Origin of the sequence: Xylanibacter oryzae DSM 17970, assembly GCF_000585355.1 — a bacterium.
In the GTDB taxonomy this organism is placed as follows: Bacteria; Bacteroidota; Bacteroidia; order Bacteroidales; family Bacteroidaceae; genus Prevotella; species Prevotella oryzae.
In genome coordinates this window covers 2,014,716-2,130,058 of record NZ_KK073873.1, presented here as the reverse complement: position 1 = coordinate 2,130,058, position 115,343 = coordinate 2,014,716, and the positions used below count along the sequence as shown (strand labels likewise).

General features: G+C 37.2%; 85 protein-coding genes, 1 tRNA gene and 2 riboswitches (2 of these 88 cut by a window edge). Of the genes, 43 read left to right on the top strand and 43 right to left on the bottom strand.

The window, feature by feature from the left end; genetic code table 11:
• Window positions 1-442: the 5' portion of a phosphatidylserine decarboxylase family protein gene (locus XYLOR_RS08495; protein WP_036878436.1), read on the bottom strand. It extends 248 nt beyond the left edge of the window; only the first 442 of its 690 coding nucleotides appear in the window; its start codon is at window positions 440-442; its stop codon lies beyond the left edge, outside the window.
• Window positions 443-581: 139 nt separating this feature from the next.
• Here XYLOR_RS08495 and dnaE point away from each other — a divergent pair, with 139 nt between their 5' ends.
• The 3 genes from dnaE (at window position 582) to XYLOR_RS08480 (ending at window position 5,011) form a co-directional block, all read left to right on the top strand.
• Window positions 582-4,295, top strand: coding sequence for a DNA polymerase III subunit alpha (gene dnaE / locus XYLOR_RS08490; RefSeq protein WP_036878435.1), 3,714 nt, complete (start codon window positions 582-584; stop codon window positions 4,293-4,295).
• A 63-nt stretch (window positions 4,296-4,358) separates the two neighbouring features.
• Entirely contained in the window at window positions 4,359-4,673 is a 315-nt protein-coding gene (gene trxA, locus XYLOR_RS08485; RefSeq protein WP_036878433.1) for a thioredoxin, read from the top strand.
• Window positions 4,674-4,675: 2 nt separating this feature from the next.
• Window positions 4,676-5,011 carry a hypothetical protein gene (locus tag XYLOR_RS08480; protein WP_036878431.1) on the top strand — a complete coding sequence of 112 codons (336 nt, stop codon included), beginning with the start codon at window positions 4,676-4,678 and terminating at the stop codon, window positions 5,009-5,011.
• Here the strand turns inward: XYLOR_RS08480 and tsaE are convergent.
• The 5 genes from tsaE to XYLOR_RS08455 all read right to left on the bottom strand — a co-directional run bounded on the left by tsaE (window position 5,003) and on the right by XYLOR_RS08455 (window position 12,807).
• Entirely contained in the window at window positions 5,003-5,413 is a 411-nt protein-coding gene (gene tsaE, locus XYLOR_RS08475; protein ID WP_036880955.1) for a tRNA (adenosine(37)-N6)-threonylcarbamoyltransferase complex ATPase subunit type 1 TsaE, read from the bottom strand. The genes XYLOR_RS08480 and tsaE overlap by 9 nt on opposite strands.
• A gap of 14 nt (window positions 5,414-5,427) precedes the next feature.
• Window positions 5,428-7,056, bottom strand: a complete 1,629-nt coding sequence (gene porX / locus XYLOR_RS08470; protein WP_036878429.1) for a T9SS response regulator signal transducer PorX — start codon at window positions 7,054-7,056, stop codon at window positions 5,428-5,430.
• The gene (gene porW, locus XYLOR_RS08465; protein ID WP_051508951.1) at window positions 7,049-9,919 is read right to left on the bottom strand and encodes a type IX secretion system periplasmic lipoprotein PorW/SprE; all 2,871 of its coding nucleotides are present in this window, start codon (window positions 9,917-9,919) and stop codon (window positions 7,049-7,051) included. Before porW ends, porX begins: the two co-directional genes overlap by 8 nt.
• Before the next feature lie 148 nt (window positions 9,920-10,067).
• Window positions 10,068-11,318, bottom strand: coding sequence for a 3-phosphoshikimate 1-carboxyvinyltransferase (locus XYLOR_RS08460; protein WP_036878427.1), 1,251 nt, complete (start codon window positions 11,316-11,318; stop codon window positions 10,068-10,070).
• Between the two features lie 82 nt (window positions 11,319-11,400).
• The gene (locus XYLOR_RS08455; RefSeq protein ID WP_036878426.1) at window positions 11,401-12,807 is read right to left on the bottom strand and encodes a sulfatase-like hydrolase/transferase; all 1,407 of its coding nucleotides are present in this window, start codon (window positions 12,805-12,807) and stop codon (window positions 11,401-11,403) included.
• Between the two features lie 275 nt (window positions 12,808-13,082).
• Between XYLOR_RS08455 and XYLOR_RS08450 the strand changes: the two genes are divergently transcribed.
• Window positions 13,083-13,155, top strand: a tRNA-Pro gene (locus XYLOR_RS08450).
• A gap of 572 nt (window positions 13,156-13,727) precedes the next feature.
• Here the strand turns inward: XYLOR_RS08450 and XYLOR_RS08445 are convergent.
• The gene (locus XYLOR_RS08445) at window positions 13,728-14,351 is read right to left on the bottom strand and encodes an HU family DNA-binding protein (RefSeq protein WP_036878425.1); all 624 of its coding nucleotides are present in this window, start codon (window positions 14,349-14,351) and stop codon (window positions 13,728-13,730) included.
• A gap of 323 nt (window positions 14,352-14,674) precedes the next feature.
• Between XYLOR_RS08445 and XYLOR_RS08440 the strand changes: the two genes are divergently transcribed.
• Window positions 14,675-17,821: a SusC/RagA family TonB-linked outer membrane protein gene (locus XYLOR_RS08440; protein ID WP_036878424.1), complete on the top strand. Its 3,147-nt coding sequence runs from the start codon at window positions 14,675-14,677 to the stop codon at window positions 17,819-17,821.
• Between the two features lie 29 nt (window positions 17,822-17,850).
• Complete coding sequence (locus tag XYLOR_RS08435; RefSeq protein WP_036878423.1) at window positions 17,851-20,025, top strand: RagB/SusD family nutrient uptake outer membrane protein; 2,175 nt, start codon at window positions 17,851-17,853, stop codon at window positions 20,023-20,025.
• Between the two features lie 79 nt (window positions 20,026-20,104).
• On the opposite strand, the gene XYLOR_RS08430 is transcribed toward XYLOR_RS08435, so the two are convergent.
• From XYLOR_RS08430 to XYLOR_RS08390, 9 genes are all read right to left on the bottom strand, one after another.
• The gene (locus XYLOR_RS08430) at window positions 20,105-20,575 is read right to left on the bottom strand and encodes a hypothetical protein (protein ID WP_036878422.1); all 471 of its coding nucleotides are present in this window, start codon (window positions 20,573-20,575) and stop codon (window positions 20,105-20,107) included.
• 12 nt (window positions 20,576-20,587) lie between these two features.
• Window positions 20,588-21,898, bottom strand: coding sequence for an outer membrane beta-barrel protein (locus tag XYLOR_RS13410; RefSeq protein ID WP_051508950.1), 1,311 nt, complete (start codon window positions 21,896-21,898; stop codon window positions 20,588-20,590).
• Complete coding sequence (locus tag XYLOR_RS08420; RefSeq protein ID WP_036878420.1) at window positions 21,895-22,473, bottom strand: RNA polymerase sigma factor; 579 nt, start codon at window positions 22,471-22,473, stop codon at window positions 21,895-21,897. The genes XYLOR_RS13410 and XYLOR_RS08420 overlap by 4 nt, the downstream gene beginning before the upstream one ends.
• Before the next feature lie 35 nt (window positions 22,474-22,508).
• Window positions 22,509-23,132, bottom strand: a complete 624-nt coding sequence (locus XYLOR_RS08415; protein WP_084608579.1) for a DUF4840 domain-containing protein — start codon at window positions 23,130-23,132, stop codon at window positions 22,509-22,511.
• A gap of 101 nt (window positions 23,133-23,233) precedes the next feature.
• Complete coding sequence (gene folE, locus XYLOR_RS08410; RefSeq protein WP_036878417.1) at window positions 23,234-23,827, bottom strand: GTP cyclohydrolase I FolE; 594 nt, start codon at window positions 23,825-23,827, stop codon at window positions 23,234-23,236.
• Between the two features lie 10 nt (window positions 23,828-23,837).
• On the bottom strand, window positions 23,838-24,527 hold the full coding sequence (locus XYLOR_RS08405; RefSeq protein WP_036878415.1) for an SPOR domain-containing protein: 690 nt from the start codon (window positions 24,525-24,527) through the stop codon (window positions 23,838-23,840).
• Between the two features lie 68 nt (window positions 24,528-24,595).
• Window positions 24,596-26,671, bottom strand: coding sequence for a BT_3928 family protein (locus XYLOR_RS08400; RefSeq protein WP_084608578.1), 2,076 nt, complete (start codon window positions 26,669-26,671; stop codon window positions 24,596-24,598).
• Between the two features lie 3 nt (window positions 26,672-26,674).
• Entirely contained in the window at window positions 26,675-27,229 is a 555-nt protein-coding gene (locus tag XYLOR_RS08395) for a DUF1599 domain-containing protein (RefSeq protein WP_036878413.1), read from the bottom strand.
• 62 nt (window positions 27,230-27,291) lie between these two features.
• The gene (locus XYLOR_RS08390; RefSeq protein ID WP_036878412.1) at window positions 27,292-27,747 is read right to left on the bottom strand and encodes an outer membrane protein assembly factor BamD; all 456 of its coding nucleotides are present in this window, start codon (window positions 27,745-27,747) and stop codon (window positions 27,292-27,294) included.
• A 74-nt stretch (window positions 27,748-27,821) separates the two neighbouring features.
• Here XYLOR_RS08390 and XYLOR_RS08385 point away from each other — a divergent pair, with 74 nt between their 5' ends.
• From XYLOR_RS08385 to lpxA, 5 genes are all read left to right on the top strand, one after another.
• On the top strand, window positions 27,822-29,243 hold the full coding sequence (locus XYLOR_RS08385) for a CCA tRNA nucleotidyltransferase (protein ID WP_036878410.1): 1,422 nt from the start codon (window positions 27,822-27,824) through the stop codon (window positions 29,241-29,243).
• Window positions 29,244-29,429: 186 nt separating this feature from the next.
• Complete coding sequence (locus tag XYLOR_RS08380) at window positions 29,430-30,626, top strand: efflux RND transporter periplasmic adaptor subunit (RefSeq protein ID WP_036878408.1); 1,197 nt, start codon at window positions 29,430-29,432, stop codon at window positions 30,624-30,626.
• Between the two features lie 29 nt (window positions 30,627-30,655).
• Complete coding sequence (locus XYLOR_RS08375) at window positions 30,656-33,886, top strand: efflux RND transporter permease subunit (protein WP_036878406.1); 3,231 nt, start codon at window positions 30,656-30,658, stop codon at window positions 33,884-33,886.
• Window positions 33,887-33,904: 18 nt separating this feature from the next.
• On the top strand, window positions 33,905-35,290 hold the full coding sequence (locus XYLOR_RS08370) for an efflux transporter outer membrane subunit (protein WP_036878405.1): 1,386 nt from the start codon (window positions 33,905-33,907) through the stop codon (window positions 35,288-35,290).
• A 13-nt stretch (window positions 35,291-35,303) separates the two neighbouring features.
• Entirely contained in the window at window positions 35,304-36,086 is a 783-nt protein-coding gene (lpxA, locus tag XYLOR_RS08365) for an acyl-ACP--UDP-N-acetylglucosamine O-acyltransferase (RefSeq protein WP_036880951.1), read from the top strand.
• A 369-nt stretch (window positions 36,087-36,455) separates the two neighbouring features.
• Here the strand turns inward: lpxA and XYLOR_RS08360 are convergent, their stop codons facing one another.
• Window positions 36,456-36,908: a LexA family protein gene (locus tag XYLOR_RS08360; RefSeq protein WP_036878403.1), complete on the bottom strand. Its 453-nt coding sequence runs from the start codon at window positions 36,906-36,908 to the stop codon at window positions 36,456-36,458.
• A 32-nt stretch (window positions 36,909-36,940) separates the two neighbouring features.
• On the opposite strand from XYLOR_RS08360, the gene XYLOR_RS08355 reads away from it, so the two are divergent.
• Entirely contained in the window at window positions 36,941-38,257 is a 1,317-nt protein-coding gene (locus tag XYLOR_RS08355; protein WP_309477143.1) for a Y-family DNA polymerase, read from the top strand.
• Window positions 38,258-38,475: 218 nt separating this feature from the next.
• Here the strand turns inward: XYLOR_RS08355 and XYLOR_RS08350 are convergent, their stop codons facing one another.
• Entirely contained in the window at window positions 38,476-39,255 is a 780-nt protein-coding gene (locus tag XYLOR_RS08350; protein ID WP_036878400.1) for a radical SAM protein, read from the bottom strand.
• Window positions 39,256-39,386: 131 nt separating this feature from the next.
• Here XYLOR_RS08350 and XYLOR_RS08345 point away from each other — a divergent pair, with 131 nt between their 5' ends.
• The 6 genes from XYLOR_RS08345 to folK are packed head-to-tail and all read left to right on the top strand — an operon-like array spanning window position 39,387 to window position 43,665.
• The gene (locus XYLOR_RS08345) at window positions 39,387-40,265 is read left to right on the top strand and encodes a cell division protein FtsX (RefSeq protein ID WP_036878398.1); all 879 of its coding nucleotides are present in this window, start codon (window positions 39,387-39,389) and stop codon (window positions 40,263-40,265) included.
• A 26-nt stretch (window positions 40,266-40,291) separates the two neighbouring features.
• Complete coding sequence (locus XYLOR_RS08340; RefSeq protein WP_036878397.1) at window positions 40,292-40,531, top strand: DUF3098 domain-containing protein; 240 nt, start codon at window positions 40,292-40,294, stop codon at window positions 40,529-40,531.
• A 6-nt stretch (window positions 40,532-40,537) separates the two neighbouring features.
• Window positions 40,538-41,386 (top strand): undecaprenyl-diphosphate phosphatase, encoded by an 849-nt coding sequence (locus XYLOR_RS08335; protein WP_036878394.1) that lies wholly within the window; start codon window positions 40,538-40,540, stop codon window positions 41,384-41,386.
• Complete coding sequence (gene truB / locus XYLOR_RS08330) at window positions 41,386-42,093, top strand: tRNA pseudouridine(55) synthase TruB (RefSeq protein ID WP_036878392.1); 708 nt, start codon at window positions 41,386-41,388, stop codon at window positions 42,091-42,093. The genes XYLOR_RS08335 and truB overlap by 1 nt, the downstream gene beginning before the upstream one ends.
• A gap of 16 nt (window positions 42,094-42,109) precedes the next feature.
• Window positions 42,110-43,252, top strand: coding sequence for a tRNA preQ1(34) S-adenosylmethionine ribosyltransferase-isomerase QueA (gene queA, locus XYLOR_RS08325; protein ID WP_036878390.1), 1,143 nt, complete (start codon window positions 42,110-42,112; stop codon window positions 43,250-43,252).
• Window positions 43,252-43,665 (top strand): 2-amino-4-hydroxy-6-hydroxymethyldihydropteridine diphosphokinase, encoded by a 414-nt coding sequence (gene folK, locus XYLOR_RS08320; protein WP_036878388.1) that lies wholly within the window; start codon window positions 43,252-43,254, stop codon window positions 43,663-43,665. The genes queA and folK overlap by 1 nt, the downstream gene beginning before the upstream one ends.
• 64 nt (window positions 43,666-43,729) lie before the next feature.
• Here folK and rpsO read toward each other — a convergent pair whose 3' ends face one another.
• Window positions 43,730-43,999, bottom strand: a complete 270-nt coding sequence (rpsO, locus tag XYLOR_RS08315) for a 30S ribosomal protein S15 (protein WP_036878386.1) — start codon at window positions 43,997-43,999, stop codon at window positions 43,730-43,732.
• A gap of 185 nt (window positions 44,000-44,184) precedes the next feature.
• Here rpsO and typA point away from each other — a divergent pair, with 185 nt between their 5' ends.
• Both typA and XYLOR_RS08305 read left to right on the top strand, forming a co-directional pair.
• Entirely contained in the window at window positions 44,185-45,987 is a 1,803-nt protein-coding gene (gene typA, locus XYLOR_RS08310; RefSeq protein ID WP_036878384.1) for a translational GTPase TypA, read from the top strand.
• 135 nt (window positions 45,988-46,122) lie between these two features.
• Complete coding sequence (locus tag XYLOR_RS08305; protein WP_084608577.1) at window positions 46,123-46,878, top strand: porin family protein; 756 nt, start codon at window positions 46,123-46,125, stop codon at window positions 46,876-46,878.
• 29 nt (window positions 46,879-46,907) lie between these two features.
• Here XYLOR_RS08305 and XYLOR_RS08300 read toward each other — a convergent pair whose 3' ends face one another.
• Entirely contained in the window at window positions 46,908-47,387 is a 480-nt protein-coding gene (locus XYLOR_RS08300; protein ID WP_036878381.1) for an S-ribosylhomocysteine lyase, read from the bottom strand.
• A gap of 5 nt (window positions 47,388-47,392) precedes the next feature.
• Window positions 47,393-48,079 carry a 5'-methylthioadenosine/adenosylhomocysteine nucleosidase gene (locus XYLOR_RS08295; protein ID WP_036878379.1) on the bottom strand — a complete coding sequence of 229 codons (687 nt, stop codon included), beginning with the start codon at window positions 48,077-48,079 and terminating at the stop codon, window positions 47,393-47,395.
• 958 nt (window positions 48,080-49,037) lie between these two features.
• Between XYLOR_RS08295 and XYLOR_RS08290 the strand changes: the two genes are divergently transcribed.
• From XYLOR_RS08290 to XYLOR_RS08270, 5 genes are all read left to right on the top strand, one after another.
• Entirely contained in the window at window positions 49,038-51,542 is a 2,505-nt protein-coding gene (locus tag XYLOR_RS08290) for a YfhO family protein (protein WP_036878378.1), read from the top strand.
• A gap of 1 nt (window position 51,543) precedes the next feature.
• A complete protein-coding gene (locus tag XYLOR_RS08285; RefSeq protein WP_036880950.1) occupies window positions 51,544-52,767 on the top strand; it encodes a uracil-xanthine permease family protein in 1,224 nt (407 codons plus the stop codon).
• Between the two features lie 71 nt (window positions 52,768-52,838).
• A riboswitch (TPP riboswitch) is annotated at window positions 52,839-52,933 on the top strand.
• Window positions 52,934-52,968: 35 nt separating this feature from the next.
• Entirely contained in the window at window positions 52,969-55,254 is a 2,286-nt protein-coding gene (locus XYLOR_RS08280) for a TonB-dependent receptor (protein WP_036878376.1), read from the top strand.
• 1 nt (window position 55,255) lies between these two features.
• Window positions 55,256-55,837, top strand: coding sequence for a nicotinamide riboside transporter PnuC (gene pnuC, locus XYLOR_RS08275; protein ID WP_036878374.1), 582 nt, complete (start codon window positions 55,256-55,258; stop codon window positions 55,835-55,837).
• Window positions 55,810-56,490 carry a thiamine diphosphokinase gene (locus XYLOR_RS08270; RefSeq protein WP_245601980.1) on the top strand — a complete coding sequence of 227 codons (681 nt, stop codon included), beginning with the start codon at window positions 55,810-55,812 and terminating at the stop codon, window positions 56,488-56,490. Before pnuC ends, XYLOR_RS08270 begins: the two co-directional genes overlap by 28 nt.
• On the opposite strand, the gene XYLOR_RS08265 is transcribed toward XYLOR_RS08270, so the two are convergent.
• From XYLOR_RS08265 to ade, 3 genes are all read right to left on the bottom strand, one after another.
• On the bottom strand, window positions 56,487-58,445 hold the full coding sequence (locus tag XYLOR_RS08265) for a glycoside hydrolase family 97 protein (RefSeq protein ID WP_036878372.1): 1,959 nt from the start codon (window positions 58,443-58,445) through the stop codon (window positions 56,487-56,489). The two genes, XYLOR_RS08270 and XYLOR_RS08265, sit on opposite strands and share 4 nt — an antisense overlap.
• An 88-nt stretch (window positions 58,446-58,533) precedes the next feature.
• Window positions 58,534-60,384 carry a rhamnogalacturonan lyase gene (locus XYLOR_RS08260; RefSeq protein WP_036878371.1) on the bottom strand — a complete coding sequence of 617 codons (1,851 nt, stop codon included), beginning with the start codon at window positions 60,382-60,384 and terminating at the stop codon, window positions 58,534-58,536.
• A gap of 414 nt (window positions 60,385-60,798) precedes the next feature.
• Window positions 60,799-62,451, bottom strand: a complete 1,653-nt coding sequence (gene ade, locus XYLOR_RS08255) for an adenine deaminase (RefSeq protein WP_036878369.1) — start codon at window positions 62,449-62,451, stop codon at window positions 60,799-60,801.
• A gap of 205 nt (window positions 62,452-62,656) precedes the next feature.
• Between ade and hflX the strand changes: the two genes are divergently transcribed.
• Genes hflX through XYLOR_RS08240 form a run of 3 tightly spaced genes read left to right on the top strand, consistent with a single transcriptional unit; the run spans window position 62,657 to window position 67,442 of the window.
• Entirely contained in the window at window positions 62,657-63,910 is a 1,254-nt protein-coding gene (gene hflX, locus XYLOR_RS08250) for a GTPase HflX (RefSeq protein WP_036878367.1), read from the top strand.
• 26 nt (window positions 63,911-63,936) lie between these two features.
• A complete protein-coding gene (locus XYLOR_RS08245) occupies window positions 63,937-65,760 on the top strand; it encodes a DUF4954 family protein (protein WP_036878366.1) in 1,824 nt (607 codons plus the stop codon).
• A gap of 35 nt (window positions 65,761-65,795) precedes the next feature.
• Window positions 65,796-67,442, top strand: coding sequence for a fumarate hydratase (locus XYLOR_RS08240; RefSeq protein WP_036878364.1), 1,647 nt, complete (start codon window positions 65,796-65,798; stop codon window positions 67,440-67,442).
• 96 nt (window positions 67,443-67,538) lie between these two features.
• On the opposite strand, the gene XYLOR_RS08235 is transcribed toward XYLOR_RS08240, so the two are convergent.
• The 8 genes from XYLOR_RS08235 to XYLOR_RS08200 form a co-directional block, all read right to left on the bottom strand.
• On the bottom strand, window positions 67,539-68,348 hold the full coding sequence (locus XYLOR_RS08235) for a peptidylprolyl isomerase (RefSeq protein WP_084608576.1): 810 nt from the start codon (window positions 68,346-68,348) through the stop codon (window positions 67,539-67,541).
• A complete protein-coding gene (gene nadB, locus XYLOR_RS08230; protein WP_036878363.1) occupies window positions 68,326-69,918 on the bottom strand; it encodes an L-aspartate oxidase in 1,593 nt (530 codons plus the stop codon). The genes XYLOR_RS08235 and nadB overlap by 23 nt, the downstream gene beginning before the upstream one ends.
• Window positions 69,919-70,018: 100 nt before the next feature.
• A complete protein-coding gene (locus tag XYLOR_RS08225; protein WP_036878361.1) occupies window positions 70,019-72,475 on the bottom strand; it encodes an FAD-dependent oxidoreductase in 2,457 nt (818 codons plus the stop codon).
• Window positions 72,476-72,541: 66 nt separating this feature from the next.
• The gene (locus tag XYLOR_RS08220) at window positions 72,542-72,904 is read right to left on the bottom strand and encodes a MarR family winged helix-turn-helix transcriptional regulator (protein ID WP_036878359.1); all 363 of its coding nucleotides are present in this window, start codon (window positions 72,902-72,904) and stop codon (window positions 72,542-72,544) included.
• 139 nt (window positions 72,905-73,043) lie between these two features.
• A complete protein-coding gene (locus tag XYLOR_RS08215) occupies window positions 73,044-73,334 on the bottom strand; it encodes a winged helix-turn-helix domain-containing protein (protein ID WP_036878358.1) in 291 nt (96 codons plus the stop codon).
• Window positions 73,328-73,948 (bottom strand): hypothetical protein, encoded by a 621-nt coding sequence (locus XYLOR_RS08210; RefSeq protein WP_036878356.1) that lies wholly within the window; start codon window positions 73,946-73,948, stop codon window positions 73,328-73,330. Before XYLOR_RS08210 ends, XYLOR_RS08215 begins: the two co-directional genes overlap by 7 nt.
• Before the next feature lie 93 nt (window positions 73,949-74,041).
• Window positions 74,042-76,192, bottom strand: a complete 2,151-nt coding sequence (locus XYLOR_RS08205; RefSeq protein WP_084608575.1) for an outer membrane beta-barrel protein — start codon at window positions 76,190-76,192, stop codon at window positions 74,042-74,044.
• Entirely contained in the window at window positions 76,192-76,584 is a 393-nt protein-coding gene (locus XYLOR_RS08200; RefSeq protein WP_036878355.1) for a DUF2141 domain-containing protein, read from the bottom strand. The genes XYLOR_RS08205 and XYLOR_RS08200 overlap by 1 nt, the downstream gene beginning before the upstream one ends.
• 300 nt (window positions 76,585-76,884) lie before the next feature.
• On the opposite strand from XYLOR_RS08200, the gene XYLOR_RS08195 reads away from it, so the two are divergent.
• From XYLOR_RS08195 to XYLOR_RS08185, 3 genes are read left to right on the top strand one after another with little or no spacing between them, the layout of a single operon-like run.
• Window positions 76,885-77,292: a PH domain-containing protein gene (locus XYLOR_RS08195; RefSeq protein WP_036878353.1), complete on the top strand. Its 408-nt coding sequence runs from the start codon at window positions 76,885-76,887 to the stop codon at window positions 77,290-77,292.
• Window positions 77,293-77,324: 32 nt separating this feature from the next.
• Window positions 77,325-78,548 (top strand): D-alanyl-D-alanine carboxypeptidase/D-alanyl-D-alanine endopeptidase, encoded by a 1,224-nt coding sequence (gene dacB / locus XYLOR_RS08190; RefSeq protein ID WP_245601978.1) that lies wholly within the window; start codon window positions 77,325-77,327, stop codon window positions 78,546-78,548.
• Window positions 78,549-78,590: 42 nt separating this feature from the next.
• Complete coding sequence (locus tag XYLOR_RS08185; protein ID WP_036878349.1) at window positions 78,591-79,757, top strand: mechanosensitive ion channel family protein; 1,167 nt, start codon at window positions 78,591-78,593, stop codon at window positions 79,755-79,757.
• Between the two features lie 18 nt (window positions 79,758-79,775).
• Here the strand turns inward: XYLOR_RS08185 and XYLOR_RS08180 are convergent, their stop codons facing one another.
• Window positions 79,776-80,597, bottom strand: coding sequence for a DnaJ domain-containing protein (locus tag XYLOR_RS08180; protein WP_036878348.1), 822 nt, complete (start codon window positions 80,595-80,597; stop codon window positions 79,776-79,778).
• Window positions 80,598-80,778: 181 nt separating this feature from the next.
• Between XYLOR_RS08180 and XYLOR_RS08175 the strand changes: the two genes are divergently transcribed.
• The gene (locus tag XYLOR_RS08175; RefSeq protein WP_051508948.1) at window positions 80,779-81,954 is read left to right on the top strand and encodes an MFS transporter; all 1,176 of its coding nucleotides are present in this window, start codon (window positions 80,779-80,781) and stop codon (window positions 81,952-81,954) included.
• A gap of 787 nt (window positions 81,955-82,741) precedes the next feature.
• Here XYLOR_RS08175 and XYLOR_RS08170 read toward each other — a convergent pair.
• From XYLOR_RS08170 to XYLOR_RS08155, 4 genes are all read right to left on the bottom strand, one after another.
• Window positions 82,742-83,821 carry a TerC/Alx family metal homeostasis membrane protein gene (locus XYLOR_RS08170; protein WP_036878346.1) on the bottom strand — a complete coding sequence of 360 codons (1,080 nt, stop codon included), beginning with the start codon at window positions 83,819-83,821 and terminating at the stop codon, window positions 82,742-82,744.
• A gap of 211 nt (window positions 83,822-84,032) precedes the next feature.
• Window positions 84,033-85,766 (bottom strand): acyl-CoA dehydrogenase family protein, encoded by a 1,734-nt coding sequence (locus XYLOR_RS08165; protein ID WP_036878345.1) that lies wholly within the window; start codon window positions 85,764-85,766, stop codon window positions 84,033-84,035.
• A gap of 2 nt (window positions 85,767-85,768) precedes the next feature.
• A complete protein-coding gene (locus tag XYLOR_RS08160) occupies window positions 85,769-86,791 on the bottom strand; it encodes an electron transfer flavoprotein subunit alpha/FixB family protein (RefSeq protein WP_036878344.1) in 1,023 nt (340 codons plus the stop codon).
• Window positions 86,792-86,809: 18 nt separating this feature from the next.
• On the bottom strand, window positions 86,810-87,679 hold the full coding sequence (locus XYLOR_RS08155) for an electron transfer flavoprotein subunit beta/FixA family protein (RefSeq protein ID WP_036878343.1): 870 nt from the start codon (window positions 87,677-87,679) through the stop codon (window positions 86,810-86,812).
• A gap of 189 nt (window positions 87,680-87,868) precedes the next feature.
• On the opposite strand from XYLOR_RS08155, the gene XYLOR_RS08150 reads away from it, so the two are divergent.
• The 3 genes from XYLOR_RS08150 to cls are packed head-to-tail and all read left to right on the top strand — an operon-like array spanning window position 87,869 to window position 92,855.
• Complete coding sequence (locus tag XYLOR_RS08150) at window positions 87,869-89,488, top strand: rhamnogalacturonan acetylesterase (protein ID WP_036878342.1); 1,620 nt, start codon at window positions 87,869-87,871, stop codon at window positions 89,486-89,488.
• A gap of 9 nt (window positions 89,489-89,497) precedes the next feature.
• On the top strand, window positions 89,498-91,426 hold the full coding sequence (gene dnaG, locus XYLOR_RS08145) for a DNA primase (RefSeq protein WP_036878341.1): 1,929 nt from the start codon (window positions 89,498-89,500) through the stop codon (window positions 91,424-91,426).
• Window positions 91,427-91,430: 4 nt separating this feature from the next.
• Window positions 91,431-92,855 carry a cardiolipin synthase gene (gene cls, locus XYLOR_RS08140; protein WP_036878340.1) on the top strand — a complete coding sequence of 475 codons (1,425 nt, stop codon included), beginning with the start codon at window positions 91,431-91,433 and terminating at the stop codon, window positions 92,853-92,855.
• On the opposite strand, the gene rsmD is transcribed toward cls, so the two are convergent.
• Complete coding sequence (gene rsmD, locus XYLOR_RS08135; RefSeq protein WP_036878339.1) at window positions 92,803-93,378, bottom strand: 16S rRNA (guanine(966)-N(2))-methyltransferase RsmD; 576 nt, start codon at window positions 93,376-93,378, stop codon at window positions 92,803-92,805. The two genes, cls and rsmD, sit on opposite strands and share 53 nt — an antisense overlap.
• Window positions 93,375-94,169, bottom strand: coding sequence for a DUF3822 family protein (locus XYLOR_RS08130; protein WP_245601976.1), 795 nt, complete (start codon window positions 94,167-94,169; stop codon window positions 93,375-93,377). Before XYLOR_RS08130 ends, rsmD begins: the two co-directional genes overlap by 4 nt.
• Window positions 94,170-94,413: 244 nt before the next feature.
• On the opposite strand from XYLOR_RS08130, the gene XYLOR_RS08125 reads away from it, so the two are divergent.
• From XYLOR_RS08125 to XYLOR_RS08105, 5 genes are all read left to right on the top strand, one after another.
• Complete coding sequence (locus XYLOR_RS08125) at window positions 94,414-95,841, top strand: ATP-dependent DNA helicase (RefSeq protein ID WP_036880946.1); 1,428 nt, start codon at window positions 94,414-94,416, stop codon at window positions 95,839-95,841.
• A 107-nt stretch (window positions 95,842-95,948) separates the two neighbouring features.
• Window positions 95,949-96,134, top strand: a riboswitch (cobalamin riboswitch).
• A gap of 48 nt (window positions 96,135-96,182) precedes the next feature.
• Window positions 96,183-98,183, top strand: coding sequence for a TonB-dependent receptor (locus XYLOR_RS08120; protein ID WP_036878336.1), 2,001 nt, complete (start codon window positions 96,183-96,185; stop codon window positions 98,181-98,183).
• A 10-nt stretch (window positions 98,184-98,193) separates the two neighbouring features.
• Window positions 98,194-99,282: a DUF5074 domain-containing protein gene (locus XYLOR_RS08115; protein WP_036878334.1), complete on the top strand. Its 1,089-nt coding sequence runs from the start codon at window positions 98,194-98,196 to the stop codon at window positions 99,280-99,282.
• A gap of 5 nt (window positions 99,283-99,287) precedes the next feature.
• Window positions 99,288-100,403: an ABC transporter substrate-binding protein gene (locus XYLOR_RS08110; RefSeq protein WP_036878333.1), complete on the top strand. Its 1,116-nt coding sequence runs from the start codon at window positions 99,288-99,290 to the stop codon at window positions 100,401-100,403.
• Between the two features lie 53 nt (window positions 100,404-100,456).
• Window positions 100,457-101,473, top strand: coding sequence for an iron chelate uptake ABC transporter family permease subunit (locus XYLOR_RS08105; RefSeq protein ID WP_036878332.1), 1,017 nt, complete (start codon window positions 100,457-100,459; stop codon window positions 101,471-101,473).
• Between the two features lie 29 nt (window positions 101,474-101,502).
• On the opposite strand, the gene XYLOR_RS08100 is transcribed toward XYLOR_RS08105, so the two are convergent.
• The 3 genes from XYLOR_RS08100 to XYLOR_RS08090 all read right to left on the bottom strand — a co-directional run bounded on the left by XYLOR_RS08100 (window position 101,503) and on the right by XYLOR_RS08090 (window position 105,699).
• On the bottom strand, window positions 101,503-102,465 hold the full coding sequence (locus XYLOR_RS08100; RefSeq protein WP_036878330.1) for a type I phosphomannose isomerase catalytic subunit: 963 nt from the start codon (window positions 102,463-102,465) through the stop codon (window positions 101,503-101,505).
• Window positions 102,466-102,550: 85 nt separating this feature from the next.
• Complete coding sequence (dxs, locus tag XYLOR_RS08095) at window positions 102,551-104,446, bottom strand: 1-deoxy-D-xylulose-5-phosphate synthase (protein ID WP_036878328.1); 1,896 nt, start codon at window positions 104,444-104,446, stop codon at window positions 102,551-102,553.
• Window positions 104,447-104,832: 386 nt separating this feature from the next.
• Window positions 104,833-105,699, bottom strand: a complete 867-nt coding sequence (locus tag XYLOR_RS08090; protein ID WP_036878326.1) for a lysophospholipid acyltransferase family protein — start codon at window positions 105,697-105,699, stop codon at window positions 104,833-104,835.
• 311 nt (window positions 105,700-106,010) lie between these two features.
• On the opposite strand from XYLOR_RS08090, the gene XYLOR_RS08085 reads away from it, so the two are divergent.
• Entirely contained in the window at window positions 106,011-106,925 is a 915-nt protein-coding gene (locus XYLOR_RS08085; protein WP_036878325.1) for a 2-dehydropantoate 2-reductase, read from the top strand.
• 64 nt (window positions 106,926-106,989) lie between these two features.
• Here the strand turns inward: XYLOR_RS08085 and XYLOR_RS08080 are convergent, their stop codons facing one another.
• Entirely contained in the window at window positions 106,990-107,889 is a 900-nt protein-coding gene (locus XYLOR_RS08080; RefSeq protein ID WP_036878323.1) for a diaminopimelate dehydrogenase, read from the bottom strand.
• 258 nt (window positions 107,890-108,147) lie between these two features.
• Between XYLOR_RS08080 and ruvA the strand changes: the two genes are divergently transcribed.
• Window positions 108,148-108,750, top strand: coding sequence for a Holliday junction branch migration protein RuvA (gene ruvA, locus XYLOR_RS08075; RefSeq protein ID WP_036878321.1), 603 nt, complete (start codon window positions 108,148-108,150; stop codon window positions 108,748-108,750).
• Window positions 108,747-115,343, top strand: the 5' portion of a protein-coding gene (gene sov, locus XYLOR_RS08070) for a T9SS outer membrane translocon Sov/SprA (protein ID WP_036878319.1). 897 nt of this gene lie beyond the right edge of the window; only the first 6,597 of its 7,494 coding nucleotides appear in the window; its start codon is at window positions 108,747-108,749; its stop codon lies off the right edge, out of view. Before ruvA ends, sov begins: the two co-directional genes overlap by 4 nt.

The following is a 115,343-nucleotide window of genomic DNA, read 5'->3' as shown; positions in this document are numbered from 1 at the left end:
CGTTTTCTTCACTTGCTTTTGGTAACCACGCTTTATGATAGTTACCGTCTTGATGATGGACAAACTTTACCTTACCATCAACTGGAAACCAATTGGCATGTACATTAAATAAACTCATGAAGATAGAAATCATCAATCGCTTGTCATGAAAATATTCATTTTCTTCGACTTCCTCGATAACTACGACTTTACCATCAGCAGGCGCAACGACAATATTGTCAGTCTCACCATTAAAATAGCGTATTGGACATCTGTAGAAGTTTACAACGATGCCGTAAACTACTCCACATATCACTAAAAAACACCAAAAAGGTATTGTTGATTCGAAAGAACGCCATAGAATCACTGCGATGGCAACTATGGAAAATAATCCGTAGATTAGAGTATCAGTTCCTTCGCGGTGCAAGCGTATTTTCTTAAGTTTTTTTATTCGTTCTCCCATTGTATTTTTCGAAGCTTCATTCAATTTTGCAAAGGTAATCCTTTTTTGGTTATAATACAAATTTTTCGACTTTTTCTTTTGTTATCTCGACTAATAAGATTATCTTTACAGCTTGAAAATAACACCCTTTATATAGATTATGCAAGATTTTGTTCATTTACATGTACATACTTATTACTCGATTCTTGATGGTCAGGCCAGTATACCTAAATTGGTTGATAAGGCTATAGCAAATGGTATGAGAGGTATGGCTGTTACCGACCATGGAAACATGATGGGTATAAAAGAATTTTATAATTATTGTAAGAAAAAGAATTCGAAACTTAGAGAAGAAGGTAAGCCTGAATTTGTACCTATTTTGGGGTGCGAAATGTATGTGGCACGTCGCAATAAGGAGGATAGAGTTAAAGATAAAGGTGACCAGAGTGGTTATCACCTCATAGTTTTGGCAAAAAACTCTATAGGATATCACAATCTTATTAAATTGGTATCAAGAGCATGGGTGGATGGCTTTTATATGCGTCCGCGTACTGACCGTAAAGATTTGGAAACTTATCATGAAGGTCTAATTATTTGTACAGCATGTATAGCAGGCGAAGTGCCTTCAAAAATATTGAAGGGTAGACTAGATGAAGCTCGTGAGGCAGTGGAATGGTATCACAACTTGTTTGGCGATGACTACTATCTTGAATTGCAACGCCATGAAGTTAAAGATCCTAATATAAGGGCTAATCGTGAAGCATTTCCTTTGCAGCAAAAAGCGAATAGAATACTCATCGAATTTGCTAAAGAATACGGCATTAAATTGGTTTGTACTAATGATAGTCACTTCGTTGATGAAGAGAATGCCGAGGCTCATGACCGTCTATTGTGTCTTGCTACAGGAAAAGATCTCAATGATGAAAAACGAATGCTATATTCTAAGCAAGAGTGGTTTAAAACAAAAGAAGAAATGAATGAAGTATTTGCCGATGTACCTGAAGCATTGGCAAATACTTGTGAAATACTAGACAAAGTAGAACAATATTCAATAGATCATGCACCTATTATGCCATTCTTCCCCATTCCTAAAGAGTTTGGAACGGAAGAGGATGTTAGAAAAAAGTTTTCTAAGGAACAGCTTTTCGAAGAATTTACAAGGGATGAGAATGGTAATGTTATAATGTCGCATGAGGAAGGTGAAAAGAAAATAAAAAAGCTTGGAGGATATGATAAAATATATCGTATTAAGTTCGAAGCTGACTATCTTTCAAAACTTGCTTATGATGGTGCAAAAAGACGTTATGGAGATCCTATTCCGAGTGAAGTTTCTGAGCGTGTAAACTTTGAATTGCATGTCATGAAAACTATGGGTTTCCCCGGATATTTCCTTATTGTGGAGGATTTTATAAACTCAGCCCGTGATGAACTTGGTGTGATGGTTGGACCTGGTCGTGGTAGTGCGGCAGGATCTGTCGTGGCTTATTGTCTTGGAATAACTAAGATAGACCCGATAAAGTATGATTTGCTTTTTGAGCGTTTCTTAAACCCGGATCGTATATCCTTACCTGATATTGATACAGACTTCGATGATGATGGTCGTGGAAAAGTTCTTGATTGGGTGACTGATAAATATGGTGCTGACAAAGTGGCGCATATTATTACATATGGTACAATGGCTACAAAACTAGCCATAAAGGATGTTGCTCGTGTTGAGAAATTACCGTTGGACATATCAAACCACCTTTGCAAGCAGATTCCAGATAAGTTACCTGATGGTCTGAAAATGAACCTTACTAATGCGATTAAGTGTGTTCCTGAACTTAGGCAGGCTGAGGCTTCTTCTGATTTAAAGTTACGTGAGACTATCAGATATGCAAAAATGCTTGAGGGCAATGTACGAAATACAGGTATACATGCTTGTGGTACCATTATATGTAGAGATCCTATAAGCGATTGGGTTCCTGTATCTACAGCTGAAGATAAAGCTGACCCTGGACGTAAATTGCTTTGTACACAATATGAAGGTAGCGTAATTGAAGAAACAGGACTTATAAAGATGGACTTTTTGGGACTTAAGACTTTGTCTATCTTGAAAGAAGCCGTAGAAAATATAAGAATAAGTAAGGGCATTGAAATCGATTTGGATACAATACCGATTGACGATGAAGAGACATACCAACTTTATTGCGAGGGTCGTACGATAGGTACATTCCAATTTGAGTCTGCCGGTATGCAGAAGTACCTGCGTGAACTTCACCCTTCTACTTTCGAAGACCTTATAGCGATGAACGCCCTGTATCGTCCGGGACCAATGGATTATATACCAGACTTTATTGACCGTAAACTCGGTCGTAAGCCTGTAATATACGATATTCCCTGTATGGAGAAATATCTAAAAGATACTTATGGTATAACGGTCTATCAGGAGCAAGTCATGCTTCTTAGTCGCCAGTTAGCAGGATTCACTCGTGGTGAGAGTGATACACTTCGTAAGGCAATGGGTAAAAAGCTGAAAGAGAAGTTGGACCACTTGCATCCTAAATTTATTGAAGGTGGACAAAAAAATGGATATAAAAAAGAGACACTTGAAAAAATATGGTCAGACTGGGAAAAATTTGCATCTTATGCATTCAATAAGAGTCATGCCACCTGTTATTCTTGGGTAGCATACCAGACTGCATATCTTAAAGCACATTATCCTGCTGAATATATGGCCGCAGTAATGAGTCGAAATCTTGACAATATTACTGAAATAACAAAACTGATGGACGAGTGTAAGGCTATGGGAATAGAGACATTGGGACCTGATGTAAATGAGAGTCGACAAAAGTTTAGTGTTAATATCCATGGTGCTATTCGCTTTGGTTTAGCAGCTGTTAAAGGAATTGGCGGATCTGCAGCTACTTCAATTATAGAAGAACGTGAGAAAAATGGTCCTTATACTAGTATATTTGATGTGGTACAACGTATAAGTCTTTCTTCATGTAATAGAAAGTGTTTTGAGAGTATGGCATTAAGCGGAGGTTTTGATAGTTTTGGCATAAAACGTGAACAATATTTCGGGCAAAATGCAAAAGGAGATACATTCCTTGATACATTAATTCGTTATGGACAGTTGTATCAGTCAGAGCAGTCACAGGCTCAAAATTCATTGTTTGGTGAAACAAATTCTGTTGAAATAGCTACACCTCAAGTTCCTGAAGCTGAATCATGGAGTGATATTGAAAAACTAAATAAGGAACGTGAACTCGTCGGTATTTATCTGTCTGCACATCCTCTTGATGAATATGGTTTTATACTGACTAATCTTTGCAATACTCATTGCTCAGAGTTAGCAGATGATAAAGTAGAACTAGCCAAACGCGAGCAACTTACGATAGGAGGTATTGTTACTAAGGTTAGATCCATGTTTACAAAGGTAAGTGGCAAACCATGTGGATTTGTTACATTAGAAGATTTTGAAGGGTCTGGAGAACTTGCTCTATTCGGAGACGATTGGTTGAAGTGGCAGGGCTCTCTTCAAAATGAGTATCGTGTATATATAACTGCAAAATGTCAGCAACGTTTCCGCGATAGTAATTCTTATGAACTTAAGATAGAAAATATAGAATTATTACAAGATGTAAAGGAAAAAAGGGTAGAGACTATAACAATCACGATGGATGTTACAAAGATAGATGAGACTATGGTTCATGATTTATATACACTCATCAATGACCATCCCGGTAATACCCAAATTTATTTTCAGATTAAAGATGTTGAAAGCAACAGCAATGTAAAATTGAAGAGTAACAAAAACAAAGTGGATGTAGTACGTGATTTACTATCTTATATAAAGGAAAACCCGGCGCTAGATTATTCTATCAATTAAATTGGCATAACATTTGCAAAGAATATATATATTAATAATAGTATTAACAATAAAAGAGAAAAAATGGAAGTACAGATTACAAATGAAAACTTTGAGAGTTTTAAAAACGGTGACAAACCTTTAGTCATTGATTTCTGGGCTACATGGTGTGGCCCATGTCGTATGATTGCCCCAATAATTTCAGAATTGGCAGAAGAGTATGACGGAAAAATCGTAGTCGGAAAATGTGACGTAGAAGAAAGTGATGAATTGGCAGCTCAGTTTGGAATACGTACAATTCCTACAATCCTGTTTTTCAAAGGCGGCGAGATCGTTGACAAATTTGTTGGAGCTTCAACAAAAGCGAAGTTGGATGACAAATTTAAAGCTCTTCTTTAATTATGGCAAATATTGATGATGAACTGCTCGCTGATGCAGAGGAAAATGCGCGTGAGGTAGAGTTTATTAAAAACCAATTATCTTTTGAACTAAAAGAAAAATTTAGTGATGAAGATTATTACTACATGCTTGATAAGATATTAGACTATTACTATAATAGTGGTGTCTTAGATCAAGAGCCTGACAAAGAAGGCTTTGTTGACATCGACTTGGACAAAGTTGCTGAGTACGTATGTCAAAAAGCAAAAGAAGACAACCACGGCGAATTTGATCCGCAGGATGTCTTCTTCGTAGTTCAGGCAGATATGGATTTTGAAGAGCAGAGTATATCAGAATGATACGCTTCTGCTTCCATCCTCTTGCTCGGCGATAGTCACCTTAACGGCATCTTCGGGCAAGAGTTCTTCTATTAGTTCCGGCCATTCAATAAAGCAAGGAGCTCCACTATAGAAGTAATCCTCGTATCCCATATCATACACTTCTTCCAGTTTCTTTATTCTGTAAAAGTCGAAGTGATAAATTGGTTCACCGTTATTCGCGCGGTACTCGTTTACAATTGCGAATGTTGGTGAAGTTATTACATCTTCTACTCCAAGGTATTCGCATACAGCCTTTATAAAGGTTGTCTTTCCAGCCCCCATCTTTCCGTAGAAAGCGAAGACTTTACTAGTACCCATGTTAGCAACAAATTCTTTAGCTGCCAGATGGATGTTTTCCAGATTGTCTATCTTTATTTCCATAATCATATATATAGTTATTTTCTTTTCCTTTTCGTAAGGGTTATTATTGGTATTATCATTTCTTCCATGGATATGCCTCCATGCTGAAAAGTGTCTTTATAGTATGAAACATAGTAGTTGTAGTTATTAGGATATGCAAAGAAAGTGTCGCCTAATCCAAATACATATGATGTACTAAGATTTGGAGCAGGTAGTTGGGCATTACGTGGATCGTGAATTGTAAATACTTCTTTTGAGTCGTAACTTAGGTTTTTGCCCAACTTATATCTTAAATTTTTATTAGTGTCCTTCTCGCCGATTATCTTTATCGGTTTATTTACTAAAATGCTACCATGATCGGTTGTTACAACTATCTTATAGTTGCTCTTTGCCAGAACTTTAAATAATTCGTTCATTGCAGAATGCTTAAACCAACTCAATGTAATACTACGATATGCCGATTCTGTATTAGCCAATTCGCGCATCATTTTTGATTCTGTTCTGGCATGACTAAGCATATCGATAAAATTGAATACAACTACATTGAGATCGTTTTTTTCCAAACAATAGATTTGATGCAGAAATTTTTCAGCATCGTTCGAGTCATTTATTTTATGATATGAAAATGTGTTATGTCTCCTATATCTGTCTAATTGGGTTTGTATCAGAGAACTCTCATTTAGATTTTTGCCATCATTCTCTTCTTCACTAACCCAGAGGTCAGGAAACATTTCTGCTATTTTGTTTGGCATCAAACCGCTGAATATCGCATTACGTGAATACTGCGTTGCTGTTGGCAATATGCTGAAATATAATTCTTCGTCTATATCAAATAGATCACCTATCTCTTGTGATAGAACTCTCCACTGGTCATACCTGAAGTTGTCAAGTACAATCAGAAAGACCTTTTCACCATTATTAAGTAGAGGCAAAATATTATTTCTGAACACATTCGGACTTAACATAGGAATGTCTTCGTTATTATCATTGGTGGTCTGTATACTTAAGTTAGTCCTTAACTTATGTATATTATCTCTTGATGATAAATCCTTTCTTGGAGAGACCCATTTCAAATAATTGTTCTTTATATATTTCGAAAAGCCTATATTTGCTTCTTCCTTTTGCGCTTTAAGCATATCCGTCATATTACTGTCAGTATTGCAAAGCTTTATTTCCCATTGCACCAAACATTTATATACTTCGATCCAGTCTTTATATGTCTTGCAGTTAGAAATCTTCATAGTGATATCCTGGAAATTCCTTTGATAAGAACTCTGAGTAACCTCGGTGACTATTTCTTTACGATGAATATTCTTTTTCAGTGTGAGTAATATCTGATTAGGATTGACCGGCTTGATAAGATAATCAGCTATCTTTTGTCCAATAGCCTGCTCCATTATATTTTCCTCTTCACTTTTCGTCACCATTACTACAGGTGTAGCCGGTGATATATCCTTGATTTTTTGAAGAGTCTCCAAACCACTTATTCCGGGCATCATTTCATCTAGCATTATGAGATCGAACGTCTGCTGTCCGCATTTTTCTATTGCGTCAGTACCGTTGTTTGCAGTTATGATTTCATAACCTTTCCTTTCAAGAAACAAGATATGTGATTTTAGCAAATCTATCTCGTCATCAACCCATAATAATAGTCCGTTATTCATTGAGAATTTTTTCTAAGTCGTCATAAAAGTTGTCTTCATTTTTTTGTGGCTTTTTCTCTTTCTGATCTTTTTCCTTCATTATTTCTTGCTCTTGCATTTGCTTGTCAGGATCTATTGGTTCAGGATCTATCAGTAGAGGCTGTGCTGTTATCTTTAGTGGCGCAAAATACTTTTCATAGAAATTGTCATAATCATTATAACTGAATTTCTTACCTAGAAGTTGTATATTGTTCTCACTTATTATTATATTTCTGCATTTATTTAGTTCTTTAGATACAGGTTTGTCACTGTATAATTTGCGGGCATATTGTAAAGCTTCATCATAATTTCTGAATCCTCCGATTTCCATTCTTCTCAGTCCACTGTCTTCAATAATATTAATATCGAAGTTTCTTACCAGATAGTTAGAAAAATTATATTTTGCTATGTCGTACAGCAACTGGTTCTCGTTCAGCGTATCTGATTTATATACTAGCATGAACATGAAGTTGACATCTCTTTCATTAGTAAATGTCTTGACGATATTACTGTCGCTATCCTTTTCAAGTACTAAATTGCGCCTGTTCCATATATCTCCAATATCTAATTTACCGCCATGTAGTTTTCTTCCGTTATTTACACCCTTAACAATCATGCCGGCCATTTCACTGATGCCACTTTTTGGGTATTTTTCCAAAATGTCTTTCATGTTTTTTATGCATCCTATGACATCTCCCTCGTTCAGTTGTCGTAATCCGTCTATAAACAGGAACTTATCTCTGTTATATCCCATAGGAAAACGTGATTTAGACAGTTCGCTGTTTTTCTTTACAACTTCAAGGTCGTTGATTTTGAAAGCATCATACGTAGCTGCATACAAAGAGTCTTCTATATGAACACCATACTTTGCATTCTCTGCGTAATATGGATCTGATAGTAGCTCTGTCCATTCGTTTTTGGGGAAATCCCTCTGTAGCATTGACAAGTACTTGTTAGCCATAGTCTTGTTGCCGATACCTGAATATAACAAGAAAAGATGATAATACACATCAGGCATTTTCTTAAAGTCCTTGTAGTTATTTGCAAGTCTTGTTAGATACTTCTCGCTGAGCTTCATATTACCAAGTTTGTCCTTAAAGATAACCCCCGAATTGAATAGACCATCCTCTATTGTCATATTGCTGGCATTGAGTTGCTCATCTGTCATTGGTATACTACCTAGATAGTATTCACGCTTGTATGGATCGTTGACAATTTTTTCTTTACTGTCGGGTTTCTTATTGTCTATAATAATAGAATCATTATCCTTCTTATTATCATTATCTGTGTAGTCTGCCTTAACAATTGTCTTATTGATACGTTGCCAGTCGTCGACATTTTCACGCTTGCCCCATTGCTTCTGAAAAGTTTCCTTACCATTACTGATGGCCAATGGATTATAAAAATACCAAGTGTCATTAGCAATGTTTGTAGAGCCAGGCTGATTGACATCTGCCATCTGCGAATAATTGTTGTCTACATTACCTCTTCCTTGCGTCATCCTCTCGGTTGCTTCAGTGAGGCTATCAATTCTTGCCTCTTTTTGCTTCTTTTTAAGAATGTATATCTTCTTGTCTATAATATTATTTCTCTCCGACTCAGACATTTTAGCGAGAGATTGAAGTGAATCTTGCAAATCAACAGCATCGGTATATGGTACAAGCTCGTCAAGAATTTTAGAACGCTCAGACAATTGTTCGTAATCATTGCGTTCTTTGTCTAAAAGTCCGATTGCTTCACTGTAGCAGCGGCGTGCATCGCTAAACTTCTCCTTCTCCCAATATATATTGCCAAGATGTAATAGCAATACACCCTTTTCTATCCCATTTCGCATTGACATCTTGGCGCCTTTCTCATAAGCTATTGTGGCATTTATAGTATCCTTCTGTGATATGTATATATTGCCAATGGCGTAATATATCTGATCAAGATATTCTCTGTTCTTATCAGAAAAGGCCATGTGCTTCAGTTTGTTAACCATCTGCTTGGTACTGCAGACGGTCATTGCTTCGGTCTGAGCAATGCGCGCATTAAATTCCAATTCGTATGGAGGGTTCAGACTTATAACTTTACGATAAGCTTTGTAAGCATCTTTTTTTTTGTTGCAAGAGTTGCAAATCTGGCCCATAATAAACCATTCACGAGCTTTCTGTATCTTTCGTGTTTCGCGCTTAATCACATTGCGTAGATATGGTATGGCTTCTTCAAATCTGCCTTGTTTCAAATAATAGTCAGCATAAGTACAATTCCATTCGCCAACAGCTCTCCAGTCCATAGAGTCTCGCCTCATCTTGGTTATTACATCTTCAGCATCATAAATCCATCCCAGTTCTGTATAACATCTTGCTAACCATGCACGGGCTTTTCCATAAATTGGTGGTTGTTCTGCATATAATTTACTCATATAAGAGAATGTAGAAGATGCTTCTTCAAACTTTCCCTCCTGAAATTGTGCTTTGCCCATAAGCAACCATGCTTTCCATAAGAAAGGATTGTATTCATGCCTGTTCAACCAAGAGATGTCTCTTTCGGTCTTTTTCCGTTTTTTATCCCATACAGGTCTGCGTTTTATGCTATGTATCTTGATTGCTTTCTCACATTTTTCTATAGTGCGTTCAAAATTGCTTTTGCCTATTTCCCTGCTGTTCTTGTTGGCAACTGCGAATAGAGGTAATAGTTCTGTGAAATTATCTTTGTTAGATTGTTCTTTCTCAATGTAACCTTCAATATATGCCATACTACCGTTGTAATATGTATTATATCTGGCGTTAAAAGAATGCCACCATCTGCTTTGTGATGTGTTCTTGCTCGTAGAACATCCTGATATGACTAGCAATGCTGCCATATACAAAACAATGATGATATTTCCACTTTTCAGTTTCACAATCTTTTCTGTTATTTCCTATAAGCATTATAAGTTCATACTTCAATTGGTCAGGCACATTTATACCTCTCAATATCAAGTTATGGTTCAAGACTATTCCATTCTTTTGCTATTTTTTATCTATTATGAATCCAACATTTCTCATGTCATTCCAAAAATTAGGATACGATTTTGTAACAACATTAGGGTCATTTATCTTGATTCCCGGCAGTTTAAAAGCTGCGGGAGCAAAAGAAAGAGCCATCCGGTGGTCTTCGTATGTGTCTATTGCTATGTCTGTAGCAGGTTCACATCTTTCGCCATCCCATACGAGAGAATCGCCATTTTCATCTTTTATGATATATCCCAATTTCTTCATCTCCGTTTTAAGGGCTTCTATACGGTCAGTCTCTTTTATCTTAAGTGTGCGTAATCCTGTAAACTTGAACGGAATATCCATTAGCGCACATGACACTACGAATGTTTGGGCCAGATCCGGTGAATTGATAAAATCATAATCTAATCTAGGCACATGCCTTTCAAGTTTTTTTAATGTCACAGTAGTAGGTATGCCCTGTTTCGTTGAATCGAAAATAGTCTTTACACCCATCAGACTGAATAGGTATCTAGCAATAGAATCGCCTTGCATACTGCCATCCATCAGTCCGGCAAACTTTATCTCATCTTCGTAGTTGTCGCTCAGAGCAAGCGTTTCATACCAGTATGATGCCGCACTCCAATCGCTTTCTATCGAATATTCGCGTGACTTGTATGGTTTAGGCTTTACTGTTATAGTGTCAATGTCGCTCCAGTCTGCTTCTGCCCCAAATTCTTTCATCATCCAAAGCGTAAGGTCAATGTACGGGCGTGATATTATCTCGCCCGTAAGTTTTAGTGTGAGTCCCTTGCAAAGAACAGGACCTATCATAAGAAGTGCTGAAATATATTGTGAACTAACGCTTCCTGGAATTTCCAGATAGCCTCCTTCATGTTTCCTTCCTGTGATTTTGAGAGGAGGAAATCCTTCTTCGTTTAGGTATGTGATGTCAGCTCCTAAAAATCTTAGGGCATCGACAAGAACGCCTATGGGTCTGTGCTTCATTCTTTCTGTACCTGTAATGGTATGTGTGTCTTCTGTTACAGAAAGATAAGCTGATAAGAATCTCATAGCCGTGCCGGCAGCCTTAATGTCAATGACATCAGGCATATTTTGAATAGCATTTACTATTACATTGGTATCATCACAATCGGATAGATTTTCGGGCAGAGTTTTGCCTCCCGAAAGTGCATAAATTATCATGGCCCTATTGCTTATGCTTTTAGAGGCCGGCAGTTTGACAGTCGTGTTTATCGACTTCGGAGCGTTAATTATATATTGCATTTCAGTAAAATCTTTATAGAGTACAAAGGTACGTCAATTTCACTGAAATGCAAAATAAATTAGTCTATTTTAGAAATCTATATTATTTGTCAAATTTTTCTCCTGGAAGAGGCCAATTTGGCGTAGGATGATGCATCTTTTCCATCTCTTTTTCAAAGCCAATAACCATTTCAGGATACTCTTTTGCCAGATTGTGGCTTTCAGTCATATCCTCTTTTATGTTATATAGTTCTAGAGGTGCATCTTTCTTTATTGTTACGCATTTCCAGTCGCCGTGGCGCAATGCCCTCTGAGACCCAGGGAACTCCCAATACAGCAGGCGGTCGTCTGTGTCTATTTTTTTACCATAGAATAGTGGCAGAATGTCCATTCCGTCAATGTTCTGAGGTAAACTTTTCGTACTTCCTGTAAGGTCGGCAAAGGTCGGCATCATGTCTGGGAAGTATACAATATTTTTGAGAGTCTGAACAGGAACCTTTCCCGGTTGGTTTACTATAAGAGGTACTCTTATGCCGCCTTCGTATAGTTGTCCCTTACGTCCTTTGAAACTTGCGTTACATTTCAGTTCTTTCAGAGGAGCCATAACTGCGGCACCATTATCCGAAGCAAAAATTACTAAAGTATTGTCTCTAAGATGCATCTTGTCCAGATAAGCCATCAGGCGTCCTATTGCGGCATCCATATGTGTAATAAGCGATGCGTAGCGTTTTGTATTCATATCCCACGACTCATCGTCATACCATGATGTGTTATCAATAATATAAGGTTCATGAGGGGCGTCGTATGCCAGATATAAGAAGAAATGATTATCTTTATTTCTCTTTATAAACTTCATGGCATCGTCTGTTGATATATCTGTATTATGTTTGATATGCTTATCGTGAGCATTAGCATCAATATTTACCAGTTTTTTATTGTCAAAACGCCAGTAAGGATAATAATACGGGGTGTTAGAGTGGGGGGCACTTATCAGCCAACCGTAGAACTCGTCGAATCCTCTGTTTAGTGGTGTCGCTTCGGGATTGAATCCGTCAAGATGCCATTTGTTTACAAGGCAAGTACGATATCCGGCAGTACGCAAAACTGTTGCGATAGTTGTGTCGGTAGGGAGTATATTCATTCTTCTTATAGTACCTTTTCCCTTTTTGCCTTCTATGCCTCCGGCTTTGCAGAAATTATCTCTAATGGTCGTTTTTCCGGTATTTTTTCCGGTCATGAGCGAACAGCGTGAAGGTGAACTGATACCTGAACCTGCATAACATTGTGTAAATCTTGTACCTGTTTCAGCCAACTTGTCTATGTTTGGAGTCTTTATGTATTGATTTCCATAGCATGACGGATCTCCATATCCCATATCATCGGCTAGGATAAATATGATATTTGGTTTATCCGGTGTTGCTTTTTGTTTGTTGTTTGCAGCTTCTGCAGATTGAGCCGTAATAAGACCTGCAGCTGCGATAATACCTTTGTAATAGATTTTGTTATTCATCTCAATTTGTTTTTATTTAATGCAAACTTACATAAAATAGTCGATATGTGGAAAGATAACAAATGCATATTTTTATGTAATGACAAATATTGAAGTAATTAGCCAAAAAACAAAGTTGCTCCCGACTCGTAATATTTTATATATTGTGTGGCAAAGTTTGTGTCATATATAAAAGTGCCATTCTACTTTTAGATATATTTGAGAACTAAAAGATTTCAAAAAATTTGTTTTTTTCATAAGAAGTGCTTACCTTTGCGTCCGCTAACGAAATATATCGGGATTTAGCGCAGTTGGTAGCGCACACGTCTGGGGGGCGCGAGGTCGCAAGTTCGAGTCTTGTAATCCCGACAAATTTCATGAAAAGGACTTACGTTATAAAGTGTAAGTCCTTTTTGTTTTTATAATTCAATATCAAACTGTGGCTTATCCGAATCTTTTTGTTTTGTGTCACACTCTTAATTGCAAAACTCATACAAACATACATAAGCCTTATAACACATTAATAATAAATAGCATATAGTATGAATGATGCTTTCGTACTATGCATTATCTTACATAGTATTTTGATTATCAGACAGATGATGTAATTTTTCTTTTACGCGAAATACTATATAAATATTGATCAAAAGTTCTGGTTTTATAATATGAAAGCATTAATATTCGTATTGTCTACAACTGTCGGCAATATTGTCTATAGTTGTCAGCCATATTGTCGATAACTGTCGAAAATAGTGTAATCAATTGTATTAAGACTTAAAACCATAGCTATTGTACTTTTGTTTATATAAAAATAGCTTTTTATACTTAATATATAGCTGTGTATAGTGAGTGTATGATTGTGTATGGTTGTTTTAAACTTAATGTCCTGATATTCATCGTATTAAGACACTTTCGTGTAGGATGTACCATTATTTTGAAAACTATCTGAGAGAGAATATATTAAGTTTCCCCATTGTATGTATGGTCAAAAAGGAATCTTCTCCACTTGACAAATCCTTTAAAATCAATGAAGCCATATATCTTGTAGTACTGAATTCTATTTGGAATTTCTTAATTGTTATACTATCATTGGTTTTGAAGTATTCCTTCAGCTTTTCCACAATTGAATCTTTGTCTATATTGTCTGAATTAAGAATATGGTAGTTCTTGAAATTTACATCCAATGATCTTAATTCGTTGACTAATGAAGCTTCCGGTAGAAACTCCAAATTGTCTATAACAATGTCACGGCCTTTTATCTCCTTTTTATTAGTAACCCTTTTCTTATCTTTAAACTTCAACTTAAGGTAGAAATATCCTAGTCCGTCAATGTGGATTCTCCTGTTTTGTGGAAGAAAAGTAAGTATAGCATCACGAAGTGCTGAAGGTACGCTGTTTAGTTCTGTAACTCCTAATGAAGTGTTTCTAACAATATAATCCTTAATATTATCATATGACATTGTCTCTTTGTTTGGCATTGCTCTAACCTGAATGTATTTGTTGCCTTCTTTATCTTTTAATGGTGACTCGTACAGATTATATAACAGCGTTTTTTTTATTCCCATGAATATTTTGATTTAGATGCAAAGTTAATAAAATAACGATACATAAACAAATAATCCTTGAACATCTCATATTATGGTTATACTTTGTTATTAACTAAAAACCTCTTATTAGTAACATATTTTTCATTCCGGTCAAAAATAATAGTTCTAAAGTCATTTTTTTAAGTTCTATTTAACAACTATCACTTAATTTTGCAGAACCTAAAATAAGTCTAATAACAAACGATAATCTAATAGCTATTTTCGTGGTTAATCTTATAATGACAAACGAAGTTAAAAATACAATCTAATAAAATAATAATTTATTAACTAATTAATTAAAAATGAAAGACATTGGAAAATCTTTTTTGTCCAATCGTTGGGAAATCTTCCAAAGATTGATTCTTTTTGTTTTATTGGCTGTTTGCACTTCGGGTGTAATGGCGCAAAACAAAATCACCGGTACCGTTGTTGATGCCAGCGGTGAAGTAATAATTGGTGCAAGTGTTCTTGTGAAGGGAACAAGCACTGGAGCTGTTACAGACTTGAATGGTCACTTTACGTTGGATAAAGTGCAGGCAAATGCTAATCTTGTAGTTTCTTATGTCGGGTACAAATCCCAGACAGTATCACCAAGCGGTCGCTCTGATATAAAAGTGACTCTTGAAGAAGATAAAAAAGTGCTAGATGAGATTGTTGTAGTAGGTTACGGCGTTCAGAGAAAGAGTGATGTTACAGGTGCGCTAACGCGTGTCGGCGAGAAAGAATTGAACGAGAGACCTGTCAATAATGCTTTTGAAGCTTTGCAGGGTAAGGCTGCAGGTGTGGATATTACTTCAAGTGAGCGCCCTGGCACTATCGGTAGTATACGTATTCGTGGTAACCGTTCTATCAATGCTTCTAACTCTCCACTTTATGTCGTTGATGGAGTTCCTTTGAATTCCGGCGGTATAGAATCACTCAATCCTCGTGACATCGAATCTGTAGATATCCTAAAAGATGCCTCTTCTACAGCCATATATGGTTCGCGTGGAGCAAATGGTGTAGTTCTTATTACTACTAAACGAGGTAAATCAGGTCAGTTGCAGTTGAGTTATTCAGGAACTCTTACTTATGAGAATCTTGTAGATAAATCTCCGGCTATGAGTGCCAGTGATTATATCACATGGCGCCGCTGGGCTTGTTACAATGCCAGTCCTTCAAAATATAATCAGGGCAACCAGCCTAGTTATGCTCAAGATCAGTCTATATTTGCGGGTGATCAATATGCACTTGCAAATATGAATAAAGGTTGGAATGATAATCATACTTCATGGGATGGATCTAAGGTTACTGATACAGACTGGACCGGTTTTGTTACTCGTACAGGAATTACACAAGAACATACAATAAGTGCTTCGGGTGGAACAGATAAAATTCAGACTTTTGCGTCTTTTGGATATCTGAATAATATTGGTACTCAGAAAGGTCAGGATTATGAACGTTATAATTTGTCTATATCAACAGACATCCAGGCTAAACCTTGGTTCAAGATGGGCGGATCTATCAATGCTTCTTATGCAAAACAAAACTATGGATATTCTCGTACCGGTCAGAGTTCAAATTCAGGACCTGTAGACATTTATAGTGCAGCAAAGAGCATTTTGCGTTATTGTGTACCTTATGATGATAATGGCGACATAATATCAAACCCTGGTGGTTCTACTACCAATACATATACGGTAATAGATGAATGGAATAAGTCTAATGATAACCGCGAGACTTTCAGAGCATTGGGTAGTTTCTACGGACAGGTTGATTTTGGTAAGATATGGGAACCTCTTACAGGCCTTGTCTTTAAATCTTCATTTGGTCCTGACTTGAGATATTTCCGTGATGGTATCTACCTTGATTCAAGTTCGGCTACTCGTCTGGGAAGTACTAGTTATGCGAAACGTAGCGATGAGCGCAACTTCTCTTGGACATGGGATAATATGCTTCTTTATAATAAGAAATTCGGAGAGCATTCTATTGGTGTAACTTTGCTTCAAAGTGCTTCTAAGGTTAACACCGAAAATAGTAATATGAATGAGGTAAATGTCTATATGTCTTCATTTAAGTGGAACAATATGGGTGCTACTGATGTTACAAACTCCAGTAATAAAGTTGGTCTTGGAACCGGACTTACCGAATCTCAGTTGGCTTCATATATGGCTCGTGTCAACTATTCGTTTATGGATCGTTATTTGCTTACTGTTAGTGGACGTTTTGATGGATCTTCTGTATTGGCAGAAGGTAATAAATGGGATTTTTTCCCTTCTGCAGCTATTGGATGGCGTATGGAACAGGAAAAATTTATGAAAAACATAAAATGGATTGATCAGTTGAAACTTCGTTTCGGTATAGGTACAACAGGTAACTCTGCCGTTGACCCTTATGGAACACTTGGAGTGATAAGCAGTTATTTTATGCCTTTCAGCATTGCGAATACCAGAATATTGGTTACCAACGAACCATATTATACTAGTGGATCTAACCAAATGCCTAATAAAAATCTGAGTTGGGAAAAAACTACTCAATACAATGTTGGACTTGACTTCAGTTTCTTGAAAGGCAGAATAGGTGGTACTATTGATGCATATTATTCAAGAACAAACGACCTTCTTATGAATATGACTATACCGTCATTGACCGGATATCCTTCGATATTGACAAATATTGGAGAAACCGAAAACTCAGGTGTTGATATTACTCTGAATCTAGTACCTGTGAAATATGCCGGATTTGAATGGGATTCAAATATCAATGCAGCATACCAGAAGGATAAAATCATAGAATTAGCCAATGGTAAACAGGATGATGTTTCCAATTCCTGGTTTATCGGAAAGTCTATTAGTGTATACTATGGTTATCAGGCTAATGGACTTTGGCAGGCATCTGATGCAGATGAGATGGCCAAGTTTAATGCAAAGGGTGCTAATTTCAGCGCCGGAAATGTTAAACCGGTCGACCAAAATGGAGATTATGTAATAGATGCCAATGACCGTGTTATACTAGGTAACAGGAATCCTCGTTGGACTCTTGGATGGAATAACACTTTCACTTATAAAGGTTTCGAACTCAGTCTTGAGTTGTATGGACGTTTTGATTATATGGTAAGTACAGGTGGTGAAGGGCAGTTAGGTATGTATCAGCAGCGTGAAATAAATTATTGGACTCCTGATAATCCTGATGCAGAATGGCAGAAGCCTATTTATAATCAGTCGGGTGGTGATCCATATTCAGGTTTGCTAGGATTCAAGAAAGCTTCTTTTATAAAGGTAAGAAATCTCTCTTTGGGTTATAATTTTGATAAGAATATCTGTCAGAAACTACGTATTAATGGCCTGAAATTGTATGTACAGGGTAAAAATCTTGGCAATTTGTATTCATCAATTGATTTTATGGACCTAGACCTTGGTTCAACCTATTATAATAGGGGCGTAACATTCGGTTTACAAGTTGATTTCTAATATTCTAATATCTTAAAAGAAAAATAATCATGAACAATATAATTAAAAATATATATTTTGGTGCTGTTTCTCTTTCACTGTTGTTGGGTACAACTTCATGTGGAGACAGTTTCCTAAAAGAAGATTCGGGTCATCTTTTTACAGATGAACTTCTCGAAACAAGTAATGGGGCATTGGGCATGGCTGCCGGCCTGTATAGTAATATCAGATGGCATTTCGGATATGAATGGGCCTATGGTATTACACTATATGGAACAGATGAATTTACAAATGGTTCAGACCTTACGTCACAGTGCTGGAATAACTACGACAACCGTCTTAACCCTCTGGATTGTACTACGGCCTTAGGTGCTGCAAATGGTAACTGTCCGGGAGTATCTGCATTGTGGAATGAGATGTATTATGGTATATCATCGGCCAACCTTTTGATTTCAAAAGCATCTAGTGTTGCAGACAAGGATTCTCGTAATAAAGCAATAGGTGAAGCTTATTTCTTGCGTGGATATAACTATTATAAACTATTTGCTCAATATGGAGGAGTGGTGATACAGACAGAACCTGCTAATGGATCAATAAATCATTATTATACCCGTTCTACGGCAGAGGAAACGCTCAATCAGGTGATTTCAGATTTGCGTCAAGCTTATAGTATGTTACCTACATCTAAATGGCGTGGTAATGGTACATGGACAAGATATACAGCAGCCCATTTCCTTGCTAAGGCATTGTTGTATAGACAGTCAGAACGTTGCAGTGATTGGAACTCTAGATATTCATCAAAAACAGATTTAGATAGTGTCGTAACACTTTCAGATGAAGTGATAGCTGCTTGTCCTTTAGCCTCAGACTATAATTCTCTTTATGCAGATTGGAGTGGCACTGATTGTAAAAATGAAGCCCTTTCAGAGATTTTAATGGTGGCAGAACATAATGCTGACAGTTCTACTAAAGGCCGTTATGGTAATCGTACATATAGTTACTTTACTCCACAGTTCTCCAACTTTTCAGGTGGATGGGTTCAGAGAGGACAATATGTAGGATTGGATTTTCAGCGTTGTCGTCCAACAGAGTATTCGTATGATGTTTTTGATAATGTTAATGATGCGCGTATGTGGAAAACATTTAAGACTGTCTATGGATTGAATAATATTGTGAATTCGAAACCGAATAGAGTTAATTTTAAAACCGATGCTGACTATCAAAAGGCTCTTGCTGCTTGGAACAAGTTCTTGGCAGATAATAATATAACAGAGGAACAGGTTCCTACATTGGGAGATCAAGGAATTATTTTTATTCTTAACAAGAAAACCGATGCACGTTTCAATAATAATCCTTATGGAACTTTCGGACGTGGGGCTGTAGCTCATTCGTTTATTAATCCTCAAAGTGGCAAGTGGGTTCCCAATGTATTCCCTTTATATCAGAATGGCAAATATATGATGGACCAGTTTGGCGTGAGTGGTAGTCCTTCTACATCAAATGTATTTTGTGGAATAAATAAGACAGAGGATGGTACACGTACAGGAGAAAAGGATGATGGTACACGAGATGTAATTATGGCTCGTACCGGCGAGACTTATCTTATCAAGGCTGAAGCTCAGACACGTCTGGGTAATTATCAGGATGCTATTGAAACAGTTAATAAACTTCGTGCTCGTGCTCAATGGAAAAATGGTGAAGACAGAAGTTTTTATACTGATGGAACGGAAGCATTTGCAAGTAACTCTACCGCAAATGCTACACTAGGAAAATGTAAAGATGCCAATAATGTAAAACTGACAAACCAAGATGCATACAATGCTTCTTTCATAAAGAAAAGTTCATATTATCTCTCTACCGGAATAGATATAACCACTAATGCTTCAAATTTGCAAATCTTAAGTTATAAGCAATTACCTGAAGAAGATGAGGCTGTTTTATCTAAATTAGGTTGTACAACAGATAAAGATCGTATGATTAATTTTATCCTAGATGAACGTACACGTGAAAATCTTGGAGAATGGAACAGATGGGAAGAGTTGAGTCGCACAGGTATGCTAATTAAGCGTGCTAAAGCTTTCAATACAGAGGCTGTTTCTAATATACAAGCCAACAAACATGAACTTCGTCCTATTCCACAAGCTTTTATTGATCAATTACAGAACCAAGATGGTACCAATTTGACTGATGCACAAAAGGCAACATGGCAAAATCCGGGATATTGATATTATAATATGAAAAGAATCGAGTTGTATAAACTCGATTCTTTTTGTTTAATTACTATTTATATTAATAAAATAAGTATTATTTGTTAGGCAGTCTCCCTGTCTCATAGTCTTTATTCCCTATTATTGGTGTGTATTGAGGGTCTTTCTTACCTCCTCGGTAATAGTGACGTTTTACAGGGCCATTTTTTACGATGTATTCATTCCAATCTACAATAGGTATAACAATACCTAAAACCCCAATGCATGCTATTTTGTCTTTGGTGTGGTAACGATTGTGTATATGCGCTGTAGAATAGAAGTAATGTTTGAAAATGTCCAGTGTATTATATGTATAGAACATCTTATTCACGTCTTTGTCAGTAGTTGATACGAATGGGCTGTCATCATTTATATCAGACTTCACATAATAAGATATGGAACTTACCATTAACTGCTTAGATGGCACTGTGATGTGTGCTATAACTAATATGATTACGATAACGGTGAGTATTATTGTCTTTTTACTGATTATTGAAGTTTCTTTCTTTTTATAGTATGATTGAGGCATAATTAAATGGATTTATTTTATACTGAATCTAATGCCGAATTTAAGACTGAAGTCAGTTGGATGTTCCTTATATATAGTCTGAATATCGCTTCCGTCTTTAAAGTGATGACTTACACCTGGTTCCATATATATACTGCAGTGTGGCAAAAAACTATATTGGAAACCAATACTACTGTTTATTGACCATTGTATATGGTGATCTTTTATTTTTTCGTCAGCACTTGATTCTACAATATTGTCAATTGTATAGTCGGTAGTAAGTTTTCCGTCAATGCAGTATTCACCCATACCACCTCCTGAAATGTATACTGATATAATCTTATTGTTCCATATCGTATATATCGCATTTATCGGAATGCCCATGTAGTGCAGTTTCTGTTTGCTCTGATAGTTGTTAGCGTCAGCGCCAGAATAGATGTCTGATGTTAGATATGTATATGTGACACCTGTTTCTATAGCCCAACGTGAGTCTAGACTATATTTAGCTGTTATGCCGAATCTTACAGGTTGCTTATGCTTTATTTTAGTCTTATTCTCTTTACTCAGACTGTTGGATTGGACATTCAGTAAAGGATTGGAAGTTTCGTAATTATACTTATTACCTGGTATTGGGTCATTCATTAAACCATAACATACGTCCATTGAACTATTATTATTTCGTGCAGCCATAAGTAAACTAGAATAGCTGTTGTTGTTGATCTCTTGAGAAGGAATATTTGATACATACAAATTGAAATCCCATTTATTTTCGGCGTGGTGTAAGTTTTCAGCTAGGGCCATATTATTGTAATAGTGCTTTGGATAATTGTATCCTTTTTTATTTGTAGTATTGTCTTTGCCTGATATACTTTTAATGGTATCAGTCTTTTCCTCTTTTTTTGTTGGCAGCTCTGTATAAACTTCGTTATTCAAAATGTTCCTGCTGAAGTCTTTTTCTGCACTATATGTGTTTGGATTGCTTGTGTTCTTTTTTATCTTGACATATTTTGCAGAGGCCAATATATTGTTATCTGCAGATATCTTACTCCTTTTGCTTATTGCTATATTTTTATTTGCCGGTTCTGATATTATGTTTGAGGAAGTCCTGTACGAATGGTCGTAATTTTGCTTATTTATAAAGAAAAAACCGATGAGGCACAGGGCTACTGCTGCCATAGTTGCAGAGGAGTATTTGAGCACTGTTATCCAAGCTATTTTGTGTGATTCTTTATTTTTTGGAATAGAGTCTAAAGACTTTTCAATTTCATCCCATAGACCTTCTGGTGCCGGTTCTTCATATCCTGCCATCTTATCACGAAGCTGGTTTGTCCAATCCTGTTTCATTTGTTTTCCTCCTTTCGTTTCTCTTTATATTCTTTTATACGTTTTGCTAATAATCTTTTTGCTCTTAGATATTGTGAAGCTGATGATGATTCTTTTATTCCTAAAACCTTGGCTATTTGTTTATGACTCTTTTGTTCGAAAACATACATATTAAAAACCGTTCTATAGCCTAAAGGCATTTGTCTTAATATCTCTTGTATTAAAGCTGGAGGAATGTCTTCTGTTTGTGGCGTATATTCATCCTCCATATCTGGAATATCTGTGTCGCAACTGAAAATATTCGATTTTTCTTTGTGTTTTATAAAGTCAAAAATTTCGTTTACCAATATTTTGGTCATCCACGCTTTTAAAGAACCGTCGCCACGGTATTCGAAAGTGTTGATTTTGGTAATTACTTTTAATATGCTATTCTGAAGTATATCTTTAGCGTCATCTTTGTCTGTAATATATCTATAGCATACGGCAGATAAAAAGCCAATATAGGCTGTGTATAGCTCTTTTATAGCTGATTTGTCATTAGCTTTTATTCGCTTGCACAGCTCTTCTTCGCTGTTAACTGCCGTATGCTTAAACATCTTCTTTTAGTTCCTAAGTGCCATTTACTTAGGTTTTACTTTGAATCCATTTCTATAGCAGTAGTAGTCATGTTACTGGAGTAATAAGTGTTATCGATATATAGACCTGCTGTTACAGCTAGTACATATGCAAATCGTTGTGTGACATTCCATCCACCTACGTAGTTAGCATTAGTTAGTATTGTAATTACGTGTGCAGCTCCATTATATGTGAGGCTAAATCTTAATGCTGTTACAACATAATTTATAGATGTGCTACTTACATAGTTAGTACTAGGAATGCAGTAGTATGCTTTTATATTCTGATTTGGTGCCGCAGCTAAAGCTGCCTTAAGGTTTACTAACTCATTGTTGTTGCTTGTCGTAATGTAGTTTGCAAAGAATTTTACAGGGACATTAGTAATTGACATTGTTGAATCTGCATTAAGAGTCCATGCTACATTAACAGTAGAATCCTGTTTAACAAATTTATTGGAATTAGCATCAAAAGAGTACAGCCTCGTTTTACCAGAATATGTTCCGGAAATTCTCTGTTGATAGGCTTTCTGGTCAGCTTTTGAAATAAGGTTATCACTGTTGTTGTCATTGTTAACACATGACATTACTGATAATGCTGTTACGAATAGTAACATCATAGAAATTAAATTTAACTTTTTCATTTTTATTTCCTTTTTGTTTAATATTGTTGTTATTTTATATAATAAACGTAAAAGTAATAATACATTGCATCAAACAACAAAGAAAAGTGCAAATAATTGTGTTAAATTCTTTTTCCTTCGCTTTGAAGCAGGTTCATAAATTCTTCGCGTGTCTTTGCCTGATTGAATGCTCCGCAAAAGTCGCTTGTTGTAGTGATGCTGTTCTGTTTTTCCACTCCACGCATTTGCATGCACATATGCTTGGCTTCTATAACAACCATCACACCTAGTGGCTTTAGCGTTTGCTGTATGCATTCTTTAATTTGAAGGGTCATGCGTTCTTGTACTTGCAGACGATGACTGTATATATCTACGACACGTGCTATTTTGCTTAGACCTGTAATGTATCCGTTTGGTATATATGCTACGTGTACTTTACCATAAAAAGGTAGCATGTGGTGCTCGCATAATGAGAAAAAATCAATATCCTTAACTATTACCATTTGATTATATTTCTCTTCGAAAAGGGCATCTAACAATACTTTTTCAGGGTCCATGTTGTATCCACGTGTAAGCACCTGCATAGCTTTCGCTACACGTGTAGGAGTCTTAAGTAGACCTTCACGTTCGGGATCTTCACCTAAAAGTTTTAATATATTTTTATAATTTGCTGCGAGGTCATCAATCCCTTCGCGATATTCTGTTTCTGGATTCATTATTATCTTTTTAATATTGTATGCTTATTTTGCCTTTTACTATACATGCTTGTTTGTATCCAAGTCTTTTTACGTTTAGAAGCATGCGGTGTGCTTCTTCATAAGAGCGGTAGTTTCCCACTCTGCATATCCAGCGTGGTGAATAGAAATGTACATATATAGGTTGATCTGGATAATTCATTTTTATGTCGTTGCCTATATTCTGGGCCTTTTGACGGTCGCTTCGGCTATTTCCGCCTGCAAATACTTGCACTCTGAATCCCATAGCTTTATAACTTTTACGCATTACTTTTTTGCGTAGATCTATAGTAGGAATGTCTATATCAAAATCTGTTTCTGAAGATTCTGATGTGCTGACCTCTTCTTTTCTTTTGGGTTCAGTTGGCTTAGGTTTACTCACTTCGTGCCGTATTGTGTCGTGAGTTTTTTCGGTAGATTCTTTTTTTGCTTTTTCAGGTTCTTTTTCAGTTCCTGTCTTTTTGTAAATCCTTACTTTATCAGCTTGTTGTTTTTGGTTAGGCTGTATCGCTTTTGGAGCAAAATTCTTGCCGTTTACCAATTCGTCAATATTTGCACTTTGGTGTATAGTGACAGAACCTTCTCCTGGAATGTTTTTTTGTAGGTCTTTAAGAAAATTCTGAGCCTTAGCTGATGATAAGGTACAAATTAATATTATTAATAAAGTGACGAATTGTTTCATTTTTTTATTGAAATTAAGTTAGCCGCAGACCTATCTTTATATATAAGTCTGCGACTTTATAGTTCTTGTTATTTCTTCCAAGCATCAATGATGCCCTTGAAATCAGCTGCTTTAAGTGAAGCACCACCAATAAGACCACCGTCAATGTCAGGTTTAGCAAATAGTTCAGGCGCATTAGATGCTTTGCAACTTCCACCATAAAGGATTGTTGTGTCTTCTGCTACCTGCTTTCCGTATTTGTCTGCTATGCAGTTACGGATATAAGCATGAATCTCTTCAGCTTGGTCTGATGTTGCAGTAAGGCCTGTACCGATAGCCCAAATAGGTTCGTATGCTATAACAATTTTAGCGAAATCTTCGGCAGACAAGTCAAATACGCTACCATCAAGTTCTGCTTTTACTACTTCATTCTGTCTATTAGCCTCGCGCTCTTCTTTGCTCTCACCGATGCAGAAAATAACCTTAAGATTGTTATCTAGTGCAAGCTGTACTTTTTCTTTTAGAATAGCAGGTGTCTCGTTGTAATAACTGCGACGCTCGCTATGACCAAGTACTACATATTGAGCACCTGTACTCTTTACCATTTCAGCTGATACCTCACCAGTATAAGCTCCTTTGACTTTGTCTGCACAGTTTTCAGCGCCAAGACCAATAATGTCTTGATTAAGGAACTGTGCGATAGAAGCCAAGTGGATAAATGGTGTACAGATTATTACGCCACAATTAGGCTTTTCTGCTGTAAATGTATCGTTTAGCTCTTTAGCCAAAGCAATACCGTCTTGCAGGTTCATGTTCATTTTCCAGTTGCCTGCTACAATTTTCTTTCTCATTTTTTTACGTTTTAAAAGTTGATATATTTTGTTAGATTTTTCCTTGTTTTTTACCCATCTACTCCATGCCCAAGTTCTGTCTGCTAAAGTTAATACCATTAAGGGTAATACATACCAAAGTATTATTTTAAGTATTTTGCCAGTAACAGAGTCTTTAGGCATAGTACCTATCTCAGAATGTTCAAGAGGTTTACTAAACTGTTTTTCGTCAGGCAGTGTGTTATGACTCCATTTTCGTATAATGGTTCCGGCTTTAATAAGTAAAAGTCCTGGGTTGCTACGTATAATTGTCTTAAGGGTAGTTTCATCAGTATTGCAGAATGAATATTCGGCTCCGGTGATACTCTGCCATCTGTTTATAGCTTTTCCGGTGCTAGCCGTTAGACAATAAAATTTGTATCCGTTGTCAGTACAGTATTCGGATATTTGGTTTATCTGATCAAGCTGACTGTCGTCTGCTGTTTCCAAATGTGGCGAAATAAGCAAAAATGTATACCCTTTATCACCTAATATATTATTAGTAATATCCTCTCCACTACCAACTTTTTGTATCGAAAAATCATGTATTGGAGGTATATATCCTTCTGATATTTGGACAGTCTTACTATCTATAAATTTCCATGTCGAATCTGGATAATTATCAAGTTTGAACTCTTTTCTTACTCCATTTTTCTCCATTATGAAAGTGTTCTCAAACTTTGGTTGCTTGGCTCCTGGAGGTATTTCCATCCCCTTTTTTATATTCGCACCTATGTGGTATGGTCGAAAGTCAAATTGGGGTAGATCGTATAGACTGTATCCTGAAATAAAAACTATGAATATTATAGTGTAGTTGATTACTATCCATTGGTTACTTTTACTTATAAACCTCACCATGCAAAGAGGATATTTCCATACCGTTACAGCTGCAGCCATAAGTATTATGTTCTTAATGAATGTTTCCCAATTCGTCAGCTTTATAGCATCGCCAAAACATCCACAATCGCTTACAGGATTAGCTATGGCAATCCACAAAGTGATAACCGTCATTATGCTGATGAATACAAATATTATTTTAGAGACTATATGCCTTCTTATTGCGAAAAGCATGAATACACCCAAACAAAACTCAAGTGAAGAAAGAAGAATGGATGAGATAAGTGTTAAAATGTCTGGTATATATGATGCAATATGAAGGGCTTCAAGATAATCACCTATCTTGTATTGTGTTCCTAATGGGTCTACTGCCTTGACAAATCCTGACAATATGAAAGTTATAGCCAGCATAAACCGGCATAAATTAATAACTGAATATTTCAAGACTTTTTTAGTCATCACTTACTCTCCGTATGTGAGTTTTATAACGCCAAATACGGCATAATTGATAATGTCCATATAGTTGGCATCTATTCCTTCTGATACGAGTGTCTCGCCGTTAAGGTTCTCTATTTCTTTTATTCTTTCTATCTTTGTAAGTATAAAATCTGTATAACTGCTGACGCGCATAGATCTCCATGCTTCATCATAGTCGTGATTTTTCTTTTTCATTAGCTCCAATGTTGATTTTACATATTTATCATACATTGTCATGGCTCTGTCACTATCTATGTCTATCGTGTCAGAAAATCCTAATTCTATCTGTATTAAACCGATTATTCCGTAATTGATAAGAGCGATGAATTCTGGCCGTATGCCTTCACCGACAAACGACTCTTTTTTTATTTCAAGGCTTCGTATCCTTTTTGCTTTTATGTATAGTTGGTCAGTCAGGGCAGTAGGGCGTAATATTCGCCATGATGCATTATAATCATGTAATTTCTTCTCAAAAAGAGATCGGCATTCCGACATTACATTTTCAAATTGAACTTCAGTGCTTAATACTTCTTTTGACATATTGCTATAAAATTGGTGGCAAAATTAATAATTTTATATGAAAACAGCAAATAAAACTATGTTTACTTAGTCTTTTGTAATTTGTGGATATAGTGAATTTTTGCACAAAGAATATCAAATCTTGTTTTTATAGAATCTCGTTTCAATTTTTTAAGCGTCAACTCTTGCAGTTCTCCTGCTGTTGCGCATAAAGCTTTTTTGTCTTCGTTGACTTTGATTAGGATAATGTTGTATTCATTGTTTATTGATGTAACCAACTTGTCTGTGTGCTCCAAGTCAATCTGAGCTTTTTTCAACTCTATATTTTGGTATAGTGCAAGTGCTTCTTTCCTGATCTCTATAGCTTTAGGATATTCTTTCCTTATAGAGTCTATCTTTGATACTGCTGCATCATATTTGTTCTCGTTATATGCGGCTTTCGCATCATTAAGTAAAGCCTCAGCTTTATCTGTGTAACTGTTGTTACTACATGCAAACAGAAATAATGATAAAAAGAGTGTATTTATTATTGCTTTCATCTTTTATGAGTATTTATTTTGCAAAGATACGCTTTTTTTTCGTACCTTTGCACCTGCCAAAGAAAAAAGTAACGATGAGGTTATTATCAAAACAAGATTTAGCAGAAATTCTCAATAAAGATATTTTTCATAAGATTTCAGCTGCAGCTGACGGCCTGGGTGTGGAATGTTATGTAGTAGGTGGGTATGTACGAGATTTGTTTCTTGAGCGTCCATCTAATGATATAGATGTAGTTGTTGTCGGAAGTGGAATAGAAGTAGCGGATGCTTTGAAAAGAGAATTGGGTAGGAAGGCCAAAATAACTGTTTTTCGTAATTTTGGAACAGCACAGGTTAAATATAAGGATTTGGAAGTAGAATTTGTTGGAGCTAGAAAGGAAAGTTATAGCCATGATTCTAGAAAACCGGTAGTTGAGAATGGAACTCTCGATGATGATCAGAATAGACGAGACTTTACAATTAATGCTTTGGCTGTTTGTTTGAATAGTAAAAACTTCGGTGATCTTGTTGACCCTTTTGATGGTATTGAAGATATGAAGGATGGTATTATCAGGACTCCACTTGATCCTGATATAACATTTTCGGATGATCCTCTGCGTATGATGCGTTGCGTGAGATTTGCTACACAACTTAATTTCTTTATTGAAGATGAAACATTAGAGGCTATAGACCGAAATTCAGACCGACTTAGAATTGTAAGTGGCGAACGTATCAAGGATGAACTCAATAAAATAATGATGACACATACCCCAAGTAAGGGGTTCGTGGAGATGCAAAGATGTGGCTTGCTAAATTATGTCCTACCAGAACTTGGTGTAATGGATATAGTTGAGACAAAGAATGGAAGAGCACATAAAAATAATTTTTATCATACTCTTGAGGTTCTGGATAATATATGTAGAACATCTGATAATCTTTGGTTGCGATGGGCTGCTCTAATGCATGACTTTGGTAAACCTAAGAGTAAACGCTGGGATCCTATAAATGGATGGACATTTTATAATCATAATATTATTGGTGCGAAAATGGTACCTTCTATTTTCCGCCGTCTGATGTTGCCTATGGACAGTAAAATGAAGTATGTTCAGAAAATGGTTGAATTACACATGCGTCCTATTGTTATTTCAGATGATATTGTTACAGATAGTGCTGTTAGAAGACTTCTTAATGATGCAGGTGATGATATTGATGATCTTATGGATCTTTGTGAGGCAGACATAACAAGTAAAAATTCTGTTAGAAAGCAAAAATTCCTTGATAATTTTAGAACGGTTAGGCTTAAGTTGACAGAGCTTAAGGAAAAAGATTATAAACGTTTACTTCAGCCATGTATAGATGGTAATGAAATTATGGAAATTTTTCATCTTAAACCAAGTAGGGAGGTTGGTACTTTAAAACAAACCCTAAAAGATGCTGTACTTGATAATAAGGTGGAAAATGAACGTGAACCTCTTATGAAACTTCTTCTTAAGAAGGCAAGGGAAATGGGACTTTGATATTAGTTTTTTGTGCTAATATTTTCAAAATGCGTTGCCTTTTTCAGTAAGATATGTTAAATATTGTATTCGTAGTATGTGACCTACACATAGTTTGTGTATCTTTGCATTCTGAAAACTAAACTAAATTAAAAAGTTTTCGGTATAATATTACAAGGATTTATAAATGTATTAGTATAATTGGGTATGAAAAAAAGAAATTTGATGTTGATTGCTGCTTTTGCTGCAATTCTTGTTTCATGTGGTGGAAAACAAGGAAAACCTGATTTTGGTGATGATGAATATGCTGTAAGAACAATTCAGTCTCAACCGATAGAAATGCAGACCAACTATCCTGCAACTATCAAAGGTGTACAGGATGTTGAAATTCGTCCTAAAATATCAGGATTCATTACAAGATTGTGTGTTCATGAAGGTCAGACTGTCAGGGCTGGTCAGTTACTTTTCGTAATTGATAATGTAACTTATGTTGCTGCTGCTCGTCAGGCTAAGGCTGTTGTAAATTCTGCACGTGCTCAATTGAATACTGCTTTGCTGACTTATCGTAATAATAAGAAATTGTTTAAGAACAATGTAATAGGTGCTTATGAACTTCAGTCGGCCCGCAACTCATATGAAAGTGCAGCTGCTGCGTTAGCTCAGGCTCAGGCTAGCTATGTATCAGCAAAACAGAATCTTAACTTTTGCTATGTTACAAGTCCTGCAAACGGTGTTGTTGGCGACCTTCCTTATAAGGTAGGAGCCTTGGTAAATGCAACAAATCAAAATCCGCTTACTACTGTTTCCAATATTTCGACTATGCAGGTTTACTTCTCTATGACAGAAAAAGACTTGCTGAATATGACAAAAAAGGCAGGTGGTATACATGCAGCTATAAAGGATTATCCTGCTGTAAAGTTACAACTTGCAGATGGAACTATATATGATCATAATGGTAGAGTAGCTACTGTAAGTGGAGTTATAGACCAGACTACAGGTTCTGTTTCTATCCGTGCAGATTTTGCAAACCCTCTGCATTTGCTTAAGAGTGGCGGTTCTGGTTCAATTGTTGTACCGCGTACCAATCAGACTGCTATAGTAATACCTCAGGATGCTGTTGCTGATGTTCAGGATAAGCATTTCGTATATGTTCTTGGTGAAGGCAACAAAGTCAAGTATACTGCAGTTACTGTTGATCCTGAAAATAATGGGAAAGATTATATAATAACTAGTGGTTTGAGACCTGGCGATCGAATTGTTATTCAAGGTATTTCGACTCTTACAGATGGAATGAAGATTACACCTATTACAGAAACTCAATATGCTGCTAAATTAAAGAAAACAAAGGCAATGGGAGCTGATCAGAGTGATATTAGTAAGTTGAAAAAAGACTTTGGTAAGTAGTTTTAACGATTAAATAAATGAATTAATTCATGAGACTAGATAATTTTATAAAACGCCCGGTACTATCAACCGTTATTTCTATTTTGATAGTAATTTTGGGAGCAATAGGACTGGTGTCCTTGCCTATTGAGCAGTATCCTGATATTGCTCCTCCTACAATAATGGTTAGTGCCTCTTATCCAGGTGCAAACGCTCAGACTGTATTGAATTCAGTATTGGCTCCGCTTGAGGAACAGATAAATGGTGTAGAGGGCATGACATATATGACATCTTCTGCTACTAATGAAGGTACTGCAAGTATAACGGTTTTCTTTAAACAGGGAATGAATGCAGATATGGCACAGGTTAATGTTCAAAACCGTGTGTCTCAGGCAAGTGCATTGCTTCCTTCTGAAGTAACGCAAGCTGGTGTTTCTGTAACAAAACGACAGACATCTACCGTGTTGCTTTTTGCATTGACAAGCCCTAACAATAAATATGATGATACATTTATAGCCAATTATGCAAATATAAATATAATACCGGCTGTTAAACGTGTTAATGGAGTTGGTGAGTGCCAGTCGTTTGGTACAAAAACATATACAATGCGTCTATGGCTCGATCCTGCTAGAATGAAACAGCATAATCTGATTCCTTCTGATATATCTACAGCTCTAGCAGGTCAGAATGTTGAGGCCGCTCCAGGTAAGTTTGGCGAACAGAGTAACAATCAGTATGAATATACGATACGTTATAAAGGACGTCTGAAAACTCCAGAAGAATTTGGTAATATGATAATCAGTAGCGATGCTACAGGTCAGACATTACGCGTCAAGGATGTTGCTCGTGTAGAAATGGGTGCTCTTTCTTATTCTGTAATACAGACGCTTGATGGTCATCCTACTACTATGATGATGGTTACACAGACTGCTGGTTCGAATGCTACTCAGATAGCAAAAGATATTAAGAAAGTTCTTGATGGTCAGAAGGCGATGCTACCTCCAGGTTTGTCTATCAAATATATGCAGGATGTCACAGAGTTTATTTATGCATCTATTGGCGATTTGGTGAAAACTTTGTTTGAAGCATTCGTTCTTGTATTTATAGTTGTTTATATATTTTTACAAGATTTCAGGTCTACGCTTATACCTCTTGTTGCGGTACCTGTCTCATTAATAGGAACGTTCTTCTTCTTGTATGTATTTGGCTTCTCTCTAAACTTGTTGACGTTGTCTGCGTTAGTGCTTGCCATAGCGATAGTGGTCGACGATGCGATAGTGGTCGTCGAGGCGGTCCATGCCAAGTTGGACTTGGGATATAAGTCTGCTCGTATGGCATCAATCGATGCTATGAATGAGATTTCTGGTGCTATTATTTCAATTACATTGGTTATGGCATCTGTATTCATCCCAGTTTCATTTATAGGAGGAACTTCTGGTACTTTCTATAAGGAATTTGGTATCACGATGGCTATAGCAATTGTTATTTCCGCTTTAAACGCACTAACATTGTCTCCAGCGCTTTGTGCAATTCTTCTTAAACCGAAAAATGAGGATGGCTCTGAACGTAAAATGAGTGTTGTAGACCGTTTCCATGCAGGGTTTAATGCCTCGTATACAAAAGTTCAAGATAAATATAAAGTAGGTGTCAGACATATTATAGAGCATCCTGTTATAGCAGGTATAGCAGTGATCATTGGTATCGCAATACTTGGCGTTACGGCTATGAATACTAAATCTGGTCTTGTCCCTGATGAGGATACAGGTACTATATTTTGTACTGTTTCTACACCTCCGGGCACAAGTTTGAACAAGACAAATGCTGTTATGGATCAGGTTGATTCAATGCTTGCAACTAATCCTGCTATAAATGGACGTATGCGTATCACAGGTTATAACTTTATTGCTGGTCAGGGATCTAACCAAGGTACATTTGTTATAAAACTTAAATCATTTGAGGAACGTAGCAAGTCAGAGGGCTTCTTAAAGTATTTGAATATTCATAATGAAGGTTCAGGTATGGTACTTGGAATGATTTATAAGCAGACTGCAGCTATTAAAGGCGCTCAAATTTTAGCCTTTCAGCCTCCTATGGTACAAGGATTCTCTGCTACCAATGGTCTGACTTTCTCAATGCAAGACCGTACAGGTGGAGATGTAGATAAATTCTTTAAGGTTACACAAAAGTTCTTAGCAGAATTGAACAAACGTCCTGAAATAAGTAAAGCAATGACATCTTATAACTCAAACTATCCTCAATATCTTATGGATGTTGATGTCGCTAAATGTAAGCAGAGTGGAATACAACCAAGTGCTGTTCTTACAACAATGCAAGGATATTTCGGAGGATTATATGCAAGTAATTTCAATGCTTATGGTAAACTTTTCCGTGTATATATTCAGGCAGACCCAAGTATGCGTACAGATATAAAGAGTCTTAATAATATTTATGTTCGTACAGGTTCTGGTACAATGGCTCCTATCAATGAGTATGTAAAAATGACAAAGGTTTATGGACCGCAGGAGATTGACCGTTTCAACTTGTTCACATCAATAAATGTGAATGCATCTCCAGGTGAGGGATATTCTAGTGGTGATGCCATTAAAGCTATTTCTGAAGTAGCAAAGGAAAATCTGCCTACTGGATATACTTATGAGTTCTCAGGTCTTACCCGTTCTGAGCAGGAATCAAGTAATTCTACGGCGATAATATTTGTACTTTGTATCACATTCGTATATTTGATCTTGAGTGCACAATATGAAAGTTATCTGCTTCCACTTTCTGTTATCTTATCAATTCCATTTGGTCTAGCAGGTGCATTCCTGTTTACGAACTTATTTGGTAAGAGTAATGATATATATATGCAGATCGCACTGATAATGCTTATCGGACTTCTTGCCAAGAATGCGATTCTTATTGTTCAGTTTGCCCTTGAACGACGCCGTACGGGTATGGCTATATCGTGGTCTGCAGTGTTAGGTGCTGGTGCTCGTCTGCGACCTATTTTGATGACGTCATTGGCTATGATAATTGGTTTGGCGCCAATGTTGATTCCTACCGGTGTAGGTGTAAATGGAAATCAAACTCTTGGAGCTGCAGCGATAGGCGGTATGCTTATAGGTATGCTTTGTCAGATTATGATAGTACCTGCTCTGTTCTATATCTTTGAGACATTGCAAGAGAAGGTTAAACCTATTGAGTTTGAAGATGAGAATACTTCTTCAGTGGATACGGAACTTGCTCAATATACAAGTCCGATAGATATCGAGAAGAATGATTAGAATTTATAGAATAAAGTGATGAAGAAAATAAATATAATTGCAATAATATCTACAGCTGTTCTAATGAGCAGCTGTGGAATCTATAACAAGTATGAACGTCCTAATGTAAATACAAAGGGATTGTATCGTGATTCAGCTTCTGTTGTAGATACTCTAGCTGCAAGAGATACATCTAATTTTGGAAATTTGGCATGGCGTAGTGTCTTTACAGATCCTCAGTTGCAAGACCTTATAGAAAGAGGGCTGGCGCATAATACGAATATGCTTAATGCCGCTCTGAATGTTAAGATGGTTGAAGCTGAATTGATGGTAGCAAAATTAGCTTTTGTTCCTTCTTTTACATTTTCTCCTCAGGGGACAATCTCTTCGTGGGATGGAAATAAAGCTGCAAAGACTTACTCTTTACCAATTTCAGCTAGTTGGAGTGTTGACTTATTCGGTAATCTTCTTAGTGTGAAGAGAAGTGCACAAATGTCTCTTCTGGCTACAAAGGATTATCAGTTAGTTGTTAAGACGAAGGTGATATCTAATATAGCAAATATGTATTATACTCTACTTATGCTTGACCGTGAGATGGAGATTGTCAATAATATGTCTGGGCTTACAAAGAACACTTGGGATATGATGAAACTTCAGAAGGAGTTGGGTAGGACTAAGGAAACCAGTGTGCAAAGTGCCGAATCTAACTATTATTCAGTACAGGCTCAGACTGCCGAACTTAAGAGGCAAATCAGAGAGACAGAAAATGCTTTGTCTTTACTTCTAGGTGAACCTGCGCAAACTATCTTACGTGGAAGTCTTGCATCACAATCTTTACCTTCTTCTTTTAGTACAGGTGTAGGTCTACAGATGCTTGCAAATCGTCCGGATGTGCATTATGCAGAAATGAGTTTGGCTCAATGCTTCTATGGAGTTGAGACAGCTAGATCAAAATTTTATCCAAGTATAACAATTTCTGGAACTGGCGCTTATACTAATAATACTGGTGGAGGTATTGTAAATCCCGGTAAAATGCTGCTTAATGCTGTTGGTAGTCTTGTACAACCGATTTTCGAACACGGACAGTTGATTGCAGGATTGAAGGTCGCTAAGTTACAACAAGAACAAGCTTATAATACATGGCAGAATGCAATACTTTCTGCTGGAAGTGAGGTGAGCAATGCTCTGGTATTGTATAATTCTTCGGCAGAAAAAGCACAGTTTGAACAGAAACAGATAGAGAGCATGACAAAGAATGTAGCTTATACTCAAGATTTGTTTAAGATGGGTAGCAGCACATATCTTGAAGTAATCAGCGCTCAACAGACATTGCTTAATGCTGAACTTTCTAAGGTAAATGATGACTTCTATAAGATGCAGGCAGTAGTAAATCTCTACTATGCATTAGGTGGAGGAAGAGATTAACATAAAAAGAGTTATTATGAGTAATATAAGTTCAAAAGCAGAAATAGATTCGAAAGCAAAAATAGGCAATAATGTTACTATTTATCCTTTCGCTTATGTAGAGGGTGATGTAGAAATCGGAGACGATTGTGTAATATATCCTTATGTAAGTGTTATGAATGGCACTCGTTTGGGGAAAAATAATAAAGTGTATCAAAATACAGTCTTGGGTGCAGAGCCGCAGGATTTCAAATATAAAGGCGATGCTTCAAAATTGATTATCGGTAATGGTAATATAATAAGAGAGAATGTTGTTATCAATCGAGCAACATTCAGTGGTGGATCGACCGTTATAGGAAATAGAAATTTTATTATGGAAGGTGTCCATATCTCTCACGATACCAATATTGGTAACGCATGTGTATTTGGATATGGTACAAAGATAGCCGGAGATTGTGATATTCACGATAATGTAATCTTTTCATCTGGTGTTATTGCAAATCCTGGCGCTCGTGTCGGTATTGCTGCAATGGTTCAGAGTGGATGTCGTTTCAGCAAGGATATACCTCCTTATATAGTTGCTAGTGGAAGTCCAATAACTTATGGTGGAATAAATGCTACAATACTTGGCAATCATGGTGTAGAAGAGAAAGTCCGTGATCATATTGCGAATGCATATAGACTTGTATTCCATGGACAGACGAGTGTCTTTGATGCTATAATGCAGATAAAGGAACAGGTGCCTGATGGAAAAGAAATTCGTAATATTGTAGATTTTATAAAAGATACAAAATTAGGTATAATAGGCAAAATTTAGTGTTGAAACTAATATATCAATAAGAAGAGAATTTTTTCTTATTTTTACTGTCAGATGTTAACTAGAGGGGCAAGCTCAAAGGTAAACATCTGACAGTTCTGTAAATGGGAAAGTTCGATTAATACAGGCATTGGACTTTTAAATTGCAGTTCTTTGCAATAATCCAGGTATGGCATTGTGTAATCATGAAGGAGTGATACAGGCGTAGATCGTACTGCTGTTATTTACCCATATATGAGTCTTGGCTATATACTTTAAGTCGAAAACCATAAAAAAAACAAAAGTGTTTGTCTTATTATTGTATCCTATTTTTTAATTATAACTTTTGAAGTTTAGCTATAGACTATTGAATTATTAATAAGTAAAAAGTCATTTTCGTAGTCTCTTGATAACTGTCGAAACAACGCCCCATACTTTAAAGTTGCAGTCTTCTGTTATTTTTATTGGTTCATATTTGTCATTTGCAGGGCGCAACCATATTACCCCATTATTTTTCTCAGACAGATCCAGATACTTTACTGTAAATTCACCGTTTATAAAAGCTACAATTATGTCATTATGGATTGCATCAAGAGAACGATCTATCACCAAAATGTCATTATCACTTATTCCAGCTCCTGTCATGGAGTCGCCATTGACTACAGCATAAAATGTGGCAGCCGGATTAGAAATAATATTCTTGTTGAAGTCGAAAGAATTATCAATATAATCTTGGGCCGGACTAGGAAATCCAGCGTGCACTCCTCCATCGGCAAGCGGTAACCTTAAAGATGAGGAAAAATCGCCTGAGAATATTTCTATTTCAGATATCTTCTTATTCATATCGTTGCAAAGTTACTGAAAATGTGCTATATTTGCGAAGATTATTTGTAAAAATGTACGGACTTGTAGATTGTGATAATTGCTTCGTGAGTTGTGAACGTGTGTTCCGCCCCGACTTGGAAGGACATCCTGTTGTTGTTTTAAGTAATAATGACGGGTGTGTTATTTCACGTAGTCGTGAGGCTAAGGATATTGGCATACGTATGGGTATGCCTTATTATCAGATGAGGGAACACTATCGAGATAAAGAGGTTACCGCCTTTTCGAGCAATTATGAGCTTTATGGTAATATGTCAAATCGCATTATGAATATTCTACGCGAAGAGGCGCCGATCGTTATGCAATATTCTATAGATGAAGCCTTTTTAGATCTCAATGGTATGGAAAATATTAATATTAAGGAGTGGGGGGAGAATCTATCTCTTAAAATTCTTAAGTGTGTTGGCATGCCTGTGAGTATAGGTATCGCTAAAACGAAAACTTTGGCTAAGATTGCAAGTGAATTTGCAAAGAAGTATCCTGGGTATAATAAATGTTGTTATATAGACACAGATGAAAAACGAGAGAAGGCTATAAAAGTCTTTCCTATTGACGATGTTTGGGGCATAGGTCGTAAAAACTCAGTGAAAATGGAATATTTTGGAATACACACGGCTTATGATTTTACATTGAAGTCAAAATCTTGGGTTTTGAAAAATTTTAGTATTACAGGCGTTCGTACATGGTTTGAGCTGAAAGGTTATGATTGCATACCTTTAGATTCACTTGACTCTAAACGAAAAAGCATATGCACTAGCAGGAGTTTTCCAAATATGATAGAAAACTTCGATGATATCCGTACACATATTTCCAATTTTGCAGTTCGTTGTGCTGAAAAACTCCGGCTACAGCATTCTGTCGCAGGTTTGGTTACTGTCTTTATTGATACAAATCATTTGAGATACGATCTTCCTCAATATGGTAATGGCATGAGTATAACACTACATACAGCTAGCAATGCAACTCAGACAATAGTAAAAGCCTGCTTCTCGATCCTTTGCGACATATATAAAGAAGGATATAAGTATAAGAGGGGTGGTGTTATAGTGACTGATATATGCGATGAATGTGCTGTTCAGACAGACTTCGCAGATTATGATGCTGATAATCATCGTAAGATGCACGTGCTTACTTCTACGATAGATAATATTAATCGTCAAAATGGAAAAGATATGGTCGTTTTGGGTTCTCAACAATATAAAGGGAAAAGTAACGATGGCAAAAATCTAAAATTCAGCAATGCTGTTAAAAGAGCTCTAAAGTCGCCAAACTATACTGAACCATACAAATTTATAGTAAAGAGTAAATAAATAGTGGCTACATAAATTTTTATGCAGCCACCTCTATTACCTATTGAGAATGTTTTATTATGGGTTACCTTATTGTCAGATGTATATCCTATAGAATCTTTTATACCAAAGTGCGTAATTATTTGATATTGCAAAGGTAACACATGTTATCTAAAAGGCAAAAGGGATTCTCCTACTATTTAAGCGGGAAATCCCTATTGTTTTATGTTTGTCTTTATTTAATACGATGCTGTACATGCTATACCTTCAGCAATAACTTTGTCGCGTATAGCATCAAGCTCTTTATGGGTAGCTTTTTTCAAGTTTTTATCCGGTGTCTCACGGTCTATCGTATAAACCATTACTTCTGATGGTTTTATCTCCTTTATTGCGTTTAACCATGGTCCGACATATTTATCCGAGGTGTTATCAACATCATCACCGTCAATATTACCTTTCATAAACATTGTCTGGATTATAACATGACTGTTGAACGATTTAAGCCCGTCTATAATCTTGTTTATATCATAATTTCCGCCTACAGGTCTGTCTACCTTATTAATGTACACAGGATCTATAGTATCCAATTTTAAAATGTTGTTGTCTATACGCAAAAGAGCCTCATGTACAGCATGCCGATGGATAAAAGTACTATTACTGAGCACTGATACTTTGGCATGTGGAAAATATTTATCCCGCAGTCGTAAAGTATCGTCTATAATCTCTGGAAAATGTGGGTGACTTGTTGGTTCTCCGTTACCGGCAAAAGTCAGCACGTCAGGCGAAGGACCATCCCTCTTCATTTCTTTAAGTTTTTCTTCAAGAGCAAAGGCAACCTCTTCACGGGTAGGCAATTTTAATTTAGGGCGATTATCTTTGTTAAAACCGCATTCGCAGTAAATACAATCAAAAGTACAACTCTTTCCGTCGGAAGGAAGTAAATTTATACCTAGAGAAACACCAAGACGGCGACTATGTATAGGACCGAATATTGGTGATGGATATATAATTGTAGACATGATATTTTTTTTGTAAAACAAAGGTATAAAAAAAATATATATTATGGCAGTTAATAGTAGTTAAATATATTGGCCGTTATCCGTTTTTTTTGTTACTTTGCACAAAACTAGGTATACTATATCTTAGAGTAATGACAAAAAAACGAAATAAAACCCGCAATCGTCACGGTATGCAGGTACTAACTTTATGTATAAGCACTACTTTAGTGCTGATTCTATTAGGGCTTGTTGTCTTTTCTGTATTAACAACGCATAATCTTTCCAATTATGTTAAGGAAAACCTTACAGTAACTGTAATGTTAGGGGATGATATGTCTGTAAATGAAGGGCACATGCTTTGCCGTGATTTATACCATCGCCATATTTGCAGTCACATTGATTATATTAGTAAGGATGATGCTCTAAAAGAACAAACAAAGGCTATGGGTACAGATCCATCAGAGTTTATTGGCGCTAACCCTTTTGTAGCTACGCTTGAATTGCATATGAAATCGGAGTATGCAAACCGCGATTCTCTGAAATGGATATCGGCCGAACTGAAGAGAATACCAAAGGTTACAGATGTTAATTATCAGGAAGGGCTGATGGATAGCGTAAATAATAACCTCCAAAAAATAAGTGTTGTATTATTGGTGCTGGCTGTTTTGCTTGCGTTTGTCTCATTCTCGCTTATCAGCAATACTGTGAGATTGGGTGTATATGCTCATCGTTTCTCTATAAGAACAATGAAGCTCGTTGGTGCCTCATGGAAATTTATAAGGGCACCATTCCTTAATCAGTCAATAACAATAGGTGTAATTGCCGCATTTGCTGCTGATATTGTTCTTGCATGTGGAGTGTTCTTCTTGTATGATTACGAACCGGGTATAATCAATGTTGTTACATGGCAAGTAATGACTATAACTGGACTTTCGGTAGTCTTCTTCGGTATAGTCATATCTATGTTTTGCACATATCTTTCAGTTAATAAATTTCTGAAAATGAAAGCTGGAGAACTTTACAAAATATAAATGTAAATTAAGAAATAAATAAAATAATGAATAAGAAAAATTTCGCTTTCGACAAAGTCAACTTTATATTGTTGGCTGTAGGTATGTTTATCGTTATCTTAGGTTTCATTCTTCTTAGTGGTTCTGGTTCAACAGAAACTCATTACGACCCAGATGTATTCAGCGCCAGGCGAATTAAAGTAGCTCCTGTTGTGTGTCTGATAGGCTTTGTGTCTATGATTTATGCAGTTATACGTAAACCTAAAGATAACGAAATCAATAAATAATTTCTAATGACAATATTACAGACCATCATTTTGGCCATAGTTGAGGGACTGACTGAATTCTTGCCAGTATCATCTACGGGTCATATGATAATTACCCAAAATCTGTTGGGTATACCAAGTACGCCTTTTGTGAAAGCGTTTACGGTGATAATACAGTTTGGAGCAATCCTTTCGGTTGTTGTGCTATATTGGAAGCGCTTCTTCCGTTTAAATCATGAAAAGGCAGAAAAGGGTTCTTCTAACATTAAAAAGTTTCTTACTAAATGGGATTTCTATTATAAGTTGTTGATCGCTTTTTTGCCAGCTGCAATTATAGGATTTCTAGGTAATAAGATAATAGATAAATTATTGGGTAGTATTGAGGTCGTTGCAACAATGTTGGTAATAGGAGGTATCTTTATGCTTTTCTGTGACCGTATATTTAATAAGGGTGATGTTCATACAAAGATAACAAAGAAACGTGCTCTTTTTGTTGGATTATTCCAGTGTATAGCAATGATTCCAGGTGTTTCACGCTCAATGGCAACTATCGTTGGTGGAATGTCTCAGAAACTGACTCGCAGGGCTGCCGCAGAATTTTCATTTTTTCTGGCTGTTCCTACTATGTTTGCAGCTACATGTTGGGACTTGTTTAAATTGGTGAGAGATGGAGGAACAGCTGCTTTAACAGAAAATGCCGGTTCTTTAATAATAGGTAGTTCGGTAGCTTTTGTCGTTGCAATGCTTGCTATAAAATGGTTCGTAGATTTCCTTGCAAAATATGGATTTAAGGCTTTCGGCGTATACCGTATAATTATTGGAGGTTTCATCCTGATATGGCTTTTAACAGGTCATTCAATGATAATGTTTGATTAATGAATTTCAGTGAGGGAGAAATAATTTACATCAATAAACCTTATAGAATTTCTAGTTTTGGTGCACTAGCCAGAGTTAGAGGAATCATATCCAGAAAGGTTGGTGTGAAGAAAATGAAGACCGGACATGCGGGTACGCTTGATCCGTTGGCAACAGGTGTACTTATACTTTGTACAGGTCGTGCTACAAAACGTATAGAAGAGTTCCAATTTAAGACAAAAGAGTATACTGCAACACTTCAATTAGGAGCAACGACACCGAGTTTTGATATGGAACATCCTGAAGACGCAACTTATCCTACAGAACATATAACAAAAGCTCTGATAGAAGAAAAACTCAAAGGATTTATAGGCGAGATACAACAAGTACCACCTGAATATTCAGCCTGTAAAGTGAATGGTGACAGAGCCTATGAATTAAAACGTAAAGGTAAGGACGTTCACCTGAAGCCCAAAACATTACGTGTGGATGAGATAGAACTGACTGACTTTAAATCTGAAAATATGCAGATGAGTATTAGAGTAGTTTGTGGGAAAGGTACATATATAAGAGCTTTGGCGAGGGATATAGGTTCGGCTTTAGGAAGTGGAGCCTATCTTACGGCACTTTGTAGAACAAGAGTCGGAGACGTTAAAATAGAAGACTGCATAAAACTGGATGATTTTCCAGAATGGCTTGACAAACAAATAATAGAATTTAATAACTAGATATAGGAGAACCGATATGAAATTATCACAATTCAAATTCCGTTTACCTGATGACCAGGTCGCACTTTATCCACCTCTTCATCGTGATGAGTGCAGATTGATGGTCCTTCATAAGAAGAGTCAGACAATCGAAATGTTTAAGAAAGATGAGGATGGCAATGATCTTAAAGATGAAAACGGTAATCCGGTATATCTTGATTTTCGTAGTGTACTAGATTACTTTGACGAGGACGATACCTTTGTATTTAATGATACAAAGGTTTTTCCTGCACGTCTTTATGGTACTAAAGAGAAAACAGATGCTAAAATAGAAGTATTTTTGCTTCGTGAATTGAATCAGGATATGCGACTATGGGATGTCTTAGTTGAACCGGCTCGTAAGATAAGAATTGGCAATAAATTATTTTTTAATGATAATGGTACAATGGTAGCTGAAGTGATTGACAATACCACAAGTCGCGGAAGAACCTTGAGGTTTCTTTATGATTGCCCTCATGATGAATTTAAAAAAGCTCTATATTCATTAGGTGAGGCACCTCTACCAAGGTATGTTATTGACCATAAAGATGAGGATGGTAAATATGATCGTCCGGCAACACCTCAGGATATGGATGATTACCAGTGTATCTTTGCTAAAAATGAAGGTGCTGTAACTGCACCGTTTACCGGACTTCATTTCAGTAGGGAAATGATGAAAAGAATGGAAATTAAAGGCATCAACTTCGCATATATAACAATGCATTGCGGATTGAGCTATTTTAACGCTATAGAGGTTGAAGACCTCACAAAGCATAAAATGGATTCAGAACAAGTAAAGGTAGATGCAGATGCTTGTGGTATCGTAAACAAAACGAAAGCAAGCGGCCATCGTGTTTGTTCAGTAGGTACTAGCGTGTTGAGAACTACAGAGACAGCAGTCGGTACAGACGGAATGTTGAAAGAGTACGAAGGATGGACAAGTAAGTTTATCTTCCCTCCATATGATTTTGGATTGTCAGATACGTTGATTGCAAACTTTTATCACCCTGAGTCAATCTTTATGATGTCAACGGCAGCATTCGGTGGATATGATCTTGTTACTGAGGCATACCAGAAAGCACTTAAGAACGGTTATAAGTTTGGATGCTATGGCGATGCCATGCTGATTTTGAACGATTAATGCATAAAGTCTATTTGAGCCTCGGTTCGAATATCGGGAACCGACGCGAAACGATACTTAAAGCGATAGAAAAAATAAAAGAGCTGGTTGGCAATGTTGATTGCCAGTCAGCTCTTTATGAGACAGAACCATGGGGTTTTAGTTCCGAAAATATGTTTATAAATGCTGCAGTACGCTGTATCACTGAACTTACGCCCAGACAAGTATTGGAAACGACACAAAGAATAGAATGTGAATTAGGGCGTGTTCATAAATCCATTAATGCAGAATATCAAGATAGAATTATTGATATAGATATTCTTTTATATGACGATTGCCATATAGACGAGCCCGATCTTAAAATACCACATCCTTTTATGAAAGAAAGAGATTTTGTGATGAAACCATTAAACGAAATCCTCAATAAGAAATAAAAAGAAGAATCCCTGCAATGTATTATTGCAGGGATTCTTTTAATAGCCTTAAGCAAATCTGCGCTTATTTACGCAGACCCAAAGCCTTAATGACTGCACGGTAACGATTGATGTCGCGGTCATACAGATAGTTGAGCAATGCACGACGTTTTCCTACCAATTGAGTCAAAGCTCTTGCCGTAGTATAATCTTTACGGTTCTTCTTAAGATGTTCCGTCAAATGGGAAATACGGTATGAGAACAATGCTACCTGGCTCTCTGCAGAACCGGTATCAGAGTTAGACTTTCCGTATTGTCCAAAGATCTCTTGTTTTTTTGCTTGATCTAAATACATAGATTTGTTTAATTTTATTGTTTATATTTCTTAAAACGCTGCAAAGGTACAATAAAATATTTATTTTGACAAACTTTGAGCTACTAAAATAGGTAAAATATAGGTTTTTTTATAAAATATCCACTCTTATGACACCTTTCTCAATTATTATTTGTACCTTTGCATCCAATTTTTTAAGGTATAATATGCAAGATATCAGAAACATAGCAATCATTGCCCACGTAGACCACGGAAAGACTACGCTTGTGGACAAAATGATGTTAGCGGGAAATTTGTTCCGCGAAGGTAAAGACATGAGTGGTCAGGTATTGGATAGCAATGATTTGGAACGTGAACGTGGTATCACAATCCTTTCAAAGAATGTTTCAATAAATTACAAGGGCGTGAAAATCAATATTATCGATACTCCGGGACACTCGGATTTCGGTGGTGAGGTAGAGCGTGTCCTTAATATGGCAGATGGTTGTATTCTGCTGGTAGACGCTTTTGAAGGCCCGATGCCTCAAACACGTTTTGTACTACAGAAGGCTTTGCAGATTGGTTTGAAGCCAATTGTTGTTGTAAACAAGGTTGATAAGCCAAATTGTCGTCCTGATGAAGTGTACGAAATGGTTTTTGACCTCATGTTTTCTCTTAATGCAACTGAAGATCAGTTAGACTTTCAGGTTGTATATGGTTCAGCCAAGAACGGATGGATGAGTGAAGACTGGAAAAAACCTACAGATAATATACTTTATCTATTGGATAAAATCCTAGAGGTTATACCTGCTCCTAAAGTTTTAGAAGGTACACCTCAGATGCTTATAACTTCTCTTGATTATTCAAGTTATACAGGCCGTATAGCTGTAGGTCGTGTTCATAGAGGCGTTTTGGCCGAAGGTATGAATGTTACCCTGGCTCATCGTGACGGTAGCATGGAGAAAACTAAGATTAGAGAGATTCATACATTCGAAGGTATGGGACATGTAAAGACTGATAAGGTACAAAGTGGAGACATCTGTGCTATTATTGGACTTGAAAAATTTGAGATTGGTGATACCATCTGTGATTTTGAAAACCCTGAACCAATGACTCCTATCGCTATAGATGAGCCAACAATGAGCATGCTATTCACTATTAACGATTCTCCTTTCTTTGGTAAAGAAGGGAAGTTCGTTACAAGCCGTCATATTAATGATCGCCTGCAGAAAGAGTTGGAGAAAAACTTGGCACTTCGTGTAAGGACTTTTGAGGATTCTACTGATAAATGGGTCGTTAGCGGCCGTGGTGTGTTGCACCTTTCTGTTTTGATTGAGACTATGCGCCGTGAAGGTTATGAACTACAAGTAGGTCAGCCTCAGGTAATATATAAAACCATAAATGGTGTGAAGTGTGAGCCTATTGAGGAACTTACAATCAATGTACCTGAAGAGTACAGCAGTAAAATGATTGATATGGTTACTCGCCGTAAGGGTGAAATGACATCTATGGAGAGTCAGGGTGAACGTGTTAATATCGAGTTTGATATGCCATCACGTGGAATTATCGGTCTTCGTACTAATGTCCTTACAGCCAGTCAGGGCGAAGCCATCATGGCACATCGCTTCAAAGAATATCAGCCTTTCAAGGGTGAAATAACTCGCCGCCTTAATGGTAGTATGATAGCAATGGAGACAGGAAATGCTTATGCTTATTCTATTGATAAACTTCAGGATCGTGGAAAGTTCTTCATTGATCCGGGTGAAGAAGTTTATGCAGGAGAGGTTGTCGGAGAGCATGTTCATGATACCGATTTGATTATTAATGTAACAAAAGCAAAGCAGTTGACAAATACTCGTGCTAGTGGTTCTGATGATAAGACACGTATCGTACCGCGTACAGTGTTCTCTTTGGAAGAAGCTCTTGAGTATATCAAGGAAGACGAGCTTGTTGAGGTTACTCCTAAAAGTATGAGAATGAGAAAGCTTTGTCTTAATCATCTTGATAGAAAACGTAATAATAAAGATTAATTTACTACAATAGTTAAAACGGCATGAAACGTAATATGTTTCATGCCGTTTTTTATTTTATAATATGTATATAAATTAATACGGTATGAAGCAATATCTTTCGCCTTATTGCGTTTATCTTGAAAAGCTTCTATTATGAGAAAAATTATAGTAATGGTATCCATCGTGGTTTTTGCCATAGCGGCTAAAGCCCAAACCCGTGTTGGCGAAATATCAATATATCCGCGTGTAGGAACTAGTATTTCTAATTTTACAAATTATAAACTAGGGATATCAACTGATATGGAAAAAGGTAATAGTAGTAGTTTGAAATCTAATTTTAAGCCAGGTTTTACAGCGGGGCTTGAAGCCGAATATCAAATTACACCTGTCGTAAGTTTGTCTCTCGGTGCAATGTATACTATGCTTGGAACAAAATTTAAAGACCATACTTCTCAGATTGGTAGCGAATATAATGGATTGAGCAATAATTCTCAGGCAACTGGTTCATATTATGGTATCGGCGATCATCAAATAAACCTGCAGTATATAGACATTCCACTTCTTTTTAATGCATATGTTTCTCAGGGGCTTGCTATAAAAGCAGGTATTCAAGTTGGTCTTATGTTAGATGCCAGAGCTAAAGACGATGAAACACTAATGACCAAAACAACGGCAAACGGCTCTACCACTATTACACACGGTGATACCGAATCTATGGATTATAATGTAAACAGCTATTTCAATAAAGTTGATTTCTCAATACCAGTAGGAGTATCTTATGAATATATGAATGTGATAATGGATGCCCGTTATAATTTTGGACTTAGTAAAATATTCAATTATACCGATTCTCCAAATTCCAAGAATAGTTTCTTGACAGTGACCTTCGGATATAGGTTCAGGTTATAAATAAAAAAGCTTCATTTGTAGTGAAGCTTTTATTTTGGGTAAGTTAGATTTTCGTCTGTAATATTCTCAAGTACTTCCTCAAGAAACTTCATAGACTCCCATTTAGCCATTGGAAGGTCATGCAGTAACCAGTTACCGCAATCTTTAGGGGCTGCGCCAGGAATGTCTCCTTCGAATTCGGCTACAAACCTGAATGTCTTTTTCATTAGTTCAACAATATCCTGGCTCTCAAAGTCACCCTTAAGCAAAAGATAATTACCAGTAAGACAACCCATAGGTCCCCAATATATTATCTTATCTTTCCAGTCTTTGTCATTGCGCAAGTATGTTGCGGCTAGATGCTCTATCGTATGTATTGCACCTTGATGGATTACAGGTTCGCGATTAGGCTCTTTCATTCGGATATCAAATGTAGTAACTGTTTCTCCACCTACAATGTCCTTTCTTGAAACATATATTCCACGTTTCAGACGGTTGTGGTCTATTGTAAAACTAGGTATCTTATCCATCTTGATTAATATAGACTTTCAATAAAGTTCTTTGTAACATTAAAGGAATCATTTGCTATCGTATCCCAAAAGTTATTATATTGCTCGGTCGAAGTGCCTGACAGAGGCAGGTCGCTGATTATACGGAAACTTATAAAAGGAACCTGATTTACAAAACAGGTATGTGCAATGGCACCTGATTCCATGTCAACAGCCATAGCTTCAGGGAACTTTTCAAGAATAGACTCCATCTTCTCTTTGGTGTCAACAAACCAGTCGCCACTAACGATAAGTCCCGGGTGAATCTTATGCTCGTATTTTACAGACATAGCCTTTTCCAGCATCCTTTTATTGCATGTGAACACAGCTGGTAAACCTAACACCTGTCCATATTTGCATTCAGTTCCACACCATACATCATGATAGCATATAGATGAACTTACCACGATGTCCCTTATATTTATATTCTTATTCGTTCCGCCTGCAACACCTGTCGAGATGATAGCATCGGGTGCGAACAGACTGATCATATCTTCAGCGCCTATAGCAGCATTAACTTTACCTATACCGCATTTTTGTATCACTACGGAATTATCTCCTATGCGGCCCGAGATAAACAGTTTGCCATTCTTGGATATTTCAGAGGCACCTTCAAACAAACTCTTTACCTGTTCGAATTCCTTATCCATAGCAATTATAATACCAATTTTCATACCTATATTATTTTTTCTTTGTTGATGCAAAGATACAAACTTTAATGTAAAAAAATGCAGTAAGATGGTAAATAAATGAATGTTTTATGACTAAAATTTTGTTTTGTATTAATATTACCAGATTTTTTACCCGATAATCTGCATATTAATACACTCATATGTGATAATGGTTATTTATTCTGGTGAATAGTTTAAAAGTTATTAGTGTTTTGCTTTCAGTTATCCCTTAAGAGACTGACTGTCAGCACCTTCGGCTGAAGGCAACTTTTATACTCATATTACAGCCATCTTTTTTCATTAACTTTTGCCGATAATATCAGCATGTAGTTTTGTTACTCTTTATAAGCGTAGATCTATTATGAATAATTGAGACGTTTTGTATGGTAAATCGTTGACATTATAAAAAATATGTATAGTAAATAAGTAATTATAACTAAGCAAATGTATATCTAATGCATATGTAATAAATAATAAAAGTTATCCTCTTAGAACTTTTGACGACGTCAAACGATTGTGCGACCTTCGTCAAACGATCGTTCGACCTAGGTCACACGACTGTAAAGAATTGTTGTAGGGATAAAGCCACATAGTTTTTATGTATTCAAAAGGGTCCCGTTATGAGTTATTAATTACCCTTTTAAAATCAATTTTTATGATAAAATATGGAAGGCGTTGAAAAAAGATGGCTGTAATATGAGTATAAAAGTTGCCTTCAGCCGAAGGTGCTGACAATCAGTCTCTTAAGGGATAACTGAAAGCAAAACATAATTTTATTTATTAATAAAAAATTGGTCTTGTGATGATATTTAATGCATGATATATCAATTTATATATTGATAAAAGCCAAAAGGTAATACAATTATCATAAAATCAAAAAAAGACGCCTTTTATTTTGTATTTTATCTAGGTTTACAGTATCTTTGTACCCGAATTTCTAGAAATACAAACAAAATATCTTATGAAAGCATGGAAACAATGTTTGCCTGATATCCTGGCAATACTCCTTTTTGCGGTTTTATCGTTCGCTTATTTTTTTCCTGCAGATACAGAAGGCAGAATATTGTATAGGCATGATTCTTCAGCCGGACGTGGTGCAGGGCAAGAGGCATCTGAATATTATCAACGTACAGGTAATATAACTAGATGGACAAATTCTTTGTTTGGCGGAATGCCAACCTATCAGATGTCACCTGCATACAAGAGTTCAAAAGGACTTGATGTAGCAACTAAAGCATATCATTTGTGGCTTCCTGAAAACGTGTGGTATGTGTTTGTATATCTATTGGGATTTTTTATCCTATTAAGAGCATTCGACTTCAGGCAGTCGCTTGCCGCCCTAGGTTCTATAATATGGGCATTCTCCAGTTACTTCTTTATAATAATAGCAGCGGGTCATATCTGGAAGGTTATGGCACTAGCCTACTTGCCTCCAATGATAGCGGGACTCGTACTTGCGTATCGGGGGAAATATCTTAAGGGGGGACTTGTCACCGCTATATTTACAGCTTTTGAAATAAATGCCAATCATGTACAGATGACATATTATTATATGTTTATCATACTTTTCATGCTTATCGCATTTCTTGCAGAAGCTATTCGTAGCAAACAAATGGCTAATTTCTGGAAAGCAACGGCAGTATGTATTGTCGGAGCCGCATTAGGTATATGCCTTAATATATCAAACCTGTATCATACATGGCAGTATGGTCAGGAGTCAATGCGAGGTAAGAGCGAATTGGTTAAGAAAAATAAAGGTAATCAGACCAGTTCGGGTCTAGACCGAGATTATATAACCCAATGGAGTTACGGTATAGATGAAACTTGGACGCTTCTTGTTCCAAACACAAAGGGTGGGGCATCAGTTCCTTTGTCAGAGAATAAAATAGCTATGGAAAAGGCTAATAATAATTATTCTCAGATATATCAGCAGTTAGGGCAATATTGGGGCGAACAGCCAGGAACAAGCGGTCCTGTATATGTGGGTGCTTTTGTACTTATGTTATTTATCCTCGGATTCTTCATCGTAAAAGGACCTATGAAGTGGGCATTGCTTGGTGCCACGATATTATCAATATTATTGGCATGGGGTAGGAACTTAATGGGATTCACCGACTTCTTCCTTGATTATGTACCAATGTACTCAAAGTTCAGGACGGTAGCCTCTATATTAGTTATAGCCGAATTCACAATACCACTTTTGGCTATGATGGCTCTGAAAAAGATAGTGGATGAACCTGAAATACTTAGCAAAAAGATAAGATTCTTATATATAAGTTTTGGCCTTACTGCCGGTATAGCACTTTTGTTTGCGATAATGCCTACATTATTCTTTTCAGATTATGTATCGTCTAGTGAGATGCAGGCCATGGCTCAGATACCTGGTGACCAATTGAACCCATTGCTGGACAATCTTCGTGAAATGCGACGTGCAATATTTACAGCCGATTGCTGGCGTTCGTTCTGGATTATAGTAATAGGTACAGCATTCCTGTTACTTTATAAGGCAAAGAAACTAAAATCGGAGTATATGGTTGGTGCGATAGCAATATTGTGCCTTGTCGATATGTGGCAGGTCAATAAACGTTATCTCAACGATGATATGTTTGTAGAAGAGAGCCAACGCGAAACTCCACAGCAGAAGACCGCAACAGACGAACAGATCTTGAGAGATCATTCTCTTGATTATCGTGTGCTTAACCTTTCTTCTAGTACATTCAATGAGAACGAAACATCATATTATCATAAAAGTATCGGTGGATATCATGCTGCAAAACTGCACAGATACCAGGATATGATAGATACCTATATAGCACCGGAGATGCAGAGTCTGTTTAAGGCAGCAGCTACAGCCCAGGGTGATATGTCGAAAGTTAATGGTGATAGCATATATCCAATATTGAATATGCTTAACACGAAATATTTCATATTCCCATTGCAGAATAATAAGACCGTACCATTACAGAATCCTTATGCTTTTGGTAATGCATGGATGGTTGACAATATTACATATGTAGATAACGCTAATGAGGAGATTGAAAAATTAAGTAAAATAGATCTCCATCACGAAGCTGTGGCAGACTCTAAATTCAAAGATGTTTTAGGTACAAGCAAGAAACAGGGAGCTGTGTCTACTGCAACGCTAAAAAAATACGAACCCAACAAGCTGGAATATGAAGTAAATTCTACATCAGGTGGTGTACTGGTATTCTCTGAGATATACTATCCTGAATGGACTGCAACTGTAGACGGTGCTCAGGTCCCAATAGGCAGAGTAAACTATATACTGAGAGCAATTAATATAAAGCCGGGTACCCATAAGGTTGAACTTTCATTCTTCCCCAAATCAGTGGATACAACAGAGAATATAGCGTATGCAGCTTATGCCATTCTTGTGATAGCCGTATTGCTTATAATATTCTTTGAGTGGAAAAAGAAAAAAGGAACCAACTCACAAAACAATTAATATGGATGTCAATAATTTGTCGCCACTGCGTAAAGGAATAGTAGGTGTACAATTCCTGTTCGTCGCATTTGGCGCAACAGTTTTAGTTCCTCTTCTTGTAGGACTTAACCCTTCGACTGCTCTTTTTACAGCAGGTATCGGAACATTTATCTTTCATTTCGTAACAAAAGGGAAAGTGCCTATTTTCTTAGGAAGCAGTTTCGCATTTATTGCACCAATAATTGCAGCTACAAAAGAATGGGGCATGGCTGGTACTTTGGCAGGACTTACAGGCGTGTCGCTTGTGTATTTCTTTATTAGCTTTATTGTTAAGTTACAAGGCAAGAAATTTTTAGACCGAGTTTTTCCGCCGATAGTTATCGGACCTGTAATTATACTAATAGGTCTTACATTGTCAAGCAGTGCCGTTAATATGGCTAAGTCTAATTGGATATTGGCATTAGTTTCATTGATTACGGCTATAGTTGTGCTTGTGTTAGGAAAAGGTTTGATAAAACTTGTGCCTATAATAAGTGGTATAATTGTAGGATATATCATTGCTGTGTTTATGGGTATTATAGACTTTACGCCGATAATTAATGCACCATGGATAGCATTACCTGATTCATTGGCACATTTTCACTTACCTGATTTCCAATGGGGACCTTTTATATACATGATACCAGTAGCAATAGCACCAGTTATTGAGCATATAGGTGATGTGTATGTAGTAGGGGCCGTAGCAAATAAGGATTTTGTAAAAGACCCGGGACTACATCGTACTTTGCTAGGTGATGGTATCGCTTGTTTAGTGTCTGCTTTATTGGCCGGTCCTCCGGTAACAACATACGCAGAAGTAACAGGAGCGATGTCTATAACTAAAGTAACAAGTCCCGTAGTAATAAGAATAGCAGCAGCAACGGCATTAATTTTCTCTGTAATAGGAAAACTAAGTGCATTGTTACAAACCATTCCACAAGCGGTATTAGGTGGCATAATGTTATTGCTTTTTGGTACTATCGCAAGTGTGGGAGTGCGAAACTTGATACAGTCACATGTGAACCTAGATCATACACGTAATATAATTATACTTTCAGTAACTTTGACAATGGGTATTGGAGGTGCAGCGTTGTCTGCAGGTAATTTTTCTTTGTCAGGTATAGGTCTATCAGCAATAGTTGGTGTGTTGTTAAACCTTATATTGCCAAAAGAAAAAGAAGTAGAAGAAGTTAAAATAGACGAGTAAACAAATTCGTAGTTTTTTATAAAAGGTGCAACATTTTTTGTTTTAAATAAAAAATGTTGTATCTTTGCAACCAAATTTAATAGGGGTGCCCGAAGTCTCGGGCTGAGATTAAACCCTCGAACCTGATCCGGGTAATGCCGGCGTAGGGAAACAGGACATAAAAAGACCCCCTTTTTGTGTAATTTAAATTAAGGTTTAAAGATGAAAAAGATCGTGTTGCTAGCAGCAACTTTCGTATGCTTTTCACAAGTGTACGCAGAGAATCCAACCATTCAGAAGAAAGATTCTCTAACAAGCATTAAAAAGACAGGTATGAAATCTGTATTGCTTCAGGATGTACAAGTCGTATCTACTCGTGTAGGTGCTAATACACCTATAGCAAATCAGAACTTTGTAAAAAGCCAAATCAATGCAGTAAATTTTGGGCATGATATGCCTAGCTTACTTTCATTAACTCCATCAGTAACATTCTCTTCGGATGCTGGTAATGGAATTGGATATACTGATATTCATGTACGAGGCACTGATGCTACACGTATCAGTGTTACAACCAACGGTGTTCCTATAAACGATGCGGAAAGTAGCAAAACGTATTGGGTTAATATTCCTGATATAGTATCAAGTGCCGAAACGATACAGATTCAGCGTGGTGTTGGTGCATCTACAAATGGTTCGGGCGCCTTTGGAGCAACCATAAATATTCAGACAGATAATATAGGTGTAAAACCATATGCCGGTGTTGATCTAAGTGCCGGTTCTTATGGATCTCATAAAGAGACATTTCGTTTTGGAACAGGACTACTGGGTGGTCACTGGGGATTTCAGGGACGTCTGTCTAATATAGGCAGTGATGGATATATAGACCGTGCATCAACAAAACTTAATTCTTATTTCATGCAAGGCGGGTATTTCTCAGGAAATACTGTGGTTAAGTTTATTACCTTTAATGGTACCGAAAAGACATATCATGCTTGGGATTATGCTTCTAAAGCCGATATGGAAACATATGGCCGTACTTATAACCCATGTGGACAGTATAATGATGCCAATGGTAAAACAGTGTATTATAAAGACCAGACCGATAACTATCATCAGCAGAATTATCAGTTGATATGGAATCAAGTCGTTAATTCTTATTGGAGTTCTAATGTAACTCTTCATTATACTAATGGATATGGATATTATGAACAGTATAAAACAGGACAAAAGTTAGCAAAGTATACCCTAACAGATGATTTCTCAATAAAATCAGATCTGATACGTCGTAAGATAATGGCAAATAACTTCTATGGATTTGTAGGTAGTCTTAATTATGATAATAAGAAAAACCTTACATTATCATTAGGTGGTGGATGGAACAAATATGATGGTGACCATTATGGTCAAGTGCTATGGGTAAGAACTTTTAGTGGAAGTCTGGAACCCAATCATGAATACTATAGGAGTAATGGAATAAAATATGATGGTAATTTCTTTGGCAAACTCAATTATTCTTTATTTAAAGGTTTTCATACTTATATAGATTTACAATATCGTCATGTGGGTTATACCATGACAGGCACATCTCAAGAGTATGACGAAAAGAATCTGCAGAAATTGTTTAATATAAACGAAAAATATAATTTCTTTAATCCTAAATTCGGCTTATATTATGATATAAATAACAATAATACTGTATATATGTCATATGCTATTGCCCATAAGGAACCCACCCGTGATGATTTTGAAAATATGATGGCGGAGTCTGAGTATGTAGCACCAAAGTCAGAACGTCTTAATGATTTGGAACTGGGATATAAATACCAGAGTAAAATATTCTCAGCAGGAGCAAATCTATATTACATGTGTTATGACAATCAGTTTGTACCGACAGGAGGTCAAGATTCAAACGGCGAAATGGTAGTTCGTAACGTGAAAGACAGTTACCGTATTGGATTGGAGTTGATGGCTGCCTTAAATCCTTTTAAGGGCTTTAACTGGAATGCAAATGCAACATGGAGCAAAAACCGTGAAAAGAATACAAATCTTAAAACTATTGATAATAATTATGTCAATGTAGGTACTACTCATCTGGCGTTCTCCCCTGATTTTATATTTAATAATATATTTTCTTATGAATATAAAAAGCTTAAAGTTAGTGTTATGAGCAAATATGTAGGAGAACAGTATATGACAAACTCTAATTTCCGCACTTATATAGACGAAGATAATAATAAAGAGATCAGTACAATGATAGATTCATATTTTACTACAGATATAGACCTTTCATATACATTTAAGATTAAAGGACTTAAGAGCTTGACATTGGGATGTACAATTTATAATCTATTCAATGAGGAATATGAAAGTAATGGTGGCTGTGCTTTATTTTTCAAACAAGACAATGGTAAAGTTGTAGCATTTGGTAATAATGACTTTTGGTCATACTCTGTATATTCTGCACAGGCGCCAATTAACTTTATGGCGCATATGTCATTAAACTTCTGATATGGAAACTCTTCAGATACTCGATATTCTTGCAACGATTGTAGGATTAGTCTATATCTGGCTGGAGTACAAGGCTAGTATATATCTATGGTTATTGGGCATAATAATGCCCGCCATAGATATATTCAAATACTTCAAGGCCGGACTTTATGCTGATTTTGGAATGGCCATATATTATCTTCTTGCTGCTGTATATGGTTTCATTATATGGAAATTTTTTAAGAAGAAGGGACAGGGAGAAAGTATGGAAATGCCGATAACGCATTTCAATAAAAAACTTATAATGCCTAGCACTCTTGTCTTTTTTGTGTCATGGTCTGCAATATACTTTATACTAGTACGTTTTACAAACAGTACAGTACCATTTACCGATAGTTTTGTCAATGCCCTCAGTTTTATAGGATTGTGGGCTCTAGCCAGGAAATACGTAGAGCAATGGCTAATATGGATATTGGTAGATGCAATAAGTTGTGCACTTTATGTCTATAAAGGTATACCATTTACTGCAGCTTTGTATGGACTTTATGTGATAATTGCCATATTGGGGTACTACAAATGGAAGAGAATGATGATAAAACGATGAACTATCCAATTATAACAAAAGACTATAAAGCCGGCGCAGTGATACTTGCTGCCGGTGATTATCCTAAAAATGAAATACCATTATGTATTCTAAACAATGCTGAATATGTATGTTGTTGCGATAATGCGGCTGTAACATATATAAAAAATGGGAATATACCTGATGTTATAGTTGGTGATTGTGATTCTTTACCTAAGGAATTCAAAGAGAAATATTCGGATAAGCTAAAGGTGGAAGTCGAACAGGAATTTAACGACCTCACAAAAGCTACTCGTTTTTGTATTTCAAAAGGATATAAGGATATCGTTTATATTGGAGCTACAGGAAAAAGAGAAGACCATACCTTAGGAAATATAAGTCTGATTGTATGGTACATGCAAGAGTTTGGCATATATCCTATTATGGTTACAGACTATGGATATTTTGTTACAGCAAAAGGTTTAAACAAATTTGGTAGTTTTAAAGGTCAACAAGTAAGTATATATAATCTAGATTGCAAAAAAATAAATGGAACAGGATTTGATTGGCCAACTTATGCATATCAGTGGATATGGCAAGGTACATTAAACCAAGCCACCGGCAATGAGTTTGAACTCGATGCCGATGGCTCGTATTTAGTATATCGCACTTTTGATGCTAAAGATAAACTTTAGGGTACAAGTATTATAGCGCCCATGGCCTGTATAAAGACCTTAGCGATTCCGTTCTTGCCTATTTTCATAGTTTTTACAACAGATGTTGGTATTTCCTTACCTTTCTTCTTGTTATCTGTATAATATTTGACTGTCTTTCCCGCTAACATAGGAACCTCAATATTAAGGGCCATTTCTTTATCGGTACCATTCAGTCCTGCTACATACCAATCGTTTCCATGTTTTCTGGCAATTACAACATATTTAGTAGGATATCCTGTTATATACTTTGTATCATCCCACGTGGTCGGGATATTCTTTAAAAAGTCGATTTCAAATTGCGGTAACTCTTTAAGATTATTTGGTTGTATGGCTATACAGTTAATGCTGCACTGATTTATAATGCCGGCTGCCATCTCAAAAGTATCAGACGTACGTCTATAATTGCGGCTGTTGTTATCCTGGCTCATCCTGCGGTTCATAATTACGCCACCCCAATCCATACTTGCTACAGCATTACGAGAAAATGGGTGCATTGTAAGTTCAAAACCTTCCTTATCACAATGATGCTGAGTGAAATATAAGTTCTCAGAAGCAAGAACAGCCTCACTACCAACATAGTTTGGATACATACGCTCCCAACCTCTAGGAATAGTGCAACCGTGGAAAATAACCTGTAGTCCATAGTCGTTGGCATCACTAAGAATATCTTCATAAAGTTTCATAGTCTCCTGTTTGTCACCACCGAAGAAATCAACCTTGATACCCTTTACGCCTATATCTTTAAGCCAGGCCATTTCCTTTTTTCTTGCAATGCTTGTATTCATGCAGTCGCGTGGAGATTGTGGCGCATCATTTACATACCCGTTTGAATTGTACCACACCATTAAATTTACTCCCTTGCTTTTTGCGTAATCAGATAACTGTTTCATTCTGTCTCGGCCTATCTGAACATCCCACCAGTTATCAACCAGAACATACTCATATCCCATTTCAGAAGCCAAGTCTATAAATTTAACCTGATCGTTATAGTTTACAGATTTGTCTTGCCATAATAGCCAACTCCATGTATATCTTCCTGGTTTATAATCTTGTGAAGGAGAGTATTGAGGTGCAGTTATATCATATGGTAGAGTTGTCTCTACAATTGGTTTTAAATCATTTCCAAGTGTAATTGTACGCCATGGTGTCTCGCCCGGTAAAGATATAGCAGCCCCATTTATACCAACGCCATTATTCTCACCTTTGTCAGGAAAAGCTATTGTATATCCTTTTTCAACATCATAATCACTAAGATGAGAACCACAGTATTTGCCGGTAACTCCTGTCTCGCTGACAAGAGCCCAACCATTATTGCCTATATGGAATAAGCAAGGAAATGTATATCCATGACTAAATTGCGATTTGACATTCATCTTAGAATCAGCGGTATATTCTTCTTCATAGCTAGGTTTTGTTCTTTCCCATCCTGTCATCGGACCAATTTGTGGGCAAAGGAATGTCGTTGTCTGAGCAGGAAAATTAAAGCTACTGGCTTCTGCCTCTATGATCATACATTTTGTATCTCCGTACCTTGGCATTGAATACTTGTATGCGATATTATTATTTGAAACTTGAAAAGTAACAGTAAACTCTCTCTTGTTACTGTTCTCAAAAGTAATTAAAGCCTGATTAGCATGATACTCAGAAACAGCTCTTTTTGTGCGGTTCATAGTATAACTGTTGTTCACCTCACTAGTAGCAACATCGTTTTTGAGTGTTAGTCCTTGTGTAAAATCCTCAATATTTGTCTTAAGGCCTAAATACGATTTAGTGAGCATCTGTTTACCCTCATAATTTACAGAATATTCAGCTCTGCCATCTTCATTACTTACTATAACGACTAATTTGCTGTCGGGCGATTTGATTAATACATCTCCAGCCATAGCCAAGCCAGCAGTCATTAAAGCTAGAGATAAAAGAATTTGTCTTTTCATGTTGATTTAATAGTTCTTTGTTATATTTATTTAATATGTTATTATTCAGTATGGACATGATTGGAATAAATAATCATGGTGTTGAAAACTATTTAAGAAAAGGATGTACCGTCTTGTCAGGTCCAAGATAAAATCCTGTCTCGGGAGGCTGATTATATCCAACGTTCTCAGTTGCGACACCTATACGATAAGGAATATCCTCTTCAAGACAATTGATGCGATAGTCTGTTGGTATCATAGATACATAGAGTCTAAGTTCGCTGCTGTCGTAAGTACGAGTTAGTACTTCTTCGCGCCAGTCACCAAGTATGTCAGCACTCAAGCACGGGTTTGACTTTGTCCCATTATTAAATTTGCACCCTTCAAATCTTTGAAGAGTATAACTAATGCCTTTATTACTATCATATTTAGTAATACTTTCATGATCTAACAATTCTCTTAGCAGGTCGCCATCCCACCAGATACCGAAGTTTGTTGATACTCCATATTTACGATGCCCGATAGACGGTTTACTAATAACGTTTCCTTTTATATTTCTTATTCCGCCGCTTGCACTGCTCCACATCTCAAGTCCTGGATTTGTTGGATCAATATCTGCAGCCATGCATCTTCCTACATCTTCATTACTAGGTATTTGAAATATAACTTTGCCTGTTTTTGCATCACGGAAATCAGATCCATCCCTTTTATTTTCATGACAGTCCCATACCTGCAGATTCTCTGTATTGGGATCGAAAGCAGTGAGATGTATAGCATCTCCATGCCCGAAACCTGTATTATATAGTCCATTCCCATTGTGGTCAACACACATAGCACCATAAGTTATTTCATCACATCCATCGCCATCAACATCTGCTATTCTAAGATTATGGTTTCCTTGTCCGGCGTACGACTTCCATTTAGGATTGTTTGTATCAAAAATCCAATGTTGCTTAAGTTCTTTGCCGTCCCAATCCCATGAAGTAATTACCGTACGAGTATAATACCCTCTGCAAAAGATAGCACTGGCATGTATGCCATCAAGATATCCAACGCCTGCCAGATACCTTTCACATCTGTTACCGTGATCATCTCCCCAATCCTTGGAATCTCCACGAGCAGGTATGTAATTTATAGTTTTTAGAGCTTTACCTGTCAGTCCTTCAAAAACGGTAAGATATTCAGGCCCCTTAAGAATACGACCCCTTTTGTTATCATTAGAAATCTCCCTATAATCTTTTGTACTATCTCCAATCACATTGCCTACACCATCAATTGTACCATCTGCCGTTTTCATTATAAGTTCAGCTTTTCCGTCTCCATCAAAATCATAAACGATAAATGGTGAATAATGAGCGCCTGCCCTTATGTTTTTCCCAATATTTATTCTCCATAGCCTTGTGCCGTCTATACGATAACAGTCAATATAATTATTACCGGTAAATCCTGCAAATGAATTATCTTTAGAATTAGAAGGGTCCCATTTAAGAATAATCTCGTAATTGCCATCACCGTCAACATCACCAATGCTAGCATCATTTGCAGAATATGAATATGTAATGCCATCAGAAGTAATGCCATCTGCAGGTTTCTGTATTTTTATAGGTATATATCCTATCGGTGAATTAGATTTAAGGCAATATGTTCCATTAACTTTTCCACCCTTAACTTCGTAATTAATATCGTTGGCTGATTTATAATTATCAATAAAAAAAGTTCCACCTTTTATGATAGACTGTTTGTTAATTTTTTCGCCATTACGGTATATATCGAAAGGTTCACCTTTTCCATCACTGTCAAGTGTACGCCAAGAAAGAATGTTATGAGTATCATCTTGCTTCACAACAACAAGTCCACGGTTTAGCTTTTCGTGCTTCAGTATGTTCATATTATATTTAGGTTGCGCCATTGCAAAACAACTGAATAACATGAAAATACCAGTAGTCAAATAATTTTTCATTGTTCGATTAGTAATAATTGTGCAAATGTATATATTAAATATTATATGAGCAAAGAATTGATAACAAAAAAATGCCCCGACACCAAGTCGGAGCACTTCTAGAGATGTGTTAGTAGATAGTTATTTATGTAGTATGTTTTTTGATTTCGCTGATTTACATCAACTGTGCAAAGATAGATATTTATTCAATCTGTTGCAAATATTTCTTCGTTTTAAATGCTAAATTTTACGTAAACGTTTTCATACTAATATTTTCTTGCATATAGTAAACACATATAATGATAAAAGACTATGTGTATAAATACGTCATGAAAGGTATATTGTATATGATTTGTACAATTACCTGTACTGCGCTTTATATGTATTAGTTTATAAAGCGAGTAACATTATGATGAGTTCGTATTATATAATTTTTTACTTTACGAAAAGAGATATGAATTTCATCTCCTTGCTGTCGAATAGTCCTTTATCGCTTAATTTGAGTTCTGGGATAACCAATAGGGCAAGAAAAGATAATGTCATGAATGGTGCTTTGTATAGACACCCCAATTTAGCAACAGTATCATTTAATATATTATATTTGCCGGCAACCTTTTCTCCATCACATATTGACATAAGTCCTGCAACAGGTAAAGGTAGTAATTCCCATTCATTTTTAAAGCCTGCAATTATTCCACCCTTACATTCTATAAGTTGATTTATTGCATATGTAAGATCGTCATCATTTGTACCAATAGCTATTATATTATGACTGTCGTGTGCTATTGTTGAAGCTATGGCTCCTTGCTTTAGATTAAATCCGTGAACAAATGCGACTTGTGGTACAGATGGTGTATAACGGTTGTATACAACGATCTTTATTATGTCACGGTTGATGTCTGATACAACAAAGCCATCTTCTATCTTAGGTGTTGCAATTATATTTTGAGTTGTAATATTTCCATCAGAAGTTCCAATGACATGTATTTTACATCCATCTGGACTAACGGTTAAGCTTTCAGAGCATATTTTGTTGGCATTGAATCTATTTGGAATCTTGTCATAAGCAGGTTTATGTATTGACATGTATTCTTCACTATATCCATTATTGGTATCATATACACAAACGCCATCAACATAAGTGGAAAGTATGTTGAAATTGCTTAAGTTATCAACAATAACAAAATCTGCATTATCATCCTTTTGCAATAAACCGACACTCAATTTATAATGTCTTACAGGGTTTAGGCTGCAGGCACGTAGTACATCAATGACATCATAACCTTGTGCTACGGCCCTTTTTGCAAGTTTGTTGATGTGTCCTGCAGATAAACTGTCAGGGTGCTTATCGTCAGAACAGAACATAACCTTATTAGGGTGTTTCTTTAATAGTCCTATAAGAGAATCAAAATTACGTGCAGCGCTACCTTCTCTTATCAATATGTCCATCCCGTTATCAATTTTCTCGATAGCCTCTTGTTCATTGTCACATTCATGATCGGTAGTTATTCCCGCACTGGTATATTTTCTTAACATTTCTCCAGAAATGTATGGCGCATGGCCGTCAACGACTTTACCGACAGCTAAAGTCTGTCGTATTTTACTGATGGTCTCTTCGTCATTATTTATGACTCCAGGATAGTCCATCATCTCACCTAATAAATGAAAATCGTCCATCTTTATCATTTCACCTACTTGTTGAGAGTTTATTGTCGCGCCCGATGTCTCAAAGGGAGTGGCTGGGACACAAGATGGAACGCTGAAATAAAACTTAAAAGGAACCTCTTTGCCGTCGTTTACCATATATTTGACACCCTCAAAGCCTAATACATTAGCTATCTCATGAGGATCAGCGACAACAGAAATAGTTCCACTTTTGACTGCCAATTTTGCAAACTCAGAGGGTATAAGCATAGAACTCTCTATGTGTATGTGTGAATCGATGAATCCGGGTATAATATAATTGTCGTAATCGCAAGAGCTATTTTCTTCCACATTAACAATCTTGTCATTCTCTACATACATTGCTCCGTTGAATATTCTTCGAGAAACTACATCAACAATCTTTCCCCTATAAATATGTGCCATATTTTGCTATTTTTTATCTCCTGTAATTACAACTTCTGATATTAATCTACAAAAATAGTATATTTTATATATATCAATTAATAAAATCAAAGAAAACTTCTAATTTAGTATAAAAGAACACGATAAACGAACATGAAAATAAACTATATTTTATTTTGTTCTGTCTTCATTTTGCATTATCTTTGCACATAATATTATATATCAGATGAAAGAATTTGTATTATCAGAGGCTAAGACCGAAACTGCCGTTCTTGTAGGACTTATTACTCAGGAACAGAATGAGGCGAAAACCAAAGAGTATCTTGATGAACTTGAATTTCTGGCAGATACTGCCGGTGCAGTTACTGTGAAGATATTCACCCAAAGAGTTGCTGGGCCTAACCAGGTAACTTATGTTGGTAAAGGTAAATTGGAGGAAATAAAACAATATATCAAGCAGGAGGAAGATGCCGAGCGTGAAGTTGGAATGGTTATCTTTGATGATGAACTTTCGGCTAAACAGATACGTAATATTGAAGGGGAATTGGGCGTGAAAATACTTGATCGAACTTCGTTAATACTTGATATCTTTGCTATGCGTGCACAGACTGCAAATGCAAAGACGCAGGTAGAATTGGCACAATACCGTTATATGCTACCGCGTCTGCAGAGATTATGGACACACCTTGAAAGGCAAGGTGGAGGTTCTGGCTCTGGTTCTGGTGGAGGAAAAGGCAGTGTAGGACTTCGTGGTCCTGGTGAAACTCAGTTGGAAATGGACCGCCGTATTATATTACAGCGTATGTCGTTGCTGAAACAGCGTATGGCAGATATAGACAAGCAGAAAATAACTCAACGCAAGAACCGTGGTCGAATGATTCGTGTTGCTCTTGTAGGATATACTAATGTCGGCAAATCTACTATAATGAATCTTCTTGCAAAGAGCGAGGTCTTTGCCGAAAATAAATTATTTGCAACACTTGATACTACTGTTAGAAAAGTAGTAGTAGAAAATCTTCCATTTCTTCTTGCAGATACAGTAGGATTTATAAGGAAGTTGCCGACAGATCTTGTTGATTCGTTTAAAAGCACACTTGACGAGGTACGTGAAGCTGAAATACTTTTACATGTAGTTGATATATCACATCCTGATTTCGAAGAGCAGATACAAGTCGTTGAGAATACGTTAAAAGATCTAGGCTGTGCAGAGAAACCGTCAATGATTATCTTTAATAAGATAGATGCCTATAACTGGGTAGAAAAAGAGTCCGATGACCTTACTCCAGTTACAAAAGACAATATTACTCTTGATGAACTGAAAAAAACGTGGATGGCAAAACTTAATGAGAATTGTTTGTTCATTTCAGCTCGTGAGAAGATAAATATAGATGAGATGAAGGACGTTCTTTATAAGAAGGTACGTGAATTGCATGTACAAAAATATCCTTATAATGATTTTCTTTATCCTGTTGAGGAATAAATGTCAAATTATTAATAGGCAAAATAATGAATGATTACAGATCACTGACTGAAGAGGAAATTTCTATCCTTGAAGACAATGGGTGTACGGCCGAAGATTGGAGCATTATTAATGTATCAGAAGATTTTCAGCCTGCTTATGTCAATAATGTTGCTATGTATGGTGATGTCAATCTCGGTGTTTTTGATAAGCATGTAGAGATTGACGATGGATTTTGTAAACATTCAGGCATTCGTAATGCAACATTACGCAATGTTACCATTGGTGATAACTCTATAATAGAAAACATAGGTAATTATATTTCAGATTATGTAATAGGCGATGAATGTTATATAGTGAATGTAGGAACTATGTCTACAAATAGTGGAGCTACTTTTGGTGAAGGCAATATTATATCAGTACTAAATGAGGCTGGTGATGGTAATATTGTATTTTTTGATGCATTGTCAAGTCAGTTGGCTGCATTTATGGTAAAACATTCTCATGATAAAGACTTGATTAAATCTCTTCGCTCAATGATACAGAAATATATATCAGAAAAGAGACAAGATAGAGGTTTTATAGGTGATCGCGTCAAAATAGTTAATACGAGTGAGGTATCAAATGTCAATGTTAATGATGACTGCGAGATAATTGGTGCAAGTAGATTGAGTGAGTGTACAATAATGAGCATTCCTGAAGCAAGTGTTTATATAGGTAATAATGTTATCTGTGATAATACTATAATATCATCAGGCTCTTCTGTATTGGATGGAGCCAAACTTGATAATTGTTTTGTAGGTGAGGCATGCCATATGGGTAAGGGCTTTTCTGGTACCAATAGCGTATTCTTTGCTAATAGTTATATGGATAATGGTGAAGCCTGTGCAGCATTTTGCGGACCTTTTTCTGTTAGTCATCATAAGAGCACTTTGCTTATCGGTGGACAGTATTCTTTCTATAATGCAGGTTCTAATACCAATTATAGCAATCATGCCTATAAGATGGGACCTATACATTATGGAATATTAGAGAGAGGCAGTAAAACAGCTAGTGGCGCACATCTGCTTATGCCTGCTAAAATAGGAGCATTCTCAATGTGTTTGGGCAAAATACAGAATCATCCAGATACCACTGAACTTCCATTTTCATATATAATAGGTGCGGGGGATACTACATATATAGTACCTGGACGCAATATAGTTACAGTAGGGACATACCGAGATATACATAAATGGCAAAAACGTGATATGCGTCCAAGATCTGGCAGACAAAGTTTGATAAATTTTGACTGGCTAAGTCCTTTCACAGTATCAGAGGCCATAAAAGGCAAACATCTTCTGGAAAGAATAAAAAGAGAACAAGGTGAGAATCCTGCTGCATACAGTTATGATGGGTGTATAATCAAAAATAATGCGTTACTAAAGGGCATTAAATATTATGACATGGTTATACGTCTATATATGGGCGAAGCTGTACACAATCATAATATGGAACTTCCTTATACTTCTATCGGTACTGGTAACTGGTGTGATTTGGCCGGTCTGATGGTTCCTGAATCAGAAGAAGAACAGTTAGTAGATGACATACGTGAGGGTGTTATACAAGACATAGTACAGGTAGGGGATCGGTTTAGTTTTCTATTCAGTCAATATGAACAGTATAAGTGGACATGGACATATCGTGTTATAACTAATTATTTCAATCTTGAAACACTTACGTCAGATGATGAGGCTAAAATAAATAAAGAATATGAGACAGCTCATCATGATTGGATAAATTTCATACAGTATGATGCTGAGAAAGAATATAAGATGGGTGATGTAGATGAAGAGACACTGAACAAGTTTATTCGTAGTATAGAAAAATAAAATAGTAGATAGTAAACTTTAATATAAAAACAATTATGGCAACAACACCAGAATTCAAGTATGAACCTATGTTCCAGTTGGGCAAGGACGATACTGAGTATTATCTGTTGACAAAAGATTATGTATCAACAGGAGAATTTGAAGGTAAGCAAATTCTGAAATTGGCTCCGGAGGCATTGACTGCATTAGCAAATGCGGCATTCCGTGATGTAAACTTTCTGCTTCGCCGCTCTCATAATAAGCAGGTCGCAAAGATATTGAGTGATCCGGAGGCTAGCGAAAATGATAAATATGTAGCTCTTACATTCTTACGTAATGCAGAAGTTGCATGTAAAGGCAAATTGCCTTTCTGTCAAGATACCGGTACTGCTATTATTCACGGTGAAAAAGGACAGCAAGTCTGGACTGGTTTCTCTGATGAGGAGGCTCTTTCTAAGGGTGTCTACAAAACATATACAGAAGAAAATCTGCGTTACTCTCAGAATGCTCCTCTCAATATGTATGAAGAGGTTAATACCCGTTGCAATCTGCCTGCACAGATTGATATAGAGGCTACAGAAGGTTCCGAATATAAATTCCTTTGTGTAGTAAAAGGTGGTGGTTCTGCAAATAAAACATATTTCTATCAGGAGACTAAGGCCCGTATTCAGAATCCTGGAACATTGGTTCCATTCCTTGTAGAGAAAATGAAAACATTAGGAACAGCTGCTTGTCCTCCTTACCACATCGCATTTGTTATTGGTGGTACATCTGCAGAGAAAAATCTTCTTACTGTTAAGTTGGCTTCTACTCATTATTATGATAATCTACCTACAACAGGTAATGATACCGGTCGTGCATTCCGTGACATAGAACTAGAGAAACAATTGCTTGAAGAGGCTTACAAAATAGGTCTTGGAGCACAGTTCGGCGGTAAATATTTTGCTCACGATATCCGTGTAATAAGATTACCTCGTCATGGAGCATCTTGTCCTATTGGACTCGGCGTAAGTTGTTCAGCAGATCGTAATGTTAAAGCGAAAATTAATAAGGATGGTATATGGATTGAAAAATTGGATGATAATCCTGGAGAACTAATCCCTGCAGAATATCGCAAATCAGGCGAAGGTAATGCGATCAAGATAGATCTTAATATGCCAATGGCTGATATCTGCAAAGAACTTTCCAAATATCCTGTAGCAACTCGCGTTAGTCTTAATGGTACAATAATTGTTGCCCGTGATATAGCTCATGCAAAACTGAAGGCACGTCTAGATGCTGGTCAGGATTTACCGGAATATTTTAAGAATCACCCTGTATTGTATGCAGGACCTGCAAAAACTCCAGAAGGAATGCCTTGTGGAAGTATGGGACCGACAACAGCAAATCGTATGGATCCTTATGTTGACGAATTTCAGGATCATGGAGGTAGTATGGTTATGATTGCTAAAGGTAACCGTACACAGGTAGTTACCGATGCTTGTAAAAAGCATGGTGGATTTTATCTGGGAAGTATAGGTGGACCTGCTGCTGTTCTCTCAATGAATTCTATTAAGAGTATTGAGTGTGTTGAATTCCCGGAAATAGGGATGGAAGCAATCTGGAAAATAGAAGTAGTTGATTTCCCTGCATTTATCCTTGTAGATGATAAGGGCAACGATTTCTTTAAGCAGTTGAAACCGTGGTCTCCAAGTTGCAAATAATATACGCAAGTATTTTAATTTAAATATAAATGTCCCAATCTGTTATATACTAGATTGGGACATTATTTATATTGCATCAATATTTATTGATAAGCCTTATCGCTTAAGGGTTGAAACCTTATTTTTCATACCCGTTTTATTATGTTCATCATTCCTTTTGGTATTTGGATATATCGTTATAGGAAGGTCTTTGACAACATTGGCCTTGATTATCTTTATGTCATTAATAGGGCGATTGTTATTGTCTTTCTCAACATTTTGTATTTTATCTACTATATCCATGCCATCCACTACCTCACCAAAGACTGTATACAGTCCATCAAGGTGTGGAGCACCCCCAATTGTCTGATAATCATTTTTTATTTTATCATTAAATACAATTGTTCCTCCCGATTTCTCGGTAAGTTTGTTAAGCATAGCATCAAGCATTCTTGGACCGAAAGTTTTTCCAGTTACTATATAAAACTGGCATGAAGACGATGCATGATCCTGTGAATTATCCTCTTGCGCAGCCGCCACAGCGCCACGTTTATGATAGTATTGAGGAAATCTTATTTCAGCAGGAATTGTATAATCTAGGGATACATTACCTAGTAATTGACCAGGAACAGCTGACTTACTTGATGGATCACCAGTTTGAACCATAAATTCAGGTATTACACGATGGAATAAAATTCCATTATAAAAACCTTCTTTTACTAGTTTTAGAAAGTTGTCGCGATGTTTGGGCGTTTCATTATAAAGAGCGATCTTAATATTCCCGAAAGATGTTTCTAGAGACACTACACATCTATCATCCAAAGTCTTTATTAAAGAGTCCTGATTATTCTTCTGTGAAAAAACTGGCAACGATAATATTGTCAAGAGTACAGACAGTAATATTTTATTTTTTATTGTCGTATGCATGTACTGGATAGTCTATAGTAAAATGTAATCCTCTGCATTCCTTGCGTTCAATAGCTTGGCGCGTGATGAGATAGCCCACATTAATCATATTACGAAGTTCGCAGATATCCTTACTTGCTTTAACACGCTTAAATAGAGCTTCTGTTTCCTCATACAAAAGGTCAAGACGATCCCATGCACGTTTTAGACGTAAGTCACTGCGCACGATTCCAACATAGTTACTCATTATCTCACCAACTTCTTTTACGCTTTGAGTTATAAGTACACGCTCCTCGTTTGTCATAGTACCATCATCATTCCATTCTGGTACATCCATATTAAATGTGTAATCATCAACGTGTTTCATTGAATCCTTTGCAGCAACATCAGCATATACCACAGCTTCTATAAGAGAGTTGGATGCAAGGCGGTTACCTCCATGCAGACCGGTGCATGAACATTCACCAACTGCATATAAGCGTTTTATGCTTGATTCACCATTTAGGTCAACCTCTATACCTCCGCACATATAATGAGCAGCAGGTCTTACAGGTATATACTCTTTTGTTATATCTATACCTATAGTAAGACACTTATGATATATATTGGGGAAGTGATGCTTCGTTTCCTGAGGATCCTTGTGAGTTACATCCAGACAGACGTGATCTAATCCATGTATTTTCATTTCTTTGTCTATGGCGCGTGCTACAATATCACGAGGAGCCAAAGAAAGACGCTTGTCATATTTTTCCATAAACGATTCACCTGTAGGCAACCTTAATATACCTCCGTATCCTCGCATTGCTTCTGTTATTAAAAATGCAGGATGTGTTTCGCCAGGATGAAATAGAGCTGTAGGGTGGAACTGTACAAATTCCATATCATGAACAGTGCCTTTGGCACGATATACCATAGCTTCACCATCTCCGGTAGCGATGACTGGATTTGTAGTTGTCTGATATACAGCGCCACATCCACCGGTACACATTAGTGTAACCTTACTAAGGTAAGTGTCAACTTTTTGTGTTTCCGGGTTTAATACATAAGCTCCAAAACATTCTATATCTGGAGTACGGCGTGTAACTTCTACACCGAGATGATGTTGAGTAATTATTTCTACAGCGAAATGATTTTCACGTATCTCTATGTCCGGAGATTCGCGTACGGCCTCCATAAGTCCACGCTGAATCTCAGCTCCGGTATCATCGGCATGATGTAAAATACGAAATTCAGAATGTCCACCCTCACGGTGAAGGTCGAATTTGCCATTATCCTTTTTGTCGAAGTTTACACCCCAATTAACTAATTCTCTAATTTGTGCGGGAGCATTTCTTACAACCTGTTCTACAGCCTTTCGGTCACTTATATAGTCACCGGCAATCATTGTATCTTCGATATGTTTATCGAAGTTGTCGACTTCCAGATTTGTTACTGAAGCCACTCCACCTTGTGCAAATGATGTGTTGGCTTCATCTAGCGAAGTTTTGCAGATCATACACACCTTACCTTTATGCGCTCTTGCAATTTTAAGGGCGTAACTCATACCGGCAACACCTGCGCCGATAATCAAAAAGTCGTATTTGAATACCATATACTTTGAAATTTCGGTTGCAAAAGTATAAAAAAATCCGCATAAACAATAAACAAGTAGCTTTTTTATTATGAGAAGAAATTAAATAATCTTCAGTCCTTTATATAAATAGATTCATGTTTGCCTGTTCTGCTCTTTCCAGATACGATGCAACACCTCCTAATTGTATATTGTCTAATAACTCTTCTTTCTTAACCCCCATTACATCCATGCTCATTGTGCATGCAATCATTTCAACACCGCTGTCAATCGCTTGTTGAATCATTGATTCAAGACTATCTATGCGTTTGTCTTTCATAATGTGACGCATCATTATTCGACCAATACCGCCCATGTTCATTTTAGATAATGAGAGTCTTTTGCTGTCCGATGGCATCATCATTCCAAACATTTTACCAAAGATATCTTTTTCAACAGAAGGCTTATTACGTTTCTTTATCACATTCAGTCCCCAAAACGTGAAAAACATAGTTACTTTTTTTCCGGTAGAAGCTGCACCATTGGCAATAACAAAAGATGCAAGAGCACGATCTAGATCATCACTGAAAACAATTAATGTTTTACCATTTCCATTCCCAATATTATTCATGACGCATGCAGATGGTTGGGCTTCTGTCTTTTCGATAGTAGCATGCACAATGCCTTGGGTGTTATTTACCGTTACAAGTCTTGCACCGGTAATATTACACCATGCAGCTACATCTTTTGCAAAAGCAGGATCTGTCGCTTTTATCGTAAGTCTGTCTCCAGAAGCGAGATTGTTATAATTCTGTTTAAGTTTTATAATTGGTCCGGGGCACATCAGTCCACAAGCATCAATTTCTATCGAATTGGTCTCTACTTCTGCGTCAGATGCAGGAATCTCTATATTGACAATTATATTTTCACCATTTTCTGATTGAGATGTCCAATCATTAGTTGCCATATGCCATGTCTTGAATCCGCCTGAGAGGTTATGCACATCGCAGAAACTGTTTTGAACAAGTATTCTGTATGCCAAATAACCACGCAGACCAACAGCACAGTTTACTATAATTTTTTTATCTTTAGGTATTTCATTGATACGAGAACGCAAGCTGTCAAGAGGAATATTTATTGCTCCTGGTATTGCTCCTAGAGAGTATTCGTCATTAGTACGCACATCTAGAATAATAGTATCTTTCGCATTGACATTCATCTCATTCCATTGTATAATCTTGACTTTGCCTTCTAAAATGTTTTCTGCAACAAAACCCGCCATATTCATTGGGTCTTTTGCAGCTGAATAAGGAGGAGCATAAGCTTGTTCCAATTGAGCAAGATCGTAAACCGAACCACCTTTCTGAATAACTTGTTCTGCCATTTCAATACGTTTGTCCACACCATCATAGCCCACAATTTGTGTACCTAAAAGTTTTCCATTATTAGGTGAGAATAGAATCTTTATAGACATTGATAATGCTCCGGGATAGTAACCGGCATGAGATGATGAGTGAGTAAATGAAGAAATAAAATTGATTTCTTCACGTTTAAGCAATTTCGCATTTGCACCGGCTACAGCTACAGTAAGATCAAATACTTTAGCAACAGCAGTTCCTATTGTTCCTGAATATTTAGAATTGTTACCATTTACTATATTATCAGCTACAATACGTCCCTGTTTGTTAGCAGGACCTGCAAGTGGAATCATTGCCGGCTTGCCCGTAACTCCATGTATAATCTCGCATGCATCTCCAAGTGCATATATGTCTTTGTCTGATGTCTGCATATATTCGTTAACAGCTATTCCACGTGTTATACCGGTCTTTAGCCCCGCTTCAACAGCAAGTTTTGTTTCTGGGCGGACACCAATGCTTAGTAAAACCATATCAACATTCAGTGATTTTCCACTATTTAGGTTGATCTTTATCTTATCATTTTCATCTGTAAATTCTTTAACCCCATCGTTCAATATTAATTTAACGCCTTTATCTACAAGTTCTTTATGTACAATTTGTGCCATAGATAAATCTAGTGGTGCCATTACTTGATTAGCCATTTCTACAATATTGACTTTAATACCTTGACGGTGGAGATTCTCAGCCATTTCAAGTCCAATAAAACCTCCTCCTACAACAACTGCAGATTCAGGTTTATTGTCAATAATATATTTCTTTATTGCATCTGTGTCATTAACATTGCGCAGAGTAAATATTTTGTTATTATCAATTCCTTTAATATCAGGGCGTATTGGTTCTGCTCCTGGTGAAAGGGCAAGCTTGTTGTAAGTCTCTGAATAGATCTCACCGGTCTTAAGGTTTTTTACTTCCACTGATTTACTTTCAGGATGTATTGCTATTACTTCCTGTTCTGTACGAATATCAATGTTGAATCTGTCTATAAATCCCTGCACTGTTTGTACAAAAAGCTTTTTTCGGTCGTTTATTTCTCCACCTATATAGTATGGTAATCCGCAATTAGCATACGATACATATTCTCCTCTTTCAAAAAGTATTATTTCAGCATGCTCGTCAAGTCTGCGTAAACGGGCTGCAACAGTGGCACCACCGGCCACACCACCTATAATAAGATACTTCATAATTGTATTGTTTTTATTATTAATATTGTCTAATAGAAAATAATTATATAAATAAAAATGTGCTTGTTATTTGCATACACATTTACGTAGTTGACTATATAAATCATCTGTTTTGAAGCCAGACTTTTTCAGTCCTGTAATTTTTTCTAATCCAGATTTAGTTAGGGCAAAAAGCATAAGTCTTTTGTCTGAAGAGCCTATTTTCCTTTCTATTAAATTCAACTTTTCTACAGAGTTTATTATTTTTGATACTCTTGAAGGAGAAAGTCCTATATATTCGCAAATATCACCTGCCGTACGTGTCATACCGTCAGCCAAGTAGCATAGTAACATTGCTTCATTTATTGTCAAATTGTATTTTGTCTGAAAGTCTTTCTCAAATTTGTATAGTGATTTATATATATCTTTTAGTTCGCAAATTGATTCCATACGATTTTATTATTATATTATTTTGCAAAGATATAAATTATTGTTTAGTATACAATAGTTTGTAGTGGAAAATATATATTATTTATTGTAAATGATGTTAATAGAATAATTATGTTTATTCATTTACAATAAATCATGGTCATTTTTTTATGTTAAGATAATCTTTCAGAGCTTCAACGTAAATTTCAAAAGCATTCCTACCTTTGTCAGTCATGCGACATAAAGTACGTGTCTTTTTCCCATCTATAATTCTTTTAGTTGAAATGTATTCGGCAGCAGACAATTTTTCCAGTTGTACACTTAGATTGCCTGCTGTTGAATCTGTTTTCTTGCGTATATATACAAAGTCAGCTTCGTCGACCGACATAAGTATTGATACTATTGCAAGTCTTAATTGTGAGTGGAGTAGTGGATCAAGTTCTTTTAGCATTCCTTATTCTCCTTTTTATTAAGGACATGTCCTGGAATTATCATTATAAGAACAAAAGATAATCCGAACAGTAAGTTGGCCGGGATTTCTAAACTCAAGCCTTGGTATAAGGCCGCTAGTAAGTATAAGCCTATTCCTATGCCAGTTAAAGGGAGGTATGCTGTAACTTTGTCTTGAATTATTATGCCTGTGGTGGAAACTCCTATACCTACGTATAAAGACGATAAAGGCATCATCAGATCAAGTGATTTGTAATTGTTGTATATGATTCCCAGTGTAAAGATTACAGCAAATGTTACAAGAAACATTGTGCCGATAGCATACCATACATGATTAATAACTTTATTGGTATAAGTCATTACTGGATTACATTTGCGTTTTCCTATTATTGACATAAATATCCAAAATACGAACATGAGCATCCATAACCATCCACACTGTCTCCATCCAGTAAGTTCATAAATAGACTGTATAACTACAGCTAGTATTGCCGTAAAATATCCCCAGTATAGAAAATGGTTACCATTACCTATCCCGATATACTCCTTGGTAGATTGAATCATCTGTAATATGAGTTCAATACTCTCTTTCTCGTCGATTTTCTTTTCTTCCATGTCTATTCTTATTTGTTTGCAAAATTAAAAAAACTTCTGTAAATCACTTTCATAAATATAGTATTTTATATTTTATTCCATAAAAACTTATAATTATTGCTCTTGCGACATTCTTTTGCGGTCTTCCTCAGAACTGTTTTCAACCCTTCTTTGTCTTATTTTATTTCCAGTTTTAAAGTTATATGTAATAGATATAATTACTTTTCTTCCTGTAGTACCCATAATTGTACTATTATTAATTAAGTATTCATTTAGAAGGCATTGGTATCTGTTAGAAGCATTTAATATATTATCTATTCCGGCAGTAAGTAATATATTATCATTATAGAATGTCTTTTTTGCTTTAATGTTAAATATATTTCTTGACTCAATAGAACTATTGCCAGAGTATAGCTGATTATGCATATTATATTCTAATTCAATAGAACTCTTTTGGGGTAAATTTATACCTGCTATACAATTTATAAAGATAAGATTATGATTCATGTATTTATCACCTGCATCTGTTTGTATACATTGTCTTACAGCGGTAATGTTATTTTGTATGTTTATTATACTTCCTAATTTTATAGGTGCATTAATGTTTATGAACCAATGATTCTCATGATTATGGTTTTCATAGGTTATGTAAGATACATTTTTATCTGCAGGGTCTTGCTTTGCAAATTCTCTTATAAGATCTCTGTGTAAGTTACATCCAATAGTTAGAGTATAAGAATAGTCATGAATTAATGTGGCACTTATCTTATTGATGTAAGTAGGACGTAAGTCTGGGTTGCCAACTTGATAAGAGTATTGTGATATCTGAATGCGATTGGGATTAAGTGCATCAAAAGCAGGACGTTCAATTTGTCGAGCATACCTAAGCGAAATCATCCATCTTTTCATTTCATCAAAAGAGTAACCTAATGTGATGTGTGGATAAAGATTAAAGTAGTTGTGATTCAACTTATATCCGCGATTCGTAGTCTTTGTGTTTTCTGCTCTTAGGCCAGCAGCAATTTGCCAATTTTTTATTGTTGAATTTATTTCAGCATATCCTGCCCAAATGTATTCATTGTATTTCGATGCGTAGTCAAAGGCTGGAAGACTAATCCATGTGTTATTATATAGTGATTGATAACTATTATTGTTACACATTTGTGTTGTTGTAAATTTCAATCCGGTTTGTATATATGTTGATGCTGAATATACATTCTTGTATGACAAGTCTGCAGATGCAATGCTATAATTAGATGTCAGATGACTTTTGTATGTCGTATCACTATTATTCCATAGAGAAAGAATACTATATAAATCATTATTAGATGATTCCTTTTTTGCATAATCAGCCATTATTTTTAATACAGAGCCTTTATTATCAAACTTTCTATTGTAATTTATGGATCCTGAGAACATATTAAAATCCATCTTTTGCGAATACTTTGCACTACTGTTGTATGTGTTTGTCTCGTTTACCAAGGTTGAATAACTATCTGTTTTCATATCGTCATAGTTGCGGAAGTATCCGACTTCAGCACCAATACTACTTACAGAGTCTATATTATAAAAAGCCCCGGCACAGACATTCACGTTGTTTGATGGTTGATTTATATCTCCATGGCTTTCAAATTTGTTTTCTTCATTTTGATATATGCGTGTAGACTTTAAGACACCTTTATCTTTTGTTGTCCATGTATTAGAGCCAAATGCGTAAAAATCCCACTTCCCATTGTGCATGTTAAATGAAGCAGAAGGTTGTACAGAATAACTCTTATTTGATACCATGTTTTTTATGGCAATATTACCTTGGTTATCATTCTTTTGTTTATGCCTTAGCATTATTCTTATAATTCCACCTTTCGCATCAGCATCATCACTGGCACCTGCCATTGGCTGAACCTCAATCCTTTCGATGTCTTTAGAATTTAAACTTCGTATATAATTTATCAGATTATCTCCTTGAAGTCTTATTTCTCTTCCGTTGACGACGACTTTTGTACCTCCTTCACCGTTTATAGTTATATCATTGCCATTAAATACTACACTTGGAGCCTGTCTTAGAAGCTCTTCACCATCTTTATTTTCATTTACAGGAACATGCATAATATATTTATCGGCATTACTGATAATTCTATGCGATTCTACTACAACCTCGTTTAACTTTATAGGTTCTTTATTGATGATTCCTGTGCTAGTCGTGTCGGTCTGGGCATTACAGTAAGCGACACACATATATAGTATTATAGATAATGCAATTCTCATTATTCTGCAGTTTTTGGATAGAAAAGTTTTGTGTCAATCTTAGTGTCCTTTTTTGAAACCAAATCAGTTTTATTTATTTTTATAGTTTTTAATATAAAGCCCTCTGTTGGAATTCCCTTTTCATCTTTATCTATTTCATAGTTGCCGTTTTCATCATGAAAAGCAGATATCTTGTATGTACCTTCTTGGATGTTATTTAATACAAAGTTACATGACTTCCCAGTTATTTCAGACATATACTTATTTGGCGTTTTTAAGTTGTCTGACTCAATCATAAGTAGAATCTTTCCTTTGCTATTGCGAATTCCACTTATCGTAATCTCAAGATTTTGTGCAAATGTAGCACATGAAAACAACATTAATAATGTTGCCGATAACATAATTTTTTTCATATTCAGAAATGTTCTAAATTAATTTATATAATAAAATATTATTGCTAGTATAAAGCCTTGTACATATTGTTAATTATGATTACGTCCGCAAATATAGACCAGTTTATAAAATAAACCAAATAAAAATGTAAAGTTTAATATTGTTTAACGGTAGGCGTAAAGCCATTTATTGGTTCATTATCAATATGGTAATGATGTATAACGTCAGTAATATGAATATAAAATAAAAACAAAAACTTTGTTATTTTATTTTGTATTCCGCTTGATTTGCACTAACTTTGCACCTATTAAAATAATAGAATGGATCGATTATTCCATCAGCGTTTTACCTTGGCGTCGAAGTGTGGCATCACGATTCTAACTTTACTAGCAGGATATCTTTTATGGATGCGTTCTGCGGCAAACGCTTTGTTAGGATTCGTTGTTGTTATAATACTTGTCGTTATTATTGAACGTGTAATTCATACTGTTTACATATTTACATCCGCAGGCAACCTGGTTATTGACCATGGGAGATTCGCTCGAAAAATAACAATCCCTGTAAATGAAATTATTAAATCAACGGTAGTGAATACTCCGATGGGACTTTCTCACTATATTCTTTTGGAATATGGCGCGGAACATTTTGTATCGGTCCAGCCTGAAAATAACGAGGCTTTTATTGAAGAACTAAGGGAGCGTCAGGCAAAAATTGATAATGGTTTATGATTGTTCGTGTATTTAAATTATTTTTGTTGGTAATGCTAGTCGCTGTAACACCGGTTATGGCGCAGACAGATGATACTGTTGTGGATAATGATGAGAGTAATACTCCTGATTCGGTATCAGTAGATACTACTCATGTTATGTCTTCCTTACCTTGGCCACAGAATATCAAAGTGAAGCTTGATAGACTTATGACAAGTAAAATGTTCGAAACATCACAGTTGGGTATGGAAATATATGACCTTACAGACGACTCCGTGATTTATAAGGTAAATGAGAAGATGTTACTTAGGCCGGCTTCTACTATGAAACTTATAACTGCTATAACTGCTATAGATAAACTTGGTGGATCCTATCAGTTTCGCACATCTCTATATTATACAGGCAAAATATCAAATAAGACGCTGAATGGCGATTTATATTGTGTAGGTGGCTTTGATCCACGATTTAATAGCGATGATATGAATGCTTTTGTTGAGAGCCTACATCGTATGGGCGTTGATACCATAAGAGGTCGCCTTTATGGGGATTTATCAATGAAAGATACAGCTAAGTTGGGTGAAGGCTGGTGTTGGGATGATGAAAATCCTACGCTTACACCTCTCCTTATAAGCAGGAAAGATTTGTTTATGGACCGTTTTCGTCAGGCTCTACAGAATGATAGTGTACATGTTGATGCAATTACTGATACAGGTGCTTTGCCCAATGGTGCCTTCTCTATATGCACACGTTTTCATACTATAGACCAAATCCTTATGAATATGATGAAGGAGAGTGATAATCTATACGCTGAATCGATGTTTTATCAGATTGCGGCTTCCACAGGCAACAGACCAGCAACAGCACGTAGTGCAAGGGCTATTATAAGGCAGTTGATAAAAAAAGTAGGGTTGGATCCGAGGGGATATAGGATCGCTGATGGAAGCGGACTTTCGCTATACAATTATATATCTCCGGAACTAGAAACAAGATTTTTGAAGTATGCTTACGAAAATAGTAATATTTATCTTCATCTTTATCCATCGCTTCCTATAGCAGGTCAGGACGGAACTCTTAAAAATAGGATGAAAGGCAGTTTTACTGACGGTAATGTGCATGCTAAGACCGGTACTGTGACAGGCATTAGCAGTCTATCCGGATATTGTACGGCATCTAATGGGCACAAACTGTGCTTTTGCATAATAAACCAGGGAATGTTACATGGTAAGAATGGTCGTGCTTTTCAAGATAGAGTGTGCTCTATTCTTTGTCAGCCATGATGAGATAATTAGAACCTTAATGACAATTTTAATAGAATAATTATGGAACAGATACGCATTTTTGTAGAAAGAATTATTCAGTTGTGTGGCGTACATGGTCAGATGGTACCTGTAACGAGACATATATTGTTAGCTGTGGTGGCTATATTATTAGCTTGGCTTTCTGATTTCCTCTGTCGTAAGATTTTTGTTCCTATTATTGTTAAATTAACAAAGAAGTCTGACGCAAAATGGGATGATGTTCTTCTCAACAAGACAGTCCTGTTCTCGGCTTGTCATATCATACCTGCCATAGTAATTTGGAAATTGTTGCCTATGGTATTTTATCAGTTCCCTGTTGTTGAGGCACTGCTTAAACGTTTTACATCAATATATATAACTATAATGTCGGCCAGGCTGGCTATAGTCTTTATTAGTTCATTCAAAGGGCTTGAGTCAGAACGACGGTCTTCAGTACAGCAATATTTTGTTACCTTTTGTGGTGTACTTAAACTCTTGATTGTGTTTATTACTGTAATTATAGTTATAGCAACATTGATAAATAAGAGTCCGTTTACTCTCTTTGCCGGTTTGGGAGCCACTTCGGCTGTATTGATGTTTGTGTTTAAAGATACGATATCGGGATTGGTTGCTGGCGTTCGACTTACTAGCAACAATATGTTGCACAAGGGTGATTGGATTACAGTACAAGGCACAGAGGCAAACGGAGTGGTAGAAGAAATATCACTTACAACCGTTAAAATACGAAATTTTGATAATACTATTATAACAGTTTCACCACAGAGATTGGTTGAAGGCTCGTTTCAAAACTGGATAGGTATGCAGCATAGCGACGGCAGGAGAGTAAAGCGTATGGTATATTATGACTTCCGTAGTGTGAAAATTACAGATGATAGTATACGAGAAAATCTGGTTAATAAAGGGTATTATAAACCAGAAGATATAAGAGGTAATGAGGTTAATATGTCTCTTTACCGTAAATATATGGAGAAATATCTAACCAGTCGTGATGATGTAAATTCAAATATGTATGTAATTGTGCGCCAACTTGAAGCTACTAATACAGGATTGCCACTTGAATTCTGTTTTTTCTTAAAAGACAAAACACCTAATGAATATGAGCACAACCTTGCAGACATTATGGAGTATGTTTATGCCATTACGGCAGACTTTGGACTTACCATATATCAGCAATATCCTGAACAGTAATATCAATTACCGTTATTGTTACATGCCACGGGCTTTGAATATACGCTCTTTAGCCTCGTTTATTTCCTGAAATTTTTTCTCTGCCGCCTTGCGTATATCATCCCCAAGAGTTGCTACACGATCAGGGTGGTTCTTCAAAGCCAACTTGCGATATGCTTTACGAACCTCATCGTCAGTAGAGTCTGGAGAGACTCCTAATACTTTATAAGCATCATCTATGCTTGCACCTCGTAGATTGAGCATAGTATCTACATCCTCTTTATCAATTTGCATATATAGTGCAACTTCCTTGATAGCATTAACCTCTTCTGTGCATACATTTCCATCAGCTTGCGCTATCATCACAAGGAAGTTAAGCAGTTGGAGTCGTTGGCTATATTCCATATTCGCAGCTATCTGTGCACTACATTGACGTATCGTTTCTCTAAAGGCATAAGGATTGCTACTATTTTGGTTACGCTGTTGTTCTAATAATTTTTTCAATATTTGTTCACCTTGACTTACTGATGATTCACCAAAGTTTGTGCGCAGAAAGTTTCGCACCAGCTCCATCTCGCTGTGCATAACTTTACCATCAGCATTTATAATATATGAGGCTAAGACCAATAAAGAGAAAAGGAAACTATTACGTTGTCCTTCATATATTTGTTGAGTACTATATCTATCTTGAAAATTATTTTGATAGCTATTGCTTGAATATCTATTGCCATTGCCTGTCTGATCGTTAACTGCATTAATTCCGAAATCAAAAATAGAGCCTAACACAAAACCTGCCAAAGCACCAAGCGGTCCACCTGTTATGAAACCAAGGAATCCGCCTAACCATTTACCTGCTGCCATATATATATTATTTGTTTAATGTAATATTGTATTCGCAAAAAGCGTGCCATCGATCTTTTTCGAATCCGCTTTTTATGATGCAAAGGTATATAATTATATTGATTATCGTCAAAAACAGTAATCTATATACATAGATAATTGTGAAAAATTCATAACTTTGCATCTAAATAATATTTAGATAATGGAAAAACTTTGGAATGGCAATTACATTAAGGTTATGACGGCTAATTTTATGCTTTATTTTGCCTTTTATATACTGACTCCGTTGCTGCCTCTATATCTTAGTGAAAAATTCGGGACATCAAAAGATATGATAGGAATAGTTCTTTCAGGATATACTGTTGCAGCACTTATCTTTCGCCCTTTCAGTGGATATGTGGTAGATAGTTTTTCCAGAAAAAAAGTTCTGTTGTTTTGTTTCTCCGTCTTTCTGGTATTTTTTCTCGGATATATTGCTGCCGGCACATTACTTATGTTCGCTATAGTTAGAACTCTTCATGGTGCTCCATTTGGAGCTGTCACTGTTGCCAACAGTACTGTAGCTATTGACGTACTGCCTGCAGACCGTCGTAACGAAGGCATTGGATATTACGGACTTAGTAATAATCTCGCAATGGCAATAGCACCATCAATAGGCATCTATATATATAAGTATACAGACAATTTTACATTACTTTTCTGGATAGCACTCGCCGTTGCTGCATTAGGTCTTCTGGCAGATAGTACTATCAGGTTACCGGCAAAGGAGATCATAAAGAATAATACCAAGATTTCTCTTGACAGATTTTTCCTTACTCGTGCATGGATGCTGGCTATTAATATATCTTTCGCTGGATTATGTTTTGGCGTACTTAGCAATTATCTGGCGATATATAGTAAAGAGAACCTTGGTATAACAGGAGGTACAGGGACTTACTTTATGTTGCTTGCTATCGGACTGTTCATGTCACGTCTGCAAGGTGCAAAAGCATTAAGATCTGGTAAACTTACTCATAATGCTGCCGAAGGTATGATAATCTCATTGGTGGGATATGTTCTTTTTGTTGCTTGTCCAAACATGTTTGGATATTATTTGTCTGCAATACTTATTGGATTAGGTAATGGACATGTATATCCTGCCTTTCTTAATATGTTTATCAGTATGGCTAAGCATAACGAAAGGGGAACTGCCAATTCCTCTATTCTCACATCATGGGATGCTGGTTTTGGCATAGGGGTATTGTTAGGTGGACTGATAGCTGAATATTTTGGTTATGTAGGTGCTTTTTGGACTGTTGTTGCTTTCAATTTTATTGGAGTTCTTATGTTCTTTACCGTAACAAGGAATTTCTACGAGAAACATAAAATTGTAGAATAGACGTCGTTACTTTATGTGCAGTAAAAATAAAAAATAATACCACAATACCACTATTACATTTAAATAACTGAATATAAATATATTATAAACTTTTGTAATTGATAAAAACGTCACAAAACGTCACTGAAATACCACTCCTAATATCATGCCTATAGCCGGACGGCTAACCACCGCAGTGTTTGGATGTAAAATAGTATTTATAAACATTATTCATGTGTAAACCTAACTGGTATCATTCCTGTAGATGTGCATACCATAATGGTAATACTTTCTCTAAAGTGTTTACCGAATCGGAATCATAAATTATATATGTGTAAACCTCTAACGGATAAAGTCAAGTCCCATCCTTTATATTATTCAAAACAGCCTGTACCTACGCAGTTAAAGCATAACTTTTACACTGTTACAGCATAGTTCCCGAAGTATAACGGCATAGCTTTGGCATAGTCGGAGCATAGCTTTTGAAAATAAAGAGTAAATTCGTCAATTTTTTATCATTCAGAGAGAGTTTTTCTCTAAAATCCTTCACGTTTTCACTTAATGCATTGATATTAAGTAATTTGAGCGTGAAGGAATCCTTTTTTTCTTCACTATTCCTTCACGGAATACAATATCTTGTCTGTGCTTATTATTAATAATTAACAGATCGCTTGTGTATGAAGTGTGAAGGAAAAGATGCTTCCTACACACTTATCATGCTGTATATAAGTATATTACAAATAAGGTGAAGGATTTTAAGGAAAAACTTCTTGTTAGTAAATTGCAGTTGTCTAAATTTACGGGAGTATTATACTTCTTTATTAGGTATGAAAACAGATAATAAGATACTTACAGATAAAACTAAAACTATAAACACTAGCGACCATAGACTATCTATATCTATCCAGTCATGTATAAGCAATTTTATACCAACAAATATTAGGAGTACGCAAACACCGGGTTTGAGAAACCTGAATTTGTCTGCAATACCTGATAATAAGAAGAACATAGCTCTTAATCCTAAAATGGCAAATATGTTTGAAAAGAAAACTACATAAGGATCAAGTGAAACCGAGAAAACTGCCGGAATACTGTCGAATGCAAAAACAAGATCGCAGAACTCAATAACCATTACTGTTACAAATAATGGAGTCATAAAACTTTTTCCGCCATTTTTTCGATCGGTAAGTTCATAATCTTTGCCTACTCGTTTGGCATGTACAAAGAATTTATCACCTGCAAATCTTGGATATACATGGAAGTATTTTGACAGGAATCTTACCATGGCATGTTTTTCTACATCAATAGACTCATGCTTGTTTCGTTCAATAAACATTTTGACAGCACTATATACTAGAAATAAACCGAATATAAAAAGAATCCAGGCAAATTTACTTATGATGGCTGCTCCAATAAAAATGAAGATGAAACGAAGAAATATAGCACCAAGTATGCCCCAGTTTAATACTCTTTGATATTCCATTTTGCTGACGCTAAATGAAGCAAATATCATCATCATAACAAACAGATTATCAACAGATAGAGTTTTCTCTATCAAATAACCTGTAATATATGTTAGAGTCATATTATGGCGATATAGTTCCAGACCTCCTTCATAATCATTAGGATTAAGTTTGATATGCGATGCATAACGATTGGTTACTTCTTGAAGGTCTTGAAAGTTATGGATTCCGTGTACCAAATCTCCATGAAACCAAAGGAATACAGAAAAGGCCAGGGCTAAAGTTATCCATACTCCAGTCCAAATACCGGCTTCTTTCATAGATACAACGTGGGCTTTGCGGTCAATGACTAGCATATCGAGAAGCAATATCCCAACAATGAACACTAAGAAACAAACGAAAAATATAATTTCGGAGTAATGCATATTATTTCTTTAAGCGACAAAGATAATGTAAATCTTTGAGATTACAAAGTGAATTAAAGCTATTTTTGATCTGTCTTCCGGATGTGCATTTATCATTTATGAATAAAGTAGATAAATGTATGCATCTCGTGATGCTTATATATATTAAAAAAGAGTAGGTGAAAACTTAAATAGTTTTCACCTACTCAATTATTCTTAAGATTTTTGTATCTTATTCTGCTGTTTCAGCCTCTTCCTGTTGAGCACGATAGAACTCTAGGTCTTCTACCTTTATGTTCTTTACAAACTCATAATGGCCTTCAATCTCAGACTCAGCATTACGTACATATACGTTAGCACTCTTAGCGAATAGCTCAGGAGCCTTTGATGCGTCGTCAAGAATGAGCAATGACATAATGATGTCTGCTGTCATTTCGTATAGACGGCGACCTGTGAAGTCATGAAGACACTGGTTTTCTGCAACTTTGATAGTCTCAATGGCCTCCTCAAGTTTTGCAACCATTGCTGCAACACGAGTCTGTAGAGATTTTAGTTCAGGAGCGACCTCACCATTTAGCATCTCTTTGATGATGTTCAGGTAAGTTCCGTTTGTAATATAACGGATTGCAGCTACAACCTGCAACTGTGTTGTTCCCTCATATATAGAGAATATACGAGCATCACGGAATAAACGCTGACTCTTGTACTCCATAATGAAACCTGAACCACCATGTATTGAGATTGCATCGTAAGCGTTCTGGTTAGCATATTCTGAATTCATACCTTTGGCTAGTGGTGTAAATGCATCTGCCAGCTTCTGGAATTTCTTCATTTCCTGACGTTCCTCTGGAGTAAGCTTGCGCTCACGAGAGATATCCTCAAGAGCTTTGTATATATCTACATAACGTGCTGTCTGATAAAGAAGTGAACGACCTGCATCCAATTTAGCCTTCATGCGAGAAAGCATATTGTAAACAGCAGGGAATGTTATGATTTTCTTGCCAAACTGTGCACGTTCTTTAGCATATGCAAGTCCTTCATTATAAGCTTCCTGCTCAACACCAACACTCTGTGCAGCTATACCAAGACGAGCACCGTTCATAAGAGCCATGACATACTTGATAAGTCCTAATTTTCTGTCACCACAAAGTTCTGCCTTAGCATTCTTATAAGTCAACTCACAAGTAGGTGAACCATGAATTCCAAGTTTATGCTCTATGTGACGAACATCTACGCCACCCTGATTTTTGTCGTATATGAACATTGATAGTCCACGGCCATCAGATGTACCTTCTTCCGAACGGGCAAGTACCAAGTGAATATCAGAATCACCATTAGTGATGAAACGTTTAACACCGTTCAGATACCAACATCCGTCTTTCTCGCAGTATGTGGCTTTCAGCATAACGCGCTGAAGGTCAGAACCGGCATCAGGTTCTGTGAGGTCCATAGACATTGTTTCACCGGCACAGATGCGAGGAATATATTTCTGACGCTGCTCTTCGCTACCGAACTCGTATAGAGTATCTATACAAGACTGCAGAGACCATACGTTCTGGAAACCTGCATCTGCTGCAGAGATAACCTCAGACAACATAGAGAATGTTATATTAGGAAGATTCAGTCCACCGTAACGGCGAGGCATAGATATGCCCCATAGACCTGCTTTGCGTGTTACATCAAGATTCTCAAATGTCTTAGAAGCATAAATCATACGACCGTTCTCGAGATGAGGACCTTCAAGGTCAACACTCTCAGAGTTTGGTTCAATGACATTAGCGGCAACATCACCTGTGATGTCAAGAATGCGCTTATAGTTCTCGATGGCATCCTCATAATCTACAGGAGCATCTGCATAAGTATCTTTATCTGCATAGTTGCGCTCAATGAGCTCAACGACTCTCTTCATCAAAGGATGATGAAGATGAAATTCCAATTCTGGATGATCTGTATAATAGTTTGCCATGATTATTTGCTGTTTTGTTTGTAATACTTAATCAGTTTCGGAACCACTTCTTCTACAGTACCGTCAATGACGTAATCAGCTATCTTATTGATAGGGGCGTCCTTGTCATTGTTTACTGAGATAATGATACCGCTATCCTGCATGCCGGCGATGTGCTGAATCTGTCCAGAAATACCGCAAGCAATATAAACTTTAGGATGAACTGTAACACCTGTCTGACCTATCTGACGATCAGAGTCTATAAAACCAGCATCTACAGCGGCACGACTTGCACCTACTTCACCATGAAGTTCTTTTGCTAGTTTGAAAAGCATGTCAAATCCTTCTTTGCTTCCCATACCGTAACCACCGGCTACAACAATAGGAGCACCTTTCAAGTTGTGTTTAGCAGCTTCTATATGACGATCTATTACTTTTACTACAAAGTCAGTAGAAGGTACATACTTGGCAACATCTGCAATTACTACTTCTCCTTTGTAGTTCTCGTCTATAACCTCGCGCTGCATAACACCGCTACGTACTGTAGCCATCTGTGGACGGTGCTCAGGGTTTACGATAGTAGCTACGATATTACCACCGAAAGCAGGACGAATCTGATATAACAGATTGTCGTAGTGCTTGCCACTCTTTTTATCATCATATTCACCTATCTCAAGTGAGGTACAGTCGGCTGTAAGACCACTTGTAAGAGATGAAGAAACTCTTGGTCCAAGGTCGCGTCCTATAACGGTCGCTCCCATTAGGCAAATCTGAGGTTTCTCTTCTTTGAATAAGTTTACTAAAATTGATGTATGAGGTGCTGATGTATAAGGGAAAAGTCCCTCAGCATCAAAAATATACAATTTATCTACACCATAAGGTAAAATCTGTTTTTCTACCTTGCCCTTGATGCCAGTACCGGCAACTACAGCATTGAGCTGTACGCCTAAAGTATTGGCTAACTTGCGGCCTTTGGTTAGTAATTCCTGAGATACTTCGGCAACAGTAGTGCCTTCGATCTCGCAATATACAAAAACGTTGTTCATAAGTCTACTCCTGTTTTATTAACCGATAATCTTTTCATCAAGCAATTCTTCGATCAGGCTCTCTACATCAGCATCGCTTGATGTAAGAGTTTTACTCTCTTTAGCTTGGAATACAATATTCTGTACAGCTTTAACCTTTGTTGGTGAACCGCTTAGACCGCACTGTTGAGCATCTCCACAAACATCAGATACAGACCATTGGTTAAGTGTAAGATAAGGACGAGTTTCATACAAATCCTTGTGTGGAGTATCATCAGTACGTTCCATCGGAGCAGTAGCATACTTGTATTTCATTACCAATTTTGCATTGCAAGGACGGCATGGCGCTGCGCTACCATTAACAGTTATAACAATAGGAGTAGGGGCTACAACAGTCTCTACACCGCCATCGATATGACGACGTATAGTAAGTTTACCGTTTTCACACTTCATTATCTCTTCAGCATATGTTACCTGAGACAATCCAATTTTTTCAGCAACCTGAGGACCAACTTGTGCCGTATCACCATCAATAGCCTGACGGCCACCGATAACAACATCTACGTCACCAATTTTCTTGATGGCTGTAGCAAGAGCATAAGATGTTGCCAGTGTATCAGCGCCAGCAAAGAGACGGTCGGTAAGTAACCAACCTGTATCTGCACCACGATATAAACCTTGGCGGATAATTTCTGCCGCACGTGGAGGGCCCATGGTAAGAATACCTACGATAGAGCCGGGATTTTGCTCTTTGAGGCGTAGGGCCTGTTCTAGAGCGTTCAAGTCTTCAGGATTGAAGATTGCGGGTAGGGCAGCACGATTCACCGTGCCCTCTGCTGTCATAGCATCCTTACCCACATTTCTTGTGTCAGGAACTTGCTTAGCAAGTACAACAATTTTCAAACTCATTATTTTTATGTTAATTGTGAAATTTCAGGCTGCAAAATTACTCATTTTTTATATCGTAACAAAGAAAAAGCTTTAAAAAATGCACAATACCAATCTAAATGTGCACAGATTAGCCAAAATGTGCAATAAAAAATTTTGAAATCCGGCCAAATTGATGTAACTTTGCATTTCTGAACAATTACAATAACGATGAAAAAATTACTTTCTACTATTACATTTTTATTTTTTACAGCTTCTCTGGTTTTCGGACAAGTTGTACAGAAACCAATGGAGGATGTCAATCATGTAATTGACCTCACTCTAGACAGTCTTAGCAAAGCTCAAACGGCTCGCCCTGTGCCGGGTTCAAGTCGTAAGGGCAATAATCCAGTGTTGTTCCTTGTGGGCAACAGCACTATGCGTACAGGAACTCTCGGAAATGGAAACAATGGTCAATGGGGCTGGGGCTTCTTTGAACATATGTTTTTTGATGAGAATAAAATCACTGTAGAGAATCAGGCCTTAGGTGGAACAAGCAGTCGTACTTACTATACTCATCTTTGGGCTGATGTAAGGAAGGCCTTAAAGCCTGGAGATTGGGTTATCGTTGAACTTGGACATAATGATAATGGACCCTATGACAGCGGTCGTGCACGTGCAAGTATTCCAGGTATTGGAAAGGACTCTCTTAATGTTACTATTAAGGAGACTGGCGTTAAGGAAACGGTCTATACCTATGGTGAATATATGCGACGTTTTGTCGAGGAATGTAAGTCGGCCGGAGCTCACATAATACTGTTTTCCCTAACTCCACGTGATGCATGGAAAGATGGTAAAATATTACGTGTTAATAAGACTTTCGGACTTTGGGCAAAACAAGTTGCCGAGGCTGAAAATGTTCCTTTTGTAGACCTCAATGATATCTCTGCCCGTAAGTTTGAAAAATTCGGACCTGAGAAAGAGAGCTATCACTTCTATTTGGATCATATTCATAGTAGTCGTTTTGGGGCAATGATGAACGCTCGTTCGGCAGCCGAAGGTATTGCACAGAGCAATGATCCGGGTTTGTCAGAGTTGAAAGCTATGATGAAACCTCTTGATTTGCCTACTGTAAGCATTAAGCGTGAAGAAGGCAAACCTGTAGTTTTTATTACCGGCGACAGTACAGTAAAAAATGAAGATCGTGATGATAACGGTATGTGGGGATGGGGCAGTCAAGCGTATACCGTTTTTAATCAGAAGAAGATAACATGTGCAAACTGTGCTAAAGCAGGTCGAAGTACACGTACTTATCTTAATGAGGGACGATGGGATGAAGTCTATAATAGTCTGCAGCCAGGAGATTATGTGCTAATCCAGTTTGGACATAATGACATTGGTCCTATTGACAATGACCGTATGCGTGGTGTTATCCCAGGTGTTGCTGATACCAGTCATGTATATAAAATGAAGGATAGCGGACAGTATGAAGTGGTCTACAGTTTCGGATGGTATCTGCGCAAATTTATACAAGATGTACGTGAAAAAGGAGCAACGCCTATTATACTATCTCTCACACCACGTAATGAGTGGAAGAATGGAAAGATAGAGCGCCGAAATGATACTTATGGAGTCTGGTATCGTGAAGTAGCCAAACAGACTGGTTGTGAACTTGTTGATGTTCATAATATAACAGCAGATTTCCTAGATAAGAAAGGTGAGGAAAAAGCTAAGGCTTATTATAATCATGATCATACACATACGTCATTGCTTGGTGCAAAGAACAATGCTAAGAGTGTTGCTAAGGGACTTAAAAAAATAAAGAGTCCGTTGGCGAAATATCTAAAATAATATTAACAATTGATAGATAGAGCCACTATAGATAAAATAATGGATGCTACAGACATTGTGGATGTAGTATCTGAGTTTGTTACGCTAAAGAAAGCTGGAGCAAACTATAAAGGATTGTGCCCGTTTCATAACGAGCGCACTCCGTCTTTTTCGGTATCACCGGCCCGTGGCATCTGCCATTGTTTTTCATGTGGTAAAGGAGGCAATGCTGTCAACTTTATAATGGAACATGAACAGATAACGTATCCTGAGGCTTTGAGATGGCTCGCAAAGAAATACAACATACCAATAGCTGAACGCGAGCTGACTGACGAAGAGAAAAAGGAAGCCAGTGAGCGTGAGAGTCTGTTTATCGTTAATGAATGGGCTATGGAGTATTTCAAAAACGTACTTCACAACGATGTTGACGGTATCGCTATAGGCATGCAATATTTTCGTAGTAGAGGCTTTCGTGATGATATAATACAAAAATTCTCATTGGGATTTTCTTTGCCTCAGCGTGATGCTTTATCAAAGTCAGCCCTTGCCAAAGGTTATAATCCTAAATTCCTTACAGGGGCAGGATTAAGTATACAGCGAGATAACGGTGAATTAACGGACAAATTTACTAGTCGTGTTATGTTCCCCTGGATTAATGTGAGTGGAAAAGTTTGCGCCTTCGGAGGTCGCCTTCTTGATTCACGTACCAAGGGTGTATCTCAGAAGTATGTCAACTCTCCTGATTCAGAGATTTATCATAAAGATCATGAGTTGTATGGAATATATCAGGCAAAAAAGGCTATATCCAAAGAGGATTGCGTATATATGGTTGAAGGTTATACGGATGTAATATCTATGCATCAGTGTGGACTTGAAAATGTAGTGGCCAACTCTGGTACTGCGCTTAGTGTCCATCAGATACGATTATTGCATCGTTTTACTTCAAATATAGTACTGCTATATGATGGTGATGCAGCCGGTATACATGCTGCTATGCGAGGTACTGATATGCTACTGGCAGAGGGTATGAATATAAAAACTCTTTTGCTTCCTGATAATGAAGACCCTGATAGTTTTGCACGTAAGAATACAGCTGAAGATTTTAAGAGATATATACAAGAACACCAAACTGATTTTATAGAGTTTAAAACCAGTCTGATGTTAAAAGGTGTCACAGATCCGATAAAGCGTTCTGAGGCTATAAGTAGTATTGTAAAGAGTATATCAGTTATACCTAACCAGATAATACGCGCAACATATCTTCATGATTGCAGTCAGAGACTTGGTATGTCTGAAGTTACTTTGATAAGTACTATGAATAAATTTATCCGTCGCGATCAGGATGAAAAAGAAAAAGAAGCCCGTCGTGAGCAGGAGAGAAGTAGTGTGCCCGAACCGATACAGCCCTTGACGATATCTCAGCAGACAAAGAAAGTTGAAGATTTGCTAATACAGATGGTTATAAGGCATGGAGACGAAGTTGCTTTTAAAAATATTGAGACAGAAGATGGTCAGACTATTTCACTTACGGTGGCTCAATATATTGCAGGTGATTTAGCTTCTGACGAACTAAAGTTCCATAATCCTCTTTATAATCAGATATTGGCTGAGGCCGAAGCCCATTCTGTTGAAGCTGATTTCAAGGCGGAATCATATTTTGCCCATCATCCTGATATAGAGATAAGTAAACTGGCCACAATGATGATAGTTAACCGTTATCAGATAAGTCAGAGTATGAAGACTAAAACCACTGATGAGATGCTTTCAGAACAGGTAGAACATCTCATAGGGGACTTCAGAATGGACTATCTGGAAGTACTCTTGCAGGATCTTATGCAGCAGATACGGAAGGTTGGTAGTGATATGGAACTTCTTAAACCTATTATGACACGGTATCGAGAAGTTAAGACAATACGTGATGCACTCGCCAAAAAACTAGGAAACAATATAATAGTCTGATAATATGATTTACTTCCATTGGTTGTTCTTGCTTATATATAGCCTTATAGTAATCGCTGTTATGGTAGCTGTGCTGATGGATAATCGTCAACCGGCAAAGACAATGGCATGGATACTTGTGCTTACTTTTATTCCTGCAATAGGTATCGTGTTGTATTTCTTTTTCGGGCAGAGTATACGCAAGGAAAAACTGATCAGTGAAAAAAGCCTTGACCAATTGTCCAAACGGCAGATGCTTGAATTTGTAAGTCAACCTAATTTACATCTTCCTGAAAATCATTTAGCACTTATTAAACTCTTTGCTGCTCAGAACGGAGCTTTGCCTTTTAAGGACAATGAGGTGGAAGTCTATACATCAGGATATGAATTTTTCCCGGCATTATTATCTGCTATAGGCAATGCCAAAGAACATATACATCTAGAAAGTTTTATTTTTTCTGACGACCCTTTAGGGCGTTTGATATCTGATGCTCTTATAGATAAGGTAAGACAAGGGGTAGAAGTGAAGGTTATATGTGATGATGTTGGCAACTGGAGCGTAAAAAATTCTTTTTATGAGCACATGCGTGAGGAAGGCATTGAGGTCTATCCATTTTTACCGGTTAGGTTCCCTAAGCTTACTAGCAAGGTTAACTATCGTAACCATCGTAAAATCTGTGTAATAGATGGCATCGTAGGTTTTATAGGAGGAATGAATATTGCCTTGAGATATGTAAAAGGTAATGGAGGTCATGAATGGCGAGATACGCACATGCGTATCGAAGGTGGTGCAGTATATGGATTACAGAAAGCCTTTCTTGTAGACTGGTTTTTTGTAGATCAGACTTTGATAACTAGCCGCAAGTATTATCCTGCAATAACAGGGCGCATTAGCAACAATTGTATAGCTCAGATAGTTACCAGCAACCCTACAAGTTCTAATCCTGATATAATGCATGGATATGTCAGGATTATCAATGAGGCCAAGCGATATATATATATGGAGACGCCATACTTTCTTCCGCCAGAGCCTGTGCTCTTTGCTTTACGAACAGCTGTATGGGCCGGTATTGACGTACGACTAATGGTACCTGAACACTTGGATACTAAATTTGTTGAATGGGCTAGTCGGTCGTATGTGAGAGAAGCAATGGATGCCGGTGTTAAAGTATACCTTTACGGTAAAGGTTTTAATCATTCCAAATTTATGGTATGCGATGATTATATAACGACCTGCGGTTCTACTAATATAGATTTCAGAAGCCTTGAAAATAACTTTGAATCAAACGCATTCTTCTATAATGAAGGAATTGCATTACGTTTTAAAAATATTTTTATTCAAGACCTGAAGAAATGTTATCTGCTCAATGAAAGAAAAGACAAAATTAAGACCGTGTTTATAAAGCGTCTGTGGGAATCGGTTGTACGTCTACTTTCTCCTCTGCTTTAAATATAGAGAAGTTTACACTGCCGTAAGCTCTATGCTCTACAAAATGAGCGTTGCCGCTGAAATCATTATTCTTGCCATGTTCCAAAACAAAAATTCCACCATCCTTTAATATATCCTTTTCGAATATTAATTGAGGTATATTATCTATTTCTTTTAAAGCATAAGGAGGATCTGCAAAGATGAAGTCAAACTTCTGATGGCAAGATTTTACAAATCTGAATGCATCTCCTCTTAGAGCTATACATTTGTCTGTGTTTAATTTACCAAGACATTCCTTAATAAAAGCATGATGGTCGCGGTCCATTTCCACACTTATCACTTGGTCGCATCCTCTTGAAGCCAATTCAAGCGTAATGCTACCTGTGCCGGAAAATAAATCTAGTGCAACTGCGTCATCAAAGTCGATGTAGCCATTAAGTACATTAAATAAATTCTCTTTAGCAAAGTCTGTAGTAGGCCTAGCCTTAAATGAGCGCGGAATATCAAACCGTCTACCCTTATATATACCTGTAATTATTCTCATCTTCCTTTTATTAACAACGTCATCATATCATAAGTCATGCCTTTAATCTGTGTAGCCGGTGCACGATTATAGTCTGCAACAGGGTTTATTATATAAGCGTTACGGAGGTACTCTCTTAACTTTTCTGTAAGCAAGTCTTTGTCTGGGATATTGCCTACCAGATGCATTTCATCCTGTTTAACATCCAGACCTGTCTGTTTCCATACATATAGTAAAAAATACAATGCGTCAAGCGAATGCTTGGCATTAAAACTGTTACAAAATCTGAACCTGTTATTCTTAAAGCTGAAAATATCAAGTTTGCTATCGTGAAAATAGCCATATAACTTCTGTCTGGCACCTGTAAAACTTCTCTGGTGTAGCTGTCTCCATACTGGAGCCATTGCTACGATATACTTAACGTCAGGAATATTATCCTCAATGACCATCTTAAGGTCTTTACTTATAGAAAAAACGGCAACAGCATTAAGGTCTGGTAACACATTAAACAATACAAAAACACCTTTGAGTTCTGGAAAAGAATGATAGTATAGAGCATTAATATCATTCTCATTAAACATTTCGGTAGGAATCATAAGTACCGGAGCATCAATTAGCACCTGTGCACGTTTATATCCCATCTGAAGAAGATCGGCCGACTTAAAAGCTTCTCGCATGTTAGCCGATATGGATATTCCACTTTTAAGAATAAAAGGTTCCATCTCTACAGGTTGGCTTGCTTCCGGGTCAGCCACAGCAATTAAGAGACTGGTATTACTTATTCGTATAGTCAGTCTTTGTTTTGTGCCCATTATGTTATTACCTGTTCCCGGCATTATTGTTTAGATGTTAATATATATATTATACACAGATTAATTGTCTCCCTGTATCTTTTCATACGAAAAAATGTGCTAACTTTGCGCAAAGATAGTGCAAATCGAGTGGAATACAAAATAAATGATGAAGTTTTTATTTTTATTGCAGCGATGTGATCTTTCTTAAACCACGGTTAAAGATATTGCAAATCCGGTGGAATTCAAACTAAATAACCGAAAAGTGCTAAGCGACGAACTAAAATATCAAATACATAAACAATTCCCTTTTGCTCCGACAGCAGAACAGGAAAAAGCTCTTGACGTGTTTTCTGCATACATTACAGACCGTAATTCCAAGAGTGCTATGATACTTCGTGGTTCGGCCGGTACCGGTAAGACAACACTTGCAGGAGCTATAGTAAAAACTATGGTTGAACTAAAGCAGAAAGTGATACTTTTAGCACCTACCGGAAGGGCTGCGAAAGTTTTCTCTTTAAATTCTTCTCATGATGCGTTTACCATTCACCGCCGTATATACAGACAGAAAAGTTTCTCTGGAGATATAGGTGTGTTCAACCTTAATGATAATCTTTATTGTGACACACTCTTTATTATAGATGAGGCTTCAATGATCTCCAACCAGAGTATATCTGAATCAGCATTTGGCAGTGGCAGGTTACTTGATGACCTTATACAATATGTATATAGCGGACAGAACTGTAGGATGATGCTCATAGGTGACAATGCCCAGTTACCACCTATAGGTGAAGAAGAATCTCCAGCTCTTATTTCTGATATTCTGCGTGGTTATTCATTAAATGTTTATGATATAGGTCTCAATGAAGTTTTACGTCAGAGTCAACAGTCTGGTATCTTATATAACGCTACTGTTATCAGGCATATGATAACTCACGACCGGTTTACAGAATTGCCAAAGATTCGTTTTGCAGGATTTGCTGACATTTGTATGGTTCCGGGTGATGAACTAATAGAAAGTTTGGCAAGCAGTTACTCGGAAGTCGGTATAGACGAGACAATGGTAATAACTCGTAGCAATAAGCGAGCAAATATATATAATCAAGGCATTCGAAATACCGTTATGGGCAGAGAAGAACCACTTACTACAGGTGATATACTGATGATAGTCAAAAATAATTATTATTGGGCAGAACGTGAGAAATCGAATATAACATTTATAGCCAATGGTGATAGGGCAGAAGTGCAGCGTATAAGAAATGTTCGTGAATTATACGGTTTTAGATTTGCTGATGTGTGGCTGCAGTTTCCCGATTACAACGACTATGAGATGCAGACAACAGTAATATTAGATTCATTAATATCTGAGTCGCCGTCGTTAACACGCGAACAGAGCGAACAGCTCTTTAACGCAGTAATGGAAGACTATGCTGATATACCATTGAAACACGATCGTATGAAGAAGATAAGAACAGATATTTATTATAATGCCCTTCAGATAAAATATGCCTATGCCGTTACTTGTCATAAAGCACAGGGTGGTCAGTGGGCACATATATACTTAGACCAGGGGTATATGAATGATAATATGCTAACTCCTGATTATATACATTGGCTATATACGGCTTTTACACGTGCTACAGAAAAGCTTTTTCTTGTTAATTGGCCAAAAGTGCAGACAGAAAATAAATGATTCTTTTGATAAGTATATTGGTTGTCGAGCTGCATACTAAAATTTAATAGTATTACATAGAAAAACAAAAAATAATACATATTTTTATTGAATTCAAAAAAAATATGTAACTTTGCACCCGCAATAGGTTCACTATGGCGTGATTAAAAAGGGAATCGGGTGTAAATCCCGAACAGTCCCGCTGCTGTAAGTTGTCCTTCGCGGTTGCAAACAATATGTCACTGATAATATTCGGGAAGACGTTTGCTGCCGGACAATGAAGTCAGAAGACCTGCCGTTGCTTTTATTAATCTTCGTTGTCGTCTCGAGGAAAGGCGTAGAAGAATAACCGTATTATAAGAATGAAATATTTCGCTGCCTTAGCGTTATTATGCTCAGTGGCTTTACAGGCTGCGGCAAGTAATGAACCTCTTGATACAATCATTGGGCAGGTGCATCATATTCAGGAAGTTCAGGTTGTATCAAGACATGTCGAAAAAAATATTACGTCAGGAACACCAACACAGTTTATAAGTGCTGATGATCTTCAGAAGATAGGTATATCCAACTTTTCAGATGCAGTAAAGAAGTTTGCCGGTGCTAATGTGCGTGATTATGGAGGTATTGGTGGAATGAAAACAGTATCGGTGAGAAATCTTGGTGCACAGCATACAGCAGTCAGCTATGATGGCATAACAGTAAGTAATACACAAGCAGGACAGATTGACATAGGTCGCTTTTCGCTGGATAATGTCAAAATGTTATCTCTTTCTATTGGGCAGAATGATGATATAATGCAGACAGCCAGACATTTTGCTTCGGCTGGAGTTTTGGATATAGAAACCATAAAACCATATTTTGGCGATAATCAGGATTACTCAATAAAATTAAAGGTCCGTGGAGGATCATTTGGATTGGTGAACCTATCTTTGCGCTATTGGCAACGGTTAGGCAAAAGATTAACGATGTCTGTAGATGGCACCTGTCTTCGGGCAGATGGTGTATATCCGTTTACATTGAAAAATGGTATGCTTAAGACACATGAGAAGCGTTATAACTCAGATATTAAATCATGGAATGGTGAGACCAACTTCTACTATACATTCAATGATAGTAGCCAATTAGACACAAAGATATACTACTATTATTCTCAACGTGGACTTCCCGGAGTAGTTGTACTATATAATTCTGATGCCAACGAAAGACTTTGGGACGAGAATTTCTTTGCTCAGTCAAGTTATAAGAAAAGATTATCCGATAAATGGGAACTGCGTGCTCACTTGAAGTATGACCATTCGTGGAACCGATACGAAGATGTCAATGTGAAGTATACCGATAACAAACAGATAGATGTGGATCGTCAGGATGAATATTATGGCTCTGCAACAATAGGATGGCATCCAATTCATAATTTGTCTATATCTCTGGCTCAGGATTTAGCTGTAAACAGTTTAAGAAATAACATAAATCTAAGTCCTAATCCATTAAGGTTCTCATCTTTAACCGCAATGTCGGCACAATTGCAATTAGGCAGACTTGCCTTGAACGGTAATCTTGTAAATACTTATATAACAGAATCTGTTAGTAACGGAGATAAACCGGATGACAGAAAACGACTATCCCCATCATTATCTTTATCATATCGTCTATTGAAAGATGAAGCCTTGTATGTAAGGACATCGTACAAAAGCACTTTCCGTGTACCCACATTCAACGACTTATATTATCTTAGGATGGGAAACACTGGTTTGCGTCCTGAAAAGGCCCGCGAATATGGAATGGGGTTAACTTGGAGTATGCGCCCATTTAGATGTTTGTACAACTTTACAGTAACTGTAGACGGATACTATAATGATGTTACAGATAAAATTGTAGCCTTCCCTTCTACATACATATGGAAAATGGCTAACTTTGGCAAAGTACATATTCATGGCTTGGATGCTACCGTGTCTACCGGTCTTCGCATATCCAGAGTTATAAGCATAGATATGGCTATGGCTTACACTTTACAGAAAGCAGTAGATCTTACAGACGAAAGTTCAGCTTATTATAAATCACAATTACCTTATACGCCTGAAAACAGCGGTAATGTATCATTCATTATCAATAATCCATTTATTAATGTAGGTTATTCGTTGATGGGTTGTGGAAAGCGTTATTCTTCTGTTATGAATACAGACCAGTATAAATTGGATTCTTACTTTGAACATTCGGTCACCTTGTCGCATGAATTTAAATTTAAGAGTTATAGTTTATCATTGAATGGTGTAGTACATAATATCACTAATAAACAGTATGAAATAATAAAGTATTATCCCATGCCAGGCCGCAATTGGGAGATTACGGGAATATTCACATTTTAAATATTTGATTATGAAATTAAGAAAAAGTTTGTATTTGTCGGTCTTGTTCGGACTAATTTTGACAGCTGGATTCAGTTCTTGTTCTAGCGATGACAGCGATTATGTAGATTATTCAGGTTCTAAAGTCGTATTACCTAAGACCCGTGGTTTTATATTGAATGAGGGGTCGTATAACGGAAACAATTCTTCATTGACAGCATTCAATTATGTGCAAGATACTATATGCAACAAATCATTGTATCTTTCACAAAATGGCGAAAATATAGGAGATACGGGTGAAGATTTGATTACAGATGGTGATAATTTGTATATGCTCGTTTATGGTTCTTCTTATATGGTTAAGATGAACGGAGCAGGAATGAAAGAGGCTTCATATAAGTTTACTTCCGACCAAGGTCAGCCTCGTAAAGCTGTAATAAGTGGTGATTATATATATGTAACTACTTATGGAGGTCTTGTACTTAAATTTACAAAGGATGATTTGAAATATGTAGCTTCTTGTAAGGTAGCTAACAATCCTGAAAATATAGTATCATCAGCCGGTAAACTTTATGTTATATGCAATGGTTATGGTAAATTGAACTTGATGTGTGTAATAGATGAGGCTACATTTACTAAGGCTGCAGATGATATCACAGTATGTAACAATCCTCAGAAGATGGTATCTGATGCTAATGGAAATATTTTTATAGAAGGTTATGATGCCAATTACGCAGGTGCAATATATTCTTATGATAAGGCAAATAAAACTGTTACTGAAATTGGGGCTGGTACCTCAATGGCAATAAAAGATAATGTATTATATATAGCTAATAGTGTTACTAATTGGACAACATATGTAACTGCCACTTCATTCTATTCGTATAACATCTTAACAGGAAAAACTGATACATCGTCATTCTTGAAAGATGTCCCTCCTGCATTGGCAAAATCAAGCGTATATTGTATGGACGTCAATCCTTATGACGGAAGTTTCTATGTAGGTACATCAGACTATGTTACCAATGGCGTAATATACCATTTTACTTCAGATGGAGCATATAAGGTAACATTCACCTCTGGTGGTGTAAGTCCAAGTCATATTGTCTTTATGAGATAGTCTGAATGAAAAAATCTTTATTCATAGCAATCACTATTATCACCATCTTTGCCTCGTGTGGAAATAAGACCGCACAGGGTGAGGGTGGTGATACTCTGAAACTGAAATATGCCCGTCTGCTCACTATTGTCAAACACAATGGTTATACAACAGTAGATATTGCTAATCCGTGGTATAAAGGTAAAGTGCTTCATAAATATGTATTGGTGCCATCAGATAGAAAAGTTCCAGATGATATTTCTCATGATGGTACGGTGATACGTACTCCGCTTAAACGTTCCATAGTTTTTACTACTGTACATTGTGCATTAATACAAAACATCGGCGCAAGAAGTTCTATTGCAGGCGTATGCGACTTGAAGTATATAAAGATACCTTGGATACAGCAGCAATGTAATCTGCATAAGATTGCCGACTGTGGTGAAGGCATGGGATCGAATATAGAAAAGATTATCGATACAAAACCAGACGCAATACTATTATCTCCATTTCAGAACAGTGGCGGATATGGCAAACTTGAAGAGATCGGAGTTCCGCTTATAGAGTGTGCTGACTATATGGAATATTCAGCTCTTGGCAGAGCCGAATGGATGAAATTGTATGGCTTGCTATATGGCTGTGAACAGAAAGCAGACTCTCTGTTTAATGTTGTTGACAGTTGTTATAAAGCAGGTAAATCTTATGCTGGTACGTTGAAGAGTCATCCTATTGTACTTATGGACAAGATAACAGGTTCTGTCTGGTACGTACCGGGTGGTGAGAGCACTATGGGACAGATTATAAAAGACGCAGGAGGCAAGTATGTTTTTGCCGGAGATAAACATAGCGGTAGTACAGCACTGCCATTTGAAACAGTCTTGGCCAAGGCCGGTAATGCGGATGTCTGGCTTACAAGGGACGGCAGTCCGGAATCATTAAACAAGATGCTTACAGAAAATGCCGCATACGCACAGTTTAATGCATACAAACGTAAAAATGTATATAGCTGTAATGTAGAAGATTCCAAATTCTATGAGGAGTCTCCTTTCCGTCCAGATTATCTTTTACAGGATTTTATCCGAATATTTCATCCTGAATCAAACAAGCAAGTAGAATTGAAATATTTCTATTTGGTAAAATAGAACTTATAACAGTAAAAGTAATAATATTCGAATAGTCGCGTTTAATATACTATATGAGTAAAGGATCTAAATATTGCATAATGCTTGGCATTATGATAGTAATTTTATTTGCCATGAATCTTATAATTGGGTCTGTGTTGATTCCATTAAAGGATGTGGCAAATATCATTATGGGCAAAGGTGTAGAAAACGAATCATGGCGATTTATAATATTAGGTTCACGCCTTCCTCAGGCACTTACAGCTTTGTTATGTGGTGCAGCTCTGGCCGTCAGTGGACTGATGTTGCAGACTGCATTCAAGAATCCTCTGGCAGATCCTTCAATATTCGGTATAAATAGTGGAGCCGGGTTAGGTGTCGCTCTGGTCATGTTACTATTTGGAGGTAGCATTTCAGCCGGAAGTGTTAGCATTACAGGATTCGCCGCAATATTTATGGCAGCCTTTGTCGGTGCAATGCTTGTAACTGTTGTAATATTCTTTTTCTCTTCTTTAGTACGTAATAACATGATGCTACTAATAGTAGGCATTATGATAGGTTATATATCATCCGCAGCCACGTCCTTACTAAACTTCTTTGCTACAGAAGAAGGTGTAAAATCGTATATGGTATGGGGTCTTGGCAACTTTGGCGGTGTGTCTATGTCACAGATGCCTGCATTTGCTGCTGTAACGCTATTTGGTCTTATCGTAGCAGTAGTGCTTATAAAACCTTTGAATGCTCTTCTGCTTGGTGAACGCTATGCAGAAAATTTAGGAATAAATGTGGTGCGTGTACGCAACTGTTTACTGGTAGTTACGGGATTGTTGTCAGCTATAACAACTGCTTTTTGCGGACCGATAGCTTTTATTGGATTGGCCGTACCCCATATAGCCCGATTGCTTCTTACTACAGAGAACCATCGCAGTCTTCTGCCTGCGACAATTCTTCTTGGCAGTGTTGTAGCTTTGCTCTGCAATATCCTATGTACATTACCAGGAGATACAGGTGTAATACCATTGAATGCTGTTACACCAATGCTTGGAGCTCCGGTAATTATATATGTTATAGCCAAACAAAAGAAAAAATAATCATATCAAACTCTTATGTGTAAGTCTGTTTACACGTAAGTCTCAATAAATTTTATTTCTCCTTTTACTTTTATCCAGTTAGTTGTAGCAGGTATAAGTATTGTTTCACCTGCCCTAAGTCCTATTTCGTTCCCTTCATTATCTGTTATTTTCCCCTCACCTTTTAGGCATACCAGAATTACGAAACTGTCAAGTTCTGAATAATCTATTGTCATATCCTCCTGCAAATCGTAGACTGCTGTTTTAAAGTACTGGCACTGTATAAGTGATGTACCTCTGTTCTTTGTTGGTACATAATCAGTATGATAGTTTGGATATACAGAGAAATCTATGCATTCTGCAGCCTCTTTTGTATGCAGTTGTCGATAGTTTCCATCTTTGTCTTTTCTGTTAAAGTCGTATATACGATAAGTAACATCACTTGTCTGTTGTATCTCTGCAAGAAAACATCCGACTCCTATACTGTGTATACGTCCGGCAGGCAGAAAGAAACAGTCTCCTTCTTTCACATTATATTCAGCTATGGCATCGCAGATAGTACCATTCTCTACCATAATTTTATATTCTGCTGGAGTAATCTGTTTTTTTAGTCCGATGCGTAATTTTGCCGAAGGTTCTGAGTCCATGATATACCACATTTCAGTTTTGCCATGATCTATTCCTTGATTATGGGCCACCTCATCATTAGGATGTACCTGTATAGACAAGTCCTGACGTGCATCAATAAACTTTATAAGCAACGGGAACTCGTTCTTAAAATGTTTGTAGTTTTCTTCACCTATCAGTTTCCCTTTCAACTTATTCAATAGTTCGTTAATAGTCATACCACAATATTCACCCTCACTCACGGTGCTTTCAGTTCCTTTCAATCCTGAGATTTCCCAGCTCTCTCCAACTTTATCCATGTTGGAATCCAAATGCTTAAAAGGAATAATTTTGTTACCGCCCCATATTGTTTGCTTGAGCAGCGGATTAAATTTTAAAGGTTTCATAATAATCTATATTTATTTGTGACTTAAAAATCTGTCCGGAAAAAAGGAGCTAATATTACAAGTACTGTAAATATCTCCAAACATCTCATTTTATTAAAGCATTTTTAATACTATCCACGTCAATTCCCACTATTTTATGCAGTTCTTCTACCTTGCCATGTTCTATAAATTCGTCAGGCAGTCCAAGTCGTTTTATCTTTGGTGTATAGTTATGATCATCCATCCATTCTAGCACAGCCGAACCCATTCCGCCGTTGCTTACGCCATCCTCAATAGTTACTATTTTTGAGAAGTTTTCACCAACTTCAGATAAAATCTTTTCATCAAGAGGTTTCAAAAACCTCATGTCATAAAGGGCAATACTTAGATCCGGACGTTCTGTCTCAGCTCTCTTTATTGCAGCTAAAGCATCATTTCCGATTGGTCCTATTGTCAATACCGCTATATCCTTACCATCTTTAAGTTTACGACCGGTACCTACCTTAATAGGCTCGAATGGACATTTCCATTCAATGCAGACACCACGTCCTCTAGGATATCTTATTACGAATGGCCCCATATCTTTAAGCTGAGCTGTATACATCAATTTGCGCAGTTCATGTTCATCCATAGGTGATGATATCGTAAGATTTGGAATTGGTCGTAGAAAAGCCAAGTCAAAAGCTCCATGGTGAGTCGGACCGTCTTCTCCTACCAGACCGGCACGGTCAAGACATATCACTACGTTCAGTTTAAGTATGGCCACATCATGTATGATATTATCATATGCTCGTTGAGAAAAAGCACTGTATATGTTACAGAATGGCAGCAACCCGTCTTTAGCCATACCTCCGGAGAACGTTATAGAGTGCCCTTCTGCGATACCTACATCAAAAGTCCTGTCAGGCATGCTTTTCATCATTATATTCATTGAGCATCCCGAAGGCATAGCAGGCGTCACACCAACTATTTTCTTGTTCTTCTCAGCCAGTTCCAATAGTGTGTTTCCGAATACATCCTGAAATTTCGGAGGAGTTCCACTCGTATCTGTTACTATACGTTCACCTGTGTCTACACAGAACTTCCCTGGAGCATGCCATATCGTAGCCGCCTTTTCTGCAGGTTCGTATCCTTTCCCCTTTTTGGTATGTATATGCAACAGTTTTGGTCCTCGCATATTCTTTATAGAATTGAGTAGTCTTACCAGGTCTATGACATTATGTCCATCAAATGGACCGAAATATCTGATGTCCATGCCTTCAAAAATATTCTGTTGATGGCTGATGGCCGACTTGAATGCATTACTGAGCCTTATAAGTCCCTTTCTTCTGTCGTCAGTCATCATCCCTCTTGAGTATAGCCATTGGGATGCTTTATAACGCAAAGTGTTATAAGTCTCATTAGTGTTCAGCCCCAACAGATATTGTTTCATGCCACCTACGCTGCGGTCGATACTCATATTGTTATCATTAAGAATGATAATCATATTGTTAGGCGTCGTGCTGGCGTTGTTGAGTCCCTCAAAAGCCAATCCTCCACTCATTGCCCCATCTCCAATAATGGCAACTACATGTCTTTTTTCACCCTGTAGTTTAGAAGCAACCGCCATACCTAGTGCCGCCGATATAGAATTAGATGCATGTCCACAAACGAAAGTGTCGTATTCGCTTTCAAAAGGAGACGGGAATGGACGAATTCCATTGAGTTTGCGGTTAGTTTGGAATTGCTCTCTTCTTCCTGTAAGAATCTTGTGTCCGTAAGCCTGATGCCCCACATCCCATACTATGCGGTCGTAAGGGGTATTAAAAACATAATGTAAAGCCACTGTAAGTTCTACGACGCCAAGGCTTGACGCCAGATGTCCGGGGTTTACTGACAATTCGTTTATTATATCTTGTCTTAATTCAGCACAAAGCTCAGGTAGTTGTTCTATCTTAAGTTCGCGTAAATCTGATGGGTAATTTATCTTTTTAAGAAGTCCCAATGTCTTATGTTCTTCCATTAATTGTTCATAATTATAATGCAAACTTACACAAAATTATCGACTTATCAAACGGGCACATGATAAAAATACAAATTCCAATTAAAAAAGTTGAAAATGTACGTAAAAACGAACTGATTATATATGTGATAAAAATATTATTGTACTCTCAAAAAAAAACCTACACCACGTATATTTTAAGTTCTAGATTATAATTCATCAATTATTATCCTCTATGTGTTTAGGGAGGTGCCACAAAGTGACGGAAAATACGATTTTCCATATTTTTCATCACATACCCTGCTTTCTGGACACCCCTTTAAATCCCTCAAGAGGGAAGAATATTCGTACCTACGAAATTCTTAATGACGATAATTTCGTAGATATTTTGCATAAGCTATTATATGTTATCTCTTCCATCGTTTATGAGTCCATAACCAGCAACTGGGGTCATCTTGGATATTTTGTTCCAATAGTTCAATATACTTTTTTGTGATCCCAAAATGTTGGGTATCTTTTGCATTCTCACAAATCGGTTGACAAACAGCCTCAAAAAAACCTCTTCGTTTTCGTGTCAGATAGATATATACAACTGCCGAGTGGGTTGCACAGGCTAACTTTTCAGGTCCGGATAACACGGATGTCATCTGATTTAGAAACGTCATCTGATAATCCACGTTTATCTTTTTCGGACATTGATCGGCAATTAATAAGTAAAGTGACGGTTTGTCTTTATTTGACAGAATATGTTTTGCTACTGATTTTGATTCTATTAGGTGCATACCGAAACGACCTCTTATATCAAACATGAGTTTATTAAATATCGGTACTCTTATTCGTTTGTAACCAGAATAAACATCTGTGTTGATTTTAGAGGGGAGGCAATTTAATATTTCCCAGTTGGTGCAATGCCCTAAGCATGCAATGACATTGTTACCTTTTTCTACTTGCTCCTCAACAAACTCGAATCCTTTTATATCTAACTTGCAAGTTTGTTTTAGAGGTGAAATAGATATACTTTTTACTACTTCCGCAAACATATCCGAAAAGTTTTGGTAGAATTCTTTTTCTATGGATTGTATCTCCTTATACTTCTTATTAGGAAATGCCCTTGACATGTTTTGAATGGTTACTTCTTCTCTGTAATTCGATAGCTTAAAAATAATAATAAAAATTAAATCTGATATTTTGTATAGAACGTTCATTGGCATAGTACTAAATAAATATAGTACTGAGAAAAGCGTCTGATAAGTAAGTTTTGTAATATAATTCATTATTCTTCTTTGGCAAAAGTATAGTATACCCTTTCTTTATTTAGGCAGGATTTATACCAGGCTACGGCCATGCCATTGGCGAGCTATTTTTGACTGCGCAAAATTATGCATTTATTTCCTTACTCCAAAGCATTTTTAGATATTTCTTATATATCCATACAATATTCTTTTTCTGAAATAAGTTTGTCAATACTTTGGCGTGGTTTATTGTAGTTATAAAACTTTTAGTTACAAAATAATAAATGTTTGTCTTTGTGCATGTAATTTGCATATATTTTATATAACTTTGCACAACCAACAAAAAATAAATTATGATATACGGGATAATAGGAACAGGAGCCATAGGTGGATTCTATGGCGGGAAACTTGCAAATGCAGGCAAGGATGTACATTTTTTACTGCATAGTGATTATGAATATGTATGCCAACATGGGCTTCAGGTAGACTCTTTCGATGGAGATTTCCATCTGGATAATGTTAATGCTTACAAGAACACACAAGATATGCCGAAGTGTGATGTAGTAATGGTAAGTCTTAAGTCTACCAATAACAGGTTGTTGAAAACTATGTTGCCACCATTACTGAAGCCACATACTCTTGTATTGCTTATACAAAACGGTATAGGTCTGGAACAGGATTTGCAAAATGAATTCCCTGATATTTATATCGCTGCAGGACTTGCTTTTATATGTTCGACAAAGACAGAACCGGGGCACGTTCAAAATCAATCATATGGCAATATAAACATAGGCAACTATTCTTGCAAGGACCAGAGTATAATAGATCTTATGGTAGCAGACCTTAATAGTGCAGGGGTTAAGGCTAAAGAGGTTGAGTATAATGAGGCCAGATGGAAAAAGGCTGTGTGGAATATGCCTTTCAATGGAATGACGGTTGCGCTTAATACACAAACTGACAAACTCATTGCTGATGAAAATTCAGCAGCTCTGATGCGCGATCTTATCATGGAGGTTATCGATGCTGCCCGACATTTGGGCGTAAAGAATATTGATAGTTCTTTCGCAGACGTAATTATAAATATGACACGTGATATGGAACCTTATTCACCAAGTATGAAATTGGATTATGACTTTCATCGTCCGATGGAAATTTATTATCTCTATAGTCGTCCTATTGAGGAGGCAAGGAAGGTAGGATTCCGCATGCCGAAACTGGAGATGCTGGAGGCAGAATTGAAATTCTTGGAAAGAAAAGAAAGTAAATAGATATGAAACAGAAAAAGGCATCCAATAGACGGGTGCCTTTTTCTGTTTATTATAAGTATGATCTTTATACCAATGTGCTGATCAGATCTTCGCGATCACCCGCAAGCATATCAATAACAGGCAATTCTATCATTGTATAGCAACCTGGCTGCTGACGCATTGATGCACGGGCTACATTGACAAGTACCTGACCTGTTAGAGCGGGATTGTTGATGCTCATGTCAAACTCCAGGCGCTGGTTCTGAGTTTTGCCGCTTACGCCTTTACGTACTAGGTTTACGCCATGGCCCATATCACGCACATCATCTACAGATGTTACTTGGAATACGTGTGTCTCATCGTTTGCAAAGTAAGGATCTGCCTTGATGGCTTTAGTTACTTCTTCGAGAGATGCACCATCTTCTAGTTCTACATATACCATACGGCGATGTATACCCTCACCCTTAGGGATAGTCATTGACAGGGCATTCTTTACACCTGCTTTAGAACGTACACATACAGAATGGCCCATACTCATACCCGGACCGAAGTTGGTATAAGAAAGTCCTTTTGGCGCAAGGCTTTGCATTAATGTACGTACGATACTGTCAGATCCCGGGTCCCAGCCGGCAGCTATTACAGACACCGCATTGTGCTCTTTGCATATAGGCATAAGGTTGGCACGATACTGACGGATGTTGGTGTGGATGTCAAAACTGTCAACTGTGTTGATACCAAGCGGAAGAATACTCTTGGCATATTCCTCACAACTGCGTGTAGGAGTGGCAAGAATGGCTACGTCTACATCTTTCAGTTCTTTAATATCCTTTACTACATCATATTTTGATAATTCCTGTGGCTTGTCTGCTGCGCCGTTACGACGTACTATACCTGCTATTTCGAAGTCTTCGGCTGCTTCGAGAGCCTCGACAGTATACTGTCCGATGTTACCGTAGCCTACTACGGCTGCTCTAATCTTTTTCATAATCTTTTATTGGTTTAAAATATTTGTTCCAAGTTTGCTGTTGCAAAAATACAGTTTTTCTGCTAAAAACATATTATTGTATATACTTTTTTTGATAAAATGGTATAAAAGTTGTAAAGTGTAAGTTATATGACTTTATTATTGATAAATCGTAAGTTGACGTTGTGCGATAGCCCCACTTGCACCTAAAACATATGGAATACAATAAAAGCAGCCTCTAATCGTTATGATATTGTATATACAGAAAAAATAAAAATTATGATTGAATATGTAAAGGGCGAGCTGGCAGAGTTAACGCCTGCTATGGCTGTAGTCGATACCGGAGGCGTGGGCTATGGACTGAATATATCGCTAAACACCTATACTGCCATACAGGGCAAAAAGGAGGTAAAACTGTTTGTTTATGAGGCTGTTCGTGAAGATGCCTACGTACTTTACGGATTTTCTGATAAGCAGGAGCGAAACTTGTTCTTATTGCTGATAAGTGTTTCGGGTGTTGGTGCAAACACTGCGCGTATGATACTTTCGTCTATGAGTCCATCAGAACTCTGCGACTATATATCTACCGGTAATGAAAAAGTACTTAAGGGTATTAAGGGCATAGGATTGAAGACTGCACAGAGAATAATAGTAGACCTCAGGGATAAGATTGTCACTCTAGGCATTACTACCGAGATACCTACCGGTGGTTCTATGTCAGCTCCTGTCAATAATGAGGTGAAGGATGAGGCATTAAGTGCTCTCGCTATGCTTGGATTTTCACCTGCCCCTTCTCAAAAAGTTGTTGTTAAAATATTGCAGGAGCAGCCTGATGCAGCAGTAGAGACTGTTGTAAAATTGGCTCTGAAGCAGATTAAATGAAACATCTGAAACTGATTTTGTCTGTATTGGTATTATTTCTGAGCATCAACATAGCAGAGATGTTCGGATGGGATAGAATACTTGTACAGCAAAATCAGCAACAGAAACAGCAAATAAACAATAGCCTTCCACAAAATAGGCAAAAGAGGCTAAAACCATTGGCCGATTCGGTAATGGATCCGCGATGGAAGATACAACGTACAGTACCTATAGTGTTGAGTGATCTTGACCAGAATACACTTGATCTGAAGCGACCTGATAACTTGCAGGAAAGCGTAGAATATAATGATTCGCTTAATCTGTATTATATTGGTTCGAAGATGGGTGGCACTTATATCAATGCTCCTATTATTATGACGCCCGAAGAGTATAGACTGTGGAGTCTTAGAAGACAAATTAACGAGTATTTTAAGAAAAAAAATGAGGATGAGCGCAAAACTGGGGGTAAGGATAAGTTCTCTTTCTCGGATATGCAGTTTGATTTGGGACCGGCCGAAAAGATTTTTGGTCCCGGTGGTGTACGCATAAAGACACAGGGTTCTGCCGAACTTAAATTCGGCGCTACAATGAAAAACATAGATAATCCATCGCTTCCGATACGTAACAGGAAGACCACTACGATGGATTTTGACGAAAAGATAAACCTCAATGTTAATGGTAAGGTGGGGGATAAACTTAACATGAACCTTAACTATAACACTGATGCTACATTCGACTTCGATGCAAAAAACATAAAACTGAAATATGAGGGTAAGGAGGATGATATAATAAAACTGGTTGAGGCCGGTAATGTGTCTTTTCCAAGCAATTCATCACTTATAACAGGTGCCAGTTCGCTGTTTGGTATACGTACCGACATGCAGTTTGGCAAGTTGAAACTGCAGACGGTGGTTTCGCAGAAGAAATCAACCTCAAAGAGTGTCTCTACCAAAGGTGGAACTCAGTTGACTCCCTTTGATATTGATGCCGCCAACTATGAAGAGAACCGCCATTTCTTCTTGTCAGGTTATTTTCGCGGGATATATGACAATGCAATGTCCAGATTGCCTAATCTTACTACCGGTATCATTATCAACCGTGTTGAGATATGGGTTACTAATAAGACAGGAACAACTGATAATACTCGTAATATCATTGCTCTTACTGATCTTGGTGAGAATGCTAAAGTATCTAATCATATTTGGACTACAACCGGTCTGTCTGTACCAAGCAATAATGCTAATACAGAGTATAGTACTATTGCCAATAATTATGGTGATGCAAGAAATATAGACCAGACCAATACTGTGTTAGACGGCATAAATGGGTTCGTAGGGGGTGCTGACTATGAAAAACTTGAGAGTGCCAGATTGCTGTCTCCGTCTGAATATTCAGTGAATACTTCTTTGGGATATGTTTCGCTCAAGACGTCTCTGCAAACCGATCAGGTGCTTGCCGTGGCTTACGAATATACTTATGGTGGTGTAACATATCAGGTGGGAGAGTTCGCTGCTGATAACACAGATACCAATAAAGCTCTTTTCGTGAAGTCGCTTAAGAATACCAGTAACAATCCACAACAGGGCAACTGGGACCTGATGATGAAGAACGTATACTATCTGGCATCGAATGTAGAAAAAGAAAAGTTCCGCTTGGATGTGAAGTACCAGAGTGATACTACCGGCGTGTATCTCACATATATACCAGAAGTGCATGTTAAGGACCAGACTCTGCTTAAGGTGATAGGGGCTGACCGTCTGGATAACAACAACAGGCCTAACAGCAACGGGTACTTTGACTATGTAGATGGATATACTGTAAGCAATGGCAGGGTATTTCTGCCTAAAGTAGAACCTTTTGGCCGTTCGCTGTATACTTATCTTACAGGGAAGGGTGTGCCTGTTGATATAGCCAAGAAGTATGTCTTTCAAGAGCTATACGACTCTACCAAAACCACGGCAAAACAGATAGCTGAAAGGGATAAGTATGAACTGGTGGGTCAGTTTAAGGGTTCGTCGGCCAACGTCATATCGTTGGGTGCATATAATGTGCCGCAAGGTTCGGTGGTTGTTACAGCGGGTGGCGTGAAACTTACTGAGGGCGTAGACTATGCTGTCGACTATTCGGCGGGTGAGGTAACAATCCTTAACCAGAGTATAATTGATGCAGGCACAGGTGTTAATGTTTCGTTGGAGAGTAATACTGACTATGGTCAAACTCGTAAAACGATGCTTGGACTAAACTGGGAGTACGACTTTACCAAAGATTTCCAGATGAGCGGTACTGTGCAGCATCTGTCCGAGCAGTCTCTTACATCCAAGGTCTCTATGGGTTCGGAACCGCTCAATAATACTCTTTGGGGCGTAAACATAAACTGGAAGAAACAGAGCCAGTGGCTTACCGATATGCTTGACAAGATACCGTTTCTGCACTGTACAGCTCCATCACAGATATCCTTCACGGGTGAGTTCGCCCAACTAATAGCCGGGCAGGTTAGGGGTACACAGGATAATGCTTCGTATCTGGATGATTTTGAAAATACAAAAAACTCTATAGATGTGTCTACACCTACATCGTGGATAATATCCAGTGTGCCGTCTATGTTTCCTGAACATTCAGACAAAACTACTGTGGCAAGTGGATACAACCGTGCCTTGCTGGCTTGGTATAACATAGACCCTCTGTTCACAAGGCGTAGCAGTTCTCTTACTCCGGGGTATATCAAGAGTGATCTTGATCAGCTCAGCAATCATTATGTGCGTGAGGTTTATGTCAACGAACTGTATCCCAACCGTCAGACTAACTCTTACTCCGGGGTTTCCAATACCTTGCCTATCCTCAACCTTGCTTATTATCCATCCCAACGCGGACCGTATAATCTTATTACAGAACTTAACCCTGACGGTACTCTTCTTAATCCATCGAAACGCTGGGGCGGAATGATGAGAAAACTTGATACCAACGATTTTGAGAGTGCTAATATAGAATATATAGAATTCTGGATGCTTGACCCATTTATATATAGTGATAGAAGTAGTGACGCAGCCAACTATGGTGGCGATTTCTATATCAACCTGGGTGAGGTGAGCGAGGACGTGTTGCATGATGGCAAAAAATTCTATGAGAGTGGCATGCCTGTTGACGGTACAGGTGGGTTTGTCACTACCCAATGGGGTAAGATTCCTACTCAAGCTACCACTACATATGCCTTTGCTACCACATCAGGGTCCAGAGCCAAGCAGGACGTCGGATTCAACGGACTGACTGATTCTGAAGAACAGACTTTTGGGGCTTATAAGGATTTCCTTAATACGATACATGGCAAGGTAGCTCCTGCTGTATACGATTCTATTTATGCCGACCCTGCTAATGATGATTATCATTATTTTCGTGGCTCAGATTATGATCAGAACAAGACATCTATACTTGACAGATATAAGCGTATAAATAATCCTGAGGGTAATTCTCCTGACAGTGAACAAAATAAGGAGAGTTATGACACATCTTACAAGACGGGTCCTGATGTTGAGGATATCAATCAGGATTATACGCTCAATGAATACGAGAAATATTATCAGTATCATGTCAAAATAAAACCGGGTCAAAACAATTGGGAGGTAGGACAGAACTATATAGTAGACAAGCGTACAGCCAGTGTGGCTCTGCGTAATGGAAAAACAGAGGATGTAACGTGGTATCAATTCCGTATTCCGCTGAGTGAGTATGAATCTAAAGTGGGTTCTATCAATGATTTCACATCCATACGTTTTATGCGTATGTTCATGACCGGATTTAAGAAACCTATCGTACTCCGTTTCGGTTCGTTTGATCTGGTACGTGGAGAATGGAGAACCTATAATCAGCAGTTGTCTAATTCATCGTCAGGTCAAGGTGGTACTATGGCTGTGAGTGCTGTGAGTGTGGAAGAAAACAGCGAGAAAACACCTGTAAACTATGTGGTGCCTCCCGGTATCAGTAGGGTGGTTGACCCTTCTCAGCCACAGCTTACTGAGAACAACGAACAGGCATTAAGTCTGATGGTATCTAATCTGGCTACAGGAGAGGCAAAGGGCGTGTATAAGAACACTACTACAGACTTGCGTCAGTATAAGCGTCTGGAGATGTTTGTGCATGCCAATGCAAATGATCCCAATACTACTAATCTTGCGGATAATGACCTATCTGTATTCATTCGTTTGGGTAGTGACTACAAAAGCAACTATTACGAATATGAGATACCTCTAAAACTTACTACTGCAGGTACATATGGCCAGTATAGTACAGCCGACCGCTTAAAAGTTTGGCCTGTGGATAACATGTTGGATATAAACCTAAGCATATTCACAGCCCTTAAGAAAGCCCGAAACAAGCAGAAGTCAATGGGGCATGCTTCGTTCAATTATATATTTAGCAATTACGATAGCGATCATCCTAACAATAAGATCAGCATAATAGGTAACCCTACACTTGGCGAAGTTAAGGTTATGATAATCGGGGTGAAGAACAATTCTGCTTCTATTAAATCAGGTGAAGTCTGGGTTAATGAATTGCGCCTCAAAGGTTATGACAATACAGGTGGATGGGCAGCTCAGGGTAGTCTTAATATGCAGTTGTCTGATGTTGGTCAGGTCAATATGACGGGCAAGTATATATCTCAGGGGTTTGGTGGATTGGAACAGGGGGTGAACGAACGTACCACTGATGACTATAAGGAATACAGTGTTACCACTAATGTGGAACTGGGCAAGTTCTTTCCTGATAAGGCAAAGGTTACCGCCCCTCTTTATTACAGTGTAACCAAGGAGCAGAGTAAACCAAAGTATAATCCGATGGATACGGATATGAAACTTGATGATGCGTTGGATGCATGCTCAACAAAGGCTGAACGGGATTCTCTTAAGAGTATTGCGATTACAAATACCACCAATACCAACCTGTCTCTGTCTAATGTTAATTTCGGTGTCCGTTTCGACAAGCGCCATCCTATGCCTTACGATCCTGCCAACTTCTCGTTTTCTTACAGTCACAGTCATAGATATACCAGTGGCGAGACTACTGTATACGAGAAAGAGGATAACTGGCGTGGCATGCTCAACTACAATTATTCTCCTATATATAAGACTTTCCAGCCTCTTAACAATTTGATTAAGAGCAACAGCAAATGGTTTGACCTGCCTAAACAGATAGGCTTGAATTATCTGCCTCAGAATATAGGCTTCAGCAGTGAGATTACACGTAATTATTATGAATTGCAGGAGCGTGATATGGAAAGTTCTGTCAATACCAAACTGCCTCTGACATTCAGTGAACAGTTTCTGTGGAATCGTGAATTCTCTCTCAGGTGGGATTTTACCAATAATCTGCATATGTCGTTCCAGTCGGCTACTCATGCTGAGATTGAGGAACCTTACATGCCTATAAACAAAGATCTTTATCCTGATCATTACAGTGCATGGAAAGACTCTGTGTGGACCAGCATAAAGCATTGGGGCAAACCTCTTAATTACAATCAGTCGTTCACTATGTCATATCAGTTGCCAATCAATAAGATACCGGTTTTCGACTGGATTAGTGCCAATGCCACATACTCGGCTACATACAGTTGGGTACGCGGAACGGATATGGATGATGGTACATCGCTCGGCAATACTATCACCAACAACCGTGATGTCAATGTTATGGGGTCGTTTAACATGGAGACTCTTTACGACCATATACCTTTTCTTGCTAAAGTCAACAGAAAATTCCATCAGCCTATACAGAGGCGGACGCGGGATATCAATAAGCAAAATATGCTTCCGATTAATAAGAGTACGTTCGAGAAGGAGGTAGCCTTGCTACCCGGTACTCCGATAACGATAAGCCATGGTAAGAACAGTAGGAAACTCCTGGTCACGGCAAAGACAAAAGACGGCCGGACATACAAGATAAAGTATAAGGTGCTGGATGCAAACAAAATACTGATAAAAAGTAATGACAGTATGATGGTCAAACTTATGGTTAAGGCTAAACCTAATCCTGAAGATAAGGGATGGTATAAGACAACACAGAGTATGGCACGTCTCTTGATGATGGTGCGCAACGTGAGTTTCAGTTACCGCAATCAGTACTCTATGTCTTTACCAGGATTCATGCCTGAAATAGGAGCCGCATTCGGTCAGCGTAAAGGTGATATCATGTCACCGGGATTAGGCTTCGCTTTCGGAATGACAGGCGATGGTTATGTGCAGAAAGCTTTGGAAAACGATTGGCTATTGAGAAACGACAGTGTGTCTACACCTGCTACGACGAATGGTACTGAAGACCTGCAACTGCATATGACACTCGAACCTGTGCGCAACCTGACTGTAGACCTTACCGCCACACGTACACAGACTAAGGCTAAGAGCATACAGTATATGTACAGTGGCCAACCTACCACCCGGAGTGGTACTTTCACTATGACAACAATCAGTCTGAAGGGTGTCTTTGAGGGTACCGGTAATGCCAATAACGGTTATAAGTCGGCCACATTCGACAAGTTCTGTAATTCACTTGATGGCTTTAGAAATAGGGTTGAGGCCGGATATGCCAATGCTGTATATCCTTTGTATTATACAGGTCTGGCAGGTAAA

Bases quoted from the DNA above. Each gene is read 5' to 3' on its own strand.
- dnaE (WP_036878435.1), top strand. From the start codon at position 582: ATGCAAGATTTTGTTCATTTACATGTACATACTTATTACTCGATTCTT.
- trxA (WP_036878433.1), top strand. From the start codon at position 4,359: ATGGAAGTACAGATTACAAATGAAAACTTTGAGAGTTTTAAAAACGGT.
- XYLOR_RS08480 (WP_036878431.1), top strand. From the start codon at position 4,676: ATGGCAAATATTGATGATGAACTGCTCGCTGATGCAGAGGAAAATGCG.
- tsaE (WP_036880955.1), bottom strand. From the start codon at position 5,413: ATGGAAATAAAGATAGACAATCTGGAAAACATCCATCTGGCAGCTAAA.
- porX (WP_036878429.1), bottom strand. From the start codon at position 7,056: ATGAATAACGGACTATTATTATGGGTTGATGACGAGATAGATTTGCTA.
- porW (WP_051508951.1), bottom strand. From the start codon at position 9,919: ATGGCAGCATTGCTAGTCATATCAGGATGTTCTACGAGCAAGAACACA.
- XYLOR_RS08460 (WP_036878427.1), bottom strand. From the start codon at position 11,318: ATGCAATATATAATTAACGCTCCGAAGTCGATAAACACGACTGTCAAA.
- XYLOR_RS08455 (WP_036878426.1), bottom strand. From the start codon at position 12,807: ATGAATAACAAAATCTATTACAAAGGTATTATCGCAGCTGCAGGTCTT.
- XYLOR_RS08445 (WP_036878425.1), bottom strand. From the start codon at position 14,351: ATGGGAATAAAAAAAACGCTGTTATATAATCTGTACGAGTCACCATTA.
- XYLOR_RS08440 (WP_036878424.1), top strand. From the start codon at position 14,675: ATGAAAGACATTGGAAAATCTTTTTTGTCCAATCGTTGGGAAATCTTC.
- XYLOR_RS08435 (WP_036878423.1), top strand. From the start codon at position 17,851: ATGAACAATATAATTAAAAATATATATTTTGGTGCTGTTTCTCTTTCA.
- XYLOR_RS08430 (WP_036878422.1), bottom strand. From the start codon at position 20,575: ATGCCTCAATCATACTATAAAAAGAAAGAAACTTCAATAATCAGTAAA.
- XYLOR_RS13410 (WP_051508950.1), bottom strand. From the start codon at position 21,898: ATGAAACAGGATTGGACAAACCAGCTTCGTGATAAGATGGCAGGATAT.
- XYLOR_RS08420 (WP_036878420.1), bottom strand. From the start codon at position 22,473: ATGTTTAAGCATACGGCAGTTAACAGCGAAGAAGAGCTGTGCAAGCGA.
- XYLOR_RS08415 (WP_084608579.1), bottom strand. From the start codon at position 23,132: ATGAAAAAGTTAAATTTAATTTCTATGATGTTACTATTCGTAACAGCA.
- folE (WP_036878417.1), bottom strand. From the start codon at position 23,827: ATGAATCCAGAAACAGAATATCGCGAAGGGATTGATGACCTCGCAGCA.
- XYLOR_RS08405 (WP_036878415.1), bottom strand. From the start codon at position 24,527: ATGAAACAATTCGTCACTTTATTAATAATATTAATTTGTACCTTATCA.
- XYLOR_RS08400 (WP_084608578.1), bottom strand. From the start codon at position 26,671: ATGACTAAAAAAGTCTTGAAATATTCAGTTATTAATTTATGCCGGTTT.
- XYLOR_RS08395 (WP_036878413.1), bottom strand. From the start codon at position 27,229: ATGTCAAAAGAAGTATTAAGCACTGAAGTTCAATTTGAAAATGTAATG.
- XYLOR_RS08390 (WP_036878412.1), bottom strand. From the start codon at position 27,747: ATGAAAGCAATAATAAATACACTCTTTTTATCATTATTTCTGTTTGCA.
- XYLOR_RS08385 (WP_036878410.1), top strand. From the start codon at position 27,822: ATGAGGTTATTATCAAAACAAGATTTAGCAGAAATTCTCAATAAAGAT.
- XYLOR_RS08380 (WP_036878408.1), top strand. From the start codon at position 29,430: ATGAAAAAAAGAAATTTGATGTTGATTGCTGCTTTTGCTGCAATTCTT.
- XYLOR_RS08375 (WP_036878406.1), top strand. From the start codon at position 30,656: ATGAGACTAGATAATTTTATAAAACGCCCGGTACTATCAACCGTTATT.
- XYLOR_RS08370 (WP_036878405.1), top strand. From the start codon at position 33,905: ATGAAGAAAATAAATATAATTGCAATAATATCTACAGCTGTTCTAATG.
- XYLOR_RS08360 (WP_036878403.1), bottom strand. From the start codon at position 36,908: ATGAATAAGAAGATATCTGAAATAGAAATATTCTCAGGCGATTTTTCC.
- XYLOR_RS08350 (WP_036878400.1), bottom strand. From the start codon at position 39,255: ATGTCTACAATTATATATCCATCACCAATATTCGGTCCTATACATAGT.
- XYLOR_RS08345 (WP_036878398.1), top strand. From the start codon at position 39,387: ATGACAAAAAAACGAAATAAAACCCGCAATCGTCACGGTATGCAGGTA.
- XYLOR_RS08340 (WP_036878397.1), top strand. From the start codon at position 40,292: ATGAATAAGAAAAATTTCGCTTTCGACAAAGTCAACTTTATATTGTTG.
- XYLOR_RS08335 (WP_036878394.1), top strand. From the start codon at position 40,538: ATGACAATATTACAGACCATCATTTTGGCCATAGTTGAGGGACTGACT.
- truB (WP_036878392.1), top strand. From the start codon at position 41,386: ATGAATTTCAGTGAGGGAGAAATAATTTACATCAATAAACCTTATAGA.
- queA (WP_036878390.1), top strand. From the start codon at position 42,110: ATGAAATTATCACAATTCAAATTCCGTTTACCTGATGACCAGGTCGCA.
- folK (WP_036878388.1), top strand. From the start codon at position 43,252: ATGCATAAAGTCTATTTGAGCCTCGGTTCGAATATCGGGAACCGACGC.
- rpsO (WP_036878386.1), bottom strand. From the start codon at position 43,999: ATGTATTTAGATCAAGCAAAAAAACAAGAGATCTTTGGACAATACGGA.
- typA (WP_036878384.1), top strand. From the start codon at position 44,185: ATGCAAGATATCAGAAACATAGCAATCATTGCCCACGTAGACCACGGA.
- XYLOR_RS08305 (WP_084608577.1), top strand. From the start codon at position 46,123: ATGAGAAAAATTATAGTAATGGTATCCATCGTGGTTTTTGCCATAGCG.
- XYLOR_RS08300 (WP_036878381.1), bottom strand. From the start codon at position 47,387: ATGGATAAGATACCTAGTTTTACAATAGACCACAACCGTCTGAAACGT.
- XYLOR_RS08295 (WP_036878379.1), bottom strand. From the start codon at position 48,079: ATGAAAATTGGTATTATAATTGCTATGGATAAGGAATTCGAACAGGTA.
- XYLOR_RS08290 (WP_036878378.1), top strand. From the start codon at position 49,038: ATGAAAGCATGGAAACAATGTTTGCCTGATATCCTGGCAATACTCCTT.
- XYLOR_RS08285 (WP_036880950.1), top strand. From the start codon at position 51,544: ATGGATGTCAATAATTTGTCGCCACTGCGTAAAGGAATAGTAGGTGTA.
- XYLOR_RS08280 (WP_036878376.1), top strand. From the start codon at position 52,969: ATGAAAAAGATCGTGTTGCTAGCAGCAACTTTCGTATGCTTTTCACAA.
- pnuC (WP_036878374.1), top strand. From the start codon at position 55,256: ATGGAAACTCTTCAGATACTCGATATTCTTGCAACGATTGTAGGATTA.
- XYLOR_RS08270 (WP_245601980.1), top strand. From the start codon at position 55,810: ATGGAAGAGAATGATGATAAAACGATGAACTATCCAATTATAACAAAA.
- XYLOR_RS08265 (WP_036878372.1), bottom strand. From the start codon at position 58,445: ATGAAAAGACAAATTCTTTTATCTCTAGCTTTAATGACTGCTGGCTTG.
- XYLOR_RS08260 (WP_036878371.1), bottom strand. From the start codon at position 60,384: ATGAAAAATTATTTGACTACTGGTATTTTCATGTTATTCAGTTGTTTT.
- ade (WP_036878369.1), bottom strand. From the start codon at position 62,451: ATGGCACATATTTATAGGGGAAAGATTGTTGATGTAGTTTCTCGAAGA.
- hflX (WP_036878367.1), top strand. From the start codon at position 62,657: ATGAAAGAATTTGTATTATCAGAGGCTAAGACCGAAACTGCCGTTCTT.
- XYLOR_RS08245 (WP_036878366.1), top strand. From the start codon at position 63,937: ATGAATGATTACAGATCACTGACTGAAGAGGAAATTTCTATCCTTGAA.
- XYLOR_RS08240 (WP_036878364.1), top strand. From the start codon at position 65,796: ATGGCAACAACACCAGAATTCAAGTATGAACCTATGTTCCAGTTGGGC.
- XYLOR_RS08235 (WP_084608576.1), bottom strand. From the start codon at position 68,348: ATGCATACGACAATAAAAAATAAAATATTACTGTCTGTACTCTTGACA.
- nadB (WP_036878363.1), bottom strand. From the start codon at position 69,918: ATGGTATTCAAATACGACTTTTTGATTATCGGCGCAGGTGTTGCCGGT.
- XYLOR_RS08225 (WP_036878361.1), bottom strand. From the start codon at position 72,475: ATGAAGTATCTTATTATAGGTGGTGTGGCCGGTGGTGCCACTGTTGCA.
- XYLOR_RS08220 (WP_036878359.1), bottom strand. From the start codon at position 72,904: ATGGAATCAATTTGCGAACTAAAAGATATATATAAATCACTATACAAA.
- XYLOR_RS08215 (WP_036878358.1), bottom strand. From the start codon at position 73,334: ATGCTAAAAGAACTTGATCCACTACTCCACTCACAATTAAGACTTGCA.
- XYLOR_RS08210 (WP_036878356.1), bottom strand. From the start codon at position 73,948: ATGGAAGAAAAGAAAATCGACGAGAAAGAGAGTATTGAACTCATATTA.
- XYLOR_RS08205 (WP_084608575.1), bottom strand. From the start codon at position 76,192: ATGAGAATTGCATTATCTATAATACTATATATGTGTGTCGCTTACTGT.
- XYLOR_RS08200 (WP_036878355.1), bottom strand. From the start codon at position 76,584: ATGAAAAAAATTATGTTATCGGCAACATTATTAATGTTGTTTTCATGT.
- XYLOR_RS08195 (WP_036878353.1), top strand. From the start codon at position 76,885: ATGGATCGATTATTCCATCAGCGTTTTACCTTGGCGTCGAAGTGTGGC.
- dacB (WP_245601978.1), top strand. From the start codon at position 77,325: ATGCTAGTCGCTGTAACACCGGTTATGGCGCAGACAGATGATACTGTT.
- XYLOR_RS08185 (WP_036878349.1), top strand. From the start codon at position 78,591: ATGGAACAGATACGCATTTTTGTAGAAAGAATTATTCAGTTGTGTGGC.
- XYLOR_RS08180 (WP_036878348.1), bottom strand. From the start codon at position 80,597: ATGGCAGCAGGTAAATGGTTAGGCGGATTCCTTGGTTTCATAACAGGT.
- XYLOR_RS08175 (WP_051508948.1), top strand. From the start codon at position 80,779: ATGGAAAAACTTTGGAATGGCAATTACATTAAGGTTATGACGGCTAAT.
- XYLOR_RS08170 (WP_036878346.1), bottom strand. From the start codon at position 83,821: ATGCATTACTCCGAAATTATATTTTTCGTTTGTTTCTTAGTGTTCATT.
- XYLOR_RS08165 (WP_036878345.1), bottom strand. From the start codon at position 85,766: ATGGCAAACTATTATACAGATCATCCAGAATTGGAATTTCATCTTCAT.
- XYLOR_RS08160 (WP_036878344.1), bottom strand. From the start codon at position 86,791: ATGAACAACGTTTTTGTATATTGCGAGATCGAAGGCACTACTGTTGCC.
- XYLOR_RS08155 (WP_036878343.1), bottom strand. From the start codon at position 87,679: ATGAGTTTGAAAATTGTTGTACTTGCTAAGCAAGTTCCTGACACAAGA.
- XYLOR_RS08150 (WP_036878342.1), top strand. From the start codon at position 87,869: ATGAAAAAATTACTTTCTACTATTACATTTTTATTTTTTACAGCTTCT.
- cls (WP_036878340.1), top strand. From the start codon at position 91,431: ATGATTTACTTCCATTGGTTGTTCTTGCTTATATATAGCCTTATAGTA.
- rsmD (WP_036878339.1), bottom strand. From the start codon at position 93,378: ATGAGAATAATTACAGGTATATATAAGGGTAGACGGTTTGATATTCCG.
- XYLOR_RS08130 (WP_245601976.1), bottom strand. From the start codon at position 94,169: ATGGGCACAAAACAAAGACTGACTATACGAATAAGTAATACCAGTCTC.
- XYLOR_RS08120 (WP_036878336.1), top strand. From the start codon at position 96,183: ATGAAATATTTCGCTGCCTTAGCGTTATTATGCTCAGTGGCTTTACAG.
- XYLOR_RS08115 (WP_036878334.1), top strand. From the start codon at position 98,194: ATGAAATTAAGAAAAAGTTTGTATTTGTCGGTCTTGTTCGGACTAATT.
- XYLOR_RS08110 (WP_036878333.1), top strand. From the start codon at position 99,288: ATGAAAAAATCTTTATTCATAGCAATCACTATTATCACCATCTTTGCC.
- XYLOR_RS08105 (WP_036878332.1), top strand. From the start codon at position 100,457: ATGAGTAAAGGATCTAAATATTGCATAATGCTTGGCATTATGATAGTA.
- XYLOR_RS08100 (WP_036878330.1), bottom strand. From the start codon at position 102,465: ATGAAACCTTTAAAATTTAATCCGCTGCTCAAGCAAACAATATGGGGC.
- dxs (WP_036878328.1), bottom strand. From the start codon at position 104,446: ATGGAAGAACATAAGACATTGGGACTTCTTAAAAAGATAAATTACCCA.
- XYLOR_RS08090 (WP_036878326.1), bottom strand. From the start codon at position 105,699: ATGAATTATATTACAAAACTTACTTATCAGACGCTTTTCTCAGTACTA.
- XYLOR_RS08085 (WP_036878325.1), top strand. From the start codon at position 106,011: ATGATATACGGGATAATAGGAACAGGAGCCATAGGTGGATTCTATGGC.
- XYLOR_RS08080 (WP_036878323.1), bottom strand. From the start codon at position 107,889: ATGAAAAAGATTAGAGCAGCCGTAGTAGGCTACGGTAACATCGGACAG.
- ruvA (WP_036878321.1), top strand. From the start codon at position 108,148: ATGATTGAATATGTAAAGGGCGAGCTGGCAGAGTTAACGCCTGCTATG.